The sequence below is a fragment of the Corallococcus exiguus genome (assembly GCF_009909105.1).
Lineage (GTDB): Bacteria > Myxococcota > Myxococcia > Myxococcales > Myxococcaceae > Corallococcus > Corallococcus exiguus.
The window spans coordinates 1,478,496-1,565,207 of record NZ_JAAAPK010000001.1 but is presented as its reverse complement, the minus strand read 5'-3'; the positions used below and the strand labels follow the sequence as shown (position 1 = coordinate 1,565,207).

Annotated in this window: 72 protein-coding genes and 1 tRNA gene (1 of these 73 cut by a window edge); 30 read left to right on the top strand and 43 right to left on the bottom strand. The window is 70.1% G+C overall.

Annotation, left to right across the window (positions count from 1 at the left end; genetic code table 11):
• Positions 1-72: 72 nt before the first annotated feature.
• The 3 genes from GTZ93_RS06450 to GTZ93_RS06440 all read right to left on the bottom strand — a co-directional run bounded on the left by GTZ93_RS06450 (position 73) and on the right by GTZ93_RS06440 (position 2,935).
• The gene (locus tag GTZ93_RS06450; RefSeq protein ID WP_139919843.1) at positions 73-1,533 is read right to left on the bottom strand and encodes an alpha/beta fold hydrolase; all 1,461 of its coding nucleotides are present in this window, start codon (positions 1,531-1,533) and stop codon (positions 73-75) included.
• Between the two features lie 68 nt (positions 1,534-1,601).
• A complete protein-coding gene (locus tag GTZ93_RS06445) occupies positions 1,602-2,156 on the bottom strand; it encodes a DNA-3-methyladenine glycosylase I (protein ID WP_139919844.1) in 555 nt (184 codons plus the stop codon).
• A gap of 74 nt (positions 2,157-2,230) precedes the next feature.
• Complete coding sequence (locus tag GTZ93_RS06440) at positions 2,231-2,935, bottom strand: class I SAM-dependent methyltransferase (RefSeq protein ID WP_161662674.1); 705 nt, start codon at positions 2,933-2,935, stop codon at positions 2,231-2,233.
• Between the two features lie 108 nt (positions 2,936-3,043).
• Here GTZ93_RS06440 and GTZ93_RS06435 point away from each other — a divergent pair, with 108 nt between their 5' ends.
• On the top strand, positions 3,044-4,699 hold the full coding sequence (locus tag GTZ93_RS06435; RefSeq protein WP_139919846.1) for an FAD-binding dehydrogenase: 1,656 nt from the start codon (positions 3,044-3,046) through the stop codon (positions 4,697-4,699).
• Between the two features lie 54 nt (positions 4,700-4,753).
• Here the strand turns inward: GTZ93_RS06435 and GTZ93_RS06430 are convergent, their stop codons facing one another.
• Entirely contained in the window at positions 4,754-5,203 is a 450-nt protein-coding gene (locus GTZ93_RS06430) for a GFA family protein (protein ID WP_139919847.1), read from the bottom strand.
• 144 nt (positions 5,204-5,347) lie between these two features.
• Between GTZ93_RS06430 and GTZ93_RS06425 the strand changes: the two genes are divergently transcribed.
• Positions 5,348-7,321: a S9 family peptidase gene (locus tag GTZ93_RS06425; protein WP_139919848.1), complete on the top strand. Its 1,974-nt coding sequence runs from the start codon at positions 5,348-5,350 to the stop codon at positions 7,319-7,321.
• A gap of 43 nt (positions 7,322-7,364) precedes the next feature.
• Positions 7,365-8,495, top strand: coding sequence for an alpha/beta fold hydrolase (locus tag GTZ93_RS06420; RefSeq protein ID WP_139919849.1), 1,131 nt, complete (start codon positions 7,365-7,367; stop codon positions 8,493-8,495).
• Positions 8,496-8,510: 15 nt separating this feature from the next.
• Here the strand turns inward: GTZ93_RS06420 and GTZ93_RS06415 are convergent, their stop codons facing one another.
• Entirely contained in the window at positions 8,511-9,011 is a 501-nt protein-coding gene (locus GTZ93_RS06415; RefSeq protein WP_139919850.1) for a MarR family winged helix-turn-helix transcriptional regulator, read from the bottom strand.
• A 55-nt stretch (positions 9,012-9,066) separates the two neighbouring features.
• Between GTZ93_RS06415 and GTZ93_RS06410 the strand changes: the two genes are divergently transcribed.
• A complete protein-coding gene (locus tag GTZ93_RS06410; protein WP_139919851.1) occupies positions 9,067-10,344 on the top strand; it encodes an MFS transporter in 1,278 nt (425 codons plus the stop codon).
• A 6-nt stretch (positions 10,345-10,350) separates the two neighbouring features.
• Here the strand turns inward: GTZ93_RS06410 and GTZ93_RS06405 are convergent, their stop codons facing one another.
• Complete coding sequence (locus GTZ93_RS06405; protein WP_139919852.1) at positions 10,351-11,322, bottom strand: quinone oxidoreductase family protein; 972 nt, start codon at positions 11,320-11,322, stop codon at positions 10,351-10,353.
• Positions 11,323-11,405: 83 nt separating this feature from the next.
• Between GTZ93_RS06405 and GTZ93_RS06400 the strand changes: the two genes are divergently transcribed.
• From GTZ93_RS06400 to GTZ93_RS06385, 4 genes are all read left to right on the top strand, one after another.
• Positions 11,406-11,564 carry a hypothetical protein gene (locus GTZ93_RS06400; RefSeq protein WP_161662673.1) on the top strand — a complete coding sequence of 53 codons (159 nt, stop codon included), beginning with the start codon at positions 11,406-11,408 and terminating at the stop codon, positions 11,562-11,564.
• Between the two features lie 99 nt (positions 11,565-11,663).
• Positions 11,664-11,748: transfer RNA gene (locus GTZ93_RS06395), tRNA-Tyr, on the top strand.
• Positions 11,749-11,854: 106 nt separating this feature from the next.
• The gene (locus GTZ93_RS06390; RefSeq protein ID WP_120578714.1) at positions 11,855-12,397 is read left to right on the top strand and encodes an HNH endonuclease; all 543 of its coding nucleotides are present in this window, start codon (positions 11,855-11,857) and stop codon (positions 12,395-12,397) included.
• A gap of 87 nt (positions 12,398-12,484) precedes the next feature.
• The gene (locus tag GTZ93_RS06385; protein WP_139919853.1) at positions 12,485-15,310 is read left to right on the top strand and encodes an AAA family ATPase; all 2,826 of its coding nucleotides are present in this window, start codon (positions 12,485-12,487) and stop codon (positions 15,308-15,310) included.
• Positions 15,311-15,363: 53 nt separating this feature from the next.
• Here GTZ93_RS06385 and GTZ93_RS06380 read toward each other — a convergent pair whose 3' ends face one another.
• The 3 genes from GTZ93_RS06380 to GTZ93_RS06370 all read right to left on the bottom strand — a co-directional run bounded on the left by GTZ93_RS06380 (position 15,364) and on the right by GTZ93_RS06370 (position 18,267).
• Positions 15,364-16,164 carry a hypothetical protein gene (locus GTZ93_RS06380; RefSeq protein WP_139919854.1) on the bottom strand — a complete coding sequence of 267 codons (801 nt, stop codon included), beginning with the start codon at positions 16,162-16,164 and terminating at the stop codon, positions 15,364-15,366.
• Between the two features lie 109 nt (positions 16,165-16,273).
• A complete protein-coding gene (locus GTZ93_RS06375) occupies positions 16,274-17,866 on the bottom strand; it encodes a M56 and MltD domain-containing protein (RefSeq protein ID WP_161662672.1) in 1,593 nt (530 codons plus the stop codon).
• Positions 17,863-18,267, bottom strand: a complete 405-nt coding sequence (locus GTZ93_RS06370) for a BlaI/MecI/CopY family transcriptional regulator (protein WP_167547819.1) — start codon at positions 18,265-18,267, stop codon at positions 17,863-17,865. Before GTZ93_RS06370 ends, GTZ93_RS06375 begins: the two co-directional genes overlap by 4 nt.
• Positions 18,268-18,414: 147 nt before the next feature.
• Between GTZ93_RS06370 and GTZ93_RS06365 the strand changes: the two genes are divergently transcribed.
• The 4 genes from GTZ93_RS06365 to rimO are packed head-to-tail and all read left to right on the top strand — an operon-like array spanning position 18,415 to position 23,148.
• Entirely contained in the window at positions 18,415-20,055 is a 1,641-nt protein-coding gene (locus GTZ93_RS06365; protein ID WP_139922993.1) for a ribonuclease J, read from the top strand.
• Between the two features lie 30 nt (positions 20,056-20,085).
• A complete protein-coding gene (locus GTZ93_RS06360; RefSeq protein WP_139922995.1) occupies positions 20,086-20,583 on the top strand; it encodes a YajQ family cyclic di-GMP-binding protein in 498 nt (165 codons plus the stop codon).
• Between the two features lie 15 nt (positions 20,584-20,598).
• Positions 20,599-21,714 carry a hypothetical protein gene (locus GTZ93_RS06355; RefSeq protein ID WP_120578720.1) on the top strand — a complete coding sequence of 372 codons (1,116 nt, stop codon included), beginning with the start codon at positions 20,599-20,601 and terminating at the stop codon, positions 21,712-21,714.
• A gap of 33 nt (positions 21,715-21,747) precedes the next feature.
• Positions 21,748-23,148 (top strand): 30S ribosomal protein S12 methylthiotransferase RimO, encoded by a 1,401-nt coding sequence (gene rimO / locus GTZ93_RS06350; protein WP_222595317.1) that lies wholly within the window; start codon positions 21,748-21,750, stop codon positions 23,146-23,148.
• Between the two features lie 237 nt (positions 23,149-23,385).
• On the opposite strand, the gene GTZ93_RS06345 is transcribed toward rimO, so the two are convergent.
• The 6 genes from GTZ93_RS06345 to rplU all read right to left on the bottom strand — a co-directional run bounded on the left by GTZ93_RS06345 (position 23,386) and on the right by rplU (position 28,465).
• On the bottom strand, positions 23,386-24,804 hold the full coding sequence (locus tag GTZ93_RS06345; RefSeq protein WP_139922998.1) for a hypothetical protein: 1,419 nt from the start codon (positions 24,802-24,804) through the stop codon (positions 23,386-23,388).
• A gap of 15 nt (positions 24,805-24,819) precedes the next feature.
• Entirely contained in the window at positions 24,820-25,626 is an 807-nt protein-coding gene (locus tag GTZ93_RS06340; RefSeq protein ID WP_161662671.1) for a LolA family protein, read from the bottom strand.
• Between the two features lie 81 nt (positions 25,627-25,707).
• The gene (locus GTZ93_RS06335) at positions 25,708-26,388 is read right to left on the bottom strand and encodes a TrmH family RNA methyltransferase (protein WP_139921354.1); all 681 of its coding nucleotides are present in this window, start codon (positions 26,386-26,388) and stop codon (positions 25,708-25,710) included.
• 4 nt (positions 26,389-26,392) lie between these two features.
• Positions 26,393-27,706, bottom strand: a complete 1,314-nt coding sequence (gene obgE, locus GTZ93_RS06330; RefSeq protein ID WP_139921356.1) for a GTPase ObgE — start codon at positions 27,704-27,706, stop codon at positions 26,393-26,395.
• A gap of 128 nt (positions 27,707-27,834) precedes the next feature.
• Complete coding sequence (gene rpmA / locus GTZ93_RS06325) at positions 27,835-28,110, bottom strand: 50S ribosomal protein L27 (protein ID WP_120536731.1); 276 nt, start codon at positions 28,108-28,110, stop codon at positions 27,835-27,837.
• Positions 28,111-28,156: 46 nt separating this feature from the next.
• Positions 28,157-28,465 (bottom strand): 50S ribosomal protein L21, encoded by a 309-nt coding sequence (gene rplU, locus GTZ93_RS06320; protein WP_120580525.1) that lies wholly within the window; start codon positions 28,463-28,465, stop codon positions 28,157-28,159.
• A 273-nt stretch (positions 28,466-28,738) separates the two neighbouring features.
• Here rplU and GTZ93_RS06315 point away from each other — a divergent pair, with 273 nt between their 5' ends.
• Positions 28,739-29,113 (top strand): hypothetical protein, encoded by a 375-nt coding sequence (locus tag GTZ93_RS06315; RefSeq protein ID WP_139921358.1) that lies wholly within the window; start codon positions 28,739-28,741, stop codon positions 29,111-29,113.
• A gap of 31 nt (positions 29,114-29,144) precedes the next feature.
• Here GTZ93_RS06315 and GTZ93_RS06310 read toward each other — a convergent pair whose 3' ends face one another.
• Entirely contained in the window at positions 29,145-31,184 is a 2,040-nt protein-coding gene (locus GTZ93_RS06310; protein WP_139921359.1) for a protein kinase domain-containing protein, read from the bottom strand.
• Positions 31,185-31,360: 176 nt separating this feature from the next.
• On the opposite strand from GTZ93_RS06310, the gene GTZ93_RS06305 reads away from it, so the two are divergent.
• A complete protein-coding gene (locus GTZ93_RS06305; protein WP_126935230.1) occupies positions 31,361-32,323 on the top strand; it encodes an isopenicillin N synthase family dioxygenase in 963 nt (320 codons plus the stop codon).
• Here GTZ93_RS06305 and GTZ93_RS06300 read toward each other — a convergent pair.
• Complete coding sequence (locus GTZ93_RS06300) at positions 32,316-33,242, bottom strand: hypothetical protein (RefSeq protein ID WP_139921361.1); 927 nt, start codon at positions 33,240-33,242, stop codon at positions 32,316-32,318. The two genes, GTZ93_RS06305 and GTZ93_RS06300, sit on opposite strands and share 8 nt — an antisense overlap.
• A 109-nt stretch (positions 33,243-33,351) precedes the next feature.
• On the opposite strand from GTZ93_RS06300, the gene GTZ93_RS06295 reads away from it, so the two are divergent.
• Positions 33,352-34,389 (top strand): carbon-nitrogen hydrolase family protein, encoded by a 1,038-nt coding sequence (locus GTZ93_RS06295; protein ID WP_139921363.1) that lies wholly within the window; start codon positions 33,352-33,354, stop codon positions 34,387-34,389.
• On the opposite strand, the gene GTZ93_RS06290 is transcribed toward GTZ93_RS06295, so the two are convergent.
• The 5 genes from GTZ93_RS06290 to GTZ93_RS06270 form a co-directional block, all read right to left on the bottom strand.
• Positions 34,373-34,612: a hypothetical protein gene (locus tag GTZ93_RS06290; RefSeq protein ID WP_139921364.1), complete on the bottom strand. Its 240-nt coding sequence runs from the start codon at positions 34,610-34,612 to the stop codon at positions 34,373-34,375. The genes GTZ93_RS06295 and GTZ93_RS06290 overlap by 17 nt on opposite strands.
• Before the next feature lie 108 nt (positions 34,613-34,720).
• The gene (gatB, locus tag GTZ93_RS06285) at positions 34,721-36,166 is read right to left on the bottom strand and encodes an Asp-tRNA(Asn)/Glu-tRNA(Gln) amidotransferase subunit GatB (protein WP_139921366.1); all 1,446 of its coding nucleotides are present in this window, start codon (positions 36,164-36,166) and stop codon (positions 34,721-34,723) included.
• A gap of 27 nt (positions 36,167-36,193) precedes the next feature.
• Entirely contained in the window at positions 36,194-37,657 is a 1,464-nt protein-coding gene (gene gatA / locus GTZ93_RS06280; protein ID WP_120580518.1) for an Asp-tRNA(Asn)/Glu-tRNA(Gln) amidotransferase subunit GatA, read from the bottom strand.
• Positions 37,658-37,663: 6 nt separating this feature from the next.
• Positions 37,664-37,951 carry an Asp-tRNA(Asn)/Glu-tRNA(Gln) amidotransferase subunit GatC gene (gene gatC / locus GTZ93_RS06275; RefSeq protein WP_139921368.1) on the bottom strand — a complete coding sequence of 96 codons (288 nt, stop codon included), beginning with the start codon at positions 37,949-37,951 and terminating at the stop codon, positions 37,664-37,666.
• Between the two features lie 30 nt (positions 37,952-37,981).
• The gene (locus tag GTZ93_RS06270; protein ID WP_139921370.1) at positions 37,982-38,329 is read right to left on the bottom strand and encodes a TFIIB-type zinc ribbon-containing protein; all 348 of its coding nucleotides are present in this window, start codon (positions 38,327-38,329) and stop codon (positions 37,982-37,984) included.
• A 201-nt stretch (positions 38,330-38,530) separates the two neighbouring features.
• Here GTZ93_RS06270 and GTZ93_RS06265 point away from each other — a divergent pair, with 201 nt between their 5' ends.
• The 3 genes from GTZ93_RS06265 to GTZ93_RS06255 all read left to right on the top strand — a co-directional run bounded on the left by GTZ93_RS06265 (position 38,531) and on the right by GTZ93_RS06255 (position 43,290).
• A complete protein-coding gene (locus GTZ93_RS06265) occupies positions 38,531-41,614 on the top strand; it encodes an FtsK/SpoIIIE family DNA translocase (protein ID WP_186820044.1) in 3,084 nt (1,027 codons plus the stop codon).
• Positions 41,615-41,733: 119 nt separating this feature from the next.
• The gene (locus GTZ93_RS06260; protein WP_139921685.1) at positions 41,734-42,018 is read left to right on the top strand and encodes an antibiotic biosynthesis monooxygenase family protein; all 285 of its coding nucleotides are present in this window, start codon (positions 41,734-41,736) and stop codon (positions 42,016-42,018) included.
• A gap of 42 nt (positions 42,019-42,060) precedes the next feature.
• The gene (locus tag GTZ93_RS06255) at positions 42,061-43,290 is read left to right on the top strand and encodes a THUMP domain-containing class I SAM-dependent RNA methyltransferase (protein WP_139921683.1); all 1,230 of its coding nucleotides are present in this window, start codon (positions 42,061-42,063) and stop codon (positions 43,288-43,290) included.
• Here the strand turns inward: GTZ93_RS06255 and plsY are convergent.
• Together plsY and GTZ93_RS06245 are read right to left on the bottom strand one after the other, a co-directional pair.
• Entirely contained in the window at positions 43,216-43,794 is a 579-nt protein-coding gene (gene plsY, locus GTZ93_RS06250) for a glycerol-3-phosphate 1-O-acyltransferase PlsY (RefSeq protein ID WP_139921681.1), read from the bottom strand. The genes GTZ93_RS06255 and plsY overlap by 75 nt on opposite strands.
• Before the next feature lie 23 nt (positions 43,795-43,817).
• Positions 43,818-44,249 (bottom strand): DUF2752 domain-containing protein, encoded by a 432-nt coding sequence (locus tag GTZ93_RS06245; RefSeq protein WP_120566606.1) that lies wholly within the window; start codon positions 44,247-44,249, stop codon positions 43,818-43,820.
• 89 nt (positions 44,250-44,338) lie between these two features.
• On the opposite strand from GTZ93_RS06245, the gene GTZ93_RS06240 reads away from it, so the two are divergent.
• Both GTZ93_RS06240 and GTZ93_RS06235 read left to right on the top strand, forming a co-directional pair.
• On the top strand, positions 44,339-44,911 hold the full coding sequence (locus tag GTZ93_RS06240; RefSeq protein ID WP_169849395.1) for a DUF4920 domain-containing protein: 573 nt from the start codon (positions 44,339-44,341) through the stop codon (positions 44,909-44,911).
• Positions 44,912-44,937: 26 nt separating this feature from the next.
• Entirely contained in the window at positions 44,938-45,552 is a 615-nt protein-coding gene (locus tag GTZ93_RS06235; RefSeq protein ID WP_257979421.1) for a hypothetical protein, read from the top strand.
• Positions 45,553-45,563: 11 nt separating this feature from the next.
• Here GTZ93_RS06235 and GTZ93_RS06230 read toward each other — a convergent pair whose 3' ends face one another.
• The 4 genes from GTZ93_RS06230 to GTZ93_RS06215 form a co-directional block, all read right to left on the bottom strand.
• Complete coding sequence (locus GTZ93_RS06230; protein ID WP_169821928.1) at positions 45,564-46,502, bottom strand: hypothetical protein; 939 nt, start codon at positions 46,500-46,502, stop codon at positions 45,564-45,566.
• 98 nt (positions 46,503-46,600) lie between these two features.
• The gene (locus GTZ93_RS06225; protein WP_139921677.1) at positions 46,601-48,145 is read right to left on the bottom strand and encodes a radical SAM protein; all 1,545 of its coding nucleotides are present in this window, start codon (positions 48,143-48,145) and stop codon (positions 46,601-46,603) included.
• Between the two features lie 116 nt (positions 48,146-48,261).
• Positions 48,262-49,029: a hypothetical protein gene (locus tag GTZ93_RS06220; RefSeq protein ID WP_139921675.1), complete on the bottom strand. Its 768-nt coding sequence runs from the start codon at positions 49,027-49,029 to the stop codon at positions 48,262-48,264.
• A gap of 30 nt (positions 49,030-49,059) precedes the next feature.
• On the bottom strand, positions 49,060-52,257 hold the full coding sequence (locus GTZ93_RS06215; protein ID WP_139921673.1) for a TonB-dependent receptor: 3,198 nt from the start codon (positions 52,255-52,257) through the stop codon (positions 49,060-49,062).
• Between the two features lie 230 nt (positions 52,258-52,487).
• Between GTZ93_RS06215 and GTZ93_RS06210 the strand changes: the two genes are divergently transcribed.
• From GTZ93_RS06210 to GTZ93_RS06190, 5 genes are all read left to right on the top strand, one after another.
• Complete coding sequence (locus GTZ93_RS06210; protein ID WP_121780289.1) at positions 52,488-53,234, top strand: energy transducer TonB; 747 nt, start codon at positions 52,488-52,490, stop codon at positions 53,232-53,234.
• Positions 53,235-53,309: 75 nt separating this feature from the next.
• Entirely contained in the window at positions 53,310-53,987 is a 678-nt protein-coding gene (locus GTZ93_RS06205) for a MotA/TolQ/ExbB proton channel family protein (protein ID WP_120575935.1), read from the top strand.
• A gap of 100 nt (positions 53,988-54,087) precedes the next feature.
• Positions 54,088-54,501 carry an ExbD/TolR family protein gene (locus tag GTZ93_RS06200; protein ID WP_014394198.1) on the top strand — a complete coding sequence of 138 codons (414 nt, stop codon included), beginning with the start codon at positions 54,088-54,090 and terminating at the stop codon, positions 54,499-54,501.
• Positions 54,501-55,016 carry an ExbD/TolR family protein gene (locus GTZ93_RS06195; protein ID WP_120575934.1) on the top strand — a complete coding sequence of 172 codons (516 nt, stop codon included), beginning with the start codon at positions 54,501-54,503 and terminating at the stop codon, positions 55,014-55,016. The genes GTZ93_RS06200 and GTZ93_RS06195 overlap by 1 nt, the downstream gene beginning before the upstream one ends.
• 226 nt (positions 55,017-55,242) lie before the next feature.
• Positions 55,243-56,880, top strand: coding sequence for a YifB family Mg chelatase-like AAA ATPase (locus GTZ93_RS06190; RefSeq protein ID WP_139918058.1), 1,638 nt, complete (start codon positions 55,243-55,245; stop codon positions 56,878-56,880).
• Here the strand turns inward: GTZ93_RS06190 and GTZ93_RS06185 are convergent.
• Positions 56,803-58,182, bottom strand: coding sequence for an NAD(P)/FAD-dependent oxidoreductase (locus GTZ93_RS06185; protein WP_139918062.1), 1,380 nt, complete (start codon positions 58,180-58,182; stop codon positions 56,803-56,805). The two genes, GTZ93_RS06190 and GTZ93_RS06185, sit on opposite strands and share 78 nt — an antisense overlap.
• 282 nt (positions 58,183-58,464) lie before the next feature.
• Between GTZ93_RS06185 and recA the strand changes: the two genes are divergently transcribed.
• A complete protein-coding gene (gene recA / locus GTZ93_RS06180; protein WP_139918056.1) occupies positions 58,465-59,490 on the top strand; it encodes a recombinase RecA in 1,026 nt (341 codons plus the stop codon).
• Here the strand turns inward: recA and GTZ93_RS06175 are convergent.
• From GTZ93_RS06175 to pssA, 4 genes are read right to left on the bottom strand one after another with little or no spacing between them, the layout of a single operon-like run.
• The gene (locus GTZ93_RS06175) at positions 59,487-59,996 is read right to left on the bottom strand and encodes a DUF1285 domain-containing protein (protein WP_139918055.1); all 510 of its coding nucleotides are present in this window, start codon (positions 59,994-59,996) and stop codon (positions 59,487-59,489) included. The two genes, recA and GTZ93_RS06175, sit on opposite strands and share 4 nt — an antisense overlap.
• A 57-nt stretch (positions 59,997-60,053) precedes the next feature.
• Positions 60,054-61,553, bottom strand: coding sequence for a hypothetical protein (locus GTZ93_RS06170; protein WP_139918053.1), 1,500 nt, complete (start codon positions 61,551-61,553; stop codon positions 60,054-60,056).
• A complete protein-coding gene (locus GTZ93_RS06165; protein ID WP_139918051.1) occupies positions 61,550-62,815 on the bottom strand; it encodes a CinA family nicotinamide mononucleotide deamidase-related protein in 1,266 nt (421 codons plus the stop codon). The genes GTZ93_RS06170 and GTZ93_RS06165 overlap by 4 nt, the downstream gene beginning before the upstream one ends.
• A gap of 57 nt (positions 62,816-62,872) precedes the next feature.
• Positions 62,873-63,727, bottom strand: a complete 855-nt coding sequence (pssA, locus tag GTZ93_RS06160; protein ID WP_120575927.1) for a CDP-diacylglycerol--serine O-phosphatidyltransferase — start codon at positions 63,725-63,727, stop codon at positions 62,873-62,875.
• A 116-nt stretch (positions 63,728-63,843) separates the two neighbouring features.
• On the opposite strand from pssA, the gene GTZ93_RS06155 reads away from it, so the two are divergent.
• Positions 63,844-64,962, top strand: coding sequence for an alpha/beta fold hydrolase (locus GTZ93_RS06155; RefSeq protein ID WP_139918060.1), 1,119 nt, complete (start codon positions 63,844-63,846; stop codon positions 64,960-64,962).
• Here the strand turns inward: GTZ93_RS06155 and GTZ93_RS06150 are convergent.
• Positions 64,953-66,407 (bottom strand): right-handed parallel beta-helix repeat-containing protein, encoded by a 1,455-nt coding sequence (locus GTZ93_RS06150; protein ID WP_139918049.1) that lies wholly within the window; start codon positions 66,405-66,407, stop codon positions 64,953-64,955. The genes GTZ93_RS06155 and GTZ93_RS06150 overlap by 10 nt on opposite strands.
• A 323-nt stretch (positions 66,408-66,730) precedes the next feature.
• On the opposite strand from GTZ93_RS06150, the gene GTZ93_RS06145 reads away from it, so the two are divergent.
• Positions 66,731-67,000, top strand: coding sequence for an HU family DNA-binding protein (locus GTZ93_RS06145; protein ID WP_014394187.1), 270 nt, complete (start codon positions 66,731-66,733; stop codon positions 66,998-67,000).
• Between the two features lie 30 nt (positions 67,001-67,030).
• On the opposite strand, the gene GTZ93_RS06140 is transcribed toward GTZ93_RS06145, so the two are convergent.
• Together GTZ93_RS06140 and ltaE are read right to left on the bottom strand one after the other, a co-directional pair.
• Positions 67,031-68,050, bottom strand: coding sequence for a M23 family metallopeptidase (locus GTZ93_RS06140; RefSeq protein WP_126934968.1), 1,020 nt, complete (start codon positions 68,048-68,050; stop codon positions 67,031-67,033).
• 239 nt (positions 68,051-68,289) lie between these two features.
• Entirely contained in the window at positions 68,290-69,315 is a 1,026-nt protein-coding gene (gene ltaE / locus GTZ93_RS06135) for a low-specificity L-threonine aldolase (RefSeq protein WP_120575923.1), read from the bottom strand.
• A gap of 35 nt (positions 69,316-69,350) precedes the next feature.
• On the opposite strand from ltaE, the gene nth reads away from it, so the two are divergent.
• Entirely contained in the window at positions 69,351-70,061 is a 711-nt protein-coding gene (gene nth / locus GTZ93_RS06130) for an endonuclease III (RefSeq protein ID WP_139918047.1), read from the top strand.
• Here nth and def read toward each other — a convergent pair.
• From def to galU, 6 genes are all read right to left on the bottom strand, one after another.
• On the bottom strand, positions 70,058-70,585 hold the full coding sequence (gene def, locus GTZ93_RS06125; protein ID WP_120575921.1) for a peptide deformylase: 528 nt from the start codon (positions 70,583-70,585) through the stop codon (positions 70,058-70,060). The two genes, nth and def, sit on opposite strands and share 4 nt — an antisense overlap.
• 53 nt (positions 70,586-70,638) lie before the next feature.
• Positions 70,639-76,377 (bottom strand): response regulator receiver protein, encoded by a 5,739-nt coding sequence (locus GTZ93_RS06120; RefSeq protein ID WP_139918045.1) that lies wholly within the window; start codon positions 76,375-76,377, stop codon positions 70,639-70,641.
• A gap of 16 nt (positions 76,378-76,393) precedes the next feature.
• The gene (priA, locus tag GTZ93_RS06115) at positions 76,394-78,787 is read right to left on the bottom strand and encodes a replication restart helicase PriA (RefSeq protein WP_139918043.1); all 2,394 of its coding nucleotides are present in this window, start codon (positions 78,785-78,787) and stop codon (positions 76,394-76,396) included.
• A gap of 177 nt (positions 78,788-78,964) precedes the next feature.
• Complete coding sequence (locus tag GTZ93_RS06110) at positions 78,965-79,573, bottom strand: glutathione S-transferase family protein (RefSeq protein WP_121782542.1); 609 nt, start codon at positions 79,571-79,573, stop codon at positions 78,965-78,967.
• A gap of 101 nt (positions 79,574-79,674) precedes the next feature.
• Positions 79,675-80,427 carry a hypothetical protein gene (locus GTZ93_RS06105; protein ID WP_121754345.1) on the bottom strand — a complete coding sequence of 251 codons (753 nt, stop codon included), beginning with the start codon at positions 80,425-80,427 and terminating at the stop codon, positions 79,675-79,677.
• Positions 80,424-81,326 (bottom strand): UTP--glucose-1-phosphate uridylyltransferase GalU, encoded by a 903-nt coding sequence (gene galU / locus GTZ93_RS06100; protein ID WP_139918041.1) that lies wholly within the window; start codon positions 81,324-81,326, stop codon positions 80,424-80,426. The genes GTZ93_RS06105 and galU overlap by 4 nt, the downstream gene beginning before the upstream one ends.
• Before the next feature lie 60 nt (positions 81,327-81,386).
• Between galU and GTZ93_RS06095 the strand changes: the two genes are divergently transcribed.
• A complete protein-coding gene (locus tag GTZ93_RS06095; protein ID WP_126934963.1) occupies positions 81,387-82,256 on the top strand; it encodes a PorV/PorQ family protein in 870 nt (289 codons plus the stop codon).
• Positions 82,257-82,278: 22 nt separating this feature from the next.
• Here GTZ93_RS06095 and GTZ93_RS06090 read toward each other — a convergent pair whose 3' ends face one another.
• On the bottom strand, positions 82,279-86,712 hold the 3' portion of the coding sequence (locus GTZ93_RS06090) for a hypothetical protein (RefSeq protein WP_222595312.1). Its footprint extends 1,317 nt past the window's final position; the window shows 4,434 of its 5,751 coding nt (coding positions 1,318-5,751); the start codon falls outside the window, past its right edge — the gene reads right to left on this strand; it ends in the stop codon at positions 82,279-82,281.

The following is an 86,712-nucleotide window of genomic DNA, read 5'->3' as shown; positions in this document are numbered from 1 at the left end:
CCCTCCAGGTCAGGAGGAGATCATGCGCCGGTGCGGGAGGTCGACCCCGCACCAGAGTTTTTCAGCAGCCTGCTAGGGCCGCACGCTCAGGGAAAAGTCCGCGCCGCGCCGCTTGAGCGCGCAGTCGACGGCGGGCGGGTGCGAGGGGTCCTGGAGGAAGGCCTCCACGATGCTCACGCCGCACGTGTTGAAGGAGGCTGCGTGGCTGCGGCCCCGCATGTCGACGGGGTACGCGTTGGGCATCGAATCGAGCAGCCGGTGACCCCACTCCGGAGGCGTGTCCGGGTCGAACTCGCCCGCGAAGACGAGCGCCGGCACATCGCTCTTCACCGGCTCGTTCTCCACGGCGGGCGCCGCGGTGACGTTCCACGCGCGGCACTCCTGCGGTGAAGCCGTCCCCTCATTCACTCCGCCCAGGCCCATGGCGGGCGCGAGCTGCGCGGCGATGCGCCCCGCGTCCTCGAAGGGCATTTCCTCGGCGCACCAGACTGAATAGCGCAGGCCCCAGGCCATGGACGAAGGCCCCTGGTTGTCGCTGATCAGCCCGCGCAGGGTCTCGAAACGCCCCTCGGAGGCGTCCACGATGAGCCTGGGAATGAGGGGGATCTGCACGGGTTCGTGCATGGCGGAGTAGACGGCCTCCACCACCTGCGCGCCCCGGACCTCCACCGGTCCGCCGCCCGCACGGATGGCCAGCTTCAAGGGGCGGCGGTCCGCGTCGGCCACCAGCTTCGTGAAGCGGGCGCGCAGGTCGGGATACCTTGCGCCGCACTCGCGGTCCACCGCGCACCCGTCGAACACCTGGTTCAGGACACGCAGCACGTTCGTCGCGGAGACCTCATCGAAGTTCACCTCCGGCGGCAGCACCGAATCCAGCACGACGCTCCGGACGCCAGCGGGATGCCGCCGCAGCACGGTCAACATCAGCCGCGTGCTGTACGACACGCCGTAGAGGTTCCACCGCGCCACGCCGAGCACCTTGCGGAGATCCTCGATGTCATCCGCGGCGGCCTCGCTGGTGTAGCCGTCCAGGTCCACGCCCGACGCGGTCAGCACCGCCCGGCAGCGTCCCGCGGCCTGCGTCAGCGCGGTGGTCGCCGCCGGCCCGCGCAGCCTGCCCGCGGCCAGCTCGCCCCTGAGGGTGGAGGTCTCCGGGCACAGGAGCGACGGCTGCGCGAACTTCGCGCCGCGCTGCTCCAGGACGATGTAATCGCGCTGGTCCAGGAGCTTGTTGTTCTTGCCGGAGGTGAAGTGCTCGACCGCGCTGAGGCCCGGGCCCCCGGGCATGAACAGCACTGGATCCGCCAGGGGCTTCGCGGCACGGCTGCGGAAGAGGGTCACGGGAAGGCGGATGGAGCGGCTGTCCGCCTTGTGCCGGTTCTCCGGCACCACCAGCAGGCCGCAGTCGATGCGCTCCGTAGCGGCGACCTCCACGGCGCAGGCGCCTGGCTCGAAGCGGGGAACCACGGGAGCCGGTTCAGCCCCGGTCTTCCACGAAAGCAACAGCACCGCGACGAGGAGGGGCAAGCGCATGCGCTCCGTTAAACCAGCACCCGGCGGCACAGGTCCACAGCCCCACCGCCCGCGATGTCCCCCTGCGCTCAGCGGTGCCGGAAGCAGTCCACCGTGTGGTCATCCACGATGCCCGTGGCCTGCATCCACGCGTAGACAATGACGGGCCCCACGAACTTGAAGCCGCGCTGCTTGAAGGCCTTGGCGTACGCCTCCGACAGCTCCGTCTTCGCCGGCACGTCGCCCCGGCCCTTCCACACATTGCGGATGGGCTTCCCGCCCGCCATGCCCCAGACGAACGCGGAGAAGTCCTCGCCCGCCTCCTGCATCTTCAAGTAGGCGCGCGCGTTGCCGATGGTCGCTTCAATCTTCGCGCGAGCCCGGACGATGCCCTCGTCCGCCATCAGGCGCGTGACGTCCTTCTCCGTGAAGCGCGCCACCACCTTCGGGTCGAAGCCCTTGAACGCCTTCCGGAAGGCCTCGCGCTTGCGCAGGATGACAATCCACGCGAGCCCCGCCTGGAAGCCCTCCAGCATCAACATCTCCCAGAGCGCGCGGCTGTCGCGCACGGGCACGCCCCACTCCTCGTCGTGGTAGGTCTGGTACAGCGGATCCGTCCCCACCCACACGCAACGCTGTTGCATCCGCGCTCCTCGCTGGTTCGCGGCAGGGGCTACCACGAAGACTGAACAGGCGGCCAGTCCCGTCGCCTGTCTTTTCAGCGCGGGCGCGTCAGCAGCGCGAACAGCCCGTCACTCCACCACCGGCCGCGCAGCCCCGGCACGAACCGCTGCCAGTACACGCTGCTGCGGGGAATCCGCCCGGGCAGCGGATAGTCGAAGTCGATGGACTGGAAGCCCGCCTCCACGGCCATGCGCCGCGCGTCCAGTTCCGTAATGGGCGTGATGTGTCCGGAGTCCCGGTAGTCCTGCTCGCAGAACGCGGGAAAGTAGCCCCGGACCAGGAAGGACAACCTTGCCGTCAGGCTGTCGTTGTTGGGCGTGGTGAAGAAGAGGTGGCCTCCGGGCTTGAGCACGCGGAAGGCCTCCTTCACGAAGTGGCGCGGGTTGGCCAGGTGCTCCAGCACCTCGATGGCGAACACCCAGTCCACCGACCCATCGCCCCACGGCAGCGCGTCCCGGGACACGTCCCGCAGCTGGAACTCCACGCCCGGCAGGCGGCTGGCGCCCGCGTCGTGGATGTCCGTGCTGAGGATGCGCTCGACGGCGGGGTTCTGCCGCAGCCGGCGGATCCACCCACCACTGCCCGAGCCCACGTCGAGCACCACGCCAAAGGCCCGCTGCCCCGCCACGCTCCAGGCCGCGTCCCGCAGCGGCTCCGGGGACAGCCCGTCCTGACGCTGCGCGTAGGCGGCGGCATCATGGCCCATCGGTCCCGTGTTGCCCTTCACATCTGGCTCCATGCGCGGGGAGTCTAGCCTCCGGAGCGCCGGGATGCGCAGGTGAAGGAAAGCTCTGCTCTCCGCGCGAAACGCTATCATCCGCGCGCCAGGTGCTACCGGGAGGCACGCATGGGACAGGAAGTGGATGTCATTGTCGTGGGCGGAGGGCTCGCGGGACTCGTCGCCGCGACCGAGCTCGCGGATGCGGGCAAGCGCGTCGCCGTGGTGGACCAGGAGGGACCGCAGAACCTGGGCGGCCAGGCGTTCTGGTCGTTCGGCGGCCTGTTCCTCGTGGACTCGCCCGAGCAGCGGCGCATGGGCATCAAGGACTCCCACGCGCTCGCGATGGTGGACTGGATGGGCACCGCCGCCTTCGACCGCGAAGAGGACCACTGGCCGCGTCAGTGGGCGGAGGCCTTCGTCAACTTCGCCGCGGGCGAGATGCGCCCCTGGCTGGTCCAACAGGGCATGAGCTGGTTCCCCGTGGTGGGCTGGGCGGAGCGAGGCGGCTACGGCGCCGTGGGCCACGGCAACTCCGTCCCCCGCTTCCACGTCACCTGGGGCACCGGCCCCGGCGTGCTGGAGCCCTTCGTCCGCCGCGCCAAGGCCGCGGAGGCCAAGGGCACCCTCACCTTCCACTTCCGCCACCGCGTGGACGAACTGCTCACGCAGAACGGCGCGGTGGTGGGCGTGCGCGGCATGGTGCTGGAGCCCACGGACGTCCCCCGGGGCGCCAGCAGCTCGCGCGTGACGACGGGCGACTTCGAGCTGCGCGCGAGCGCGGTCATCGTCACGTCCGGCGGCATTGGCGGCAACCACGAGCTGGTGCGCAAGGCGTGGCCCGAGCGCATGGGCCCCGCGCCGAAGTTCATGATTCAGGGCGTGCCCGACCACGTGGACGGCCGGATGATCGCCATCACGGAGGCCGCGGGTGGACGCCTCATCAACCGCGACCGCATGTGGCACTACACGGAGGGCCTGCGGAACTGGAACCCCATCTGGCCCCGTCACGGCATCCGCATCCTGCCGGGCCCCAGCTCGCTGTGGCTGGACGCCACCGGCAAGCGCCTGCCGCCGCCGCTGTTCCCCGGCTTCGACACGCTGGGCACGCTGGAGCACATCCTCAAGACGGGCCACGAGCACACCTGGTTCATCCTCAACCAGTGGATCATCAAGAAGGAGTTCGCGCTCTCCGGTTCGGAGCAGAACCCGGACCTCACGGGCAAGGACTGGCTGGGCGTGCTCAACCGCGCCGTGGGCAAGAAGGCCATGGGCCCGGTGGAGGCCTTCAAGGAGAAGGGCGAGGACTTCGTCATCTCCAACAACCTGCGCGACCTGGTCGCCGGGATGAACGCGAAGACGGAAGCCCCGCTGCTGGACTTCGCCACGGTGGAGCGCGAGGTGAAGGCCCGCGACCTCCAGATGGACAACCCCTTCAGCAAGGACCTGCAGCTCGCGGCCATCCGCCAGGCGCGCAACTACCGGGGTGACAAGCTGGTGCGCACCGCGAAGCTACACCGCATCCTGGACCCCAACGCGGGGCCGCTCATCGGCGTGAAGCTGAACATCCTCACGCGCAAGACGCTGGGCGGCTTCGAAACGGACCTCCAGGGCCGCGTCTTCAACGCCCAGGGGAAGACCATCCCAGGGCTCTATGCGGCAGGTGAGGTGGCCGGCTTCGGAGGCGGTGGCGTCCACGGCTACCGCGCCCTGGAAGGCACGTTCCTGGGAGGCTGCATCTTCTCCGGCCGCGCCGCGGGCCGGGCCGCCTCGGGGAATGTGTAGTCATGGGCGGTGACGGGCAGGGGCGCGTCAAGGCCCCTGCCCCTCCGGGCGTCCTCAGGCGGCGGCCTGGAAGGGCCACGGAGTGGAGCGCGCCCCGGCCATCCAGTTGTCGTGCCGGCCGTCCCAGTACTTGAAGGTGAGCAGCGACGGGTCCACGTCATCCAGCGTGTTGACGTAGATGGAGACGAACTTCCCGCCCAGCTCCGGGACGTCGCCGTCGCCGAAGCACACGACGCCGCAGCGACCGCAGAAGCTGCGCGTGTTGGGGCTGCCGTCGCGCCCGTACTTCTTGATGGCGTCCTGGCCCTTGAGGAGCCGGAAGGCGTCCGGCTTCATCCCCGCGCCGCCGCCGTAGCCGTACTTCATGCAGATGGTGCAGTTGCAGCGGGTCACGTCCGCCAGGTCCACGGAGGCCTCGTAACGCACGGCGCCACACAGGCAGCCGCCCGCGTAGGTGTGCAGGCCGCTCAGGGCAGGGGTCTTCTGAAGGTCGTTCTGGGTCATGGCGGAATCTCCGGTGCCGCGTTGTGGGAACGAACCCAATGTCGCCCCTGCCAGTGACAGCCTTATGTCAGGTTTGTCGCCGCCTCTGTTGAACCCGGCGGGGCCTGGCCCAGAGTGCCCCGGTCCGCCGCTCCCGGAGGCCGCATGCCCGCGTGGAAGTCCCTGTCCCGTGTCCTTGCCCCGACGTTGCTCCTGCCGCTGCTGGGGGCCGCGCCGCCCGCCACCCTGCCCGCCACGAAGCCCGCTTCGGCCGTGAAGGCGGTCGCGGGCGCGACGGCGGCCCGGCCGTCGAAGCAGTACTCGGTGGAGCAGTTCATGGGGTCCACGGAGGTGATGGCCCCGGTCTTCACCTCGGATGGCAAGCAGCTGCTCTTCTCGTCGAACGCGTCCGGCATCTTCAACGTGCACAGCGTGCCGGTGGGTGGGGGCAAGCCCACCGCGCTGACGCGCTCGAAGACGGACAGCATCCGGGTGGTGGGGGCCTTCCCGCGCGACAGCCGCTTCCTCTTCGAGCGCGACAAGGGCGGCGATGAGCAGACGCACGTCTACGTGCGCACGCCGGACGGCAAGGAGAAGGACCTCACGCCCATGAAGCAGGGCGTGGCCGGCTTCCTGGGCTTCAGCCACGACGACAGCGCGTTCTACCTCACCACCAACGAGCGCGACCCGGGCGCCATGGACGTGTACCGCTATGACGCGAAGACGTACGCGCGCACGCTCCTGGCCCAGAACGACAAGGGGTTCGGCGTCGCCGCCGTGGCCCCGGACGAGAGCTGGGTGGCGCTGGAGGAGGCGATCACCACGTCGGACGGCAACGTGTGGCGCTACGACGTCGCGACGAAGGCACTGAAGAACCTCACGCCCCACACGGGCTCGGCCAGCTACCGGGTGGGAGACATCCACCCTGTCACCGGGGAGTTGTACGTCATCACGGACGACGGCTCGGAGTTCACCCGGGTGGTGCGCCCGGCGAAGGAGGCCGGCAGGTGGGAGGACGTGGAGAAGGCGGACTGGGACATCTATGGCACGCACTTCTCGCGCTCGGGGGCGTTCCGCGTCTCCATCATCAACGTGGACGCTGGCATCGAGGTGCGCCTGCACGACGTGAAGGCCGGCACCCAGGTTCCGCTGACGCAGCTCCCCGCCGGGATGATCTCCGAGGTCGTCTTCTCCCGTGACGAGAAGCAGCTGGCGGTCCAGCTGGAGACGGACCGCACCTCCGCGAACCTCTATGTCCTGGACCTAGCCACGAAGAAGACCCGGCGCGTGACGGACACGATGAGCCGCGAGCTCGACTCCGAGGACCTGGTGGACGCGCAGGTGGTGCGCTTCAAGTCCTTCGACGGGATGGAGATCCCCAACCTGCTCTTCAAGCCGCACCAGGCGACGGCGGAGCACAAGGCCCCCGCCATCGTCTACGTGCACGGCGGCCCCGGCGGCCAGACGAGCCGGGGCTACAACAACTTCGTCCAGTACCTGGTGAACCGCGGCTACGTGGTGCTGGGCATCAACAACCGGGGCAGCACCGGCTACGGCAAGACGTTCCTGAGGGCGGACGACCAGAAGCACGGCAAGGATCCGCTGCGAGACTGCGTGGAGGCGCGCAAGTACCTGGCGAGCCTGCCGTACGTGGACGGCTCGCGCGTGGGCATCCTCGGCGCCAGCTACGGTGGCTACATGGTGCTGGCGGCGCTCGCCTTCCACCCGGACTCCTTCGACGTGGGCGTGGACGTCTTCGGCCCGTCCAACTGGCTGCGCACGCTCAAGAGCATGCCGCCCGAGTGGGGCGCCTTCCGTCAGGCCATGTTCCAGGAGATGGGCAACCCGGAGACGCAGGAGGTGATGCTCAAGGAGATCTCCCCCTTCTTCCACGCGGAGCGCATCCAGAAGCCGCTGTTCGTCGTGCAGGGCGCCAACGACCCGCGCGTCCCCCAGGCGGAATCTGACGACATCGTCGCGGCGGTGAAGAAGAACGGCGTGCCCGTGGAGTACCTGCTGCTCCCCGACGAGGGCCACGGCTTCAAGAAGAAGAAGAACGAGGCGGAGGTGGACCGGCGCGTCCTGGAGTTCTTCGACCGCTACCTGAAGGCCGCCACCGCCACGGCCCCCAAGCCCTGAGGGGCGCTTTACAGTACCTGCACATGCAGGTATTTCCCCCGGCATGACGATTTCCGTCCGCCGGCCTCGCGTCCTGCTGTCCGTGCTGTTGGGGCTGTCCCTGGGGTGCGCCACCGCGCGTCCCCAGGCCGCCTCGGCGCCTGTGGAGACAACGGTGTCGGCGTCCGAGCCACTCGTGGCCCAGGAGGCAGACGCGGTCTTCACCAGCTACCGCTTCCAGGATGGGGCGGTGCTGCCGGAAGTGCGCATCCACTACGCGACGCTGGGCACGCCGCGCCGGGACGCCTCCGGCGCGGTGACGAACGCGGTGCTGCTCCTGCACTGGACGAGCGCGAGCGGCGAGGTGCTGCGGAGCAAGTCCTTCCAGGACGCGCTGTTCGCGCCGGGCCGTCCGCTGGACGCGACGAAATACCTCCTCATCTTCCCGGACAGCGTGGGCCACGGCCGCTCCAGCAAGCCGAGCGACGGCCTGCGCACGAAGTTCCCGGCCTACGGCTACCGGGACATGGTGGAGCTTCAGCACCAGCTCGTGACGCGGACGCTGGGCATCCGGCGTCTGCACGCCATCGTGGGCCTGTCCATGGGCGGCATGAACGCGTGGCAGTGGAGCGAGCTGTACCCGGACGCGGTGGAGGGCGTGATGCCCATCGTGTCCCTGCCCACGCGCATCGCGGGGCGCAACCTGCTGTGGCGGCGCTTCGTGTCGGGACAGATCCGCAACGACCCGGAATGGAAGGACGGCCTCTACACCGCGCAGCCCCGGGGCTGGCTGGAGGCGTTCCCGGTCTTCCGGATGATGCTGGACGGGGTGCCGCACCTGCAGGCCACGCTTCCGGATGCGCAGTCGGCGGATGCCTTCATCGCGACGGCACGGGCGCAGGCGGCGGGCATGGACGCCAATGACATCCTGTACTCGCTGGAGTCCTCGCGGGACTACGACCCGGAGGGCGCGCTCGGGGACATCCAGGCCCACGTGTTCGCGCTCAACTTCTCCGACGACGAGTTCAACCCTGTCACCCTGCGCACGCTGGAGACGTTGATGCCGAGGGTAAAGCGCGGCCGCTTCGTGGTGCAGGAAGGCAGCGCGAGCTCCTTCGGCCACTTCACCCAGGCACACCCGGAGCTGTGGGCGGATCAGGTCGCCGCGTTCCTGAAGTTCCTCGAGGAGGGGTGAGCCGTGGGGATGCGCTCAGCGTCCGCTGCGGCGAGTTTTGCCCTTGGGAGCCGGAGGGGCTTCGGCCTCCGCTTCGGCTTCGCCCAGTCCCGTCCGGGAGACGGCGGCCAGCAGGTCCCGCAGCGCGGTGGCCTGGGTGTTGCCCACGGCGTTCTCGAAGTCCGACTGGGCGCGCAGCCACAGGGGCCGGGCCTTGCGGTAGACGCCCTGCCCTTCCGGAGTGATGGCGATGGCGCGCTGGCGCCGGTCGGTGCGGCCCACCTCCAGCACCACGAAGCCGTCCTTCAAGAGGGGCTTCAGGTTGTGGGTGAGCGTGGAGGGGTCCATGACGAGCTGATCCGCCAGCGCGTTCACGGTCAGCGGGCCCTGGGTCTGGACGCGGTGGAGGATGGAGTACTGCGTCGTCCGAAGGCCGCTGGGCGCGAGCACCTGATCATAGAACTGAGTGACGTGACGGCTGGCCTGCCGCAGCGCCAGGCAATTGCAGAGGGTGCGCTGGAGTTCGTCTTGGGACATCGCTGCCGGAAAGTATACGTGGGCCCGGGCGTGGCCGCTTGAAGGAGACACCGTTATGAGGACACGCCGGTTTCATTATGCGTGGGTGATGGCCGCGGCCATCTTCGTGGTGCTCCTGTGCGCGGCGGGCGTGCGGGCGACCCCGAGCGTCTTCATCGTCCCGCTGGAGCGGGAGTTCGGCTGGAGCCGGGCCCTCGTCTCCTCGGCCGTGTCGGTGAACCTGGTGCTCTACGGGCTCGTGGGGCCGTTCGCCGCGGCGCTGATGCAGAAGTTCGGCATCCGGCGCACGACGCTCGTGTCCCTCTGCATCATCGCGGTGGGCGTGGCGCTGACGAACTTCATCCACGCGCCGTGGCAGCTGCTGCTCTTCTGGGGCGTGCTGGTGGGGCTGGGCACGGGCACGACGGCGATGGTGCTGGGCGCCACGGTGGTGCAGCGCTGGTTCGTCGCGAGGCGCGGGCTGGTGATGGGCGTGCTGACCGCGAGCACGGCCACGGGGCAACTGGTGTTCCTTCCATTGCTCGCGATGCTGGTGGAGCACCGCGGCTGGCGCGTCGTGTCCTTCACCGTGGCGGGCGTGGTGGCGTGCGTGATTCCGCTCGTCGCATGGCTCGTGCGCGACCGGCCGTCGGACGTGGGGCTGAAGCCCTACGGAGCCGCTCCGGAGGACGAGGAGGTGAAGCCGTCCAGCGTCAATCCGCTCGCCAACGCGCTGGGGGCGCTGGGGCGGGCTTCGCGCAAGCGGGACTTCTGGCTGCTCGCGGGGAGCTTCTTCATCTGCGGCGCGACGACGAACGGGCTGGTGGGCACGCACCTGATTCCGGCGTGCATGGACCACGGCATCCCGGAGGTACGGGCTGCGGGGTTGCTCGCGCTGATGGGCATCTTCGACCTGGTGGGCACGACGGCGAGCGGCTGGATGTCGGACCGCTTCGACAACCGCTGGCTGTTGTTCTGGTACTACGGCCTGCGAGGGCTGGCGCTGCTCTACCTGCCGAGCGCCTTCGAGATGTCCCTCTTCGGCCTGCCGTTGTTCGCGGTGTTCTACGGCCTGGATTGGATCGCCACGGTGCCACCGACGGTGCGCCTGACGACGCAGACGGTGGGTGCGGAGGACGGGCCCATCGCCTTCGGCTGGGTGGTGGCAGCGCACCAGGTGGGCGCGGGCCTGGGAGCACTGGGCGCGGGCGTCATCCGCACGTCGCTGGAGACGTACACGCCCGCCTGGGTCGTCGCGGGCGTCATCTGCCTCGCGGCGGCACTGGTGGTGCTGCGCATCGGACGTGGCTCCGCTTCATCACCGCCGGTGGTGGGCGCGCCCGCGACTCACTGAAGGACTTCAGTCCGAGCCCAGCAGCACGACCTTGCCCACCGTGCTCCGCCCTTCCAACTGGCGGTGGGCCTCTTCCGCGCGGGACAGCGGCAGCGCCAGTCCCACCACGATGCGCAGGCGCTTCGCCACGACCTCCGCCAGCAGCGCCTCACGCGCCTTGCGCTGCACCTCCGGGGGCGTGGGCGTGCGCAGCCAGTAGGCGCCCACGGTGAGCGACTTCGCGTAGAGCGACTCCACCTCCACGGACGGCGGGTGGCCGCTGGCGTTGCCGTAGCTCACCAGGTGCCCGAAGGGCGCCAGCGCATCCAGGCTGGCCTGCCAGGTGCTCGCGCCCACGGAGTCCAGCACGCGCTCCACGCCGCGCCCCTGCGTCAGCTCGCGCACGCTCGCCGCGACGTCCTCCTGGTCGTAGCGGATGACGGCGTCCGCGCCCACGTCCCGCGCGAGCTTCGCCTTCGCCTCGCCCGACACCGTGCCGATGACCCGCGCTCCCGCCGCCTTCGCCAGCTGCACCGCGAGCAGCCCCACGCCGCCGGCCGCCGCGTGGATGAGCACCGTCTGCCCCGCCTCCACGCGCCCCACGGTGTGCACCACGTGGTACGCCGTCAGGCCCTGCACCAGCAGCGCGGCGGCCTCCTCGAAGGACACCTCCGGTGGCAGCACCAGCAACTCTTCCACCGGCGCGAGCGCGGCCTCCGCGTAGGCCTCCTTCGTCAGGGCGACCACGCGGCGGCCCACCCAGGATGCGTCCACACCCGGCCCTACCGCTCGCACCACGCCCGCGGCTTCGCTGCCCAGGATGCGAGGCAGGGGCGCCTGGGCGTCGTACAGCCCGCGGCGGCGCTCGGTGTCCGCGAAGTTCACGCCCGCGGCATGGACTCGCACGAGCACCTGGCCCGGCCCGGGCACGGGCTCCGGCGCGTCCTCCCAACGGAGGACCTCCGGCCCTCCCACCTGGTGGTAGCGGATGGCTTTCATGCGCGGAGTCCTAACGTCCACACCGCTTGCCTGTCAGGACTGAATTTCCGCCGCCGTCGCTGGGAGCGAAAGGAGCGGTCCCGATGCGCCAGGCGACGAAGCAGGCCCCGATGAACCTCAAGCACCCGAATCCTTCCGGTCACGGCATCGACGCGGCCTCGCGTCCCAGCCCGGCGACCGCTCCTTCCACGTGCCGCTGGCGGGACTTCGCGTCCTATCGCCTCGCCTCGCCCGGCTCCTGAAGGCGCCCTGCTCCGTCCCTGACGCGGCATGGCCCTGGAGGCCGGGCTCCCGACAAGGGGACCCGGCCTTCTTCACGTCCGGGCTCCCGCTCACCTTCCGGGGACGTAGAGCGTTACGGAGACGCGCTGGCCTGTAGAGCCGGAGCCCTTGGAAGCCCGCTGGGTTCGACTCCCAGCGTCCCCACTCCCTCACCCACATAGGCCGCGCACCGGGTGCAGTCTGGATTCCAAATCCGGACGAGCAGGGTTCGACTCCCTGGCGGCCTGTCCCGCCCGAAAGGCCCTGTGTCATGGAAACGCTGGTGCTGAGCCAGTCCTATGAACCCGTCGCACGCATCCCCTGGCAACGCGCCATCATGCTGCTCGTCCAGGGCAAGGTGGAGGTCGTCGAGGAGTACGAGGACCGCGTCATCCGCTCGGTGACGGTGGAGCTGCGCATGCCGTCCGTCATCCGCTTCGTGCGCGCCCTGTGGAAGGGCCCGCGCGGCGTGCGCTTCAGCCGTGAGAACGTCTACCAGCGCGACCAGTGCCGCTGCCAGTACTGCGGCCACAAGGTGACCCGTCCGGAGGCCACGTACGACCACGTGCTGCCGCGCGCGCAGGGCGGCCGCACGAGCTGGGAGAACATCGTCATCGCCTGCGTGCCCTGCAACCAGAAGAAGGGCAACCGCACCCCGGCGCAGGCGCGCATGACGCTGCGCACCGTGCCCGCGAAGCCGAAGCGGCTGCCGGACGCGCTGGTCGTCTCGTTCCTCGTGGAGAAGGGCCTGCCCCTGTCCTGGCGCAAGTTCCTGAGGGACGTGGCCTATTGGCACACGGAGCTGGAAGCGTAGGTCCCGGCCCAAGGGTGGGCCGGGACTTCGCTTCCGCGCCGCAACGGTTAGAGTGCCGCACGTCGAGGGGGCGTTCCGGACCACACCATGGCGACGAGGAAGAACGAAGACCAGGAGCGGCTCATCGACCGCGACCTCACCGCGATGGCGCGCGAGGGCAAGCTGCCGGCCGCCCACGGCGTGGACACCGCCGTGACGGAGGTGCTGGGGCTGCTGACGCGCGGAGGCAAGCACCCGCTGCTGGCGGGCGAGCCCGGCGTGGGCAAGAGCGCGCTCGTGCAGGAGGTGGCCCGCCGCATCGCCGAAGGGCGAGTGGACGGCGACCTGGCCCAGGCGCGGCTCGTGGAGGTGTCCGTCGCGAACATCCTGGCGCGCAGCACCCAGCGCCAGGCGGCCGAGTCCTTCGAGGAGCTGCTCATCCACCTGGGCCGCCACCCCTGCCCCATCGTCTACATCCGTGACCTGCCGGTGGCCCTGGGCGGGCCCCTGGCGCCCGTGGCCGTGCGCGCGCTGCGCACCGGCGGCCTGCGCTTCATCTTCGAGACCGAACCCAAGCGCGTGCAGGAGCTGCTGCGCGCCGACGAGGCCCTGGCCGAGCGGCTCCACCTGTTGCCCCTGAACGAGCCGCCGCTGGAGAAGGCGCGCTGGATCGTCGGCCGCGTGGCGGAGGAGCTGGAGCGCGAGCTGCGGCTGCCCATCGACCCGGCCGCGTGCGACCTGGCGCTGCGCCTGTCCGCGAAGTTCCTCCTGGCGCAGCACATGCCGCGCAAGGCCATCGAGCTGCTCAAGGAGACGGCGGCGGAGGCCGCGGGCGTGGCGCGCGACCACGTGGGGCCGGAGGATGTGCTCACCCGCTTCTGCGCCGCCACGCGACTGCCCCGCTTCGTCGTGGACGACGCGATGCCGCTGGACCTGGAGGAGACGGAGCGCTTCTTCGGGGAACGGCTGCTCGGCCAGACGGACGCGGTGGCCGCGGTGCTGCGCTCGGTGGCGCTGCTCAAGGCGGGGCTCAACGACCCGCGCCGCCCGCTGGGCGTGTTCCTCTTCGCCGGGCCCACGGGCGTGGGCAAGACGCAGCTGGCGAAGCTGCTGGCGGAGTACCTCTTCGGTTCCGCCGACAGGCTGGTGCGCCTGAACATGGCGGACTACCCCAACGACGGCGACGAGAGCGTCCCCTTCGGCGCGTCGTGGGCGCCCGCGCTGGAGACGCGGCGCGGAGAGCTGTCCGCGCTGCTCGACGGCAAGGTGTTCACCGTGCTGCTGCTGGACGAGTTCGAGAAGGCCGCGCGCAGCGTGCACGACCGCTTCCTCCAGCTCTTCGACGAGGGCACCTTCGTCAACGGCGCGGGCGAGGCGGTGTCGTGCAACAACACGCTCATCGTGGCCACGTCCAACGTGGGCTCGGAGGTGTACCGCGAGGCGGGCCTGGGCTTCGCCGCGCACAAGCGCGCCGACGAGCAGGTGTCGGAGGTGGACCGCCGCATCGCGGAGGCCTTCCGTCCGGAGTTCCTCAACCGCTTCGACGCCATCTGCCACTTCCGTCCGCTGTCGCGCGTGGACATCCGCAAGATTGCCCAGCGCGAGGTGGGCCGCGTGCTGGAGCGAGAAGGCATCCGCGCCCGCGCCCTGGACGTGGAAGTGACACCGGAGGTGGTGGACCGGCTGGTGGAGCGCGGCTATTCGCCGCAGTTCGGCGCGCGCTACCTGCAGCGTGAAATCGAGAAGACGCTCACCGCGGCGCTCGCGGTGGAGATTGCTCGCAGGCCGCTGCCGCCGGGTACGCCCGTGCGCGTGGAGGCTCGTCCTGGAGGCCGCGTGGTGGCGGTCGCGGAGCCCGTGCCGACTCCTCGCGAGGTGACGGCGCAGCTGCTCCTGCCCACGCCGAAGGCCGCGGCGGTGAAGCGCCGGTTGGACCGCAAGTCGCTGCTGATTGAGATGGACCGGCTGGTGGGCCGTGCCCGCGCGCTCGCCGAGTCCACGGGGCGGTCGGAGCTGGAGGCGCGCCGCGCGGCGCTGCTCGCGGAGACGCAGGCGCCCAACCTCTGGGACGACTCGCAGCGCGCGGCGGACGTCCTCCGCGCCTTCCGCACGGTGGAGGCGCAGCTGGGAGAGCTGGACCGCCTGGAGGCGGCGTGCAACTTCGGGCGCCGGCTGGTGCGCGAGGCGAAGAACGAGGTGCAGCTGGGCTCCGCCGCGAAGCAGGTGGAGGAGGTCGCGCGAGAGGTCCAGATGGCGGAGGCGCTGCGGGCCGCCGGGGCCACGACGTTGGACAACGAGGCGCTGGTGGACATCTGCGCCAGCGACGCGTCCGAGCTGCAGGACGCGTGGGTGCAGGAGCTGGCCACCATGTACCTGGGCTGGGCGCAGCGCCGGGGCTACGAGGCCACCGCCGTCGCGGAAGCGGACGCCCCCGCGCGCGTGGTGGTGCGCATCGCCGGACCGGGCGCGTACGGATTCCTCGCGGGCGAGGCGGGGCTGCACCGCCGCCTGGAGGACGAGAAGCGCCAGCGCGCGTACGTGCGCGTGCACCGGGGCGGACCGATGGAGGAGGTGGAGCGGGAGCTGCTGGTGCTGGAAGGCCGGCCGGTGAAGAGCCGCGAAGGCGAGTACCTCCAGCGCGTGCGCAACGAAGTCACCGCGAAGGACGAAGCGACGGGCCGCGTGCTCACGCTCATTGGCGCCGGGGAGCTGGACGAGCTCAAGGGCATCGCCGCGCGCGTCGTCGCCGGCCAGGGCGCCAGCACCGACGAAGCCCGCCGCTACTTCCTGGGCCGTGGAGCGCGGGTGGAGGATCCACGCACGGGCGCGGGGACGCCCCGAGTGAAGGACGTGATGCGAGGCGAATTGGACGTGTTCATCGCCGCGTGGATCTCCCGTCCGCCCCCGGAGGGGGGCGCCACGCCGCTGTCCTGAGCCGTCGGGGCGTCCCCGGCCCGGCCGGGGTCATCCTCGCCGCGCATGCACGGTCAGGGCAGGTCGCCCCGGGCCACGCCCAGGCGCATGGCCTCCGCGAGTACGTCCAGGCCATGCGCGGTGTTGATGCGGGAATGAGCCATGGTGCCGCTGACCACCTGCACCGCTCCGCCCAGCACGAAGGGCACGGGCCGGCGTCCCAGCCGCAGAAGCCGCTCGTCGTAGAACGCGGCCGGGGCGCGCTCACGCACCAGGCGCGCCAGGGTCACCATGTTCGCGGTGCGCGACGCCTGCATCGCGGGTCCCAGGCACGAGAAGTCAAAACCCACCTCCGGCAGCACGGCGCCCCGGCCGTCACGGTCGAAGACGAAGACGACTTGCGACGTCTCCTCCTGCGAGCCGCGCACGCTCTTCTCCGCCGTCTTCGTCAGCTTCAGGCCGCCCGTGAGGAGGGCCGTGCCCAGCGCCACCTGTGTCGTCTTCTCCGTGTGCTCGCTCTGCGTGCGCAGGGACGACGCGCCCCGGAGGATGAGCGTCACGTCCTCCAAGGCCATGGTGAGCGGCGCGCCCGCGCGAGGCGTGAACGTCGCCTGCGCCGCGCTGAACGTGACGGTGCGTGCCGTGACGCGCTCCGCGACCTCCGACTCGTCGATAGCGAGCGCCGCGAGGCCCGCGTCCCTGAGGGTCTTCACCAGGGCATCCGCCGCATCGGGAGCCAGGCGCGCAATCAGGGCGGGAGGCTCGGGGGCCAGCCGCATGCGGGCCTCCGCAGGGGCCATGCCCGCCGCGGCGGCGAGCACCTGGGCTGCTTCCGGAACCTCACCCGCGGGACGAACGAGCGCGACGATCTTCATGGCGTTTCCCACCCCTGGCACTGAGCGCCGCCATCCTCGCGCGAAAGCAGGGTGGCGAGCATCCGAACCCCGGTGTGGCGGGGACATTCCCCGCGCGGTGGACAAACGCTCAGTCGAGCAGGTGCGGGTTGCGCAGCAGCAGCACTCCGGCCTGCACGGTGGCGGTGTAGCCATTGAGCTTGCCTGTGCGCACCAGCTCGCTCACGTCGCGCACGCCGCTCTCCGCGAGGACTCGGTCCACCACACCCTCACCCTGGTTGTAGGCCGCGAGCGCGAGCCGCCAGTCGCCGTAGCGCTCATACAGCGCCTGGAAGAGGGACGCCGCGGCCTCCGTTTCCCGCGCCACGTCCAGCCGCTCGTCACGCCCCGCCTCCACCTTCAGGCCGTAGCGACGCGCCGTCTCCGGAATGAACATCCACACACCCGCGCCCCGCGGCCCCGGCGCCATCGACGGCTCGCGAGACGTCTCCGGCAGATTGCTCACCGCCGACTCCACCATCGCCACCGCGAGCAGCCCCTCCGGCAGGGAGCGCGAGCGCAGCGTGCCCGTCATCGCCTCGCGGTGCTCCTGGAGGTTCGCCAGCGCCTTGCGCATGAAGTCGCGGCCCTTCGGCGTGGTGACGAACTTGTTGAGCTGTTCGACCACGGCGGCATCCACCACCACCGGCAGGTCCCCCGCCTTCTGCCCCGCCTCCGCCAGGGCACGCGCCTCCGTCAGCGACACCGCGCGTCCCCGCACCGTTCCCTGCGCCCACAGCGCCAGCGGCGCGAGCACCAACGCCAGCGACAACGACAGACCCAGGGTGCGCACGGGGCTACGGGGACGAGGCTGGAACAGCATGTGGATCCTCCTGACAGTGGGGTGGGACATGCCGGTGACACCGGCGGGAAGAGAAAGGGCAGCAGGGACACGCAGCGACGCCTGCAACAGGCACCGCGCATACGCATCCGCGGACACGTTCTTCATGGCGACGAGCGCCTCGTCACAGGCGAACTCCTGACGCTCCGCCAACCACCGCGAGAACGCCCGGGCGAACGGATTCCAGAAGAAGGCGCTGTCGAACCCCAGCCGCGCATAGGCAAACACCGTGTCCCTCTGCCGGTGGTGTTGCAGCTCATGCCGCACCGTGAGCCGGAGCGCCTCCGAGTCCTCCAACACCTCAGCGGGAACCACCGCCCACGCGCCTGCAAAGGGGAACCACACGGAGAACGCGCCGTCCGCCGCGTCCCCCAGCACCACGCGCACGCGGCCCACGCGGCGAAGCACGGGCAGCGCCTCCAGCTTCCGCCGCAAGCGCGCATACCGCCGCAGCTCCCACGCCAGGAACGCCAACGCCCCCGCCCCCACCAACCCCATTCCGACCATCGCCCACGGCAGGCCCATGCCCGAGGACCGCGTCTCCGTCACGGCGCCGAGCACGGGCCGCGCTTCGACAGGCGTCAGCGGCGCGGCGTAGCTCACCAGGGAACGCTCGAACTTGAAGAGCGGCGCCGACGGCATCCACTCCCGCGCGGCGAGCGCCACGAACGGAAGGAGCACCGCCAGCCCCAGCGCCACCCGCCCCACGCGCAGCGTCTGCCGCGCGTCCAGCCTCCGCTCCATCCCCAACGCCAGCGCCGCGCGCAAGAGCCCGAAGCCCACCGCCACCAGCACCGCCGCCGTGAGGTACGCAGCCAGCACGTCCCGGACGAAGGCACTCATCCCCGGCCTCCCTTGCGGCCCAGCAGCTTGCGGATCTGCTCCACCTCCTCTGGGGACAGCGGCACCGCCTCCACCAGCCGCGCCACCAGCGACGACGGCGTCCCGTCGAACACCGTCGCCACCAGGTGGCGCACGCTCTGGGCCTCGTAGGCCTCGCGAGACAGCCGCGCCGAGTACAAGTGCCCCCGCCCCTCCTTGCGGCTCTGCACCACGCCCTTCTGCTCCAGGATGCGCAGCACCGTGGACACCGACGTGTAGGCCAGCTTGCGCTCCGGCGGCAGCGCCGCGAGCACGTCCGCCACGCTCACCTCCCCCAGCTTCCACACGAGCTGCATCAGCTCCAGCTCCACGGGCGTGAGCGGCTTGGACTCCTCGACGGACGGCGGCTTCGTCACGGGCATGGCCTCCCGGCTTCGAACTAAACCCTTAGTTCGAATACAACTAAGCCTTTAGTTTGAATCCGTCAAGCAGGCGGGCGGCGGCTCGCGGTGGTGGGGTGTGCGGATTCCTACGCACTGGAGGGGCCGGGCCCTTAGACTTCCGGACACATGCTCCACGTCATCCCTCTGGGCGGCCTTGGCGAAATCGGCCTCAACGCCATGGTGCTCGCCTGTCGTGGGGAGATGCTGCTCATCGACGCCGGCCTGATGTTCCCCTCGTCGGGAATGCCCGGCGTGGACATCATCGTCCCAGACTTCACGCACCTGCGGCGCAACGCGGCCCAGCTCAAGGGCGTGCTCCTCACGCACGGGCACGAGGACCACATCGGCGCGCTCCCCTACCTGCTGGGCGACATGCCCGTGCCCATCTACGGCACGCGCTTCACGCTCGCGCTCGCGCGTCAGCGCCTGGAGGAACTGGGCGTGAAGGCGGACCTGCGCGAAATCGAGCCGCGCACGCCCTTCCCCGTGGGCAGCGTCTTCAGCGTGGAGGCCACGCGCGTGACGCACACCGTGCCGGACGCGGTGGGCTTCATCGTGCGCTCCCCCGAAGGCACCGTCATCCACACCGGCGACTTCAAGCTGGACCCCGACCCCATCGACGGCCTCAAGACGGACCTGGAGCGCTGGGGCGAGGCGGGCGACGAAGGCGTGGTGTGCCTGCTGTCGGACTCCACCAACTCCGAGCATGTGGAAGAGACCGGCAGCGAGCGCGTGGTGCAGACCACCTTCGAGCGCCTCTTCCACGAGACGAAGGGCCGCATCGTCGTGGCCCAGTTCTCCTCCAACCTCCACCGCGTCCGGCACCTGCTGGACCTGTGCGAGCGCACCGGCCGGCTCGTCGCGCTCCAGGGCCGCAGCATGGTGCGCAACGTGGAGCTGGCGCGGGAGATGGGCTACCTGGACGTGCCCGACTCGCTCTTCGTGCACCTGGACAACGTGCCCAAGCTCGCGCCCCACCGCGTGGCGGTGCTCACCACCGGCGCGCAGGGCGAACCGCGCGCGGGCCTCACCCAACTGGCGAATGGCGATGGGCCCGTGCGCCTGGAGCCCGGAGACACCGTCATCGTCAGCGCCCGGCCCATCCCCGGCAACGAGCGCTCCGTGGGCGCGCTGCTCGACCAGCTCCACTGGCGCGGCGCCCGCATCGTCTACGCGCAGGTGGAGCCCGGCGTGCACGTCTCCGGACACGCCAGCCGCCCCCAGCAGCGCCGGGTGCTGGAGTTGATCCGCCCCCGGAATTTCATCCCCGTGCATGGGGAAGTCCGGCACCTGCACCGACACCTGACCACCGCCCGCGAGGCCGGCATGGCGGCGGAGGGCCTGCTGCTGGCCCACGACGGGGACGTGGTGACGTTCGAGGAGGGGCGGGGCCGTTTCACTGGCAGCGTGCCTTCAGGGCGCATCATGATGGAGCGCTCCGGAGACGGGGTGGTGACACCGGAGACGCTGGTGGAGCGCAACCGGCTGGCGGAGACGGGCGTGGTGGCCGCGGCGGTGGTGCTCCGGCGCGACACCCAGGCGCTGGTAGCGGGGCCCCAGCTGTCCGGCCAGGGCCTCAGCCCGGACGAGCAGGGCGTGCTGGCCCGGGTGGCCCAGGACGCGCGGGCCTTCTTCGAGGAGCTCAACCCCCTGCTCCGAGGGGACGACGCCCTGGCGCGGGAGGAGCTCGTGAAGGCGGTGAAGCGGGCCTTCAAGCAGCACACCTCCCGGCGCACCCTGGTGGTGCCCTTGGTCGTCCGGGTGTAGGTATGGTAAGGGCGCGAAAAGGTCCCCCCCATGCCCTCCTTTGACGTCATCTCCAAAATCGATCTGGCTGAACTCGACAACGCGGTCAATCAGACCCGGAAGGAGCTCAGCACCCGCTACGACTTCCAGGGCGTGAAGGCCGAAATCGAAATCGCTCCGGATCATTCCTTGCTCACGCTGAAGACCAACAGCGAGGAGAAGCTCCAGGCCGCCAAGGAGGTCCTGCTCGGCAAGCTGGCCAAGCGCGGCATCAGCCTGCGCGTGCTGGAGTTCGGCGACATCGAGAAGACGGGCCTGTCCAACGTCAAGCAGCCCATCAAGCTCCAGCAGGGCATCCCGGTGGAGAAGTCCAAGGAGCTCATCAAGGTCCTCAAGGAGTCGAAGATCAAGGTGCAGGGCTCCATCCAGGCGGATCAGCTCCGCGTCACGGGCAAGAACCGGGACGACCTGCAAGAGGCCATGGCGCTGTTCCGCAAGGAGCAGGACCGCCTCAGCCTGGACATGCAGTTCACCAACTTCCGCGACTAGAGGCGCCCCTCCGCCATGCACGCCGCCCGTCTGGCCTCCCTGCCGCTCTGCCTGCTCTTCGCCACCGCCTCGCTCGCGCAGGACGGGGCGCCCCGGCCCAGCAAGCCGGTGCCCGTGCTCAAGAAGGCACCCCGGCCGGAGAAGGGGCTCAAGGACTTCGGCTCGCCGCTGGTCCTCAAGCCGCTGTCCACCGAGGGCGCCACCGCCAACTTCTCCGCCCGGGTGGGCTGGCGCAAGGACACGCTCTTCGTGGGCGTGGAGGCCACGGACAACCAGCTGCTCGCGGGTGACATCATCACCCTCACGCTCTACTTCCCGGACTCGGGGACCACCGCCACGGGCTACACCTACCGCTTCGCCTTCGACGGTCAGCGCACCTCCGGGGCGGACAGCGGCACGCCCAGGTTCGCGCAAAGCCTGGTGAACGCCGCCGTGCACCGCCAGGGCGACACCCTGTCGGTGGTGGCGATGATTCCCGTGCGCGCCCTGCCCCGCTTCCCCGCCGTGGATCCGCTCGTCATGGACCTCTGCATCACCTACGAGGACCAGGACCAGGTGGGCGCCAAGGTGGTGCCGGTGTCCAACTGCAAGGGCGGCACCATGCCGGAGGGTGAAGCGCTGCGCCTGCCGGACGAGGCGCGCAAGAACCTCAAGCTGAAGCCCCCCGCCAGCGTCACCGCGCTGGAGGCGGCGCCCACCGGCTGGCTGGGCTGGAGCCTGTTCAGCTACCCGGACTGGGCCCAGGGCGAACAGGCCCTCACCCCCGCCTCGCTGCGCGCGCTGGTGGCCCCCACGGCCGTGGACGCCTCGAAGATGGGCGTGAACCTGCCGGAAGCATTAAGCCTGCCGGACGGACGACCGGTCGTTACCGTGCTCACTGGGAAGAATCCCTATGCCGTCGAGGGTCAATGCGACTCCGACGACGAGCTCCGCATGGGGCTCTATGTGGTGTCGGGGAAGACAGCCCAGCGAGTGCTCGACTGGCCGGCCGCCACCTGTGCGCTGGGTCGCGCCACTTCGGTGGAGCTGGAAGAAGACGGGGCGCTGAACATCGGTTACTCGAACGGCGCCATCATCAACTTCGTTTGGAGTGCGGACCACTTCGAGCGAACGCAACTGGGAAAGCGGTAGACGCGCGTGGAAGAGACCAAGAGCCTGTACATGATGACCCTCGGCTGCCCGAAGAACCGGGTGGACTCCGAGGTGATGCTGGGCACGCTGCGCACGCGTGGCTATTCGCTCGTGCAGGAGGCCTCGGAGGCCGAGGTCATCGTGGTCAACACGTGCGCCTTCATCGGGCCGGCGAAGCAGGAGTCGGTGGACTCCATCCTGGAGATGGCGGAGCTGAAGAAGTCGGGCTCGTGCAAGACGCTCGTCGTCACCGGCTGCCTGTCCCAGCGCTACGGCCAGGAGCTGTCGCAGGAGATGCCGGAGGTGGACCACTTCCTGGGCACCAGCGCGTACGCCCAGATTGGCGACCTGCTGGCCGCGGAGGCCACGCCGCGACAGGTGATTCCGGATCCGGACTACATCCACAACGCGGAGACGCCGCGCATCAACTCGATGCCGAAGTACACGGCGTACCTGAAGATTTCCGAAGGGTGCGACAACGCCTGCGCGTTCTGCATCATCCCCACGCTGCGCGGCGGCCAGCGCTCGCGCACGGTGCAGGACATCGTGGCGGAGGCGCGGAACCTGGTGGACAGCGGCGTGCAGGAGCTGAACCTGGTCGCGCAGGACCTGACGGCGTACGGGCATGACCTGCCCGGCAAGCCGAAGCTCCACGAGCTGCTCAAGGAGCTGGTGAAGGTGGACGTGAAGTGGATCCGCCTGCACTACGCCTACCCGCGCGTGTTCCCGGACGAGCTCATCGACGTCATCGCCACCGAGCCGAAGATCGCCAAGTACCTGGACATGCCGGTGCAGCACGCCAGCGACAAGCTGCTCCTGTCCATGAAGCGCGGCCGCAACTCGGAGTTCCTCAAGAAGCTGCTGGGCAAGCTGCGCGAGCGCGTGCCGAACCTGGTGATGCGCACCTCGCTCATCGTCGGCCTGCCGGGTGAGACGGAGGAGGACTTCGAGCTCCTGAAGGAGTTCGTGAAGGAGCAGCGCTTCCAGCGCCTGGGCGTGTTCCAGTACTCGGACGAGGAGAACACCGCCGCGTTCGACCTGCCGAACAAGGTCCCGGCGAAGACCATCGAGCGCCGCTGGCGCGAGGTGATGGCCATCCAGAAGCGCATCAACCGCGAGCAGAACAAGAAGCTCGTGGGCCAGAAGCTCACCGTGCTGGTGGAGGGCCCCAGCGAGGAGTCCGAGCACCTGCTGGTGGGCCGTCACGAGGGCCAGGCGCCGGAAATCGACGGGCAGGTCTACATCAACGACGGTCTGGCGTACCCGGGCGAGTTCGTCACCGTGGAGGTGACGGAGGCGCACGACTACGACCTCATCGCCCGCGTGGTGGAGCGCCCGGATCCGAAGCAGCGCGAGCACACCCCGCGCGAGGCCCATCCCGCGCCCGTGCCGATGAAGGCGCTGGCGCGTCCGCCGGAGCCGCGGCCGGAGTAGCCCGTCACCGCGAAGGCCGTGCCCCGGGCCCGCCCCGTCCTCCCCACCGGAGGCGGTCGCGGGCCCGAGCCGTTCGTGGGCCCGATGCGCCGGTGACCGGCCAGCGCTCCGGGCAGATGCAACCGGCATCGGAGCCAGCACCGCGATGAGCGGCGCTCGCGGGTCCACCGGCGCATCCTCGGGCTCCAGCGCACTCGCCGACGGGCGGGGGCCGCGAATTCGAACCGTTCGTGGGCCCTACTTCGGATCCTCGGGCTCCAGCTCGCGCTCCTCGACAGGCGGCGGCTGCGGACCCGAGCCCTTCGTCGGCACCGCCACGCCCTCGCCCAGTGGCGTGGGCTGGCACTCGCACACGGTGCGCCGCGACGCGGACTCGGTGACGAAGGCGCACGTCGTGGGGCACTCGGGCTGACGCCCTTCCTCCACCAGCGACACCACGTAGCTCTTCGCGCCCTGGAGCGCGGCGTGGCACGCGGGCAGGGTCTTCGCCAGCGAGGCCCACGGCAGCCGGTGCTGCGTGTTGGCGCCACGGGTGGTGGTCGGGAAGCTCAGGCCCACCTGGCAGCCCGTCTCCAGACGCTGACCCTCCACGCCCCGAGGCTCCACGTACAGGCGCACGCCCTCCGGCACGTCCCGGAACACCTCGCCGGAGAGGGCCACCGCGCCGTCGGGCTCCTCGCGAACGAAGATGCCGTAGCAGCCCTCCTCGCTGAACGCGCCGCCCTCGCCCGCGCACTGCTGCCGGCCTCCGCCCACGGGCGTGCGCACGTGGGGCCTGCGCAGCACCAGCGCCCCACCCTGCGCGTCCACGGTGGTGGTGAAGCGGCCCCACACGTCCGGCCCCAGCCGGCCCAGGCTGCTCCGCGACGGCCAGCGCCCAGCGGCCTCCATCACCAGGGGCTTCACGCCCAGGCCGTCGGCCACCTCCACCGCGTCCACCACGAAGGTGCGCGGCGGCAGGCCCGCGGCCGTCTCCAGCGGCTGAAGCCCCTGCCCCAGCGCGGGGTCCACCGCCAGACGGGAGAAGGGCTCACGTGTGCCCAGCACGAAGGGGCCGGTGATGCTCGCCCCGCCCTGCGTCACCTGCACGGCCAGGAGCGGCCAGTCGCCCAGCGGCTCGCGGCTCAGCTCCACCACGTGCGACTCGCGCACGGCGTCCGTCCCGCGCAGCTCCGCGTCGTAGGCCTCCCGGGGACGTGAAGCGGTGAAGGTCACCTCGCGGCGCAGCGGATCCACCGTGAGGGCATACGGAAACAGCACGTCCTGCCCCAGCGTCACCGAGCAGCCCGTCTCACCGGAGAGCAGCAACGTGCGCAGGGGCGGCGACACCGGGCCCACCGTCAACGGCGGCGCCGGAACCTCCGGCCAGGAGCGATGACCTCCGGAGGACTCCGGCACGCGAGCGGTCCCCGCGGCCGCGGGCGGCGCGCCGTCGAAGCAGCTGGAGGACACGAGCGACAGCGGCCGCGTGACGTCCAGCACCACCGGCACGGCCCGGTTCCCCAACCGCCCCGCCACCGTCAGCCGCAGCGCGGGCGACGACAGGAGGGGCAGCGTCTGCCCCGCGAGGCTCGTGGGACGTAAAGGGCCCGCGGGCGCGGTGGAGTGACACCCCGCGCCCAGCAGCACGCATCCCGCCAGCAGCACGCCGCGCATGGAGGGCGGGCCGTCCTACTGCGCCTTCTTGGTGAAGTCGTCCACGCGGGTGCCCTCGGGCGGGTTCAGCTTGAAGCTGTCCGCGGAGATGCCCACGTTCGTCTTCAGGTCCAGGAAGGCGATGGTGTTCTCACTGCCGTCCGGATCCACCACCGTGCTCTTGAGCACCTGCGCCGTCGAGGGGTCCACCTCCAGGCGCACCTGGCGGAAGCGCGGCTCGTTCTTCAGCGGATCCAGCACCAGTAGCGTGCCCTTGCAGTCCTTGCAGGCGCCCTTGGTGATGGCGAACTCGTCCGCCAGCTTCCCCTGGCCGAAGAGGAACGTCACCGACGCGGACAGCTGGCTGGTGTCCATGGCCGCCACCGACAGCGTCTGCGCTTCCGGGTCGTGCATGTAGACCTTGTTGCCCGCGAGCACGAACGTCCGCTTGGACGGGTTCTCGTACTCCCAGCGCATCAGGCCCGGCTTCTTGTAGGTCACCGTGCCCGTGGACGTCTGCGTGCGGCGGAAGGCCTTGTACTTGTAGTCCTGCTTGAAGCCCGCCTTGAAGTCGCCCGTCTTCTCGTAGAAGGCCTGCATCCGGTCCACGAGCGTCTTCACCTCGGGCGCCATCGGCTTCGGAGTGGCGCTGGCGGCGACGCTCGCGTCGCCCTGCTTCGCGGCGGGGGGCATGGCGGCCGTGCCGGCATCCTTGGGAGCGGCGGGCTGCGGCGCGGCGGCGGGGGCCTTGGCGGCGGCCGCGGGCTTCGGCGCGGGCGCGGTGGGGGCGGCGGTGGTGGGGGCCTGCGTAAGGAGCGTGAAGAGCAGGGATTCCAGCAACATGGCGTGCGCCTCCGGAGCGGGCACCCGGGGCGCCCGCAGGGTCCATCTATCGCATCCGGACGGACCCCGGGGGACCGGCATTCACCGCTGTGTGGCTTTGACCAGACGCTTCCGCTGCTTCACGCCCAGCAGGTAGAAGCGCTCACGCAGCTCCTGGGACTCCTCGGGGGACAGGTCCCCGGAGCTCCCCAGGTGCTCGTCCCGCCAGGCGATCGCCCGGGTGATGCTGGCGGACGCCGCCGCGGAGATGTTCAGGCTCTGGCTGAAGCCCTTCATGGGCACCCAGAAGGTGCCGTCCACGCCGTTGAGCACGTCGTCGCTCACGCCGTAGCGCTCGTTGCCGAACACCATGGCGAACTTCGTGTCGAAGCGCAGGCTGTAGAGGCTGGTGGCCCCCTCGCGCAGCGCCGACGCGTAGAGGCTGAAGCCCCGCCCCTTCAGGTGCTCGCGGCACTCCGCGAACGTCTTGTAGAGGTGCACGTCCAACCACTTGTCGCAGCCCTGGGCCACCCGCAGGTTGGGGATGAAGGGCGCTTCCGGGTTGATGACGACGTGCACCTCCTGCACGCCCATGGACTCGCAGGTGCGCAGCACCGCGGCCATGTTGAAGTTGTCCTCCAGCCGGTCGAGCACCACCACGAAGTTGCGCGTGCGCTGGCTGACGACGCGGTCGATCTTCTCCTTCCGCACGTCGAGCAGGAACTGCTCCGGCTCGACGACGTCGCGCTCGAACTTCTCGTAGCGGGGGCCTCCACCAGCCATCGGCTCAGCGCCTCCCGCCGGACTTCTTCGCCGGGGCCTTCTTCACAGGAGCCTTCTTCGCGGCGGCCTTCTTCACCACGGGCTTGCGCGAGGACTTCTTCGCAGGAGCCTTCTTCGCAGCGGCCTTCTTCGCCACGGGCTTGCGCGAGGACTTCTTCGCAGGAGCCTTCTTCGCGGCGGCCTTCTTGGCCGGAGCCTTCTTGGCCGGAGCCTTCTTCGCCGGTCCCTTGCGCGCCGCCTGCTTCGCGGCCTTCTTCGCCGGAGCCTTGGAGGCGGACCTCGTCGTCGGCATCTCGACGTGGATCTTGTCGGTGCGGCCGGTGAAGAGAACCTCCGCCACCGCGTCCATCAGCGCCTGCATGCCCTCGCCCGTGGCGCAGGACACCGGGTACACGCGGATGCCCCGGCGGCGCAGCGCCTCCGTGAAGGGCCCCAGGCGGTCGCGGCCCTCCGTCAGGTCCTGCTTGTTGGCGGCCACCACCTGCGGCTTGCCGGCCAGCTCCGCGCTGTACTTCTTCAACTCCGCGTTGAGGATGTTGAAGTCGGCCAGCGGCTTGCGGCCCTCGCCCTCGGCGCCCATGTCGATGAGGTGCACCAGCACCTTGCACCGCTCCACGTGGCGCAGGAACTGGTGACCCAGGCCCACGCCCTCGCTGGCGCCCTCGATGATGCCGGGGATGTCCGCCATCACGAAGGACAGGCTGTCCTTGTACTGGACCATGCCCAGGTTCGGCACCAGCGTGGTGAACGGGTAGTCCGCCACCTTCGGCCGCGCCCGGCTCACCCGCGAGATGAACGTGCTCTTGCCCGCGTTGGGGAAGCCCAGCAGGCCCACGTCCGCCAGCAGCTTCAGCTCCAGCCGCAGGGTGATCTCCTCACCCTTTCCGCCGTCCTGCGCGAAGCGCGGCGTCTGGCGCGTGGAGGTGGCGAAGTTCATGTTGCCCAGGCCGCCCCGGCCGCCCTTGGCCGCCACGAACTGCTGGCCCGGGTCGCTCAGGTCCACCAGCAGCTCGCCCGTCTGCTCGTTGCGGATCAGCGTGCCCACCGGCACCTGGAGCACCATGTCCTCGGCGCCATGGCCGTTGCAGTCGCTGCCCATGCCGTGCTCGCCGTTCTTGGCACGGTGGTGCTGCTGGTAGCGGTAGTCCAGGAGCGTGGTCAGCTGCGGGTTCGACACGAACACCACGGAGCCGCCATTGCCGCCGTCCCCGCCGTTGGGGCCGCCGCGCTCGATGAACTTCTCACGCCGGAAGGCCACCGCTCCGTTCCCGCCGTCTCCCGCCTTCACGTAGATGCGTACTTCGTCGACGAACTTCATGGGGCGAACGCCCTCCTGGAAAAACACAAAGCGGGCCGTCCTCGCATCCACCCGTTCCCAACGGGAACAGAAGGACCGGGAACGACCCGCTCGGTAAGCCGTGCCCTGGGTCGCCCCAGGGCCACTGACTAGGCGCTCGCCTGCTCGGCGGCGGCCGGGTACACGGACACCTTCTTCTTGTCGCGGCCGAGGCGCTCGTACTTCACCACGCCGTCCACCGTCGAGAAGAGGGTGAAGTCGCGACCGAGCTTCACGTTCGTGCCCGGGTGGATGACCGTACCGACCTGGCGCACGAGGATGCTGCCCGCCGAGATCGTCTCACCGCCGTACACCTTCACGCCACGGTACTGCGGGTTGGAATCACGCCCGTTGCGCGAAGAACCCTGACCTTTTTTATGGGCCATGACACCTGCTCCTTGAAGTTCGTGTGGGGAATGCCCGGAAAGGCGATTAGCCGGAGATCGAGGTGACCTTCACCTCGGTGTACGACTGGCGGTGACCACGGCGACGGGTCCAGCCTTCCTTCTCCTTCCGGAAGTGCAGGACGCGGCGGTGCTTGTCCTGCGCCAGCACCTTGCCCACGACCTTCGCGCCCGCCACCGTCGGCTGGCCCACCTTCGGGCTCTCAGAGCCGCCCAGCAGGAGGACCTCGGTGAACGAGACCTCAGCGCCGATATCACCGGAGATCTTCTCGATCCGGACAACGTCGCCCTCGGCGACGCGGTACTGCTTTCCGCCCGTGCGAATGACTGCGTACATCGTCGAACCCCTGTCAGCTTCGGGTTGGTTCAACCCATGGAATCCAACGCGCATTTCGGACGGAGGACCGGCCGGCGCGCTAAAAGACGGCGGGACTTACGAGAATCCTGGGGGGTAGTCAAGGCAGTTGGCGGATCAGCCCGCCTCCAGCCCCCCTATTTGCTTTTGAATAGAATTCCCGGAATAAAGTCCACTGGACCGCAACGGAGCGCTCGCTAGGATGCGCGCCGCTTGCTTTCCACCTGTACCTCATCCCTGAGGGGGAGAACCATCATGAAGAAGATCCTGTTCGGTCTGGCCGCCATGGCTTCGCTCACGCTCACCGCCTGCGGTGGCGACTACTGCGATCGCAACGAGGACCTCGCCAAGGACCTGTCCTCCAAGTTCGAGGAGTGTGGCTTCGACACCAGCGCCACCCCGGACGAGCCGACGGACGCGGAGCGCGACGCCTGTAAGGAAGCCCTCGAGGACTGCTCCGACGACGACAAGGACAAGCTGGACGCGGTCCTGGACTGCATCGACAGCGTCAAGAGCTGCTCCGACAAGTCCACCGCCGAGCAGACCCGCATCCTCTCGGACCTCGTGGCCTGCTCCACGAAGGGCGGCACCGTGAGCGCGGCCTGCGCGGCCTCCATCAGCGCCGACTGATCGCCTCATCCCGCGGCGCTCGCCGCGGGCTTCAGGGCCCGGTTCCCTCCCCAGGGAATCGGGCTCTTTCATTTCGGGCACCCGGCAGGCGAGCGCCCAGCGCCCGGTCCACCACCCGGCGGCGCTGCTGGTACTCCCACTCCAGGGGGTCCAGCTCCAGTCCCCGCTCGTAGGACTCCAGGGCCCGCTGGAGCTGGCCGTCGCGCTCCAGCGCGTTGCCGGTGAGAAAGTGCACCCGCGCGGTGCCCACCGCCCGGGGCTGCTCGGCCAGGTACTCCCGGTGAAGCGCGTCCGTCTGGACCGCGGTGAGGCCCGCCTCCAGGCACCGTGCCACGCCCCGGGCATTGCCCAGCCGGGCGTCGTAACGGGCTCGGCGCAACGGCATGCCCAGGGTGTCGCCCGCGTCCCTCACGCGGATCAGCATGGACTCCAGGCGCGAGCGCTGCCCGCGCGACAGGGGCCGCTGCCGCAGCGCGGACAGGGCGGTCCACAGCTCCCGCGCGCGCTCCCGCGCGGACTCCAGCTCCACGTCCGGTGAGAGCCCCAGCACCGTGTAGTGGGTGCCCTCCCCCGCCAGCTGTCCACGCCACATGGCCAGGACGCGCTCGGCATCTGCGTCGTCCGGAAGCTCCCGGGGCGCGGGGAGCGGAGAGGCCGTGGCGCCCGCGAGGTGCTGCTCCACGCGGGCCTTCAGCGCGGCGGATGGCGCGACGAACTGCACGCCGAAGCCCGGGCGCATGCTCCAGGCCTGGGCCTGCTCGGGCGAGACGTGGCGCACCACCTCGCATGTGACGGACAGCGGCCCCGTGGACAGCGGCAGCACCACCTGGACCTGGGCGAACAGCGGGGGCAGCTCCCCCGTCGCGTGCAGGAACACGCCACCGCGCGACAGGTCCGACCCCGTGAAGACCCGGGGCTGCGCGCCCGGCTGCAGCACCACCTGCACGGGCACCGGGAGCGTCTTTCCCCCGGACGCGCCCGGCGGGGCCAGCGGAGGGGTGCGCTGGGGCCCGGTGACGGGAGTTCCCGGGGAGGCCCCTCCCTGTACAGGACGGGGAGCGCCCACGGCCGCGCGCGGCGACGGGGGCCTCGTGGCGAGGGCCTGCTCCAACGCGGCCCGCAGCGCGAGCGCGTGGGGGAAGCGTTCCTCCGGCGTCTTCGCCAGCGCGCGCAGCACCACCGCCTCCAGCGCGGGTGGCACCGAAGGGCAGATGGAGCGAAGGGATGGGGGCGTGCGCGTCTGGTGCGCCACGAGCTGGGCGGTGAGCCCCTCGTCGGGGAAGGGCAGCCGCCCGGTGAGCAGCTGGTAGGCGATGACGCCCACCGCGTACAGGTCCGCGCGGCCGTCCAGGCGCCGGCTCAGGGACTGCTCCGGGGCCATGTACTCCGGCGTGCCCACGATGATGCCCGCCACCGTCTCCGGCATGCTCGCGTCCACCAGCTTCGCGATGCCGAAGTCGAGCACCTTCACGAACGGCATCCCCCGCCCGCGCTTCACCAGGAAGATGTTGTCCGGCTTCAGGTCGCGGTGGACGATGGCCCGCGCGTGCGCCGCATGCAGCGCGTCACACACCTGCATCAGCATGGGCACCACCGCCCCGGCCGACAGGGGCGTCCCCACCCACGCCGACAGGGGTGCCCCCTCCAGGAACTCCATGATGAGGTACGGCCGGGGCGCCGAGGCGTTGAGGTCGAAGATGCTGACGATGTTCTCGTGCCCGATGAGGTTCACCGCCCGGGCCTCGGCGTGGAAGCGCTGCACCAGCTCCGGGTAGCGCGTCAGGTGTTCGTGCAGCACCTTCACCGCCACGCGGCTGCCAATGGACACGTGCTCCGCCAGGTAGACGGACCCCATGCCGCCCCGGCCCACCCGGCGCACCAGCCGGAAGCTGCCCATCTGGGTCCCCACCAGCGGGTCCACCTCGTCCGCCGCTGCCACGGCGGCCGGCGGCTCCACGGCCTTGCCCTGGCCGCCCCCCGCCTCCCGGACGAGCGTGTCGCACGACGTCCCCTCGCCATGTCCCCGCCCGCACGCTGAGCACGTGCGCTCGTTCCTCGCGACTTCGGCCATACCGCGCCCCCCTGGCCAATTCCCTGCCCAATCTGCACATCCCGGAAGCCCGGCATCCACTGCCGCCAAGGGTGGGTGTCGCAAAGTGAGGAGGGTCCCCCGCCCTTGGGCCGGGGTGACGGTTGGGCGGCGGACTGCGACGTGTCAGGAAGGTGTCACGCGGATAGGATGCGCGCATGTCCCGCTCGGCCCGACGCATCCCCACCGTGAACCTGTCCCACTACCGCTCCGGCACTCCCGAGGAGCGGGCCCGCTTCGTCCAGGTGTTTGGCGACGCGCTCAAGGAGTTCGGCTTCGTGACCGTGGAGGGCCACGGCGTCGAGGACGCGCTCATCCGCCGCACGTACACGGACGTGGAGCGCTTCTTCCAGCTGCCGGAGTCCACCAAGACGCGCTACGCGGTGCCGGAGCGTCCGGGGCAGCGGGGCTTCATGGCGTTCGGCCAGGAGCACGCGAAGAACCGCAAGGTGGGGGACCTGAAGGAGTTCTGGCACGTGGGCCGCGAGCTGCCCGTGGGCCACCCGTACCGCGACGACTACGGCGCCAACGTCTGGCCGGAAGAGGTGCCCAGCTTCCGTGAGCACACGCTGACGCTCTACCGGGAGCTGGACGACGCGGCGACGGTGATGCTCCAGGCGTTGGCGGACTACCTGGGCATCGCGCGCAACACGTTCAGCGACATGACGGTGGACGGCAACTCCGTGCTGCGGCTCATCCACTACCCGCCGCTGAAGGACCGCTTCATCCCGGGCGCGGTGCGCGCCGCGGAGCACGAGGACATCAACTTCATCACGCTCCTGTGCGAGGGCACCGCCGGCGGCCTGGAGCTGCTCACGCGCGACGGCGAGTGGATTCCGGTGGACACGCTGCGCGGGCAGATTGTCGTGGACTCGGGCGACATGCTCAGCCGGGTGATGAATGGCGTCATCCCGTCCACGACGCACCGGGTGGTGAACCCGCCCAGCACGGAGCAGGACACCGTGCGCTACTCGATGCCCTTCTTCGTGCACCCGTTCTCCGACTGCATCCTGAAGCCGCTGCCGCAGACGGAGACGCCGGACAACCCCGCGCGCCACCCGCCCATCACCGCGGACGCGTTCCTCAAGCAGCGCCTGCGCGAGCTGGGCTTCCTCAAGTAGCCGCAGCGAGGGCGAGCAGTTCCTCCATGGACACGCGGAAGTGGCGAGTCCCTTCCGCGCCATGGAGCCAGGGCCCCCGGCCCTTGAGCCACGAGGGCTGCCACGCACGGCCCGTCTCGTCCGTGAGGACGACACGGGTCAGCGGGGCCAGGCGCTGCTCGCCCCGGTAGTACAGCCGGTAGAGCTGGAGCAGCGCCTTGTCGTCGTAACACCCGCCGAACAGCACGTGCGTGTCACTGACGGCGATGGCGCGTGCGCCATGCACCGGGGAGGACCAGACCGTGGAGGGTTCTCCCGGCCTCATGCGCACGAGCGGGAAGTCCGTGTAGCTGTAGAACCAGGTCTCCCGCTCCGAAGCGACGTTGAGCGCGTAGCACTCCAGGATGCTCTGCCCCAGGCCGAGCGCCATCTGCACACCACTCTCCTGCCGCTGCCCCAGCGCATCGAAGCGCTCCAGGCCCTCGGCGCCGACGGGCGACCGTGACCCATCGCCGCCCCGGGTCAGGCTGCCGATGACACCTTCGTCGAAGTAGCTGACCCAGACCTGTCCGTCGGACGTCGTCTGCACATCCTCGATGCCATCCCCCAGGGTCAGCTCCCGCAGCAACGTGCCTTCCTGCGAGTAGACGTGGGCGTTGCGTTCGTATCCCGTCTCCGAGCGGTAACGGCAACGCCCGTTCACGAGCAGCACCTCGCCATCGGGAAGCGGCTGGACGTAGTGGAAGTCCGGGGCACCGCGAGGCAGCGTGAAGCGCTCCCAGGTGTCCCAACCGTCCGCGAAGTGGAGGACCTCGTCGCCCTCCGCGAGCCACCAAACGGTGTTGTCGGGTGCCACGCCCAGGGCCTTCACGTTCCGTCCCGCGAGCGCCTCCGCCGCGTCGACGAACGGGTGCACTTCGACGTGGAGTGTCCTCTTCATGCGCATCACGGCCTCCGGGCACGGCCTCGACGGCGGCACTCCCGGAACCTGACGGTCCACCGCCGCGAGGCTCGCGCGGCATGGGGGTGGGTGCCATCCTCGCGGCACCGTGACCACCTCCCTTGATCTGTTCGCCATCCAGCCGCGCGTCACGCTCGACGACTATGCATCGCAGGAGACGTTCGCCTCGCACCATCGGGCGCTCGCTGCACGGGCGGACGCGCTGCGTCCTCGGGACGCCTCGGGCCGGCCGTTGAACCCCGCGCTCGCTGTCTGGCCGGAGATGGTGGGCGCGGCGCTGGGACTGATGGGGCACCTGTCACGCGTGCGCCGCCGCAAGACGACGAACGGCGCCCTGACGCGCGTGGCTCTCGCGGAGTGGCTCGGCATGTTCCGCACGTGGAGCGCCTTCCATCCACCGACGATGGAGGAGTGTCTCTACGCCACGGTGGCGCCCCGCGTGCACCGCGCGATGTACGAGACCTTCTCCGGCATCGCGCGCGACTTCGGCCTGTGGGTGGTGGCCGGAAGCGCGCTGCTGCCCACGAACCGCCTGGGCCCGGACACCCCTGAGTACGAGCCCGCGGGAGCGCGCACCTTCAACACCAGCTACACGTTCTCACCGGATGGCCACTGCGTGGCCGTCACGCGCAAGGTGAACTTGGTGCCCACGCAGGAGGACGTGCTGCACCTGAGCCCGGGCCGCCCGGAGGACCTGCCCGTGCTGGACACGCCGTTCGGGAAGCTGGGGACGCTCGTCTGCTACGACGGCTTCCGCGAACCTCACACGTCCGGCGAACCCTATTTCGTTCCGTGTGCGCAGTACCTGGACGCGCTGGGCGTGGAGGTGCTCGCGCAGCCCTCCGCCAACGCCTGGAGCTGGGACGCGCCCTGGGCCTTCAACGCGCCCGGTGAGACGCAGCTGCGCAGCGAGCAGTGGTTCAACGAGGGCCTCTTCACGCAGCTGCGCACCCTGAAGCGCGTGCGCTACGCGGTGAACCCGCAGCTCACCGGCGGCTTCTTCGACAACACCTTCGAGGCGCCCTCGCTCATCCTGGAGCGCCGGGGGCCGGACGACGTGCACGTGCTCGCCCGGTCCGCGGATCCACGCGGCGAGGACGTGCTCCACGTCACGGTGTCTCGCTAGCCAGCGGCACGAGCCGAGCGTCGTCCTCCAGGACGAACTTGAGCGTGGGGCCGCGCTCCTCCGGCTTCCATCCCAGGTCCCGCGCCATCACGATGACCCGCGCCACCAGGTCGGGGCCCACGTCGCGAGTCACGAGTCCGGTCATGTCGCCGTCGTCGACGTGGAGCCACGGATCATCGTGGCGGACACGGACGTGCAACGCCTGCCGGGTGGCCTCGGCCATGCGACCGTGAGCAGCCGCCAGCCCGTTCCCTCCGGTGCGTCCCGCCGCCCCCGAAGGCTCCAGCGGTACGAGACACCGTTCACCGTCAGGAGCCGGGCCACGAGCGCCCTACTCGCCCAGCTTCTTCTTGAGCAGTTCGTTGACGAGGCCGGGGTTGCCCTTGCCCTTCATGGCCTTCATCACCTGGCCCACGAAGAAGCCGTACACGCTCTTCTTGCCGGCCTTGTACTTCTCCACCTCGCCCACGTTCTTCGCGAGGATGTCGTCCACCACCGCCTCCACGGCGCCCACATCGCTGACCTGCGCGAGCCCCTTCTCCGCGATGATGTCCGCGGGCTGGCGGCCCGTGCGGAACATCTCCCCGAGCACGTCCTTCCCCGCGTTCGCGGACACCGTGCCCTTCTCCACCGTGGCCAGCAGCTCGCCCAGCTGCGCCGGGGTGAAGCGCAGCGCGGAGATGGGCGTGCCCTCCTCCTTGAGCAGGCGGCTCAGCTCACCCAGGAACCAGTTGGAGAGCTTCTTCGCGTCGGAGACGTGCTTCGCGCAGGCCTCGAAGAAGTCCGCCAGCGGGCGCTCGGCGGTGAGGATGCGCGCGTCGTAGGCCGGCAGGCCGTACTCGCTCATGAAGCGCGTGCGCTTGGCGCGCGGCAGCTCCGGCAGCGACTGCCGCTGCGAGTCCCGCAGCGCGTCCGATACGAGGAGCGGCGGCAGGTCCGGCTCCGGGAAGTAGCGGTAGTCGTGCGCGTCCTCCTTGGAGCGCATGGACCGGGTGACGCCCTTGTTCACGTCCCAGAGGCGCGTCTCCTGGTCCACCTTGCCGCCGGACTCGAGGACGTCCACCTGCCGCGCGGCCTCGTACTCGATGGCCTGCTTGAGGAAGCGGAACGAGTTGAGGTTCTTCAACTCACACCGCTGCCCGTACGTGGTGGAGCCCTTGGGCATCACCGACACGTTGGCGTCGCAGCGGAAGCTGCCCTCCTCCAGGTTGCCGTCGTTGACGCCCAGGTACACCAGCACGTCGCGCAGCACCTTGAGGTACTCCACCGCCTCGTCGGCATCGCGCAGGTCCGGCTCGCTGACGATCTCCATCAGCGGCACGCCCGCGCGGTTCAGGTCCACCAGGCTCTGCCCCGCGGACGCGGCCGCGTCGTGCACGCTCTTGCCCGCGTCCTCCTCCAGGTGGATGCGCCGCACGCGCACCGTCTTCTCACCCGAGGGCGTGTCGATGACCAGCTCGCCCCACTCGCAGATGGGCTGATCATACTGGGTGATTTGATAGCCCTTGGGCAGGTCCGGATAGAAGTAGTTCTTCCGGCTCCACACGCTCGTGGCCTTCACCGTGCACCCGAGCGCCAGGCCCGTGCGCACCGCGTACTCCACCACGCGCTGGTTGAGCACCGGCAGCACGCCGGGCATGCCCAGGCACACCGGGCAGGTGTGGTGGTTGGGCTCGGCGCCGAACGCGGTGGAGCAGCCGCAGAAGATTTTCGACTGCGTGAGCAGCTGCGCGTGGACCTCGAGGCCGATGACCGTCTGGAAGTCGCTCAGGGGCATGGCGGTGTCACCCTTGTGTCGCGCCCGCTAGACGGGGGCGGCGCGGCGGAAGAAGTCGTGCTCGCGCTCGAACGCGCGGGCGATGCGGAGCAGGCGGGCCTCGTCGAAGGGGCGCCCCAACAGCTGCATGCCGATGGGCAGCCCCGCCTGCGTGAAGCCGCACGGCACGGACAGGCCGGGCAGGCCCGCCAGGTTGCACGGCAGCGTGTAGACGTCCATCAGGTACATGGACAGCGGGTCGTCCACCTTCGCGCCCAGCTTGAACGCCGGCACCGGCGACGTGGGCGACACGATGGCGTCCACCTGCTGGAACACCTTCGTGAAGTCCTCGCGGATGAGCGTGCGGACCTTCTGCGCGCGCAGGTAGTACGCGTCGTAGTAGCCGGCGGACAGCGCGTAGGTGCCCAGCATGATGCGGCGCTTCACCTCCGCGCCGAAGCCCTGCCCACGCGTCTGCGTGTACAGCTCCTTGAGCCCGCGCGCGTCCTTCGCCCGCTGCCCGTAGCGGATGCCGTCGTAGCGGGCCAGGTTGCTGGACGCTTCCGAAGAGGCCAGCAGGTAGTACGTCGCCAGCGCGTACTTCGTGTGAGGCAGGGACACGTCCACCAGCGTCGCGCCCAGCTTCTCCAGCTCCTCCAGCGACGCGCGCAGCGTGCCCGCCACCTCCGGGTCCATGCCCTCCGCGAAGTACTCGCGAGGCACGCCCAGCTTGAGGCCCCGCACCCCGTCCTCCAGCCCCGTGAGGCAGTCCGGCGTCTCCACGTCCGCGGAGGTGGAGTCCAGCGGATCATGCCGCGCGATGAGCTGGAAGAGCGCCGCGGTGTCCCCCACCGTGCGAGCCATGGGGCCCGGCTGATCCAACGACGAGGCGAAGGCGATGACGCCGTAGCGAGACACCCGTCCATACGTGGGCTTGAGCCCCACGGTGTTGGTGAGCGCCGCGGGCTGGCGGATGGAGCCGCCCGTGTCGGTGCCCAGCGCGCCGAACACCTCCCGCGCCGCCACCGCCGCCGCAGAGCCACCGGACGAACCGCCCGGCGTGCGCGTCAGGTCCCATGGGTTGTGGGTGGGGAAGTACGCGCTCGACTCGTTGGACGAGCCCATGGCGAACTCGTCCATGTTCAGCTTGCCCACGAGCGGCAGGCCCGCCTCTTTCAGCAGGCGCACCACGGTGGCGTCGTAGGGCGGGACGAAGCCCTCCAGGACGCGCGAGGCGCAGGTGGTCTCCACGCCCTCCGTGAGGAAGATGTCCTTGAGGCCCACGGGCACGCCGTCCAGCGCGCTCAGCGGGCTGCCCGCCTTGCGGCGCGCGTCACTGGCCTCGGCGGACTTCAGCGCCCCGGGCTCGTCCACGCGCAGGAAGGCGCGCACCTTCGGGTCCACCTGGGCGATGCGCTGGAGGCTCGCCTGGGTGGCCTCCACGGAGGACACCTCTCGCGAAGCCAGCTTCGCCGCCAGCTCCAGCATCGACAGGTCGGTGAGCGACGACATGGCGGGCTACTCCAGGATCTTCGGGACCGCGAAGGCGGTGCCCACCTTCGCCGGCGCGTTGGCGAGCCCTGCTTCCGGGGGCAGTGACGGACGCAGCACGTCCTCGCGCAACAGCGAGGACGCGAGCGTCGCGTGGGAGGTGGGCTCCACCTGGCTTATGTCGAGCGCTTCCAGCTCCGCCACCGCGTCCAGGACCGCGGACAGCTGGGTGGCGTAGCGCTCCTCCTCTTGCGGCGTCAGCGACAGCCGCGACAGGGTGGCCACGTGCCGGACCTGCTCGAGCGTGAGGGCCATGGGGAAGCCTCCTCCTTCTGACCTGCGGTGCTACGGGGACGGCGGCGTGCGCTTGAACAGGTTGAGGACGGCGTTCATCACCTTGCCGCTGCCCTCGTGGCCGTGCTGCTTGATGACCTGCTCCAGCTCGCCCGCGTCCAGCCAGACGCCGTGGCAGTTGAAGCAGCTCTCCAGCTCCACGTCCCCCTGCTTCAGCGTCTGCAGGTCCATGCCGCACTTGGGGCACTTCATGTAGTGCAGCTGCTTGAGCGACTCGCGCTGCTGGGCGGCCATCTCGTGGGACTGCTGGAGGGCCAGCTTGCGCTTGGCTTCAATCTCCTCGCGCGCGAAGTAGTCGTCTTCGTTGTGGGAGGGCTTGTCGGGGCTCAGGTCGGACATGGTCTCGGGTTCTCCTTGGCGGCAGGCACCATACCCTCTCGCCGCGGGGACGCGCCCGAAATGTAGGCCTTGTTCCGCCTCCTCGGGGCCCCCTTGGACGCCTGCCGGAAAATTGACCCCGCCCCCTCCCTCCCTATTCTCGCCGGGCGGATTGCTACAGCTCGCTACGCGGCTGGAATCGGGCAGAGGGAACAGGGGTCCATGACAGCGGCAAAGAAGGGTGGCCGGGCGGAGAAGGCGGTGCTCTCCCGGCAGGAGATCGCGACGCGCCGCAAGGCGCTCAACAACAAGAAGATGAAGGCCCCGGGCGCTGCGAGCCCCGCCAAGCGGGCGCTCATCGGCGTCTTCATCCTGGCCGCCTCGTTGCTGGCCTTGCTGGCGGTCGCCACGTTCGACGCGCATGACCGGGTGGGGCCCGGCTTCCACAACGCGGTGGGCCCCATGGGCCACCTCATCGCGGAGACCCTGCGCGGCGCGCTGGGCGTGTGCGCCTACCTCATCCCCGCGGGTGGCATCTACACCGCCGTGGTGCTCTTCGTGGGCAACCGCGAGCGGCGCCGCATGCCGCAGATCATCTCCCTGGCGCTGCTCACCTGCAGCGTGTCCGTGCTCGCGCAGCTCATGTTCGCCAAGGACAAGGGCTGGGCCCACCCGCCCGGCGGCGCGCTGGGCGCGAGCCTGGGCGGCCTGATGGAGGGGATGTTCTCCACCGTCGGCACCATCATCCTCGTCACCGCCATCAGCGCGGCGGCGCTCATCGTGGGCACCCAGTACACGTTCTTCAAGCTGTGCTCGCTGGTCTGGGCCGGCCTCACCGTCCTGGGCCGCCGCATCTCCGAGAACGCGCACGTCTTCTGGGAGCAGCAGAAGGTCAACTACGCGGCCCGCCAGGAGCGGCTCGCGCAGGAGAAGGAAGAGGAAGCCGCGTTCCTCGCGGAGCTGGAGGCCGAGGAGGAGGAGCTGTCCGAGGCCGAGCGCATCGCCGCCGAGGCCGAGGCCGCCGAGGCGGAGTCCCTGGCGGAAGAAGCCGTGCGCCTGGCCCGGCAGAACGAGAAGGAGCAGATCGCCAACGCGAAGAAGGCGTTCAAGGAGCAGAAGGAGCGCGAGAAGCTGGAGAAGAAGCTCGCCCGCGAGGAGCCGTCCGAGGACGAGGAGGACGACGCCTCCGACGAACAGCCCTCGCTGCCGCCCGAGCGCGCCGAGCGCCGCTCCCCGGGCGCCGACCCCGCCTGGGCCGCGTCCTTCCTCGCGCCCCAGCCGCAGCTGCCCGCCAACGCGGACGCGGGCGAGCCGCCCCGCCGCGCGCGCAAGACGCCGCAGATCGTCACCCCGCCCTCCGCACCGTCCACGCCGCCGGTGCCCGCCGCGTCGCTCACGCCTCCGGCCGCCGAGCCCGCCGCGAAGCCCGTGGTCGCGGAGAAGCCGGCCGCCGCCGCGCCGGGCAACGCCCTCATCCCCGCGCCGCCCTCCGCGCTGGCGCGTATGCCGCTCATCGTGGAGCCCAAGGCGCCGCCCAAGCCCACCGCCGTGAAGCGGCCGCAGGACCAGTTCGAGTTCGTGGGTGACCGCAAGAGCTTCTCGCTGCCGCCGCTGGACGTGCTGGAGGCGGACAAGAAGGAGCGCTCCGCGCTGGACAAGGACGCGTTCCTTGTCACGGCGGAGAAGCTGCGCGCGAAGCTGGCGGACTTCGGCATCGTGGGCGAAGTGGTGGAGATCCGCCCCGGCCCCGTCGTCACCATGTACGAGTTCCTGCCCGGGCCCGGCATCAAGGTCAGCAAGATCGCCGCGCTCCAGGACGACCTGGCCATGGCCATGGAGGCCATGCGCGTGCGCATCGTCGCCCCCATCCCCGGCAAGGGCGTGGTCGGCATTGAAGTCCCCAACCGCGACCGCGAGACGGTGTTCCTCAAGGAGATCGCGGAGCAGGACACGTTCCAGAAGAGCAGCAGCAAGCTCACCATGTGCGTGGGCAAGGACATCGAAGGCATGCCGTACGTCTTCGACCTGGTGAAGGCCCCCCACCTGCTCATCGCGGGTACCACCGGCTCCGGCAAGTCCGTGGCGGTGAACTCCATGATCATGAGCATCCTCCTCAAGGCCACGCCCGAGGAGGTCCGCTTCATCATGGTGGACCCGAAGATGCTGGAGCTCTCCGTCTACGAGGGCATCCCGCACCTGCTGCTCCCCGTCGTCACCGACCCCAAGAAGGCCGCGCTCGCGCTGCGCTGGGCGGTGGAGGAGATGGAGCGCCGCTACCAGCTGCTGTCCGAGGCGGGCGTGCGCAACATCGCCGGCTACAACAAGCTGGTGGAGACGCAGGCGTCGGAGGAGAAGCCCGCCCCCGCCCCCGCCCCGAAGAAGAAGACCAAGCCCAAGAAGATGTTCGTCGTGGACGTGGAGGGGAGCACCGTGCCCGCCCCCGCTTCCGCCAGCGACGGGTTGGGCGTGGCCATGCCGCGCGAGGACGACGAGGACCTGCGTGAGGCCATCGTCTCCGAGCCCGCTCCCACCCTGGAGGCCGACGGCGAGGAGGACGCGGAGTTCGAGGAGGACGGCGAGGAGTCCACTCCAGCGGAGGCCGCTTCCCCGGAGAAGAAGGAACTCAAGAAGCTGCCCTACATCGTGGTCATCATCGACGAGCTCGCGGACCTGATGATGGTCGCCAGCCGCGAGGTGGAGACCTACGTGGCGCGCCTCGCGCAGATGGCGCGCGCGGCCGGCATCCACCTGATGGTCGCGACCCAGCGCCCGTCCACGGACGTCGTCACGGGCATCATCAAGGCCAACTTCCCCACGCGCATCAGCTTCATGCTGCGCTCCAAGCCGGACTCGATGACGATTCTGGGCACGGTGGGCGCGGAGGCCCTGCTGGGCATGGGCGACATGCTCATCATGCCGCCCACGAGCGCCCACCTGCAGCGCGTGCACGGCGCCTACGTCTCCGAGCAGGAGATCAAGAAGGCGGTGGACCACCTCAAGGCCCAGGGCAAGCCCGTCTTCGACGAGTCCATCCTCAAGCCGCGCGATGACGAGAGCGAGGGCGGCGGTGGCGAGGAGGACGAGCTGTCCGACGAACTCTACGACCAGGCGCTCGCGGCGGTCAGCGAGATGCGCTCCGTCTCCATCTCCATGCTCCAGCGCAAGATGCGCATCGGCTACAACCGCGCGGCGCGCATGATTGAGCGCATGGAGCGCGACGGCGTGGTGGGCCCCGCGGACGGCGCCAAGCCCCGCGAGGTGCTGCTGCGCGGCCTGGGCGACATGCCCGGCGCCGGGGCGATGTAGCCCCACGCCACCCCTTCAAGGCCCGGGGAACGGACGCCCGTTCCCCGGCGGTTTTCCCCTCGGGGGCGCCACGGAAAGCTTCCGGGCGCCCCCGCTCTACTTTCCCCCCGGACGGCCGAATGATCGTCGCCATCTCCCGCTTCCGCGCGTCCCCCGAAGAGGCCGACGGCTGGGTCCACCGGCTCCAGGAGCGCTCGCGGCGAGTGGACGGCCACGCGGGCTTCCTGGGCCTGGAGGTGCTGCGTTCGTTCGAGCGCTCGCCTGAAATCCTGCTCGTCACGCGGTGGAAGGACCGGGACGCCATGCGGGCCTACTTCCAGTCCGAGGACTTCCAGCGGGCCAAGGGGGCCAGCGCGTCCCAGGAGGACGCCACCTTCACGATGTACGAGGTCGTGGCCACCTGAGCAGTTCCCAATCGCCCCCGGGTCGTCTAAGGGCGGTGCACCATGGCTGAACGTCTTGCCCTATTCGTCACCGCCGCGCGCGGCACCGAGGACCTGCTCGCCGAGGAGCTGAAGGAGCTCGGCGCGAAGCGCATCCGCCAGGACCGCGGCGGCGTGCGCTTCATGGCCTCGCTCGACGAGGCCCTCAACGTCTGCCTCTGGTCCCGCATCGGCATGCGCGTGCTCTATCCATTGGGCGAGTTCGAAGCGAAGGGTGCCCAGGGGCTCTATGACGCGGTGGCCAGCGTCCCGTGGGAGGAGCACCTCACCACGAACGTGACGTTCGCGGTGGACGCGAACCTGAAGGACACCGAGCACGCGCACTCCGGCTTCGTGGCGCTGAAGGTGAAGGACGCCATCGTGGACCGCCTGCGCGACAAGCTGGGCTCGCGGCCGGACGTGGACACGCGCAACCCGGACGTGTCCGTGGTGGCGCACCTGGTGAAGGAGAAGCTGTCCCTCTCCCTGGACCTGTGCGGTGACCCGCTGCACCGGCGCGGCTACCGCGTGCGCCCCACCCCCGCGCCCCTGAAGGAGAACCTGGCCGCGGCCCTCCTGCGCGCGGCGGGCTACACCGGCACGGAGGCGCTGGTGGACCCCATGTGCGGCTCGGGCACCATCGTCATCGAGGGCGGCCTCATCGCGCGCAAGCGGGCCCCGGGCATCAACCGGGGCTTCGCGGTGGAGCGCTGGCCGCACCTGGGCGTGCGCGCGAAGGAGCTGCTCGCGGACCTGCGCGCGGACGCGCGGCGCAACGAGCGCAAGGTGGAGGTCCCCATCCTCGGCTTCGACAAGAGCGACGAGGCCCTGGAGGCCGCGGACCGCAACGTGAAGGCCGCGCGGCTGGGCGAGGAAATCCAGCTCGCGGAGGGCGACGCGACGAAGCTCCCGCCCCTGCCCGAAGGCGGCGGGCTCGTCCTCACCAACCCGCCCTATGGCGACCGGCTTGGCTCCGGCGGACAGAAGGGCATGAAGACCTTCTACTTCAAGCTGGGCGATAGCTTGCGCGCGCTGCCGGGCTGGCGTGTCTGGGTGCTGTCCGGCAACCCCGCCTTCGAGAGCGCCTTCCACGCGCGCCCCATGGCCCGCCGCGACGTGTGGAACGGCCCCATCCCCTGCACGCTGCTGGGCTACCGCGCCCCGTCGCTGCCTCCCGGCTCAAAGCCGGTGTTCAGTGCGGCGGGCGAGTCGCAGGAGGTTGCTCCGGTGCGTCCAGAGCATCAGGAGGAATAGCCCCGCGGTGAGCAGCACGTACTCGCGGGAAGGCGCGGTGAGGAACGCGGTGGCGATGGCGACCACCGCCGCGGACAACGAGCCCACGGAGCTCACGCGCCACCGGGACACCACCAGCCCGTAGATGATGGCCCCCGCGAGCGCCGCCTTGGGCACCAGCACCACCAGCACGCCCAGCGCGCTGGCCACGCCCTTGCCGCCCTGGAGCTTGAGCCACACCGGGTACACGTGCCCCAGCACCGCGGCCAGCCCCACCAGCGCGTGCGCTTTCGCATCCCCAGGCAGATAGTGCACGGCCAGCGCCACGGGCAGCACGGCCTTGAGCGCGTCCAGCAGCAGCACCACCGCGCCCAGCTTCTTGCCGGCGACGCGCGTGACGTTGGTGGCGCCGATGTTGCCGCTGCCGCTGGCGCGCACGTCCACCCCACGAAACCACCGCGTCAGCAGCACGCCGAAGGGGATGGAGCCGCAGAGGTAGCCCAGCAGGAGGAAGGCGGAGAGCACGGAAGAGGACAGGGTCCCGCCCTTCAGGACAGCAGGTGCGGGAAACGGGTGTGCACCACGACGTAGGCGTAATTGACCAGCAACACCAGCGGGAACGCGATGCGCACCCACCGCCACTCGCGCTCCTCCAGCTCCACCTCCGGGATGGGCAGCGCGAAGAGGAAGTGCAGCACCGTCGCCACCGCGGCCAGCGCGAACAGCAGCGCGCACACGGTGCCCAGGGGGTTCGCCTCCCACGCTCCCGGGATGTTGAAGTGCGCGACGCGGTCCGCCACGCGGGTGAGCCCACAGCCCAGGCAGGGCCAGCCCGTGTGCTCGCGCAGCACACAGCCCCAGAACGGGATGATGCGGGCCACGGGGACATAGCGCCCCACGAGCAGCCCCCCGAGCCCGACGAGCCCGAGCCATTCGAATGTGCCCAACCGGCGGTTGGGGGCGGGGATGGTGACCTTCATGCGCACCTCGCGCCGAGTGTGCGGGACAAGTCGCGAGGATGGAAGGGGTGCCTTGCCGGGCCCCGGAAACCTGGGCTAAGCGAACGGGCATGCACATGCTCCGCACCGCCCTCGTGATGCTGGTCGCCGCGCCCCTCGTGGCCCTCGCGGCGGACAAGACGCCCAAGCCCGCCGCCAAGGCCGCGGAAGCGTCCAAGGCCGAAGCCGCGGCGAGCGACTGCCACCACCCCGCCGACGCGAAGACGCCCGAGGCCGCCAAGGCCGCCGACACCGGATGGACGCTCACCCGTGGCGAGCCCCTCAAGGGCGAGAAGACGGTGAAGCTGGCGGAGTTGCTCGCGAAGCCCCAGGCCCACGACGGCAAGGTCGTGCGCGTGGAGGGCCAGGTGCGCAAGGCGTGTGAGAAGAAGGGCTGCTGGATGGAGCTGGCCCAGGACGCCAAGAGCCCCGGCGTGCGCGTGACGTTCAAGGACTACGGCTTCTTCGTTCCGCTGGACTCCGCGGGTTCGCAGGCGCGCGTGGAGGGCGTGGTGAAGGTCGCGGAGCTGAGCGACGCCCACGCGAAGCACTACGAGGCCGAGGGCGCCATCGTCCCCCGCGGCACCGACGGCAAGCCCCGCGAGATTCAGCTCGTGGCCTCCGGTGTCGAGCTGCGCCGCTAGCCGCGATGGGAGGCCGCAGTTTCAGCATGAGGGGCGTGCAGGGCGCGGCCGACCGGGCCGTGCAGCACGCCCGCGCGTGGCTCCTGGAGACGGAGCCCGGGTCGCGAGTGCACGACGTGCAGTTGGACCCGCGCTTCCAGCACCGGGGCGTGGACCTGCTCTGGGAGCTGCCCTCCGGAGAGGTGCGCGGCATTGAAGTGAAGGGCGACCGTCAGGCCACCCGCCGCCGCTACTTCTTCGAGCTCATCTCCAACCTGGAGAAGGACACACCGGGCTGCTTCCTCTACAGCGGCGCGGACCTGATGCTGTACGTGTTCCTCACGCAGGGGGAGCTGCACGCCCTGCCCCTGCCCCGGGTGCGCGAGTGGTTCCTCCCCCGCGCCCGCGAGTACGCCCTCAAGCACGCCTTCACCCAGACGGGCGCCATCCGCTACACCACCGTGGGCGCGGTCGTGCCCGTGCGGGACGTGGCGGAGGGCGTGCCCGGCGTCACCACCGTGAAGATCAAGCGCGCGGCGCCAGAGAAGCCCGGCTTGAAGCCCGGCACGCCGGACGCGGAAGGCGCGACGCCCGCCGCGGCCAGTGAACCCGCGGCGCCCGAGGCCCCGGAAGCCCGGAGCCCCCGGCGCACGGGGACCTGAAGCCCGGCCGATTAGCGGCGGCGCTGCGGCTGCGCGTGCTGGTGACGGTGCGCCCGGTGGCCCGGGTGCATCTTGTCGTGCAGGGCCTCCAGCCGCTCCTGCGTGCCCATCAGCTCCAGGAGCGCGGACCGGTCGTTCTGCTGCTTGAAGACGTGCTCCAGGCGGGGCACCAGGTCCAGCGCCAGGTGGATGTCGTTGGCCTTCTCCGCCTCCGCCAGCAGGCCGCGGCCCTCGACGGACGCGTCAATCCACGCCTGCAGGTGGATGAGGCCGTCCACCGCCAGGAGGCGCGAGATGGGTGCGCGAGCCATGTCGTGGATGAGGTTCTTGAGGTCCTGGATGGCGGGCTCGCGCTCGCCCTTCGCGGCGCGCACCACCGCCTGGGAGATGCCGCGCCGGTCGGGCAGCAGGAACTCCTCCACCTCGGCGAACGCCGAGGCGTCGTCCAGGTGGCCCTGCGCGGCCAGCGACTCCGCCAGGCTGTCGAACAGCTCCGCGTCCTTCTCCGAGAAGGGCGCCAGCGCCTCCTGGAGGAACGGCTGGGGCAGCGCGCCCTTGTCATCCACCGTCAGCTTCGAGCGCAGGGCCTTCACGTGCTCGAAGGAGGAGGCCACCGGGGCCTCCTTCGCGCCGTTGAGCTTGTGCACGAGCACCTGCATCAGCGTCGCCAGCCCCTGCGTGAAGTCCTGCGGGGACACGCGGTCCGGCATCCACCGGCGCCACAGCTCCACGGCCGCGGCCACGACGTAGTCCTTGAAGGGGCCGGTGCCCTTCCACTTCGCCGCCCACTGCTGGGCGATGCCGAGCGGATAGGCGGACTCCGCCAGCTTGCGGTAGTCCTCTTCACCCACCGGGATGCCGTAGTGCCCCAGCGTGCTCAGCAGGGCCTCCGTCGAGTAGTCCTTGAGGCCCGTCTTCTGCCACGACTTTTCCACCCGCTGCGTGCTCACCAGATGCTCTCCGAGGCCATGCGAGTGCCGGCCATCGGCCCCGCTGCCCATCTTCTAGCGAAAGCGGAGCCCGGCGAATACGGCCTTTGCGGGCCCCGTCAGGCGGCGGACGGCTGGGGCGGCGGGCGGCCCGGCACGATGGGCCACACCGTGGGCTGGCGCCGCCCGTCCTCCACCCGGCGGGCCATGTACGGCTCGCACCCGCGCTCCTTGAAGGCCCTCTTCCATGCGGCGAAGCTGCCCCCCGCGCGCCAGGCGTCCATGGCCGCGAGCCCCGCCTCCGGACCGCACTGGGCCAGCATGTACTCCACCCAGGCCCAGCGCGCGGACGTGGGCCGCACCTCCGCCCGCCCTCGCAGGCCCTTGCGCAGCCGCTCCAGCTTGTTCTCCACCTCGCGAAGCCCCGCGAAGGGCGCCCCGTCCAGCGGCGTGTTGCGCTTCGCCACGAAGGGCGCGACCCCCAGCGCCACCGGAAGGATGCGCGACAGCTCCGTGGTGAAGCGGATCAGCTCGTCGATGTCCGCGTCCTCTTCATGGGGCAGGCCCACCACGTTGTAGACCTTGAGCTGCTTCATGCCCGCCGTGCGCGCGAACTGCGCGGCTCGGACAATCTGTTCCTCGGAGTGCTTGCGGTCCACCAGGTCCCGCATCTTCTGGGACGCCCCGTCCGCGGCCACCGTGAGGCTCATCGCCCCACCCCGCCGGAGCTGATCCACCAGCTCCTGCGTGAGCCGGTCCGCTCTCAGGGAGGACACGCCCACCTCACGCCCGGAGTCCACGATGGTGCGCAGCAGCTCCACGATGCGCGGGTGGTCCGTCACCGCCGCGCCCACCAGCCCCACGCGCTTGGCGTGCTCAGGGATGAGGGACAGGATGCGCTCCGGAGGCACCGTGCGCATGCCGCCATTCGTGGTGCGGCGCATGACGCAGTAGTGGCAGCCACGGGAGCAGCCCCGCTCCGGCTCGATGAGGAACATCGACCGGAGCTCCGTGTGGGGCGTGATGATCTGCGTGCGCGCTGGCAGCCGGGCGTCCGTCGCCTTCGCCACGTGGTAGCGCGTCCCACCCCGCCCGGGCACCCGGAAGCCGGGGACCTTCGCCAGGTGATCCAACAGCGCCTCGCGCTCCATGGAGGCGGCGGCCTCCAGCAGCACGTGGATCAAGTCCTCCGCCTCCCCCTGGACGAGCACGTCCACGAAGGGCTCCAGCGGATCCGGGTTGGAGAACGTCAGCGGGCCGCCCGCCACCACCAGCGGATGTCTGGCATCCCGTTCCGATGAAAGAACCGGCAAACCAGACAAATCCAACATCGTGAACAACCCTGAAAGCTCCAATTCATAGGCAACTGAAAAGGCAAGCATTTCAAAGCTAGACACGGGTGCCTGGGATTCCCAGGTAAACAATGGCGTCCGTGTTCTCTTGTATGTCTCGACATCATCGGGAAGGAAGACACGCTCGGCGGTCGCGCCCGCGTGCTCATGCACCTCCCGGTAGATGGCCTGGTAGCCCAGCGAGCTCATGCCCACGTGGTAGGGGCTCGGGTAGCAGAGCGCGACCCGGTAGGGCGCCTCCTTGCGGAGCGTCCCTGCTTCGTCCGCCAGCAGTGAGCAGACGTGCTCGATGAGTTCGTAACGGCCCTCCATGGTCCTCCCGACAGTGGATTCCAGACACCTAACAACAGCGCGGCCCCGGACCGCCACTCCCGCGTGGGGGAGGGGCTGCCGGGGCCGCGTTGGCCTTCAGGGTCGGTCAGTGCCGACTACTTGAACGACGGGATGCTCTCCGACGGGACGCAACGGCCCTCGATGTAGTCCGGGTCGTCATCCGGGCTGCCGAAGTACTCGAGCCAGAAGCGAGCCGGAACCGCCTCGCACTGCAGCGCGAAGTCCGGGTTGATACCCGAGCCCGAGCCGCAGTTGGCGAAGCCCTCGTCCGGATCCGACTGGTCCGCGCGAGGATCGCACGGGGTCGCCGGCCACACCGCACGCATGACGTACGTGGAGGTGCAGCCATTCCGCACGAACGTCACTTCACCCGACATCTGGGTGCCGGGAGAGCTGGGCGACGAGTACACCTTCACGTTCTTCAACGTGTAGGAGATGTTCGACGTCACACCGGCCTGCGTGGGGTTCACGGTGGCGGTGTTGAACTCCGGCGCGAGGCAGAAGTCGTCCGTCGTGTCCGCGCTCAGGCCACCGGTGACCTGGAGGCTGTCGAACGTGTTGTTCGCGTCCGACGATCCCAGCCGGGCCATGTACTGCGGCCGAACCACGAGGATGTTGCTCCCCGTCTTCGGGTCCGCGAACTTCCACACGCCCAGGTTGTCACCCACTTCGAGCGCCTCGGCCGCGGTGCAGGCAGTGCCATCCGCACGGGTCGGGCCGCTCACGACGTCATACTTCGCCCACCAGTTCGCGAAGCTCGCGTCCTGGACGATGCAGCCGGGATTCGGCTGCTCGACGTCGCAGGCGGTCAGGCTGCCCGCGGCCGCCACCATCACCAGCGATGAAAGAATGCTCTTGCGCATGATGCTGATCTTCCTCACGTGGTCGGGTGGTTAGAACGTGTACCGAACACCGAAGCGGATCTGCCGCGGCGCCTGGTAACGGTCCGGGTTCTTGTAGTTCTGGTTCACGTCTTCGTAGGCCAGCTTGCCACCCGCCGCCGCCGGCACGTTGCCCGCGCTGTCAGCAGTGGGCAGGTCCGCCACGGACCCCGGGGTGTTGGTCTTCGCGTCGTACACCGGGAGCACCTGCTCGAAGGTGTAGGACTCGTCAACGCTGTCCACGCCCTGGAAGTTGAAGAGGTTGAACACGTCCAGGGTGAAGGACACCACGCTGTCCTTGCTCACGCGGTAGTTCACGCCGACGTTGGAGTCGACGCTGTTGATCCACGGGGTGCGACCGCCGCTGCCGCGCGGCAGGATGAACGTCTCATCCTGGCCGTAGCCCGGGTACGCGCCGAGGTAGCTGATGGGCGTACCGGAGTTGCCGCGGTAGGACAGACCGATGCTCGCCGACAGCGCGTTGGAGATGTTGAACTCCTTGGCGCCGAACACCTTGATGGCGTGCGTGCGGTCGAAGGGCAGCAGACCCGAGCGGTTGTTCAGGAGGGCCACCAGGTCGAAGTCCGCGAGGATGTTCGGGTCGAGCTGGTTGTTCTCCGGGCGGAACAGACCGGGGTAGTTGCCGTACAGGCGGGACCACGTGTAGCTCGCCTGCGCCAGCCAGCCTTCCGTGAACGTGCGGTTCAGGTAGACGGTGACCGCGTCGTAGTCACGCACGGGCGTCGGGAACTCCTTGGCGAAGCCGCTGCCAGGGTTACCGAGGAAGTACGTGTTGCCGTCATCGCGGCTCATGTCCTCGATGACCTTGCCCATGTCGCGGTGCGTGTACGTCGCGCCCAGGCGGGTGTTCGCCAGGAGCTCGTACTCACCGCCGACCACGACTTCGTCGGACGACTGGGGCTCGATGTCCGGATCGACCGGCTCGCTCTGCACCAGACCGCCGCTGAAGTACTGGTTGGAGTTCAGCGTGGCCTCGGCGCGGGGCACGATGTACTGGCGATCCGAGCAGTTGCCGCGCTGGCCTTCCAGCGTGGACGGGTCGCAGCCCGGAACATCCGACCCCGGCTCCGTCAGGTAGCGACGCGCGCTGAAGCGACGCTCACCCGGGAAGGCGCGGTCCATCATGTTGAGCGGAACCTGCTCGTAGTAGCGAGCGAAGTTCACGAACAGCTTCGCGCGGCCGTTGGCGAACGGATCCACCACGGCGCCGATGCGGGGCGACCACTGGTTGGCCAGCTTCAGCGCCAGGTTGCCGTCGCCGCCGTACATGTTCTGCACGTCGTAGCGCACGCCGAGGTTCAGCGTGACGCGGTTGGCGATGGACCAGCTGTCCTGGAGGAAGCCACCGATGGTGGTGCCGCTCGTGGACGACTGCTGCAGGGTCTCGAACACCGGGGTGTCCGGGGCCGTCTGGTAGCCGTAGCGACGGTTGTCCGACCAGATGCGGCGGGTCACGCCGTTGAGCTGCACATCGCTCGCGGCACCAGCCTCCTGGAGGAACACGCTACCGGAGTAGGCCTTCTTCTGATCGAAGGTCAGGAACTCCGTGTCCACGCCCGCCTTGAACACGTGCGTGCCCAGGGCGTTCAGCAGGTACGTGGCCTTGGCGTTGATCTGGTAGCGATCCAGCGTCGCCTCGGACATGAAGCCGGGGCCGCCCACGTAGTAGTTCGTCGCCGGGCAACGCACGGCCTGCTCGGCCGCCGTCGTGCCGCAGTACTCCGCGGCGTTGGGGACGTTCTCGAACGTGGTGATCGGGCGACGACGCGTGTACATGGCCAGCGAGTAGCCCGCCAGGCCGTCCGTCGAGCCGATGGCGCTGCCGTCCGCCGGAGGCGTACCAGCGGTCTGGTGGAACCAACCGAGGTTGGCGTCGACCAGGACCTTCTTGTCCATGAAGGCGCCGGCGTACTTGAGAGCGAGCGCCGTGGTGTTGGCGCGGTTCTCAGTCTGGCCGATGTCCTCAGGGCGCGAGTTCTGCGCCGCCGGCAGACCACCCGAGCGGGGGCTGATCTGCAGCTTGCCCAGACCACCCGACACGGTCGGGGTGCCGTTCAGGGCGAACGACACGTTGTGGTCCTGGTTGATGAGGTACGTCAGCTTGCCCATGAACTGGATCGTGCGGGAGTCGGCGAAGTACGTCCGCTCGGAACCCGGGATCTGCTGGACGACGCTGAAGCCGTTCGCATCCTTCGCCACCGCGCCGTTGTCATCCAGCGTGAAGGCGTTGAGCGCACGGGTGTGCTCGTAGCGCTGGAACGACGGCGCGAAGCCGGCGAAGAACCAGAGCTTGTCCTTGAGGATGGGACCGCCGAGGGTGGCGCCGAAGTCGCCCAGGTTGCTCAGGGCGTTCAGGCCGGTGATCGTGGTGCCGTCCTCGATGACCAGCTTGCGGTTGCCTTCCGCGAAGCCCGGCGTCCAGTTGGCGAACACGGAGCCGTGGAACTCGTTGGAACCGGACCGGGTCACCGCGTTGATCACACCGCCCGTGGAGCGACCGAACTCCGGCATGTAACCGCCGGTGATGATGTTCACGTCCTGCACGAACTCGATGCTCAGCGGGCTGGCGTTCACGCCGAAGGCCGGGTCGTTCGTGGACAGACCGTCCACCACGTAGCCGTTCTCAGGCGAGGTCGTGCCGTTGATGGACACGCCGTACTGGTCGGACTGGGCGCCCGGGGCGAGCTCGGCCAGGGACTCGAACGAGCGCGTCGCGCCGCCCTTGCCGACCGGACGGGCCACCGCGATGCGCTTGATGAACTCCTGATCAACGTTGACGCCCTGGTTCGTAGAACCGACGTCGATCGTCGGCGGGGCGCCAACGATGGTCTCCGTCGACGAGAAGCTCTCAGGGAGCAGCTCCACGTTCACGCGGATGGTACGGTTGAGCAGCAGCTGGATTTCAGGGCGGGCGAAAGGCTTGAACGACTCCTTTTCGAACCGCAACGTATACGTGCCCGGCGGGAGCTGGGGAATACGGTAGTTACCCTGTGCGTCAGTAACCACGGTCTGCTCGCCCTGCAGGTTGGGCGAGGTGGCGGTCACAACGACATCTGCAGCCGGCTTCTTGTCTTCAGTGTTGATGACAGTGCCGATGATGACGCTGGACTGCGCGAAAGCTGCGGATCCATACAACAGACCCGCAGCAAGGACGACTCCGGTTTCCCGAAGTACTTGTTTCACTTGCATACCTAACCCCTCCAAGGTGGGCTGCAACCGAAAATGACTTGGGAAAATATCCGAGGTCAAGCAGTTGTCAATAGACCGTTGCTTTTTGGTGACCAGTGGGGCATTGCGCGATCACGTCGGCGGCACCAGACACGGTTGCTTGAACCCGGAACCCTTTTCTGTATGGTGGCCGCCCTTCAATCCGGGCATGGCGGGGACGGGTAGTCCACTGGTGAAGAGGAGTTACGTGCATGTTCGATTCAGTCCTTGACCGCGGCCAAGGACCCAGGTCGCGCTTCGGCGTGGGTGCAGGCGTTTCCACGCTGCTCCACGTTGGCCTGCTGGGTCTTGTGGCCTATCTCTCCACGCGTCCGCCTCCCGTGGAGGAGAAGGAGGTCGAGGTCACGCTGAAGGCCACGATGGCTCCGCCGCCTCCGCCACCTCCGCCGCCTCCCCCGGCGTCGAAGCCGAAGACGGAGAAGAAGGTCACGCCCAAGAAGCCCAAGGACGTGATCGTGCAGCCGAAGGAGATCCCTCAGCAGAAGCCGCAGGAGACGGAGACCCCGCCCGAGCCTGACGAGCCCGAGGCGAGCGAGTCCGAGGTCGAGGGTGGCGTGGAGGGTGGCGTCGCGGGCGGTGTGGTGGGTGGCGTGGTGGGTGGCGTGATCGGCGGCGTGGTGGGCGGTCAGCTGGGTGGAACGGGCACGGACGTGCTGGCGTTCGGCCAGGGCATGACGCGTCCCGAGAAGATCGCGGGTCCGGAAGTGTCCTATACGCGTGAGGCCCTCGAGGCGCGCGTGCAGGGCCTGATGATCGTGAAGTGCGTGATCACGACCGAGGGAAAGGTCGAGCGCTGCCGCACGATCAAGCCGCTCCCTCACATGGAGCAGGCCGTAATGGACGTGCTCACCGCCTCACGCTACAAGCCGGTCACGTTCCAGGGCAGGCCGGTCGAAGTGCAGTACACGTTCAACTTCAACCTGAAGCTGCCGCGCTGATCCAAAGCAGGCAGCCCCGCTTGAGCAGTCCGCCGAACATCACCTCGCGCTCGTGAGGAGGAGCGCTCCACAGCCATGCAATTTACCCTGCTTGATATCTGGCACCACACGGGCCTCTTCGCCCGCATGATCATCTTCACCCTCGCCATCATGTCGGTGGCGTCGCTGGTCGTCATGGCGGAGCGGGTCATCGTCTTCCGCAAGACCCGCTCGGACAGCCGCAACTTCGCCGCCAAGATGGGCGCGATCCTCGCGAAGGGCGACCTGACCACCGCGGCGAACACCAACCTGGGCAAGGACGTGGGCCACCTGGGCCGCGTGATCAACTCCGGCCTGACGGCGTACCGGATCACCCCTGGGAACAAGGACCTGGCGGTGGAGTCCGTGGCCCGCGCGCTGGAGCGCCAGGCGCAGCGCGAGGTGCAGAGCCTCAAGCGCGGCCTGGGCCTGCTGGCCACGGTCGGCTCCACGGCGCCGTTCGTCGGTCTGCTGGGCACCACGATGGGTATCGTGAACGCCTTCCAGCTGATGGCGGCGGCGGGCTCCGGCGGTCTGGCGACGATCTCCGCGGGTATCTCCGAGGCGCTCATCACCACGGCGTTCGGTCTGCTCGTGGCGATCCCCGCGGTCATGGCCTACAACTTCCTGCAGGGCTGGGTGGATGCCCGCTCCGTGGACATCTCCGAGTCCTCCAACGAGTTCCTGGACGTGGTGGCCCGGCACGTGGGCGGCGGTTCGTCGCACGCGGCCTAGTCGTAGCCCCACCCTGGGACGTCCCCACCCATGAGGGCGGTCCGGCTGAGAAGCCGCGCTGCCCCAGGGTGGGCGTTCCTTCCCGGATACAGGTGCACGCATGGGAATGTCAGCAGGCCCCAAAGGGGGCATCAAGAGCGAGATCAACGTCACGCCGCTGGTGGACGTGGTGCTGGTGCTCCTCATCATCTTCATGGTCGTGACGCCCATGCTCCAGCGCGGCAAGTCCGTGGAGCTGCCCAAGGCCACGGAGATTGAAAAAGAAGGCAAGACGGACGCCGATCCGCTGATCCTCTCCATCACCCCGGACAAGAAGATGTTCGTGGAGAACGATGAGGTCGACGAGAAGGGTCTCCAGGAGAAGATCGCCGCGGAGCTGGTGAAGGATCCAGGCAAGAAGATCCTCCTGAAGGGCGACAACGCCCTGAACGTGGGCGACGTGCGCAAGGTGCTGGACACGGCCCGCAAGGCGAAGGCGAAGCAGATCGCCCTGGGTGTGGAGGAGAAGAAGTAATGTCCCGAGGACACAAGCAGCGTCAGTGGGTCAAGCCCGCGTCCGCGCCGAACTCGGAGATCAACGTCACGCCCCTGGTGGACGTGGTGCTGGTGCTCCTCATCATCTTCATGGTGGTGACCCCCCTCCTGGAGAAGGACATCCTCGTCCGCGTCCCGGAGACGGAGGTGGAGGAGAACCAGCCGCCGCCGGAGCCCGATGATCAGCAGATCGTCGTGCAGGTGGACAAGAGCGGCGCCTACTCCATCAACACGGAGCAGATCCCCGCTTCGGACTACATCGCCCGCCTCAAGCGGATGCTGAACGCCAAGAAGCCGGACGAGAAGGTCGTCTTCTTCATGGCGGATGACGCGGCGAACTACGGCAAGCTCGTGGTGGCGCTGGATGGCGCCCGTGCCGCGGGAGCGAAGATCCTGGGCATGGCCACCGAGCTTCCCCAGAACGCGGTCATCCAGGGCACGCTGAACTCGCCGGACGGTGCACCGCCCGCGCCCCCTGCCCCGCCGACTCCCTGATCCACTTCTTCCGTCAGGGCTGACGCGCGGACACGCCGTCACCGATTCCATCCGAAGCCCGCTGGCGTTCCGACGCCAGCGGGCTTCTTCTTTTCAGGCCCCCATGTCCCCGCGCGGGACCCGACGTCTGACGCGTGGGATGGCCGCGGATGGCCGCCTGTGAGGACAGTGCGCCGGTACGGGCATTGCTCTCCCTTCCTCCCGTACGGGTTGGAAGGGGGAGACGATGCTGGCGAGGGTGCGGTCGGGGGCATTGATGGGCATCGACGCGGTGGTGGTGGAGTGCGAGGTCGACATGGCCCTCGGGCTGCCCTACTTCAACGTCGTGGGGCTGCCGGAGGGAGCAGCCCGGGAGTCGAAGGTCCGGGTGGTCTCCGCGCTGAAGAACGCGGGCTTCGACCTTCCGCAGAAGCGGATCACGGTCAACCTGGCGCCTGCGGAGATCCGCAAGGAAGGGGCGGCCTTCGAGCTGCCCATCGCGTTGGGCGTGCTCGCGGCGGCGCGGTTGATGGACAAAGAACCGCTGGAGCGGTACCTCTTTGGCGGAGAGCTGTCGTTGGATGGCTCCATCAAGGCCATCAAAGGGGTGCTTCCGCTGGCCGTGGCGGCCCGGAATGGCGGCTTCCAGGGCGTCATGGTGCCGGCAGCCAACGCGGCGGAGGCGGCTCTGGTGGAGGGCATCCAGGTGCTGTCCGTGGCCCACCTGAAGGAGGCCGTGGGGCACCTCACCGGCAAGGCCCCGCTGACGTCGCTGACGCGCACGGGGACCTCGGTGAGCGGTACTCGCACCGCTACCGCGGACATGGCCGATGTGCGGGGGCAGCCGGAGCTGAAGCTGGCTTTGGAGCTGGCGGCGGCGGGTGGCCACAACATCCTGATGGCAGGGCCTCCAGGGTCGGGCAAGACGATGTTGGCGCGACGGCTGCCAGGCATCCTGCCCGAGCTGTCCTTCGACGAGGCGCTGGAGGTCACGAAGGTCTACTCCATCCAGGGGCTGCTGGGAGACGAGCAGGCGCTGATCCGCGAGCGCCCGTTTCGCGCGCCCCACCACACGCTGTCCGATGCGGGACTCGTGGGAGGTGGCCCCATGGCCCGTCCCGGCGAGCTGTCCCTGGCCCATCACGGCGTGCTGTTCCTCGATGAGCTACCGGAGTTCCGCAAGAACGTGCTGGAGGTGCTGCGCCAGCCTCTGGAGGAAGGCGCCATCCACCTGGCGCGGGCCACCCAGCACATCACCTATCCCTGCCGGGTGATGTTGGTGGCGGCGATGAACCCCTGCCCGTGCGGCTACTTCAACGTCCCCGGGCACACGTGCACCTGCCTCGAGCACCGCATCTTCGGCTACCACTCGCGCATCAGCGGGCCGCTGCTGGACCGCATCGACATCACCGTGCAAACGCGGCCGGTGGAGTACCACCATCTCGCCGAGAGGAGTCAGGAGCTGCCCAGCCAGTACTACCGGCAGCGGGTCGAGGCCGCGCGCGAACGACAGCGCGCCCGATTCCACGAGATGCCAGGGGTGCACTGCAATGCCCAGATGCCTTCGCATCTGCTGCGCCGCTACTGCGTACTGTCACCGCCCGCGGAGAAGGCGCTCAAGGACGCGGTCACTCATTTTGGTCTGTCCGCTCGGGCGCATGACCGCATCCTCAAGCTCGCGCTGACACGCGCGGACCTGGAGGGACACGGACGTATCGAGGACGTGGACATGCGGCTCGCCGTCGATTGCCGGATGCTGGACCGCCGGGGCTGGCTCCACGCCAATACCCGGGGCGCGGTGAATGCGTTACCCCGCGCCTCTACTGTCAGGCACCAGGCTTCCGAGAACGTCGGGAGCCGGGGGTTCTCCGTCGGCGACAGCTGACTTTGCACTCGGGAGCAGGGGCTGCACGCTCCGCTCCTCCAGACGGGGAGCGGGGCCGGTGATGATGCGCGCGGACCTGCCGAAGGTCAGGTACGCGTATGCCCAATTGAGCAGCACGGCCAGCTTGCTTCGGAAGCCAATGAGGAAGGTGATGTGGATGAAGAGCCAGGCCAACCAGGCGACGAAGCCTGACTGCTTCACACGGCGGAAGGCCACGCCCACGGCATGGCCTCTGCCGATGACCGCGTAGGTTCCCCGGTCCCAGTAGCGGAAGGGCTGCATGGGCTGGCCCGCGAGTTGGCGTTGGAGATTGAGCACCGCGTGCTTGCCCTCCTGCATCGCCGCGGGCGCCACTCCCGGGACCGCGCTTCCGTCCTCCTGATTCACGAGCGCCAGGTCCCCGACGACGAAGATGTCGGGATGCCCGGGCACGGTGAGCTCGGGCGTCACCGGGACGCGCCCTGCCCTGTCCAGCGTCACGCCGAGCGAACGGGCCACGGGCGAGGCCTCCACCCCCGCGGCCCAGAGCACCGTGCGGGCCGCCAGATGTTCAGGCCCCATGTCCACGCCCACGGCGTCGATGTTCGTGACCCGGGTGCCCGTACGGACCTCGACGCCGAGCCCCTCCAGCACCCGGCGGGCCTCCGCCGAGAGGTTCTCGGGATAGGTGGGGAGCACGCGGTCCATTCCCTCGATGAGGATGACGCGCGCATCCCGAGGGTCGATGTTCTGGAAGTCACCCGACAATGAATTGCGGCTGATCTCCGCCAGCGCCCCCGCCAGCTCCACGCCCGTGGGCCCCGCGCCAATGATGGCGAAGGTGAGCAGCGCGCGGCGGCGCTCTGGGTCCGGTTCGCGCTCGGCCTGCTCGAAGGCGAGCAACACGCGGCGGCGGATCTCCAGCGCGTCCTCGACGGTCTTCAATCCCATCGAGTGTCGCGACCAGGCGTCATTGCCGAAGTACGAGTGCGTCGCTCCGGTGGCGACGATGAGGAAGTCGTACGCCAGCTCACCGTCCGCCAGGAGGACGTGCTTGCGCGCGGTGTCCACGCCAGTGACTTCCGCGAGAAGCACCTGGACGTGATTGCGTCCGAGCATCGCTCGCAGTGGCGCGGCGATGTCGCTGGGACTCAGTGTCGCCGTGGCCACCTGGTACAGCAGCGGCTGGAAGAGGTGGTGGTTGTGACGGTCCACCATCGTGACGCGAACCCCTGCCTTTCGCAGGTACCGGGCCGCGTAGAGGCCGCCGAAGCCGCCTCCCAGGATGACCACATGGGGAAGGTTCTCACGGGTCGTATTCACGAGAGGAGATGTCACGCCGACGCGCCAGGGTTTCAACGCAAAGCCTTCCATCCCATCAAGGCGGACTGTCACGTCCCCTCGTGTCTGCTTATGCGGAGATGCCCGCACCTTTGCGCCTTCTCAGCGCATGGGAGACAGGCACGCCGCTCCGCCAGTTCGGACGGCTCCGGCGAACCTGGACGCCCTTGCAGGCCCTTCCGCCTGGAAGCCCGCGCGGCATGAGCGTTGCTCTGCCCACCGCCAAGGCATCCAGCCCGCAGGGCGGCGAGGGAGGCAGACGAGATGAGCAGGCTGACGGAGAAGTTGAAGGCAGTGGCGGCGGCGGTGGCGTCCATCGAGAAGCAGTTCGGCCGGGGCGCGGTGATGACGCTCGGCGCGGACGCACCGGAGCAGAAGGTGGCGGTCATTCCCACGGGCTCGGTGGGGTTGGACCGGGCGCTGGGCGTGGGGGGCTATCCGCGAGGGCGCGTGGTGGAGCTGTTCGGCAACGAGTCCTCCGGCAAGACGACCCTCACCCTGCATGCCATCGCGCAGGTGCAGGCCGTGGGAGGCATCGCGGCCTTCATCGACGCGGAGCACGCGCTGGACCTGTCCTACGCGCGCAAGCTGGGGGTGCGTACGGAGGAACTGCTCGTGGCGCAGCCGGACACCGGGGAGCAGGCGCTCGAAATCACCGAGCAACTCGTGCGCTCGGGCGCCGTGGACCTCATCGTGGTGGATTCGGTGGCGGCGCTGGTCCCCCGTGCGGAAATCGAAGGGGAGATGGGCGACGCGCACATGGGCGTCCAGGCGCGGCTGATGAGTCAGGCGCTGAGGAAGCTCACGGGCGCGGTGAGCCGCTCCGGCACCTGCATCATCTTCATCAACCAGATCCGCATGAAGATTGGCGTGATGTTCGGCAACCCGGAGACGACGACGGGCGGCAACGCGCTGAAGTTCTATTCGTCGGTGCGGATGGAGATCCGCCGCACGGGCAACCTCAAGGATGGCGACGCGGTGGTGGGCTCACGGGCCCGCGTGAAGGTGGTGAAGAACAAGCTGGCGCCCCCGTTCCAGGAGGCGGAGTTCGACGTGCTCTACGGCACGGGCATCCACCGCGCCGCCGAGGTGCTGGACCTGGCCGTGAGCGCGGGCGTGGTGGAGAAGTCGGGCAGCCACTTCAGCCTGCGGGGTGAACGCATCGGCCAGGGCCGCGAGCGGGCGTGCGAGTGGCTGCGCGAGCACCCGGACGTCCTGGAGGCCCTTGCTCGCGACCTGGTGGGAGCCACCGCGCCTACCGTGCCGTCCGCGGACTCCGCGGCGGCCTAGGTCGCGGCCTGTAGTGCATCCAGTGAGAGGGGGAGCTCCCAGTGGCGTTGGCCCGCGCGCAGCACCAGTCTCCCTTCGGGGCTCTCTTCCAGCATCTCGCCGAACTGGTACTGCGCATCACGAGAGAAGCGGGCCTTCGCCCTGCCCTGCTTCACGCGGCAGGTGAGGACTCCGTCCGGCGTGAGCTGGAGCGACCCCAGGTCCAGGGCTTCGGCCGTCCGGTCGCTCAGACGCAGGGACACACGCTCGTCCGGGGTGATGTCCACGATGCGGACCTCGTAGGCCGCGTCCTCCACCTGGACGTAGCACCAGTCCGGGGCGATGCGGAGCTGGTAGCGCCCGTCGTCATCCAGGACCAGCGAGGCGTTGAAGAGCTCGATGATCTTCGGGTGCTCGATGGGCTCGTCGTCGTGCCACCAGCGCAACGCCGCATCCAGACGGATGCCGCTGTCCTCACGGGTGTGCCAACGCTTGCCTGGAGGGGGCTGGCCAGTGGGAGGTTGCATGTCGCCCTTGAGGTGCGGGTGAGGTCCGGCGGATTCAAGCCGCCGGAGCCTGGAGGCCTACCAGTTCCGCACGAACTCCGTGTAGCCACGAAAGGCCACGGCGCCCCAGAAGTTCACCAGCACGCCAAGCGCCAGCACGGCGATCACCGCGCGGTTCCGCAGCGACCATCCTCCGATGGCGAAGAGCAACAGCAGATAAGGCGTGTAGTCCAGGCTGAACCGGAAGCCGAACTGCATGTAACCGGTGTTCTGGTAGAAGAGCCCCGGCAGCGCGCACACCGCCACGGTCAGCCACAGGGACCAGTGCAGACGGGGACGCGTGCGGGGGACCAGCAGGAACACCAGCAGGGGCAGCGTGAGCAGCAGCGTCAGCCCATGCGGGTCGTACGACAGCCGCGGCGGAGACAGCGACACCTGGGGCAGCTTGAGGAACGCGGCCTGGAGGTTGCGCGACAGGTACTCGATGTTGAAGAGCCCGAAGCGGTCGATGTCGACGTTCACCCGGTTGTTGAAGAGGTACGAGTGGCCGAACTCGCCGGGCTTGCCGAAGCGGTAGACGTTGTACGCGGCCGCGAGCGCGGCGAGAGGCGCGGCCCCCGCGCCGAAGAGGACGAGCTTGCGGAGGGCGGGCTTCCACGCGGTCGGCAGGGCCTTCAGTTGGGCCAGCCGGTCCGGCCCTGGGCAGAGCGCCTCCAGGACGAAGAAGAGGCCCGCGAACACCAGCGGCGTGCGGGTGAGCACGGCCATGGAGAAGAAGAGCCCCGCGAGCACGGGGCGCCGCGCATTGACGGCGTTGCGCACGTACAGACACGTGAGCGCCACGCCCATCACCTGCGCACCGAACCAGACCTCGCCCCGGATGGCGCAGTAGAAGAACAGCGTGCCGAAGGCGAGCACCAGCGACAGCACCACGTTGTCGTCGCGGTTGCGCTCCGTCTCCCCTTCCTGCGCGAGAAAGCGCAGCAGCGAATAGAAGAGTGCCACCGCGAGCGCGCCCACGAAGACGCCGAAGGACGTGTCGTTGAACTGGTAGCCGTGCAGCGCGACGAAGGGGAGCATCACGACCGCGGGGAAGGACGGGAAGCTGACGAACCAGCGGTCATCGCGAAGCGGGCGTCCCTCGCACCGCACCTTCTGTCCGTCCACCAGCCGCACGCAGGCCCAGTCCTCCAGGTTGGGCAGCACCTGCGGATCCACGTCGAGCCGTCCCTCCAGCCAGGACTGCGCCTGGTAGATGAAGTGCGGCGCGGCGCTCTGCCGGAGGAAGCGCTGCGAGCTGAAGCTGGACAGCACCGCGAACGCGACGAGGAACAGCACCACCTCCACCCGGTAGGCGGACAGCCACAGGCGCACCGCGCTCCGCACCGGATGCACTCCTGCTCCGGCCAGCGACGTGGGGGGGCTGGTGGACTCCGTCGCCGCCGCGGGGCTGGCGAGCGGCGCGGAGGACTCGGGCGTGGCCGGGACGGGTTCGCCCGCGGTGGCGGAGGCCGGGGGCACCGTGGACGGCGCTTCCGGGTCGGAAGGACGGGGACGCTTTGATTTGGAGCGACTCATGGCGACACGGGGGCAGCGAGCAGGTGCAACCTCAACATTTCCAGCACGTAGGACGCGGCGAACAGGCGGACCCGGTCCCGATCACCCGCGAGCGAGATCCGCTCGCAGCGAGGCTCCATTCCGGGGCCGAACAGGCCGCAGTACACGGTGCCCACGGGGTCCTCGGGCGTGCCTCCACCGGGGCCTGCGTAGCCCGTGACGGACAGGCCGAACGTGGCGCCGCAGGCGGCGCGGACTCCCTCCGCCATGGCGAGCGCCGTCTGGGACGACACAGCGCTGTGCTTCGCGAGGATGTCCGGGGGGACGCCCACCCAGGCGGACTTCATCTTCTCCGAGTAGGCGACCGCCCCGCCGATGAATACCTGGCTGGAGCCCGGCACGGCCGTGAGTTCCTGCGCGACGAGGCCGCCCGTGCAGCTCTCCGCCACCGCCAGCGTGTGACCGCCGCGCGCCAGCATGTCGAGGAGCACGGGCGCGTATTCGCTGCCATCCGCGCCGTAGACGTGCGTGCCCAGCACCTGCCGGCATGCGGCCTCCGCGGCCGCGAGCGCGGCGTCAGCCTCCGCCTGCGTGGGGGCTTCCGCCATCAGCTTCAGGTGGTTCTCCGGTGCGTGCGTCCGGAAGCCGAACACCACCCTGGGGTGGCTGGGGGCCAGGGGCATCACGCGCTCGTTCAGCACGGACTCAGGCAGGCGCACGGTTCGCAGCAGGCGGAAGGCCCGGAACGTGCGACCCGATTCGGCGGCGAGCCAGGTCCGCATGCGCGGCAACACCTCTCCGTCCACCAGGGCGCGGTACTCGCGCGGGACGCCTGGCAGGAAGAACAGGTGGGCGCGGCCCAACTGCTGGATGACCAGTGGCGCCGAGCCCTGGGGATTGCGCACCGGCTCGGTGCCCGTGGGGATGCGCGCCATGCGCAGGGCGCCCGGATTCATCGTCATGCCCCGCGCGGCGTAGCGCTCCTTCAGCCAGCCGAGCACTCGCGCGTCCTCTTCCATGGACACGCCCGCGGCGGCGGCAGCGCACTCCAGCGTGAAGTCGTCCGACGTGGGCCCCAGGCCTCCGGAGACGATGACCACGTCCGCGCGCGCCGAGGCTTCCAGCAACGCGCCCGTGATGTCCGGACGCACGTCGCCCACTACCGTCACCCGTGCGACCTTCACGCCCAGGTCGAAGAGGCGGGCTTCCAGGTACGTGCTGTTGGTGTCCGTGATGAGGCCGGTGACGAGCTCGTCACCGGTGCACAGCAGCTCGACGCGCATGGGCCGGGCATCCTAGCGGCCGACACGGCCCGCGTCCCGGCTCCCGCGCTTGACTGCTCAGAGGAACGCGGGACCGTCGTCCGTGGCGTTGGCCTCGGAGTCCTCGTCGTCGTCCTCGTCGAGCCCGGCCGCCACCGCCACCGCCGCGACGGCGCCGACCTTGCGGGACGCCAGCCGGCTGCGCACGGAGACCGCGGACTCCACCAGCCCCATGACCAGGTACGCGGCGAAGTACGTCACCAGCACCCAGGCCGGGTGGAACTGCTGGGCGATGAACGCGCCCGTGAGCGCCATGACCATGAAGACGAGCGCCGTCTTGCGGCTGGGACGCGCGTCCTTGAAGGTGCGGTAGCGCACCGTGGACACCATCAGCAGCGACAGGGCGCCCACCGCCACCGCCACCGGCAGTCGCGCGCCGTCACCGAGCGCCTCGCCCTGACTGGCCACGTGGTGGGAGATGATGAGGGAGACGAGCACGCCAGCCGCCAGCGGGATGGGGAGGCCCACGAAGAAGCCGCCGCCACCGCCGTGCGGGTTGCGCATGGCGAGCACGTTGAAGCGCGCCAGCCTCATGGCGCCGCAGGCCATGAACGCGAAGGAGATGAACAGGCCCCAGAAGCCCATGGGGGCCAACGCCCACTTGTAGACGAGGAGCGCCGGCGCCGCGCCGAAGGACATGACGTCCGCGAGGCTGTCGAGTTGCATGCCGAAGTCGCTCTGCGTCTTCGTCAGGCGGGCCACCCGTCCGTCGAACCCGTCGAAGAACATGGCGAAGAGGATGGCCAGGGCCGCCTGGTACAGCTGCACCGGTTCTGCCTCACCCGAACACAGGGTGATGGCGTAGAAGCCACAGAAGATGGAAGTGACGGTGAAGAGGTTCGGGAGCACGAACATCAGTTTCCGCAGCTTCATCGTTCCCTCGACTTCCCCAGGTGGTCGGCTGCCCATGCGGCAGAAACGGCGAGGGAACGGACCTTAGCAGGGTTTTATTCGCGCCGGAGTCAGTCCCGGGTCGCATGGGAGGAGAAATGCCGTACGGGCAGTGGGCCCTGTGGGGATTGACCGCGGCGGCCGTCCTGCTGCTGGTGAATGTGGTGTGGGTCCTGCTCGTCAGGCGGTGGTACCGCCTCAAGGGGCCCCTTCCCGAGATGCTGCGCGTGCAGTGCGCGGATGGGTGGGAGTTGACCGTGCACGCCCGGCGGGCCCCGGTGCGCCGCTTCGCCGAGCCCGTCCTGCTGTGCCACGGGCTGGCGGCCAACCGCTTCACCTTCGACTTCGAGCCGCCCTACTCCGTGGCCCACTACCTCACCGAGGCAGGCTTCGACTGCTTCAGCGTGGAGTGGCGCGGCACCGGGCACTCGCAACGTCCGCCCAGGGGCCGGCGGCCCACGGACTTCACCGTGGACGACCACATCAACCACGACGGGCCGGCCCTGCTGGAGCTGGCACTGAAGGAGACCGGCGCGAAGCAGGCCTTCTGGCTGGGTCACTCGCTGGGCGGCCTGGTGGGGTACGGCGTGGCGCAGGGGCCTGATGGCGGGAAGCTGGCGGGTCTGCTCGAGTTGGGCGCGCCGGTGTATCTCAAGTCGGAGCCGTTCCTGCGGACGCTCATCTCGCTGGGCGTGCGCGCGGCGTGGCCCGGGAGCATCCGTCAGTCGTGGGTGAGCGCCAGCATGGCGCCCTTCCTGGGCTACCTCGCGCTGCCCCTGTCGGACATCGTCGTGAACCCTCGACATGTTCCGCCGCGCGTCCTGCGGCAGCTGTCCGTCAACATGATGGCGGCGATGAGCCGCAAGGTGCTGCTGCAGTTCCAGGACTGGATCTCCCACGACGCGTTCCGGTCCTACGACCGCAAGACGGATTGGCGCGCGGGCATCGCGAAGCTCCAGTTGCCCGTGCTGGTGATGGGCGGCAGCGCGGACCGCCTGGCCACCTCGGCCAACGTGGAGGCGCAGTACGCGCTGCTCACGTCACCGGATCGCGCGCTGCATGTCTTTGGCCGGGACCGCGGGGACAAGATGGACTACGGCCACGGCGACCTCATCTTCGGCACCGGCGCGCCCATGGAGGTCTACCCCGTCATTCGTGCGTGGATCGAACAGCGCGCCACGCCCCTGCCCCCCACGTCCGCTCCCGCTCAGGGCTGAGGCGAGCGGGCGTCGAGCTGGACGCAGGGAGAGCGCAGTCCTCGCCTGGTGCTCGCGTCGACGCGGCGGAGCTGGACGCGTGTCTGGCCCTCGCAGTCGGTGGAGACCAGTTCGCCACTCGCGTCCTTCGCGGTGAGGTCCTCCACCTGCAACTGGCCTTCTTCGATGGCCACCAGGATGGAGCCCGGCGTGTCGCGCACGTCGACGTTCCGGGACTCCAGGGTGGCCTTCGTATCCACCGCCAACGCGGCCAGGCCACAGCCCGAGAGCCGGGCGTTGCGGAGCGTCGCTCGGGCCCGCTGCGTCGCCAGCACGCAGGTGCCCTTCGCTCCCTCGACGGTCACGGTGTCGACGTCCGCTTCCACCTGGCGCAGGTGGAGCCCGTCTCCCGTGATGCCATCCGCGGTGCTCACGCCCTTGATGACGCCATCCCTCAGGCGCACGCGGCCCTGCAGCGCCACCACGCCGTATTCGCGTGAGCCCTCCAGGCGGAAGCGCCGCACCTCCAGGTCCGAGGCGGTGAGCTGGAGCGCCCCGTAGTTGCCCGCGTCCTTCACGGTCACGTCCTCCAGCAGGCCGTTCGTCGCGGTGAGGCCCATCCCCGCGCGCGTGGCGTGCTCCGAACTGAAGCCCCGCACCGACAGCCGGGCCTGGTTGGCCGTCACGCCGTACTCGTGGCCCTGGACCCGGACGTCCACCAGCGTCAGCGCGCCCTCCACCGTGGAGAACGCCGTGCCCGTGCCGCCCGAGACACGCGCCCGTTCGACCTCCGCCACGCCGCCCTCCTGGCTCAGCGCCGTCCGGGGGCCCTGGAAGTCCACCCCCTCCAGGCGCACCGTGGCTCCACCCCGGGCCCGAACCGCGCGGTCGTAGGCCCCCGTGAACGCACTGTCCCTGAGGATCAGGGACGGCGCGGAAGCCCCTGCGGTTCCTGCCTCCACGAGCACGCCCACCGCGGTCGGCGCCAGGCTGCTCGCCCCTGCCTCGAAGCGCAGCCCCCTGCCCTCCAGCGGACCCGCGCCCAGCCGGATGGCGCCCCGGGTCTGATTGCGGAAGGTCACGGTGAGGACCTTCACGGGACCCCGGGCCTCCAGACCCCAGCCTCCTCCCTCGATCACCAGGGACTCCAGGGCGGTGTCCCCTGGCGCCTCGACCACGGGGGTGCCGGGGTCCGCCGCCAGGATCGTGGAAGGGCCCTCCCCCGTGAGCCGGGTGCCCTCCGGCAGCCGGAAGGGGCCTTCATAGCGGCCGGAAGCCAGGTGCACGTGCTTCGGGCCGGGGCGGGCCAGGGCTTCGATCAGCGAGCGCAGGGGGCGCTCCCGGGTGCCATCGCCGCCCGAGGCCGCCCCGTCCACCCACAGCTCGCCCGTCGCCTGGGGCCGTGGGGACGGCCGCGAGCAGGCGCACATCAGGACGAGGAGCCATGGAAGCAGTCGGGTGGGCACGCGGGCAGGCACTCTAGCCCCCTGATGGCACCCTGCTGGAGCTGGATCAGCGGCGACTGCTAAGTGATCGATTTTCCAATGCCTTTCACGCAAGAGCGATCACCAGGCGATCACTTTCCCTGATGTGAAAAGCAGGAGTGTGAGGATGTATCAAAAGATGCGATCCTCCCGACTCTCTACAGGGTGTATTTTCAGAGGCCAGTTTTCATCCGGAGGCCGATTTCCGGCCCGGGAGCGGGTGGCGCATTGACAGTCGAAAGCTTGATTTGTTACCTCCGCCATCCGCTCGATCAACGCCAGACAACGCAAGAGGGAGGGGTGTCATGACCAAGGCAGAGCTCGTGGAGGTGGTGGCTGCGCAGTCGAAGCTCACGAAGAAGCAGGCCGCCCAGATCCTCGACAGCGTCTTCACCAACATCGGCAAGGCGGTGAAGAAGGACACCCGATTCAGCTACCCCGGGTTCGGCACGTGGTCACTGCGTTCGCGCAAGGCGCGGAAGATTCGCAACCCGCAGACCAACGAGATGATGAAGCTCAAGGCCTCGAAGACGGTCGGTTTCCGTCCCGCGAAGGAGCTGAAGAACTCGCTGTAGTCGCAGGGCCGTTGTGAAGGCCCGTCCCCCTCAGGGGCGCGAACCCGCGGCCGGGTGGCGCCCCTGGGACGTGAGGACGGGGGACTCCGTGGGCATGCGGGCCACGGGACGCTCTTCGGACGCGTCCGGGGCCGCCTCGGGGGCGACGAGCGCCTCCAGCGGATCCAGTGAACTGCCGTCGTGCCAGAGCTCGAAGTGGACGTGGACGCCGGTCGCAAGGCCCGTGTCCCCCGCGAGCCCCACCACGTCGCTCCTCGCCAGCACCTCGCCGGTCGTCACCAGGACCTCGGACAGGTGGCTGTAGCGCGTCACCCACTGGCCGTCGTGCTGGACCTCCACCATCTTGCCGTGGTCGCCGTTCCAGCCGGCGCGCAGGACGACGCCCCGGTCCGCGACGCCCACGGGCTGTCCCCGGCGGGCCGCCAGGTCCACACCCGAGTGGCGGCGCAGCTGGCCGGTGATGGGGTGCCAGCGGTCGCCGTAGAGGCTGGTGATGGTGACCGGCTCCACGGGCCAGGCGAGGCGCGGCGGGCCGGAGGGCTCCGGCGGCTGCTCCCAGCGGCGCAGCGTGGACGCTCGCACGATGAGGCGGCCCACGCGCACCACCACGGCCTCCGCGAGCGAGCCCGGCATGTCGCCATAGAGGCGCGCGTCCTGCTCCAGCTCCGCCTCCATCACACCCCGGGCGCGCGTCAGGTCGCGGGGGTCGGTGTGCTCCACCGGGCGGGCCAGGAAGGCGTCCATGGCCGCGTTCATCGCCTCCCAGTTGCGCACCTGTGCGGCGGGCATGGCGCTGCCGCGCTGGACCTTCTCGCGGTAGGCCTGGGCCTGTTGCACGAACGCGGTGAGGGCGGCTTCCAGCTCCGTGGAGCGTTCGGGCGCCAGCGGCCCGCGGGCGCGCTCCGGTTCGTGGGGGAGGAAGGGCGTGCCGGAGCTGACGAAGCCGCTGTCGCCCGAGGTCGCGTACAGCTCCTCAAAGCTCATCTTCCCCGGCCGCGGCGTCGCGCAGGCGGAGAGGGCCAGCAGGGCAAGGACGGCGGGTCGGCGCACGGCGGTGTGAGCCTACCACCGCGCCGGGCCGTCCACCTGTTCCGGGCCGTGGATCATCCCCTGGCGCACAGGTGCGTGCGGTCCGCACCTGGCGCGTGGAGGGGGCTCGTCCCCGGGTGCCGGAGGACCGTCATTCCCCTGACAGCGGCGCCTGGCCACGGCGACCCGCACGAACCTGTCCGACAGTCGGACAGGTTTCGGGACACCGCGGCCGGCCCGCGAGCCCGGTGCCGCCCGTGTCAGGCAGCGAGAGCCTGACGGATGCGCGCCAGGGCGTCGTCGATGTCCGCGGTGGACACGTCCAGGTGGCACACGAGGCGGATGGAGTGCGGACCCGTGGGGTTGGCGAGCACGCCCTGCTTCAGGAGCAGCGCGGAGGCCTCCGCCGCCGGACGCACCAGGTCCGCGAACACCATGTTCGTCTCCACCCTCGCCAGGTCCACCTTCACGCCCGGCACCTGGGCCAGGCCCTCCGCCAGCCGGCGCGCGTTGGCGTGGTCCTCGGCCAGGCGCTCCACGTGGTGCTCCAGCGCGTACAGCGCCGCCGCCGCGAGGATGCCCGCCTGCCGCATGCCGCCGCCCAGCCGCTTGCGCAGCCGCCGCGCCTCACGGATGACGTCCTTCTTGCCCGCGAGCGCCGAGCCCACCGGGGCGCCCAGGCCCTTGGAGAAGCACACCGACGTCGAGTCCGTTAGCGACGCCCACGCGGACGCGGGCTGGCCCGCCGCGACCTCCGCGTTGAACAGCCGCGCGCCGTCCAGGTGCACCGCGAGCCCGGCCTTGCGCCCCGCCTCCACCACCGCCTTGAAGCGCTCCACCGGCCACACCGTGCCGCCGCCGCGGTTGTGCGTGTTCTCCAGCGACAGCAGGCGCGTGCGCGGGTTGTGGATGTTGTCCTCACGCACCGCCGCCGTGACGGTCTCCGGCTTCAGCAAGCCGCGCTCTCCCGGCAGGGGCCCGGGCTGCACGCCCCACAGCGCCGGCACCGCGCCGCCTTCGTACTGGAGGATGTGGCTGCCCTCCTCCGTGAGCACCTCGTCGCCGGGACGGCAGTACGCGCCGATGGCGATCTGGTTCGCCTGCGTGCCGGAGGGGACGAAGACGGCGGCCTCCAGTCCGAGCCGCTCGGCGACGCGCTCCTCCAGGCGGCGCACGGTGGGGTCCTCGCCGTAGACGTCGTCGCCCACCTCCGCGTCGGCGATGAGCCTGCGCATGGCGGGCGTGGGCTTCGTCACGGTGTCGGAGCGGAAGTCGATGGGCTTCATGGTTCTCCTCGCTGCGTGAAAAGGGATGCCCCGCCATGGAGCTTGGGCGGGGCCTCCCCGTGACATACAACGCCCGCGTGGCCCGGCGAGAGACAGTGGCGGATAAGCGGCAGCGTGCGGTGTCGATCCTGGACGGTCTGGAGGCGGCCATGCCGGACGCCCGCATCGAGCTGGACTACCGCACGCCGCTGGAGCTGCTGGTCGCCGTCATCCTGTCCGCGCAGTGCACCGACAAGCGCGTCAACCTGGTGACCCCTGCCCTGTTCGCCCGCTTCCCGGATGCCCAGGCCTACGCGCGCGTCGAGCCCACCGACGTGGAGCCCTTCATCCGCACCTGCGGGCTGTACCGCGCGAAGGCGAAGAACATCGTCGCCACGGCGCGCACGCTCGTCGCCGAGCACGGCGGGCAGGTGCCGCTGGTGCGCGACACGCTGGCGGAGCTGCCGGGCGTGGGGCTGAAGACCGCGGGCGTGGTGTGCATCCACCTGGGCGGCGACGCGGCCTTCCCCGTGGACACGCACGTGAAGCGGCTGGCGTACCGGATGGGCTTCACCCCGCACGAAGACCCGGACAAGGTGGAGAAGGACCTGCAGGCGCTGCTGCCTCGCGAGCGGTGGACGCTGGGGCATCAGCTGCTGGTGTGGCACGGGCGGCGCACGTGCTTCGCGCGCTCGCCCGATTGCGGATCCTGCGTGGTGGCGGCGAAGTGCCCGAAGAAGGGCGTGCGCGCCACCGCGAAGGCTTAGGCGGACGCCGGAGCGCCCTGCTCGCGCGAGGCCTTGAGCTTCTTCATGCGCTTGCGGATGAACTCGCGCTTGAGCGTGGAGACGTGGTCCACGAAGACGGTGCCGTCCAGGTGGTCCGTCTCATGCTGCACGGCGATGGCCAGCAGGCCGTCACAGCGCAGCGTCTGCTCCTGGCCTTCCTCGTCCAGGTAGCGCACCGTGGCGAAGGCGGCGCGGTCCACGTCCTCGGCTTCACCGGGGATGGAGAGGCAGCCTTCCGTGTAGGTCGTCTCCCCTTCGAGCGAGACGAACTCCGGGTTGATCATCGCCAGGGGCCTGGCGTCCGGCTGCTGCGACCGGGTGTCCAGGACGATGATGCGCTGGAGGATGCCCACCTGCGGGGCGGCGAGACCGACACCCTCGGCGTCGTACATGGTCTCGAACATGTCCTTGATGAGCGCGCGGACCTTGTCGTCCACCTTCGCCACCGGCTTGGCCTTCTGCTTCAGGATGGGGTCGGGCCAGATGAGAATCTCGCGAACCATGGAGGGGACTCTTAACCCCTCCGGACCGCGACGGGCAACCGTTCCACCGGGCATCAGTCGAGCAGATTACGGGCGTACTCGCCCCGCAGCCGGTCGTCTCCCAACGCCCGGGCGGCCTCCGTCAACACCGCGCGGATCTGCTGCGCGCGGTGCTGGAGCGCGGGGTCCGGATGGCCGGCGAAGCGCAGCGGGTGGAACTCGGCGGCGAGCAGCGCGTATGCCCTCTTGACCTCTTCGCTGCCGGCCGAGCGTGCGAGCCCCAACACGGTGAAGTAGTCCGCGTCCTGGATCTCCTCGAACTTGGCCTCCAGGCGGTGCACGTCCAACTCCGGCGGCAGGTGGCCGTGCGCGTCCTCCGACGGCGGATGCAGCGCGATGAGGCCCAGCGTCCGCGCCACCGCGAGCGCCTTGAGCGCTCCGTCCTGCGGCAGGCCCGCGCCCAGGAGCAGTGACTCCAGCGTGCGTTCGCCGTCCACGGCCTGCAGGAGCTGGAGCTCGCGGGCGGAGAGGCCGAAGTCCGCGGGGGGCATGTGCGCGTCGCCTCGGGAGACCTGGGCGCGCAGGGAGCCCGCCGCGTCCAGGAGCGATTCGGCGGTGAGCGTGTTGCGCAGCCCTTCCGCGAGCAGGTGCAGCGGCGGGCGCGTGGCGGCGGCGAGCGCCACTTCGTGGGGCGCGGGCTCCGGCACCAGGCGGTAGAGCGTGGAGGGCTCCGCGAGCGCGTCCAGGAAGACCTGTTCGGTGTAGCGCTGGACCAGCGGGACGGATTCGGCTTCGCGCACGTAGCCGCGCCCACGCAGGGCTTCCAGCAGCGTGCCGGTGGTGGCGCTGCGCACGAGCCGCAGCTCGGCTTCCTGGCGCGCGTCAATGAGGCCGTCCGCGCGGGCACGGTCCACGAGGGACTCGCCCTGCGCGGAGGACGCGGCGCCGACCAGGGCTCCGTCGCGAAGCCAGAGGACGCGCAAGGCGTTCATCACCTTGAGCTCCAGGCGCACCTCCATGCGCGCGTCGCAGAGCCGCAGGATGAGGCGCGAGAGGCCCTCTTGCGTGAGGCTGCCGCTGCGGGCCACCGCCATCTCCGGGCGGCCGGGCGATTCGAGGGGGATGATGGTGGCGCGGGCCTGGGCCGCGGCTTCTTCCGCGTCCCGCTGCGCTCGGGCTTCGAGTTGTTCGCGCTCGCGTTCGGCCTGGAGGCGCTGTTCGACGGCTTCGGCTTCGAGCCGGGTGCGCGTCTCTCGCTCGCGGGCGAGTTCCTCTCGGAGCTGGTCGAGCTGCGCTTGCAGGGTGTCTCGGGCCTGCGTGAGGTCCGAGGATTCGGAGCGGGCGCGGGCTTCGGCTTCGGTGCGCGCGTGGGTTTCCGCGGCGAGGCGGGATTCCGCGGCGGTGCGGGCCTGGGACTCGGTTTCGAGGCGGGCTTCCAGGTCCTGGCGTGCGCGGCCCTCGGAGTCGAGGCGGACCTCCAGCACGGTGCGCAGCCGGCCTTCGGACGTGGCCTTGGCGGTGGCTTCGGCGGCCTTCTGCTCGGCCTGGAGGGCGCGGGTTTCCGCGGCGGTGCGGGCCTGGAGTTGCTGTTCGGCCGTGGCTTCCGCTTCGGCGCGGGCCTGTTCGGCCTGGGCCAGGCGGGTCCGTGCGAGTTCGTCCGCGTCGGTCCGGGCGTGCGTGGACTGCTCCGCGCGGGACTCCGACTGGGAGAGGGACTGCGTGAGTTGCTCCGCCCGGGCCTGGGCCTGGGTCAGCTCCTGCGTGAGCTGCTCGATGCGGGCCAGGGCTTCGGTGCTCGCGTGGGTGGATTGCTCCGCGCGCGCTTCGGCCTCGGAGCCTGCACGCGTGAGCTGCTCGATGCGCGACTCGGCTTCGGTGCGTGCTTGCGCGAGCTGATCCGCGCGGGCTTCCGCTTCCGTGTGCGCCTGAGTGAGCTGCTCGATGCGGGCCTGGGCCTGCGTGAGCTGGTCCTCGCGGCTCCCCGAGTTGGCCTGGAGCTGCTGGAGTTGCTCCGCGCGGGCCTCTGCTTCGGCCCGAGCCTGCTCCAACTGCTCGGCGATCTTCTTCGCTTCGGCGTTGAGCTGTTCTTCGCGGGCCTCTGCTTCGGCCCGTGCCTGCTTCAGCTGCTCGGTGTTGGCGTCGCGGGCCTTTTCGGCTTCGGTGGCTCGCGCTTCGGCCTGCTTCAGGGCCTGCGTCAGTTGCTCCACGCGGGCTTCCGCCTGGAGCAGGGCTTCGGCGGGCTGCGCGGCCTTGGCTTCGGCTCGCTGGCGGGCCTGCTTGAGCTGCTCCATCCGGGCGTTGACCTGGCTCAGGGTCTCCGCGAAGCGCGCCTCGTTCTGCAGCCTCGCCGCATCGGCGTCTTCCAGTCGGGCCTGGGCTTCGGACAGGGCTTCTTCGGCCTTCGCGGCCCGGGCTTCCGCCTGGGTCAGGGCTTCGGCGTTTTGTTCAACGGTGGCTTCCGCGGCGGCTCGGGCCTCCTCGGCTTGCGTGGCGCGGCTTTCGGCCTGGCTCACCGCCTGGGCGGACTGCCTTGCCTTGGCTTCGCCCTGGAGCAGCACCTGCGCCAGTTGCTGCGCCCGGGCCTCCACCTGCGCCAAGGCCTGCGCGGACTGCTTCGCCTTCGCCTCGGATTGCGCCAGCGCCTGCGTGGCCTGCTGCACCCGCGTCTCCGCCTGGGCCAGCGCCTGCGCGGATTGCTTCGACTTCGCTTCGGACTCGGACAGAGACTGGGCCAGCTGGTGCGCTCGCACCTCCACCAGGGACAGCGCCTGCGCGGAGTGCTTCACCTTCGCTTCGGCGGTGGTGCGAGCCTTCGCCTCTGCTTCGGCCCGGGCTTCCGCCTCGGCACGCCGCGCATCCAGGTCCGCACGGAGCGCGGCGTCCTCGGTGTCGCGGCTCTCCGCCTGGTCGGAGTCGGCTTGCGCTCGCTGACTCGCGTCCGCGCGGGCCCTGGCTTCGGCTTCCGCCCGGGCTTCGGCCGCGATTCTTGCCTCGGTCTCGGCTTCGAGCCGCGCTTCCACGTCCGTGCGTGCGGCCAGCTCCAGCTCGGCGCGGGCTTCGGCCTCCTCGCGCGTTTGCGCTTCCTGGCGGGCTCGGAGCTCGGCCTCCTCGCGCGCCTGGACCTCCGTGGCGAGCCGCTTCTCGAGTTCGACGAGCTCGAGCCGGGCCATCTCCGCGAGAGCTTCGGCTTCGCGGCGGTCGCGAGCCTCGGCTTCCGCGCGGGCTTCAGCCTCCACCCGGCCTCCGGCTTCGGCCGCGAGCCGTGCCTCGACCTCCGCGAGGGCCTCCGTCGCCGACTCGGCCCGGACTTCCGAGGCCTCATGGGCCGCCGAGGCCTGCTTCAACAGGGACTCGGCTCGGGCGCGGGCGTGGACCTCCGCTTCGGCCCTCACCTCCACGGCGCTCCGGGCCTCCACCTCCGCGTCCGCTTCGAGCCTCGCGTCTTCGCGTGCTCGCTCTTCGCTCGCGATGCGGTCTTCCAGCTCCACGCGGAGCGACTGCTCCGATTCGGCCAGTGCTTCCGCGTCCGCGGCCCGGGCCTCCGCCTCCTCGATGGCGGCGTGGGCCAGCGCCAGCTCTTCGCGCAGCGATTCCAGCTCCGCGGCGAGATCCGACGACGGCTCGACTGCGCCCGTGCGCGCGGATGCGGGGGCTTCCTGCTCCTGGGTGCGCGTCTTGTTCGCCCGCTGCAGGCCTCCGGGCACCAGTGGTGCCTGGACTTCCTGCCGGGCGTCCGCGCGCGACGAGGCACCGACTGCATCCGCTGCACCGTCGCGAGGATTCGCGGAGGAGCCGGCTGGCGTCACCGCATCGCCTGCTCCTGCCGCGACAACAGCGCCGGACTCGCTGCCCGAACGAGTGGAAGTGCCGCCTGTTGCCGCACCGGACTTGTCGCTCAGGCCCGTGGCGCTGCCGCCCGAGCCTGTCGCATTGCTCGAAGCCGCGACGCTGCCTCCCGAGCCCGCCGCATTGATTGAGGCCGTGGCGCTACCACCCGTGCCGGCCGCATTGCCCGAAGCCGCGACGCTGCTACCCGAGCCTGCCGCAGTGCCCGAGGCCGCGACGCTGCCACCCGCGCCTGCCGCAGTGCCCGAGGCCGCGACGCGACCACCCGCGCCTGCCGCATTGCCCGAGACGGCGGCACTGCCTCCCGTGCCTGTTGCATCGCCCAGGTTCGCGGACGAGACACCCACGCTCGCCACGACGCTCGCGCTGCTCTTGCCCGACGAGCGCAGCGGGACACGGGCCGCGACACGCAGCGGCCTCTCGGTGTTCACGCGAGGCGCGGCGCTGTCCGCCGTTCCTCCATCGCGCGATTCCGTGACCTCATCCGGACGCGACGCGGCCTTGCCCGGCTTCGCATCATCATCCTTCGCGCTTGCCGCAGCCGCCGGGCTCGCGGTGCCCGAAGGCTCCGCCCACTGGAGGGGCCTGGCCCCCTCCGTCTTCGCATCCTCGACGGTCTCGGAATCGAACCAGTCCGACCCCACCGGCTTCGCGTCATCCGAGGAGGACTCATCATCCTGCTCGCGCGCATCGGCGGAGGCCTTGAGGTCCGCCTCCAGCACGTCCCAGTTCGACAGGCCCGCCGCCGCCAGCTCCTCCGCGGTCGGCTCCGAGGGTGCGTCCTCCTGCGACTCACCCGCCGCCGCGGCCCGCTCCTCCGCCGCTACGTCGTCCGCGACTGAACCGAAGTCCGTCTCGTCGGAGTCGTCCACGCCGCCAGGAGACGCACTCGCATCCAGCTCCGGATCCGGCTCCAGTTCCTTCCACGCCAGCGGCGCGGAGCCCTCCGGATCCGACGCCTTCGCCGCCCCGCCGTCCTCGTCCGAGTCGACGTCGAAGAACCCCTCGTCCCCCAGCTTCGGCGCGGGCTTCACCGGCTTCAGCCCCGGCGGGGTGAGTGGCTCCTCACGGAACGCGAGCCGCCCCTCGGCGGGCGCATCGTCCTCGCCCTCCTCGTTCGGGAACGGGAAGCGCAACGTGGTGCGCGCTTCCGGCGGACGGCCCTCGAGCGCATCCTCGGCGTTCGGCGGCTCCGCGTCCCACTCGGAGCCGATGCTCGCGTCCGGATCCTCCTCGCCCCACGCTTCGCCGGAGTCACCCTCCTCCGCCGACCCCGTCCACTGCGACTTCGTGCCCACCGACAGCGCGGAGTCGATGGAGGCGATCGCCTCCGTCTCCACTTCCAGATGCGCCTGCTCCAGCGCGGCGTTCATCGCCAGGTGCGTGCTGCGCTCGCGCTGCTGGTGCACGGCGTGCGCGCTGCGCTCCTCGCGCGTCATCGCCGCCACTTCCCAGTCCGTCTGGTTCAGCGGCGCCAGGTCCCCGAACAGCGCGTTCGCCAGCGCGGGGTCCCCGCCCACCGAGCGCGGCGACGTCACGTGCCAGGCCTCGTCCGCCGGGGCGCTCCCCTTCGCCGGCTCGCTCAGCGTCCGGTTCTCCACCACGCGCCAACCATCCGCCTCCGCCGGCGCGCGGATCAACGTGTCCACCAGCGTCACGAAGCTCGGCCCGTCCAGGGGCAGCGGCGCCACCGGCGCGCTGAAGCCTTCGATGGGCTCACTCAGCAGCAGCACCCGCGCCTTGTGGCCTTCCGGGTGCTGCACCAGCTCCTCCAACACCACGCGCCCGCGGTCGCTCTCCACGCTCGGCGCGAGCACGATGAGCTCCGGCAGGTGATGCCCGAAAGCAATGAGCGCGTCCGCGGCGGAAGTCGCGAGGATGACCTCGTGCCCTTCGCGGGACAGCAGTCGCCGGACGGCGGCGATGGTTGCGATGTCGTCGTGTACGAGGAGGACCGAGGCGCCCATGGGGGAGCCAGGGAGTCTACAGCATGGCTCCGGGATCCACGTCGATGACGACCTTCACCCCGTTGGGCACATCCGCCAACGCCGCCTCCAACCGGGCGAGCAATGGGGCGAGCGCCGCATGTGTCGGCGCCTTCAGGAGCAACTGCCAGCGCGTCTTGCCCCGGATGCGGGCGATGGGCGCCAGGGCCGGCCCCAACAGGCGCACCCCCGCCGACGCTGGCGGCATGTGTCGTCCCACCAGGTTCCCCAGGAACCGGGCCACACCCGCGGTCTGCTCCGGGTGCTCGCCCTCCAGCCGGACGGACGCCATGCGCGCGAAGGGCGGATAGGCCAGCGCCTTGCGCCACTCCAGCTCCTGCTTGGAGAACCCGTCGAAGTCGTGCGCCAGCATCCGCTTCACCGGCTCCGCGTCCGGGTTGTAGGTCTGCACCAACACCCGCCCCGGGTCCTTCCCGCGGCCCGCGCGCCCCGCCACCTGGGTCAACAGGTGGAAGGTCCGCTCAGCCGCTCGGAAATCGGGAATCGCCAGGGAGGTGTCCGCCATCACCACGCACACCAGCGTCACGCCTGGGAAGTCGTGCCCCTTGGCCACCATCTGGGTGCCCACCAGCACGTCGAGCTCCCGCCGCGCGAAGGACGCCAGCAGCTCCGTCAGCTTCTCCGCGCTCGTCGCGGAGTCGCGGTCCAGCCGCGCTACGCGTGCGTGTGGCATCCGCTCCAGGACCTCCGCCTCCACGCGCTCCGTGCCAATGCCGAGCTTGAGCAGCGGGCCGGTGCACTCGCGGCAGCTGTCCGGGACCGGGAAGGCCACGCCGCAGTAGTGACACACCACCCGGTTCTGCGAGCGGTGGTGCGTCATGCACACGTCGCAGTCCTGGCACTTGAGCGACAGGCCGCACACCTCGCACAGGAGGATGGTGCTGTGGCCTCGGCGGTTGAGGAACAGGATGACCTGCTGCCCCTTGGCCACCGTCTCCTCCATGGCCTGGAGCATCTGCGGGCTGAGGATGGGCGCCTCTTCCGTCACCTGGCCCTCGCGCGGACGCTCCACGCGCAGGTCCACCAGGCTGATGGTGGGCATGGGCCGGTCGTCCACGCGGTTCTTCAGCTCAATCAGCTTGTAGCGGCCGGAGCGCGTGTTCTGGAGCGTCTCCAGTGAAGGCGTCGCCGAGCCCAGCACCACCACCGCGCTGGCCTGCTTGCCGCGCACCACCGCCAGGTCGCGCGCCTGGTAGCGCAGCTTCTCGTCCTGCTTGAAGGACGGGTCGTGCTCCTCGTCCACGACGATGAGCCCCAGGTGCTCCACCGGCGCGAACACCGCCGAGCGCACACCGACCGCGATCTTCACCGTGCCCTTGCGCAACGCCTGCCAGTGGAACAGCCGCTCACGGTCCTTCAGCCCCGAGTGCAGCACCGCCACGTCGCCGCCGAAGCGGCTGCGGAAGCGCCCCACCAGCTGCGGCGTGAGCGCGATTTCCGGCACCAGCACCAGGCTGCCCAGGCCGCGCGCGAGCGTGTGCTCCACCGCGCGCAGGTACACCTCCGTCTTGCCGCTGCCGGTGACGCCGTGCAGGAGGTACGGCTGGAAGCCGCCCGCGTCGACGGCGCCCTGCAGCTCCTTCACCGCCAGGGCCTGCTCCGGGGTGAGGCGGTCCGGGCGGTTCTGAACCAGGCCCTCGCGCACGCCGGGCTGCAGCGTCACCTCCACCCACTTCACGAACTTGCGCGTCGCCAGCTTCTTCAGCGTCTCGCGCGCACCGGGGATGGCGTGCGTCACCTCATCCAGCGGCGCGCGTCCGCCCACCGCCAGGAGGTACTGGAGCACCGCGACCTGCGCCGGGGCGCGGGCCAGCTGCGGGGGCACCTCCGTGACGAGCGCCTCCACGAAGAACTGGATGTCCGGCTTCGCTTCCTTCTCGTCCACCGCTGTGGAGAGGCCCGGCGGCAGCGCGCCGCGGATGACCTCTCCCAGCGGATAGCGGTAGTGCTCCGCGGTGAAGCGCAGGAGCGCGATGAGGTCCTTGGGCAAGGACGGCGAGTCCTCCAGCACGCGCTGGATGGGCTTGAGCCGCACGCCGCCTTCCACCGGTGCGTTCGCGGGCCCCAGGTAGAAGCCCAGCGCCATGCCCCGGCCGAAGGGCACGAGCACGCGCTGGCCCGGGGCGAGGTTGCCCGCGAGCGCCTCCGGCACCAGGTAGGTGAACTCCCCGCGCACGGGACGGCCCACGGCGACAGAGGCAAGTTGGGCGGGAGTGGCGCTCACGACGGGGCGCACTGTAGCGGCGTGCTCCCGCTCCGACACTTCCCTTCCCACATCCGTACGCCGCGTCCGCAACGGAATGGAACCGCGAGAGGGGGCCTCTGCCTGTGCCCGAGGAAAACCACCCAGCGCGAAGTGCTCTTGCTCCATGACCGACCTCTTGCCGCCAGCGTCCCCGGCCCGCCCGTCCTGCACCCGGGATCCACTGTGCCCCGGGCGTCTGACATCCCCGGTGCCCTGGAAGCACGAAGGGCCCCTCCCGACCCTGGAAGACAGGGTGCGGAAGAGGCCCGGGTGGCCTGCGCGAATGAGGGGCGTGCGGGCGGACTAGCGGCCGGCGGACTTCTTCACGGACGGGCGGTTGGACACGCGGTCCCACCAGGCCATCACGTTCTTGTACGGGGCCACGGTGTCCTTCTCCCCCATGGCGAAGAGGTACTCCATGTACGGCGCGAAGCAGACCTCGGCGAGCGTGAAGTCATTGCCCGCCAGGTACGGCCGGGTCGCCAGCGCCGCGTCGAGGACCTCCAGCGGACGCTTCAGGCCCTCGCGGCCCTTGGCGATGTTCTCCTCGTTGTTGGTGCCCCGGAAGCGCTCCATGACGATCTTCATCGCCGGGCCGGAGAAGTAGGACTGCTCCACGCCGATGAACTGCTCCATCAGCGCGTAGGCCTTGGGGTCCGCGGGCGTCAGCGACGGGCCCGGCAGGGTGCGGTCCAGGAAGCGGCTGATGGCGCGCGACTCGTACATGACGAAGCCGTCGTCCAGCTCCAGCGCGGGCACCACGCCAAAGGGCTGGCGGGCGATGTGCGCGGGCGTCTTCTGCTCGTGCTTCATCAGGTCGATGTTGATGAACTCGACCTCGTGGCCCTTCTCCGCCAGGACGTTGAGGACCTTGCGGGTACACGTGCTCATCGGGTTGCCATGGAGCTTCATGCGAATCGCCTCCGAGCCAAGAACCGGGGAAATCCCGGTCCTGGAACGGGCGGGACTTTCACCGTCAGCCCCGCCCATCGCAAGCGAATCGAAGCGGACTGCTACTTGAACAGCGTGTCCGGCACCGCCGAGCGGTTGTCCGCCTTGAGGGCGGTGAAGCGCACCACGCGCTGGCCTGCCTTCCACACCTCCACCGTGCGGGGCATCCAGTCGCCGGTGGCCGGCGAGGCGTAGTCCAGGAAGCGCACGTCCCAGGCCGCCCCGGACGCGTCCGAGTAGCGCAGGCGCGCGGGCCGGAAGGCGTCCTTGTAGACCCAGAACTGGGGCTTGCCCTCCGCGGGGTCTCCCAGGACGAAGGCCACCTCACCGCCGAAGCGCGCGAGCGACGTCACCTTCGTGTTGATGCCCAGCCCCTGGAGGTAGGCCTCCTGGGCGAGCTTGGTGTCCTGCACGCTGCCCGCGTCCTGCGCGAGGATGGCGCACACCTGGGCCACCAGCACGGAGATGGCGGGCAGCTCCTTGCCCTCCACGCGCTTCTTGCCGGAGACCTGCACGGTGGAGGACTTGAGGCTGCTGTCCGGAGAGCTCGCGTCGAAGCGGCAGCGGCCCGGAATCTTCGCGGACAGCACGCCGTCACCCTGGAGCTCCGGGCGGTCCGTGGGGACGTTGAGGGCGGCCCCCGCTTCCGCAACGCCCGTGGAGGAGAAGATGACGGAGCCTTCCACGCGGAAGGCCGACAGGCGCTTCTCCTCCCGCGCGTTGGCCATGCGCCGCAGGATGGAGCCGCCGGGCAACACGTAGGCGCCGGCGGCGAGGGACACGAGGACTGCGGATACGGCGATGAGACGCTTCACGGCTTCTCCGTCTTGACGACCTCGCGCAGGTACTCCAGGAGCCCTCCGCGCAGGTCGGGGCGCTTGAGCGCATAGGCGATGTTCGCCTTGAGGTAACCCACCTTGTCACCGGCGTCGTAGCGCTGGCCCTGGAACTTGTAGCCCAGCAGACCTTCGGTCTTCTGGAGCGTGGCCAGGCCGTCCGTGAGCTGGATTTCCCCGCCCACGCCCGTGGTCTGCTTCTCCAGGATGGGGAAGATGGACGGGGGCAGCACGTAGCGGCCAATCACCGCGAGGTTCGACGGGGCGGTGCCCTTCTTGGGCTTCTCCACCACGTGGTCGATCTGGATGACGCCGTTGCCCAGGTCCTTGCCGGCGGCGATGCCGTACATGTGCGTCTCGCTCTCCGGAACCTCCATCAGCGCGATGACGGCCTTCTGGTGCTGCTGGTAGATGCGCGCGAGCTGGCCGATGCCCGGATCCTCCGAGTCGATCATGTCGTCGCCCAGCAGGACGCCGAAGGGCTCGTCGCCGATGACGCTCTTGGCGCACAGCACCGCGTGGCCCAGGCCGAGCGGCTCCTTCTGACGCACGCTGATGATGCGCACCAGGTTCGCGATGGCGCGCATCCGGTCCGCGTCCGCCGTCTTCCCGCGCGCGCGCATCGTGGTCTCCAGTTCGAACGCGATGTCGAAGTGGTCCTCGATGGAGCCCTTGCCGCGGCCGTTGATGACGACGACGTCTTCCATGCCCGCGGCGACGGCCTCCTCCACGATGTACTGGAGGGTGGGCGTGTCGACGATGGGCAGCATCTCCTTCGGCACGGCCTTGGTGGCCGGGAGGAAACGGGTGCCCAGGCCGGCGGCGGGGATGACGCACTTGCGGATGAGCTTCGCTGCCTTCGTGTCAGGAGAGGACATGGGGCGGGGAATCTATTGGTGGCCCAGAACCCCAGCAAGCCGGATAGATTCCCCGGTGCCATGCCGCTCCGTGCCATCGCCGCCGCCCTGTCGTTGACGCTCTCCGTGGTCCCCTTCCTCGCCCGAGCCGCCACGACCGAACGGGCCGATGAGCTGCGCAACATCGCGAGTGCCCGGTCCCTGGGCATGGGCGGCGCCTACCGGGCCACGGGCCTGGGTGCGGATGCACTCCTGGGCAATCCGGCGGCGATGGCGCTGTACCCGGCCTACCGCATCGAGGGCACGGGTGCGTACGACCCACGCAACAAGGAGGGCTACCTGGGCATCAGCCTGGCGGACTCCAGCAGCGGCCGGCTGGCGCTGGGCGTGGACTACCACTGGCTTTCGCTGGGGCGTGGCGGAGGGCGTACGTCCGCGAACCTGAGCACGCTGGGCGCGGCGCTGCCCCTGGGGCAGTCGCTGCTCATCGGCCTGTCGGGGCACTACCTGCGACTGAATGGCCAGTCGCGCTTCGCCAACTCCATCACGATGGACGCGGGCATCCTCGTGCGGCTGAGCGAGCAGCTGTCGCTGGGCGTGTCGGGGCACAACCTCATCGACACGGAGAACGTGGAGCTGACGCGCTACTTCTCCGCGCACGCGGCCTACGTGGGGCAGGCGGTGGTGGTGGCGTTCGACATGCGCGGGGACTTCGAGACGCGCGACTCGACGGTGCTCACGTACAACACCGGCGCGGAGTACATCTTCGACCAGACGATTCCGCTGCGCGCGGGCTACACGTACGACGGTTTCCAGAAGATATCGCGCGTGACGGTGGGCGCGGGCTTCCTGTCGCCCGGCGGCGGCGGCTTGGACCTGGCGTACGAGCACGACCTGGGCGGGCTGAACGGGCGCGTGCTGTCGCTCACGCTGCGGCTGCTGGTGAACTGAGGCGCCTCCAGGCGAAGCCGCTCTAACGGCCGCGGCCCGCTTCGACGGCGTCGCGCAGGGCGAGGTAGCGCTCGGAGGCGGCGAAGCGGACCAGTTCCTCCAGTTCTGAATCGTTGGGGCGGCGGGCCCGGAGCACGGTGAGCGAGGGCCCGGGGCCTCCGCAGGCGACGAGCCCCGCACGGTTGGCGGAGTCGCGCGCGGCGGCGACGAGCAGGTTCGCGTCGAAGTCGCGGGTGCCGGGCTCCATCAGCAGGGCGGCGCGCTCCAGGGCCCTGGGGGACAGGGACTCGCGCACCACGCGAGCGTCGTCGCCGGCGTCCTTGGGGTTCTTGAGGACGGAGGACAACAGTGCGAGCGCGCGCAGCAGGTGGTCCTTGCGCAGGGCGCGCAGGGCGAGCAGGTCCGGTGACAGCGAGAACAGCGCGCGGCCGGCGTGGAAGCGCAGCTCGGCGTTGGTGGGGGGCTGCTGCACGAGCTGCCGGCCCACGACGAGGCGCGGGGCGGAGGTGTGCAGCGGGGTGATGTTGGCGCTGTCGTCGTCGCCCGCGACGAGCTCCGGCAGGGGCACGCCCAGCAGGCGCGCGGTGCTGTTCAGTGCGTCGAGCACGGCGGCGGCGCCCGGACCGGAGGAGGCGCGCAGGGGCTCCGTGGTGTTGGCGATGCGAGCGGGCGACGGGAACAGCCGGCACAGCGCGATGCCCACGCACGCGAGCAGCTCTCCGGACGGGGTGCGCAGGCCTGGGTGGCGCAGGCCGGCGCGCTCCTGGTTGGTGAGGGGCGCGCGCAGCACGCGGGGCGCGGGGACTTCGCGGCCCTCCAGTGCGTCGGCGAGCTCACGCATGAGCGCGGCGCGGGTGGCGTCACCGCGCTGGTCGAAGTGGTCCACGAGGCCGCGATAGGGCTTCGGGTCGAGCGGGCTCTCGCGCACGAGCTTGAAGACGATGGGCTCCGCGGAGGTGGAGTCCGCGGGGGGCTCGACGTCCGGGACGGCGGCGGGCGTCTCGCGGGTCTCGGTGGAGCCGACGGTGGGGCGCCCACTGGCCTGGGGACGCGTGGGGGCCGGGCCGGAGACGGTGCCTTCGGGACGACCGGCGCGGTGGATGCGGCGCACCGGGTCCATGCGGCCGGGAGGCGCTTCCCACGCGATGACGCTCGTGGCCTCCACGGGCCCGGCGCCGAGCTCCTGGGCGTCCTCGTCTTCGTCCTCCGAGGGAATCTGGCTGAGGAGCGGGATGTCGGGCGGAGCTTCGGGAGCACCGCGGCCCTTCGCGGGAGGGACGACGGAGCGCGAGGCTCCGGCCATGGCGCGCGGCGCGGGGGCTGGAGGTTCCACGCCACTGGCGGACAGCGGCGCGCGGGGGGCGGCGGGGGGCTCCACGCCGCTGGCGGATAGAGGGACCCGGGGCGCGTGTCCGGCGCGCGGGGCGCGTTCCACGCGGGACGGGGCTTCGCGGACCTGCGTGCCCGCGTTCTTGGAGGAGCGCGCGTGGTCCTCGGGGGGGGGCGCGGCGGTGGCGGCCTTGCGCGACGCTGGGGCTTCGGGCTCCGCGTCCGGCGGGAGCGATGCCCCGAAGGCCGTGGTCATTTCGCGCGGAGGCGCCGTGGCGGCTCGCGGCTTGCGGTCGGGCGCGAAGGCTGCGGCGTCCGGTGTCGGGCCGGGTTCCTGGGCCGAGCCGCCGCGAGACGGCTTCGCGGCCCGAGACATGCCGCTGGGAGCGGGGGCGGACTCCGCGAGGGAGACAGGGCTCTCCGCTGGCGCCTTCGCTGCGCGACGGGGTGGCTCCGCTTCCGGTGGCGTGCTCGCGACCGAGACGTGACGGCCGGACGGCGCCTTCGGCTGGCGCGTGGCGTCCGCGCTGGATGCCGTTGCGCCTACGGGAGCGTGACGACCGGACGGAGTCTTCGGCTGGCGCGTGGCGTCCGCGCCCGGCGCTGAGCTACCAACCGGCGCGTGGCTGCCGGACTGGACCTTCGACTGGCGTGCGGCTTCCGTAGGGACCGGTGCGGTTCCTACCGGCGCATGACGTCCCGAGGGCGCCTTGGGTTGCCGAGGTGCTTCCGTGGAGGACGATGCGGCGCTCGCTGGAGCGTGACGTCCCGAAGGGGCCTTGGGCGGGAGGTCGACCTCCGCGCCCGGCACGGTGTCCGCGAGGGAGACAGGGCTTCCCACCGGAGCCTTCCCGGATGCGGGGCGACGCTGCGCTTCTGTTCCCTGGGCGGTATCTCCTACCGACGCGTGCCGTCCTGACGGGGCCTTGGCGGCGCTCGCGACCGGAGCATGGCTTCCCGAGGGGGCCTTCCCAGGCTGCGACGCGGATGGAGACGCTCCCGCGCCTCGCTCTGACTCCTTCCGCGACGCGCGCTCGGCCGTGTCACTCCGAGCCCCTGCGCGCCCCCGCTTCTTGTTGCCAGGAGCCGCTTCGAGTTCCTCGCCCGCCGTGTTCGTCGAGCCGACTTGCGCTTCCGCGTTGCCGCGTCCCTTGCGCGAAGCCGCGCTGGCTCCTGAAGCCCCGGCCGAGCGCTTCTCCGATGCGTTGGCGGACGCGGCCTCCTCCGCCTGGAGCAGCGACGGGACATCCGTGTTGGATGTCACCTCGTCGGACAGGTCCTTGCGCTGTTTCGCAGCAGGCACCCGGCCCGTGGCGACCGGCGGAGCGACGAGCACCGACGGCGGCGGCACCCCGCCAGCCTGCGAGGACGCCGGACGCGTGGGCTCCGGCGACGGCGGACGGGTGCGCTGCTCGCGGGACTTGCGCAGACTGTCGGCGCGGCGCGCGTAGAGGCGGGCCTTCTCGGTGTTGTTCAGCACCTCGCGGCAGAAGAGCGCGAGCCGCTCCCACGTGTGCTGGCGCTCCTCGTCGTCCTCCGTCGCGGTGGCCGCGTTCTCCAGCGCCCAGGCGGCTTCGCCAAATTGCTCGCGCTCGGTGCAGCGGTCCGCGAGCAGCAGCCAGGCTTCCTTGTGCCCCGGCTCGAAGCGCACGGCCTGGCGCAGCTCCGCCAGGGCCGCGCCCGCGTCGCCCATCGCCTCCAGCGTGGCGATGCGCTCCAGGTGCGCCTTGCGCGCGGCCGGCCCCCGAGGCTCGCGGGCGAGCTGCGCGTGCAGCAACGCACTCAGCGCGGGCAGGTCTCCCAGGCGGCGCGCGAGCGCCAGCAGGTGCTCCCGGGGTTGCTCATTGTCCGGGCTCTCCGCGAGCACCTCCGCCCAGGCCCACTGCGCGATGCGCAGGTCTCCCAGGGACTCCTCCGCGGTCTTCGCGAGCACCCGCAGCGCCTCCAGGCGATCCGGCGCGCGGCGCGGCGCGGCGGCACAGGCGGCGCGCAGACGCTCGACCTGGGCGAAGCGCTCGTCGTCGGAGACGCTGCGCACCAGCCCCGCGAGCACGGGCAGCATTCCGGCCACGAGCGCATCCGCCGCCTCGAAGTCCTCGCGCGCCTTCGCGGGGTTGCCCATGTTCAGCTGCCGCTCGCCTCGCGTCAGCAGGGCCACGGCGCGGGCCCGCGAGGTCCTCGCCCGGGAGATCGCGTCATCGAGCGCACGGCGCACGAGCGAGGCGTCTTCCCGCTGCGACAACAGCCGGACCTGTTCACGCAACGCGGTGCGCTCACCGGTCAGCTCGACGATCTCCCGGTACATGCGCGCGGCGCCCGCGGAGTCCTGGAGCTCGTTCTCCATCACCTCCGCGAGCCGCGTCAGGGCTTCGGCGCGCTCGGGTGCGTCCTTCGCGCGGTCCGCGCGCTTGAGGTACAGCTGGGCCAGCTCGCGCCAGGCACTGCGCGCGATGAGCTGGGCCTCCTGCCGCTGGGACTGGGCCCGCTCCGAGCCCTCGTCCGCGGTGCGTGCCGAAGCAGGTGCATCCGAAGCCGGGGACTCGGAGGGCTTCACCGAGGGGACGCGCGTGGAGTCGCGCCGGGGCGCCGCGGGGGCGGCCTGCGCGGTGGAATCCGCCTGCGGGAAGACGACTTCCGAAGTCGATTCCTCCTCGTCGAACGCGGGCTTCGAAGTGGCGGGGACCAGCACGGAAGCCCGTCGCGGAGCGGATGGCTTCCCATCACGGGACTGCGTTGACGCGGAAGCGCCCTTCTCCGCTTCGGCACGCTCGGGCGGGATGATCTCCGAGGTCGCCTCGTCGTCGTCGAACGCCATCGCTGGCGCACCCGGCACCAGCACCGCGCTGGACGGGCGCGGAGGGTTCACTTCCGACGTCGCTTCGTCCGCATCCGGCTGGCGTGGGGACGGATTCTTCGAGGCCGATGCGTTCTCGCTGGATGCCTTGGCTTGCGCTTCAGCGGCCGGTTCGGAAGGACGTGGTGGGACGATCTCCGACGTCGATTCGTCTTCGTCGAAAGCCTTGGAAGGTGCACCCGGCACCAGCACCGCGCCAGGCGAACGCGACTCCATCCGCTCCGATGCCGACGCGTCAGGAGCGGAGGTCTTCGAGGGTGCCGCCGTTATCGC

Bases quoted from the DNA above. Each gene is read 5' to 3' on its own strand.
- GTZ93_RS06420 (WP_139919849.1), top strand. From the start codon at position 7,365: ATGACGATTTCCGTCCGCCGGCCTCGCGTCCTGCTGTCCGTGCTGTTG.
- GTZ93_RS06195 (WP_120575934.1), top strand. From the start codon at position 54,501: ATGTCCCGAGGACACAAGCAGCGTCAGTGGGTCAAGCCCGCGTCCGCG.
- GTZ93_RS06175 (WP_139918055.1), bottom strand. From the start codon at position 59,996: ATGCAACCTCCCACTGGCCAGCCCCCTCCAGGCAAGCGTTGGCACACC.
- GTZ93_RS06430 (WP_139919847.1), bottom strand. From the start codon at position 5,203: ATGACCCAGAACGACCTTCAGAAGACCCCTGCCCTGAGCGGCCTGCAC.
- gatC (WP_139921368.1), bottom strand. From the start codon at position 37,951: ATGGCCCTCACGCTCGAGCAGGTCCGGCACGTGGCCACCCTGTCGCGG.
- GTZ93_RS06375 (WP_161662672.1), bottom strand. From the start codon at position 17,866: ATGAGTGCCTTCGTCCGGGACGTGCTGGCTGCGTACCTCACGGCGGCG.
- GTZ93_RS06415 (WP_139919850.1), bottom strand. From the start codon at position 9,011: ATGTCCCAAGACGAACTCCAGCGCACCCTCTGCAATTGCCTGGCGCTG.
- GTZ93_RS06235 (WP_257979421.1), top strand. From the start codon at position 44,938: ATGAGGGGCGTGCAGGGCGCGGCCGACCGGGCCGTGCAGCACGCCCGC.
- GTZ93_RS06380 (WP_139919854.1), bottom strand. From the start codon at position 16,164: ATGAAGATCGTCGCGCTCGTTCGTCCCGCGGGTGAGGTTCCGGAAGCA.
- gatB (WP_139921366.1), bottom strand. From the start codon at position 36,166: ATGCCCCTGAGCGACTTCCAGACGGTCATCGGCCTCGAGGTCCACGCG.
- GTZ93_RS06225 (WP_139921677.1), bottom strand. From the start codon at position 48,145: ATGGAGGGCCGTTACGAACTCATCGAGCACGTCTGCTCACTGCTGGCG.
- obgE (WP_139921356.1), bottom strand. From the start codon at position 27,706: ATGAAGTTCGTCGACGAAGTACGCATCTACGTGAAGGCGGGAGACGGC.
- GTZ93_RS06445 (WP_139919844.1), bottom strand. From the start codon at position 2,156: ATGCAACAGCGTTGCGTGTGGGTGGGGACGGATCCGCTGTACCAGACC.
- GTZ93_RS06245 (WP_120566606.1), bottom strand. From the start codon at position 44,249: ATGAAGGTCACCATCCCCGCCCCCAACCGCCGGTTGGGCACATTCGAA.
- def (WP_120575921.1), bottom strand. From the start codon at position 70,585: ATGGTTCGCGAGATTCTCATCTGGCCCGACCCCATCCTGAAGCAGAAG.
- GTZ93_RS06435 (WP_139919846.1), top strand. From the start codon at position 3,044: ATGGGACAGGAAGTGGATGTCATTGTCGTGGGCGGAGGGCTCGCGGGA.
- GTZ93_RS06450 (WP_139919843.1), bottom strand. From the start codon at position 1,533: ATGCGCTTGCCCCTCCTCGTCGCGGTGCTGTTGCTTTCGTGGAAGACC.
- GTZ93_RS06305 (WP_126935230.1), top strand. From the start codon at position 31,361: ATGTCCCGCTCGGCCCGACGCATCCCCACCGTGAACCTGTCCCACTAC.
- GTZ93_RS06400 (WP_161662673.1), top strand. From the start codon at position 11,406: ATGCGCCAGGCGACGAAGCAGGCCCCGATGAACCTCAAGCACCCGAAT.
- GTZ93_RS06165 (WP_139918051.1), bottom strand. From the start codon at position 62,815: ATGCGCGTCGAGCTGCTGTGCACCGGTGACGAGCTCGTCACCGGCCTC.
- GTZ93_RS06335 (WP_139921354.1), bottom strand. From the start codon at position 26,388: ATGGCTGGTGGAGGCCCCCGCTACGAGAAGTTCGAGCGCGACGTCGTC.
- GTZ93_RS06385 (WP_139919853.1), top strand. From the start codon at position 12,485: ATGGCGACGAGGAAGAACGAAGACCAGGAGCGGCTCATCGACCGCGAC.
- GTZ93_RS06345 (WP_139922998.1), bottom strand. From the start codon at position 24,804: ATGCGCGGCGTGCTGCTGGCGGGATGCGTGCTGCTGGGCGCGGGGTGT.
- GTZ93_RS06110 (WP_121782542.1), bottom strand. From the start codon at position 79,573: ATGAAGCTCCATGGCAACCCGATGAGCACGTGTACCCGCAAGGTCCTC.
- gatA (WP_120580518.1), bottom strand. From the start codon at position 37,657: ATGTCGTCGCTCACCGACCTGTCGATGCTGGAGCTGGCGGCGAAGCTG.
- pssA (WP_120575927.1), bottom strand. From the start codon at position 63,727: ATGAAGCTGCGGAAACTGATGTTCGTGCTCCCGAACCTCTTCACCGTC.
- GTZ93_RS06365 (WP_139922993.1), top strand. From the start codon at position 18,415: ATGCTCCACGTCATCCCTCTGGGCGGCCTTGGCGAAATCGGCCTCAAC.
- galU (WP_139918041.1), bottom strand. From the start codon at position 81,326: ATGTCCTCTCCTGACACGAAGGCAGCGAAGCTCATCCGCAAGTGCGTC.
- GTZ93_RS06170 (WP_139918053.1), bottom strand. From the start codon at position 61,553: ATGAGTCGCTCCAAATCAAAGCGTCCCCGTCCTTCCGACCCGGAAGCG.
- GTZ93_RS06270 (WP_139921370.1), bottom strand. From the start codon at position 38,329: ATGTCCGACCTGAGCCCCGACAAGCCCTCCCACAACGAAGACGACTAC.
- GTZ93_RS06290 (WP_139921364.1), bottom strand. From the start codon at position 34,612: ATGGCCGAGGCCACCCGGCAGGCGTTGCACGTCCGTGTCCGCCACGAT.
- GTZ93_RS06190 (WP_139918058.1), top strand. From the start codon at position 55,243: ATGCTGGCGAGGGTGCGGTCGGGGGCATTGATGGGCATCGACGCGGTG.
- GTZ93_RS06200 (WP_014394198.1), top strand. From the start codon at position 54,088: ATGGGAATGTCAGCAGGCCCCAAAGGGGGCATCAAGAGCGAGATCAAC.
- GTZ93_RS06355 (WP_120578720.1), top strand. From the start codon at position 20,599: ATGCACGCCGCCCGTCTGGCCTCCCTGCCGCTCTGCCTGCTCTTCGCC.
- GTZ93_RS06095 (WP_126934963.1), top strand. From the start codon at position 81,387: ATGCCGCTCCGTGCCATCGCCGCCGCCCTGTCGTTGACGCTCTCCGTG.
- GTZ93_RS06155 (WP_139918060.1), top strand. From the start codon at position 63,844: ATGCCGTACGGGCAGTGGGCCCTGTGGGGATTGACCGCGGCGGCCGTC.
- GTZ93_RS06145 (WP_014394187.1), top strand. From the start codon at position 66,731: ATGACCAAGGCAGAGCTCGTGGAGGTGGTGGCTGCGCAGTCGAAGCTC.
- GTZ93_RS06360 (WP_139922995.1), top strand. From the start codon at position 20,086: ATGCCCTCCTTTGACGTCATCTCCAAAATCGATCTGGCTGAACTCGAC.
- GTZ93_RS06440 (WP_161662674.1), bottom strand. From the start codon at position 2,935: ATGGAGCCAGATGTGAAGGGCAACACGGGACCGATGGGCCATGATGCC.
- GTZ93_RS06240 (WP_169849395.1), top strand. From the start codon at position 44,339: ATGCACATGCTCCGCACCGCCCTCGTGATGCTGGTCGCCGCGCCCCTC.
- GTZ93_RS06215 (WP_139921673.1), bottom strand. From the start codon at position 52,257: ATGCAAGTGAAACAAGTACTTCGGGAAACCGGAGTCGTCCTTGCTGCG.
- GTZ93_RS06315 (WP_139921358.1), top strand. From the start codon at position 28,739: ATGAAGAAGATCCTGTTCGGTCTGGCCGCCATGGCTTCGCTCACGCTC.
- GTZ93_RS06120 (WP_139918045.1), bottom strand. From the start codon at position 76,377: ATGGGCGCCTCGGTCCTCCTCGTACACGACGACATCGCAACCATCGCC.
- rpmA (WP_120536731.1), bottom strand. From the start codon at position 28,110: ATGGCCCATAAAAAAGGTCAGGGTTCTTCGCGCAACGGGCGTGATTCC.
- GTZ93_RS06260 (WP_139921685.1), top strand. From the start codon at position 41,734: ATGATCGTCGCCATCTCCCGCTTCCGCGCGTCCCCCGAAGAGGCCGAC.
- GTZ93_RS06310 (WP_139921359.1), bottom strand. From the start codon at position 31,184: ATGGCCGAAGTCGCGAGGAACGAGCGCACGTGCTCAGCGTGCGGGCGG.
- rplU (WP_120580525.1), bottom strand. From the start codon at position 28,465: ATGTACGCAGTCATTCGCACGGGCGGAAAGCAGTACCGCGTCGCCGAG.
- ltaE (WP_120575923.1), bottom strand. From the start codon at position 69,315: ATGAAGCCCATCGACTTCCGCTCCGACACCGTGACGAAGCCCACGCCC.
- nth (WP_139918047.1), top strand. From the start codon at position 69,351: ATGGAGCTTGGGCGGGGCCTCCCCGTGACATACAACGCCCGCGTGGCC.
- GTZ93_RS06255 (WP_139921683.1), top strand. From the start codon at position 42,061: ATGGCTGAACGTCTTGCCCTATTCGTCACCGCCGCGCGCGGCACCGAG.
- GTZ93_RS06370 (WP_167547819.1), bottom strand. From the start codon at position 18,267: ATGCCCGTGACGAAGCCGCCGTCCGTCGAGGAGTCCAAGCCGCTCACG.
- priA (WP_139918043.1), bottom strand. From the start codon at position 78,787: ATGGAGCAAGAGCACTTCGCGCTGGGTGGTTTTCCTCGGGCACAGGCA.
- GTZ93_RS06265 (WP_186820044.1), top strand. From the start codon at position 38,531: ATGACAGCGGCAAAGAAGGGTGGCCGGGCGGAGAAGGCGGTGCTCTCC.
- GTZ93_RS06340 (WP_161662671.1), bottom strand. From the start codon at position 25,626: ATGTTGCTGGAATCCCTGCTCTTCACGCTCCTTACGCAGGCCCCCACC.
- GTZ93_RS06425 (WP_139919848.1), top strand. From the start codon at position 5,348: ATGCCCGCGTGGAAGTCCCTGTCCCGTGTCCTTGCCCCGACGTTGCTC.
- GTZ93_RS06205 (WP_120575935.1), top strand. From the start codon at position 53,310: ATGCAATTTACCCTGCTTGATATCTGGCACCACACGGGCCTCTTCGCC.
- rimO (WP_222595317.1), top strand. From the start codon at position 21,748: ATGACCCTCGGCTGCCCGAAGAACCGGGTGGACTCCGAGGTGATGCTG.
- GTZ93_RS06410 (WP_139919851.1), top strand. From the start codon at position 9,067: ATGAGGACACGCCGGTTTCATTATGCGTGGGTGATGGCCGCGGCCATC.
- GTZ93_RS06220 (WP_139921675.1), bottom strand. From the start codon at position 49,029: ATGCGCAAGAGCATTCTTTCATCGCTGGTGATGGTGGCGGCCGCGGGC.
- recA (WP_139918056.1), top strand. From the start codon at position 58,465: ATGAGCAGGCTGACGGAGAAGTTGAAGGCAGTGGCGGCGGCGGTGGCG.
- GTZ93_RS06405 (WP_139919852.1), bottom strand. From the start codon at position 11,322: ATGAAAGCCATCCGCTACCACCAGGTGGGAGGGCCGGAGGTCCTCCGT.
- GTZ93_RS06390 (WP_120578714.1), top strand. From the start codon at position 11,855: ATGGAAACGCTGGTGCTGAGCCAGTCCTATGAACCCGTCGCACGCATC.
- GTZ93_RS06300 (WP_139921361.1), bottom strand. From the start codon at position 33,242: ATGAAGAGGACACTCCACGTCGAAGTGCACCCGTTCGTCGACGCGGCG.
- GTZ93_RS06210 (WP_121780289.1), top strand. From the start codon at position 52,488: ATGTTCGATTCAGTCCTTGACCGCGGCCAAGGACCCAGGTCGCGCTTC.